Origin of the sequence: Paenibacillus pinihumi DSM 23905 = JCM 16419 (assembly GCF_000422505.1) — a bacterium.
GTDB classification, from domain to species: Bacteria; Bacillota; Bacilli; order Paenibacillales; family Paenibacillaceae; genus Paenibacillus_D; species Paenibacillus_D pinihumi.
This window is the reverse complement of sequence record NZ_AULX01000006.1, coordinates 1-115,343: the sequence shown is the minus strand read 5'-3', so window position 1 is coordinate 115,343 and position 115,343 is coordinate 1. Positions and strand designations below refer to the sequence as shown.

The following is a 115,343-nucleotide window of genomic DNA, read 5'->3' as shown; positions in this document are numbered from 1 at the left end:
GGCAGCAGGAAGGAAGAATTACAAAACCAAAACAGTCAGACGGAATTGGGATCCGTTCCCGGTAAAATAGTCAGTCCGGATAAGGCGTCGCCAGTGGCGTCGCCTTATCATAACTTTGAAGGGAGGGGAAGCTCTTGTCTCTTAACTCGTGGGTCGGTCAAAAAGTTGAACTTGTAGTGTCCGGAAAGCCTCAGCCCTGTATAGGGACATTAATTGATGTTGGAGACGATATTCTTGTATTTACCATAGACAACCGCTTCTATTATGTGCCTGTCAAGCACCTTCATCATGTAAAGTCTGTCCTGTACGATGAGAGTGTCATAGCATCACCAACTGAAAATCCGATGGATCCGGTTAATGGTGAACGCAATTCCTACCGGAAAATCCTGATGAACGCCAGAGGGCTGTTCGTGGAGCTCTATGTGACGGGTACGTATTCCCTGTCGGGATATACGACAAGTATTATGAATGATTACCTCGTTTTCTACTCTTCTGTGTTTCATACCGTATATGTCTCTCTGGATCATCTGAAATGCATCATGCCTTATCCGCTGGATACGGTGCCTTATTCCGTAGAGAAAGAACAGATTACAGTCAAGCCTTCCGCAATGACGTTAGCCCGTTCATTCGAGCAGCAGCTCAAAAAGATGGAAGGTCGTATGGTTGTCCTGGACCTGGGGGATGCACCGGACAAAATCGGGCTTGTCCAGTCTGTAGACCAGGGCATGCTAACACTCCTTACAGCAGAAGGCAGGCCAATTACATGGAATGTATGCCATATTAAGTCAGCGCATAACCCTTGATCGCTTCCAAATTCAACGAGTCCGGCAGCCCTTCTGGAAGAGTGGACGGGCTGCTAATTTGGCCAGAAGAAGGACAACAAAAAGGAGGTAACACGATGGCTATCATTTTGATCATCGTCCTCACTGGCTGGGGGCTGTATGTCATGCTGAATCACCCACAAGACGAACCAAGCAGCTATATGGATTCCACTCCGGAGAAAATATCGCAGGAAGATCGGGATACCCTCGTCCGAATTTCCAATTACTAAGCGATTTGCAGCCTGAGAAATTGGAAATGGAGGTAGGATCATGTCAGACCCGACCCTGATTACCTTGACGATTACGGCTTTTGTATTAAGTATGATTTTGATCCTGTGGCGGCCCAAAGGGCTCAATGAGGCCATACCGGCTACGGGGGGAGCCCTGTTCGTATTGGGAATCGGCGCTGTATCCTTATCCGACCTGTCTATTATCATAGATACGATAAGCGGCGCTGCCATTACGATTATGGCAACCATTGTAATGGCGATTGTGCTGGAAAGTTTCGGATTTTTCACCTGGGCGGCAGAGGGACTTGCCTACCGTGCCAGGGGATCGGGAATCCGGCTCTACTGGTACGTGAACATTCTTTGCTTCCTGATGACCTTATTTTTTAACAACGATGGCAGCATCCTGATTACGACCCCGATTTTACTATTGCTGCTGCGCGAATTCGGGTTGAAAAATCATCAGAAGATACCCTACCTGCTGTCCGGCGCTTTAATTGCTACCGCTTCCAGTGCGCCTATTGGGGTGAGCAATCTGGTCAATATGATTGCGCTCAAGATCGTCGACATGGATTTGTACACACACACCTTAATGATGTTTGTTCCGGCCACACTTGGCCTGCTTCTGTTATCGGGATTGCTGTTTCTATGTTTTTATCGTCAATTGCCCAAGAAGCTGCCCCCGCTGCTCCATGGGAGCATCAACAATCCTTTGCATCATCGTGCAAAACGCCATCATCCGTTAATGGAACAAGCAAGTGCGAGACCGGATTTGAAAAAGCAGCAGTCCAGATTCATGATGAATATCCTTTGGTTTGTTTTCTCAATTCGAATCAGTCTGTTTATCGCTTCCTATTTAAATATTCCCGTAGAACTGGTAGCTTTATTAGGCTCAGTGATTCTGCTTGGGTGGCGATGGGGTTACCTGAAGATTCCTCCCACTGATATGATCAAAAAAATACCTTGGCACATCCTTATTTTCGCTTTCAGCATGTATGTGCTCATTTATGGACTGCATAATATAGGGATGACCCATTTGCTGGTCACGGTGGTCAAACCGATCGTTGAAGATGATCCGCTTCATGCCAGTCTGCTGATGGGTGGCCTTATGTCTTTCCTGTCGACCTTCTTCAATAATCATCCTGCCCTGATGGTGGGGACGCTGACGCTGACCCAGATGGATCTGGAGCCTTTAACCTTAAAAATAGCTTATCTGTCAAGTGTCATCGGAAGCGACATCGGTTCTCTGTTTCTTCCAATCGGGACCTTGGCCTCCTTGATATGGCTCCATATTCTGAAACAAAACCATGTGAAGGTATCCTGGGATGACTATGTGAAAGTAACGGCGATTGTCATTCCGCCTACGGTTATTTTCACTTTGGCGGTTCTGGCTGTATGGGTGCAGTGGCTTTACGGCTGAGGCGATGTAGAAGGGGAATTAATAAAAAGAAACCATCTCTTCTGAAAAAGAGGCTCAAAATCGAAATCAGTGGTTGACACGGAACGCTGAAGCAACGCTGCGAGAAAGAGGGGACTTCCGATCGCTGTTGTTCCCAGTTTTCCTGTATTCCTCCCTGTACGTGGTTGAAATCTGAGAACAAAGGCGAACGCTTCGCTTCTTCAGCCTCCCTCTTTCTCTCCGCTCAAGCTACTTACAGGTCAGCCACTGATTCTTAGATTGAGCCGAAAAAGAAATGGTTTCTTTTTTATCGGGAACTTAAAAGGAATGAAGGGGGTCAAGCTTGCTGCTGAAGCGAAAAACCTTCCTCAGTCAGATATTCCTCTGCTTCCTCACGCGATTCGAATGCCATGTCCAGTACATCTCCGGCATATACGTACCACAAATCCTCCGCTTGCTTCAACTGGAGGGTATGACCCTCTTCATTGCTCCAAATCTCCGTAACCGGCTCGTCAACAGCAGGCGTTGCCTGCACTTTCGATTCTGTCTTGGGCTTCCCCGACAAGGACCAGATCGATTTTTCCACGACTGCCCGCAGTTCGTCCGCCGTAAAATCCCGGATGTTCACGAATCCTTTGTCATCAATCGGATAGCCGAGAATCAGCTCGGCGTAAACGTAGCCATTCCCGTTGGGGTGCAGGTGGTACACCACGTTTTTCTTATCGTAAATACTGTCTTCATAGTGAAAATTGACCCGCTTCAGCGAAACATCCTTCCGCGTCAGTTCAGGGAAAGCTTCAATAATCTCAAGTTTTTGTTCAAAGGTAAGCAAGGCACAGCCTCCAGCTTCTGTAATAGTGTGCCGTGATTATAACATATTCCACGGGGAGAACCAATAATTGCTTGAAGGATATGCAAGCTTAATGGTTGCTGAGCAGCTTGTGCTTGTATTCTTTTGGCGTGCAATCGTTGTAGCGCCGGAACAGCTCGTAAAAATGCGCCATATTGCCAATGCCGACACGTGCAGCAATTTCGGAAACGCTGGCGGACCCCGTTATAAGTTCATACTCTGCTTTTCGGATACGTTGGCGGTTCACATAATCTACAAATGAAACACCGATTGACTTTTTGAAATACTTGGAAAAGGAGCTGTAATTCATTCGGGCAATTTTGCTCACCTCGTCCATGTCGATGCGCTCTGCCAAATGATTGTTCACATAGTCCAGAATTGGGCGCATCACAGAGTCGTCGACGAAATCGTAGCTTTGCAGCAGCTCGCGCCGGTCGTATCGCAACAGCGTCAGCAGCAGATGCTTGATGTGCATGCTGGCAGCAATTTCGTAGCCTTTCCGCTTGCCCATGATTTCATCGTGAATGCTTGAAATCATGTCCGCCGTCTCTTTTCTGGCCTCCACATATTCTTGAAAAATATAGTTCAACTCATCCAGCGGACGAACCAGCTCCGAAAAATGCCGGTAATACATCATCATGGCCGGATCAAAATAGCGCTGAAGGTCGACATGCAGCACGGTATACACAAGTGTCCCGCCTGCAGGCTTATGGCTCAGATGGAGCTGTGAAGATCCGATGATGGCGACATCTCCGGGAGCGAGTTTGTGGGTGTAGCTTGGTGTCTGTACATTCATGCTGCCTTCATGGACAACAATCAGCTCGACTTCCTTATGATAGTGCCAGCAGTGTCCCGGCGGACCGGGCAGTGATTCGTCGGTGAACTGCCACACCTTGATGCAAAGCCGGTCATTCTGGTAATGAATCGGCTCTTGGAATTGATCCATCGCAATCATCGTCCTCCCCGCACCATTTTGAATACAAAACGGCAAAAAATCGTCATTGTTGCCCCGGATACATCGTAATATGATGGCTCATAAGCAGTATATAACAGGTGGAGGAGAGATACCAAATATGAAAGTTGGGGTTGTTGGTTGTGGAGGCATGGGGCATGTCCATGCGCAAAGCTATGCCAAAATGCGGGACGCGGAGCTCGTCGGCGTATGCGATCTTGATGCGGAGCTTGCCGGGGAATTGGCGAAGAAGGCGGGGACACGCGCATTCACCTCGTTCGAGGAAATGCTGGAAGCGGTTGACCCCGAAGTGATCAGCATCGCCCTGCCGAGCTATTTGCACAAGGAAGCGGTGTTGAAGGCCGCTGCGGCTGGAAGGCATGTCATCTGTGAGAAGCCGGTGTCCTTGACACTGGAGGATACCGACGAGATCATTGCGGCTTGTGAGCTGAACGGGGTCCGGCTGTTTATTGGTCATGTGCTCCGCTTCTTCCCGGAATATGAGCAGCTGAAGCGCCAGGTCGATTCCGGTGTCATCGGCGAGCCGGGGGTTGCCCATGCGAAAAGGGTCGGCGGCCATCCGGGCGAAGCGAAGCAGTGGTTCAAGGACGAGACGAAGAGCGGAGGCGTAATTGTCGATATGATGATTCATGATATCGATTTTATGCGCTGGGCGTTCGGAGAGGTCAAGTCTGTGTTTGCGATGAACAAGGTGGACAACGAGATGGATTATGCACTCGTCACGCTGCAATTCCAAAATGGGGCTGCCGCCAATTTGGAAGCGTTCTGGGGATATCCCGGCTCATTCAGTTATTCAGCCGAGCTGGCTGGCTCGAAGGGGCTGATCCGTCTGGACAGCAGCACCTCCGCTTCGCTTCATACACGCGCCAAAGTCCGCACCCGGGAAGAGCGCCAGTTTGCCGAAATTCCTCAAAGTCCCGGTACCAGGAGCCCGTTCGAATTGGAACTGTCCCACTTTCTAACCTGCATTCGTGAGGGCGAAGAGCCGCGTGTGACGGTTCAGGATGCCCGGGAAGCACTGCGAATCTCGCTCGCTGCACTGGAGTCCATCCGGACAGGGAAAGTCATTTATCTATAGAACTGAGGAGGAAGCAGCTATGAACAAACTGAAAGTGGGCCTGATCAGCTTCGCCCATAGCCATGCCAACAGCTATTACGAAAGTCTCTGCAAAATGCCGGAGGTTGAAATTGTAGGGATTGCCGATGAAAACCGCAGCCGTGTAGAAGGGATAATCGCACAGTCCGGCCTGCCATACTTTGCCGACTACAAACAACTGCTTGCAACAGATGCCGACGCGGTCGTCATCTGTTCCGAAAATGTACATCATGCCAAGTTGACGATTGAAGCGGCCAAGGCGAAGAAGCATGTGCTTTGCGAGAAGCCGCTTGGCATTACAGCTGATGAAATGGAAGCCATGATTGCAGCGTGCCGGGACAATGGCGTGCAGCTCATGACAGCGTTTCCCTGCCGGTACCTGCCTGCCGTTGCCGACGCCAAGGCCGCCATTGACCGCGGAGATATCGGCGATATTGTCGCGATCAAGGGAACCAATCACGGGACCAATCCCGGAGGCTGGTTTACCGACCGGAAGCTGTCCGGCGGCGGGGCGGTCCTGGATCATACGGTGCACGTCATGGATTTGATGAACTGGATGCTTGGCTCCGCGCCGCAGGAAGTGTACGCATATACGGGCACCCGGTTTGGCGATGCGGAGATCGATGATGCGGGGCTCGTGCATGTGAAATTCCCGGGCGGTGTCTTTGGCGTCATCGATACGAGCTGGTCCCGTCCCCGGTCGTTCCCGACCTGGGGGGATGTGACTATGGAGATTGTCGGCACGAAGGGCGTCATCTCAGTGGACGGTTTTGCCCAGAAGAATGAAGTGTATAGCGACATCGATAAACAGGCAAGCTGGAGCTATTGGGGCGACAATATGGACGAGCTGATGATTCAGGATTTTGTCCGTGCGCTTTTGGAAGGCAGGCCGGTTCCAATTACAGGCGAGGATGGCATGAAGTCCGCTGCTGTTGCGCTGGCCGCTTACGAGTCCTCCAAGCTGGGACAACCTGTAGGCTTATAAATCAGAAGAGGGGAGGGGGCCGGCCGGCTCACCTCTCCTTCCGCAATTGGCAAGATTAGGCGGCATGACCGCAGCCAGACCGAAGACGGCATGGATGAGCGATCCGGCGGGAAGGAGCATTGTGCGCATGTTTGGATACTTTGCAAATGTACAGATGTTCAGAAAATTTTTGCTGTCCTATATTTTAATTCTCGTTATGCCGCTGATAGCCGGATTTATCGTGTACCAGGCCAGCATTCACCGAATCATGGATTATGCGTCCGAGAACGGCAGGGAACTGCTTAATCAGGCCATTAGCCTTGTTGATAAGAAACTGGATGATATCGAAAGCTTCACGTATCAGTTGTCACTCCATCCGGAGGTGCACGGGCTGATGCTTCTGAGCTCACGGAGCGACAAAGACTTTGCCTACAATTTATATAAAGTGAAGAACAGCATCTATCCGTACTGGTCGACCTATTTTCGCAATTTCTATTTATATTTTAATCAAATCGATACGATTGTTACGCCTGAAGCTGCTTACGTGCGCCCTGAGGACTATTATCGGGGCCATTCCTACGAGGGTGTAGATTATGAGGAATGGAATAAGAAGATCAACCAAACGTACCTTTCCCGTCACTATTTTCCCTCTATGCTGGCGAATACGGGAAAGCGCAAAGAAGCGGTCATTACGTATGTCCAGTCCATTCCGCCCGGCAGTACCTCAACTCCAAAAGCGAATGTCGTCGTCATGATCGACCAGAAGGAAATCGCGTCGTTAATGGGCCGAATCTCTTCCCAATATGGCGGCTCTGTCTCTGTATTTGACAATCAGCATCAACTGATTTTATCGAGCGGAACGGGTACAGATACAGATACAGGGAAGAGCGAATCCCGGTACGACGGGACAGCCGGCTGGTTTTCCTCCCGCAATCAGAATCATGACTTCATATATATTGAAGCAAATTCAAGCGCTAATGGCTGGACCTATGTGGCTGCCCTATCAAAAAAGAAGTTGTATAAGGACGTCAATTATATTCAAACCTTCAACTTTTTACTTTCCCTCGTGACGATACTGGTGGGACTCGCCATTGCTGTCCTCTTCGCTTACAGGCATAGTATCCCGTTAAACCGGCTGCTGGGAATTATGAAGTTTCCGGATTTGAGGAAGCCGGCTGATCCGTATGCTTTTCTTAGCAGCAATGTCGAGGAAATCATATCCAGCAACGACCGTCTCCAAAATCAACTGCAAAATCAGCTGCCGATTTTACAGGATACGGTCATCCGCAAATTGTTGTTTGGAGGGCTGTCTTCTTCCAAGGAGGCAATGAAGCAGATTGAGCAGGCGAATCTGCCGCTGCAGGGAGCCTTCGGCTATGCAGGAATGGTGAAGATATTGCACCCGCTGCAGGCCATGGAAAAGGACATGATGGATGAAATGAATGTGGCGCAGCTTATGATTCACAATGAGCTGACAGCTGCATTCTTTGATGGCGTGCTCTATTGTAATGTGGATGCGGATCAGGTCGCTTTTTTGTTAACCTGTGCGACACGGTTCTCCCGGCAAGAGGAGCAAGCTCTGGAAGAAAACCTCGCTTCCTTAATCAGAAGGTTGGAAGAGCAATACAGTTTGAAGGTGAATATTGGTCTTGGACGGGCCTTCGACCGCATTGAAGATATTCCCCGATCCTATGATCAGGCTGTGTCAGCACTGCTCTTTGATCTATCGTTAAACGCCCGCCCCTCCTTTTACAAATACAAGGATTCCTTGCGGGACGAAAATATCAATTATTATTATCCGATCGAGCTGGAGCTCCGTCTCATTCACGCCGTTACCAACGGAGAGAGTGAGGAAGTAAGCGATATGCTGAGCACCGTCTATAGAGAGAATGCCGAAAATAAAGTGCTCTCCTATCAGGCCGCTCAGCAGTTGCTTGCCGCACTGCAAGGCACGATACTCAGAATTGTATCGAAAACAACGGAGCTGAGCCCGGTAGTCACAGACGGAATTGCTGGCGCTATGGAAGAAATGATGACTGGAAAAATAGATCTCCTGCACGGCATGAATCAGATACAGGAGCGATTTCTGGCTATGACGCGTTCTATTCATGAGCGTAAATTCATCGCAGGAAAAATGGTCATCACGCAAATGAAGGAATGGATCAAGCACAATTTCCATGAGCCTGATCTGACACTGCATCAGTTGTCCGAAGCCGTTGACTTGCCGGAGAAGATGGTGCCGTTAATCTTCAAAGAGCATGTAGGCGTCAATATCTCCGATTATATCGAGGACACCCGAATCAACTTCGCGAAGTCCATGCTGATCCGTTCCGAAGCTACCATCGAGGACATTGCACTGCAATCCGGCTATAACAGCGCGCATTCCTTCCGGCGGGCATTCAAACGGAATACCGGGTCATCGCCGTCTGAATTTCAAAAAATGATGAGGAATTTATAGTCTTTTCATTGTTTCCATAAAGGTGTACCTTCCGGAAAAAGTGTACGCTTTTGTAGATAGACACCATGAAAACCCTTGATTTTAAAGGGTTCTCCGGGTGTACCATCCACCAGAACTGTATCTTTCAATTCAGGCTGATGGCCCCTTATGATAGCGGTATCACCAGGTAAGTACATCAAATGGGGGGTCATATGGAAGCGAAATCAATTTTCCATTCTGCTGTAAGGAAGAGGATCAGAAAGCATTGGCAGCTATATTTTTTAGTTGCGATACCGTTAGTCTTTTTAATTACGTTTAAGTATGTTCCAATGGCGGGCGTGATTATTGCTTTTAAGGATTACAGCGTTGTAAAGGGAATCTATGGCAGTGAGTGGGCAGGTCTGAAGTATTTCCAATATTTCTTTGACAGTCCCAACTTTGCTTTGCTGCTGAAGAACACGATCGGCCTGAGCATATACGGGCTGATTGCCGGGACGATATGCCCGATCGTTTTGGCGCTGGCCCTGAATGAAATTCGGAATGCCCGTTTCAAAAAATGGGTCCAGACTGTTACGTATGCTCCGTATTTTATTTCTACCGTTATTATGGTGTCGATCATGATTCTGTTTCTGTCTCCTTCCGAAGGACTCATTAACAAAATTATGGGTCTGTTCGGTGCAGATGCGGTGAATTTTCTCGGGGAGCCGGGTTATTTCAAATCGCTGTATGTCTGGTCGGATGTTTGGCAAAATACGGGTTATGGCGCAATCGTATATTTGGCTGCCTTGTCAGGGGTAGACCCCCAGTTATATGAAGCGGCTAAAGTGGACGGAGCGAGCCGCTTTCAGAAAATATGGAATGTTGACATTCCGGGCATCATGCCAATTATTGTTGTGCTGCTCATTCTGAACATCGGCAATATGATGTCGATCGGGTTCGAGAAAGTATTTCTTCTGCAGAATCAGCTCAATATCAACTCGTCGGAAATTATTGCGACCTATGTATACAAAGTCGGGCTGCTTGGAGCCAACTTCAGCTTCGCTGCGGCTGTCGGTCTGTTCAATTCAGTCGTCAATTTCATCCTGATCATTTCAGCGAATACGCTCTCAAAACGATTTTCGTCGTCGAGCTTATGGTAGGTGGAGATATGGAAGCAAGTATGAATGCAAAAATACGGGAATCGATGGCAGACCGGATATTTATCGGCGCGATATATATCTTCCTGATGATGGTTTTGCTCGCTGTCGTTTATCCGCTGATTTATATTGTTAGCGCTTCATTTAGCAGCCCGGCAGCCGTGACGGCGGGCCGTGTATGGCTGTTGCCTGTCGAACCCACACTCATGGGCTATACGACAGTATTCAAAAATCCGGACATTATCCGGGGATTCTCAAACTCATTGTTCTATACGGGCGTGGGCACCTTCATCAGCGTATGCATTACGATCATGCTGGCCTACCCGTTATCGCGAAAGTCCTTTTACGGACGCCGTTTTATTATGATGCTGCTGGTGTTTACGATGATTTTCGATGGCGGTCTCATTCCGCTGTATCTTGTCGTTAAAAACCTGCAATTGATCGATACGATCTGGGCACTTCTGCTGCCCCAGGCTTTGGCCGTATTCCAGGCCATGATTGCCTGCGCATTCTTCACCACGAGTATTCCGGAAGAATTGGCGGAAGCAAGCGAAATCGATGGCTGCAGCGATATGAGATTTATATTCAGCATTGTGCTGCCGCTAGCCAAGCCGATCATTGCCGTACTCGTGCTGATGTATGCGGTGATGAAATGGAATATGTATTTCGATGCGCTGATTTACTTGAAATCGGAAGAACTGTTTCCGTTGCAGATTATTTTGCGCAGCATTCTGATTCTGAACGTGGACAGCTCGGCCAATATCCAGGAGACACTGCGCCTGCAAGGGTTGAAGGAACTCATGAAGTATTCCTTGATTGTCATTTCGAGTCTGCCGGTTCTGGTGCTCTACCCGTTCGTTCAGAAGCACTTTGTAAAGGGTATGCTGATCGGATCGGTAAAGGGTTAAATCAGCTGGCGGCATGTAAAACCTATTTTAGAGGGGGCTGTTTGGCATGAAGAAAAGTTCACGTATCAGTTTGGCAGTCTTATTATCCGTATTGGTATTCATTGCGGGCTGTGTGCCCGCCAAGAGCAAGCCGGACAATGTTTCGGGCAATGATGCTGATGGAGGACCGGTGACGGTCAACATATTTACGCCCAAATTCCCCAATGACGGGGAGTATAGCGAGAACGAATTTACCAAGCTCGTCGAAAAAAATTCAATATGAAAATCAATTGGATCTACGCCAATCAGGATGCGGCCAAAGCAAAACGGCAGCTGTCCCTGGCCAGCGGCGATTATCCGGATGCTTATTTCCTCGTCACCTGGCTGGACAATATTTCGAAGGTGGACGCGCAGAAATATGGCAAGGAAGGTGTATTTCTCCCGCTCAATGATCTGATTCAGCAGTATGCGCCAAATATTCAAAAAGCGATCAAAGACATCCCTTATTTGGAAAACAGTGTTACAGCACCCGACGGCAATATTTATGGCCTGCCTCTGGTGAGCGAATGCTACCACTGTTCGGTCTATGGCAAGATGTGGATCAATACGGATTGGCTGGGCAAGCTGAAGCTGAATATGCCGGCCACTACAGAGGAGTACAAGCAGGTACTGGAAGCGTTCAAGAACAATGATCCGAATGGAAACGGTCAAAAGGACGAAATTCCGCTTAGCGGCGAAAGCACGCTTGTCGGGGACAACCCGATTCAATTTTTGATGAGCGCCTTCATCCCGAACAACGGGAAAGATTATATTAACGTGGACAGTGGCAAGCTCTCGCTCGCCCCGATGCAGCCGGAATGGAAGGAAGGCCTGAAATATATAGCCTCTCTGTTCAAGGAAGGGCTGATCGATCCGGGTACCTTTACACAAAATCCGGATGCCTTCAAGCAGCTCGGCACGCCTCAGGGCGTGGCAAAGCTCGGCAGCGCAGCAGCCAGCCATTCTGCCATCTTTGTGGATCTGAACTCGGATAAGTCCAAAGATTACGATGTTGTGCCCCCATTGAAGGGACCGCAGGGTGCGCAGTTTACATCAACCAATTACGGCAATGCCAACAATTTCGCATTTGCGATTACCAACAAAGCAACGGGGAAAAAGGCGGAAGCGCTCATCAAACTGGCGGACTACCTGTACTCGGAAGAAGGAACATTGCTTTCGACAAAAGGGAAGGAAGGCGTTCACTGGAAGAAAGGAGGAGCAGACGATATTGATCTGACCGGGCAACCTGCGAAGTATGTGATGATTCCCCAGGACCCCCAGGTCAAACCCGAAGACAAGGTTCACTACGGTTGGGGGGAGCGCGGCCCGCTCCTGATGACCCGGGAATTCCGGGATTCCTTCGGAACCGCTGTCGATCCCTGGACACCGGATGGCTATGAACGGAGGCTCTACAACGCGACCAGGAAATATGATGGATTTGAGCCAAAGGAACAATTCATCTCGGAAGCAGCCTGGGTAGACCCTGCCGATGCGGAAGAAGTGTCCCTGCTTCGAATCAACATCAACAAATATATTGAGGAAAACATGGTTCAGTTTGCAACAGGCTCCAAGGATATCAACACAGAATGGGATACGTACATCAACGGCTTTAAAACATTGCAGACAGATCGTTATCTGGCAATCTACCAGAAAGCATACGATGTGGGCAAATAACTGAAAGATCTTTCACACGGTGACCTTGCGGGGCATTCATCGAGTAGGGCCGCGCCGTGTGATTCTCATTGCTGTTGTGCCCCGGTTTTGGGCGCCAATTGACATTATTCTCTGCGCACAGTACCATACCTTTAGAATACTGCTTAAGCGATGAAAGCAAGAGTCATTCGGAAGGGGTGAGTGTATTGGCTAAGAAAAAGAAAGCGGCGCCCGCTTCGTCATCCGCCTCTGCAGAGGCCAAGCCGGCTACTTTGAAGGATTTGCTCAATCCTGAGGTGCTGGATAAGTTAAAGGCGCAGGCCAACGAAATGAAGGCGGCCGAGGCCAGGCAAAAAGAAGAGGAACGCAAACAGGCAGAAGAAGCCAAGAAGGCCGAGCAAAAGCGGCTGGAAGGGAACTTTGAATATTTGCTGGAGAACAGCAGCATGGACTGGAAGAAATTTAAATAACGGGCGGCAGCCGATTCAGGCAAAGAGGGCGATGAGCCCTCTTTTTTTCTATATAGAAGGCTCTCATTTGAATGAGATCACATATTCCGATGACACATTCAGATGTTTTCGGCAAAAAATTTACATTTTTATCAGCTTAACCTTGACATCAAAAATTGGGATATGTTATAAAAAAGTTAGCCTTTAGCACTCGTATGTTCCGAGTGCTAACATCATCGATTAATCAAGTCTGATTTTTATAACTATTTTAATTTCGAAGGGAGCACCATTCATGGCAAAAAAGCAGTTTAAAGCTGAATCCAAGCGTCTTTTGGAAATGATGATCAACTCCATTTACACGCAACGGGAGATTTTCTTAAGAGAGCTGATTTCCAACTCCAGTGACGCTATCGATAAGATTTACTATAAAGCATTGAGCGACGACAATCTCGTTTTCAACAAAGAAGACTACTATGTTAAAGTAACCGCTGACAAGGACAAGCGTACGCTGACACTGTCGGATACGGGAATCGGGATGACCAAGGAAGAGCTGGAGAACAATCTCGGAGTTATTGCCAAGAGCGGCTCGCTTGCCTTCAAGAAGGAGAACGAGGCGAAGGACGGGCATAACATCATCGGTCAGTTCGGGGTAGGCTTCTACTCGGCATTCATGGTCGCGGACAAAGTGACCGTAACCAGTAAAGCGCTCGGAAGCGACGAAGCCTTCAAATGGGAATCTGCGGGTGCAGACGGGTATACCATTGCTGCGGCTGAGAAGGATTCCGTAGGTACGGAAATTGTTCTGACCATCAAAGACAACACCGAAGACGACAACTATGATGAATTCCTGGAGCAGTACCGTCTGAAAGCTATCATCAAGAAATACTCGGATTTCATTCGCTACCCGATCAAAATGGACTTCAAAGGGCAGCGTCCAAAAGAAGACGGTGAAAACGAGTTCGAGGAGTACGAAGAAGAACAGACAGTTAACAGCATGGTTCCAATCTGGCGCAAGAACAAGAGCGAGCTGACGGACGAAGACTACCATAATTTCTACATGGAAAAACGTTATGGCTTCGACAAGCCGCTGAAGCATGTTCATATTAGCGCAGACGGAGCGGTTGTTTACAACGCGATCCTGTTCATTCCGGAAAATACGCCGTTTGATTACTACACCAAGGAATATGAGAAGGGTCTGGAACTGTACTCCAATGGCGTGCTTATCATGAACAAATGCGCCGACCTGCTCCCGGATTATTTCAGCTTTGTGAAAGGGATGGTCGATTCCGAGGATCTGTCCCTGAATATTTCCCGCGAGCTGCTGCAGCATGACCGCCAGCTCAAGCTGATTGCCAAAAATATTAAGAGCAAGATCAAGAGCCAGCTGCAAAGCTTGCTGAAGGATGAGAGAGAGTCCTACGAGAAGTTCTACCAATCCTTTGGCCGTCAGCTCAAATACGGCGTATACAGCGACTACGGCGCGAACAAGGATGTGCTGCAGGACCTGTTGCTGTTCTACTCCTCCAAGGAGAAGAAGCTGGTCAGCCTGGACGAGTATGTATCCAGAATGCCTGAGGATCAGAAGTATATCTACTATGCTTCCGGTGAATCGATCGAGCGGATCGAGAAGCTGCCGCAGACAGAGATCGTATTGGATAAAGGCTATGAGATTCTCTACTTCACTGACGACATTGACGAGTTCGCGGTCAAGATGATCCAATCCTACAAGGAGAAGGAATTCAAGTCCGTATCCAGCGGCGACCTGGGTATCGAAGCGGATGAGAATGACAAGGACGAGCAGGAGCAGGACGCGAACAAAGAGCTGTTCGAAGCAATGAAGGAACTGCTTGGCGGCAAAGTAAAGGATGTCAAAGCATCCAAGCGCCTGAAAACCCATCCGGTCTGTCTCTCCACTGAGGGTGATGTAACCATTGAGATGGAGAAGGTTCTGAACGCCATGCCGAACAGCCAGGAAGTGAAGGCGGACAAAGTGCTGGAGATCAACGTCAACCATGATGTGTACCAGTCCTTGAAAAATGCCCATGGCAGCGATCAGGAAAAGCTCGCTCTGTACACGAACCTACTGTATAGCCAGGCATTGCTGATCGAAGGCCTGCCGCTGCAGGACCCTGTTGCATTCACCAACGATGTGTGCAAAATTATGGCATAAACAGATTTTGGCTGTAATTATAGTAAATTTATGTTTCAATATTCAGAACCCGGTCCCGAGGACCGGGTTCTTTTTGCTTTTGAAGCCGCGCGCTGATCTGACTGGTCAATGTTCTTACAATAATCTGCACCGCCAAGTTACCATTTTGTAAATGCCTGTTCCTGATCTCTCTTGTGTATCCTCACAAAAACTCTTCTATTTTCTGTTTGTCCGGCATCTATTACGCTGGGATACTCCTGTTTTCTGCAAGGCATCCATTGTTAATCCCATAAAATTTCCCTTTACCAAACCTGTCATTTTAATTAATGCTGCACGAACACTATCTTTCTATGATAGTCATGAAGGAAATGAAACATTTTAATAGAGGATGAAGAAAATCCTACATTCGGGAGATGTGAATGACAGCATGATTCGCTATTTATGGTTCGATCTCGGTTATACGCTGGTGCGGACGAACCGGGAAGCCGTGTATGGGCAGGTACTCAAGCAGCTCGGCGCAAGCCGGAGCATGGATGAAATTACGCTGGCTTACCATCAGACAGACAAGCTGTTTATGCGGCAGTTCCAGGGCGTTCTTGGGAAAAACAGCCGTACCTTTATGCCTTGGTATATCGGGACCCTGAATTATAACCTGCAGCTGGCGCTGCCCATTGATGATGTAATGCAGGTTCAGCGTTCGATCGTCAGAGAGCAGCCGCTGGAGTGGAGTGCCTTCGAGCATACGAAGCCAACATTGCATCAATTGCGAAGCCTGGGCTACCGGATTGGACTGATCTCGAATTGGGACACGTCCGCCCGCGAGGTGCTGGCCCGCAACCGGCTGGATGAGGAGCTGGACGACATCATCATTTCTTCGGAGGTGGGGATGGAGAAGCCTGACCCCGATATTTTCCGGCTTGCCTTATCCAGAGCGGGTGTCACCGCAGACCAGTGCCTGTATGTGGGTGACAATTACTATGATGATGTCGTAGGGAGCCGCCAGATCGGCATGGGCTGTCTATTGATCAATCCATATGGAACCTGCGGTATCGAGGAACTGGCGCATACGCCGGTCATTTCCGGAATCCATGAAGTGGTGTCTTGCCTGGGCCGTCCCGTAATGAAATAGATAAGGAGATTTAGCCGTATGTCCACAATTACAGAAAAAATTCAGGAGCAATTCGACCAGCTGAGCGCCGGGCAAAAAAAAGTTGCGCATTATATACAAACCAACACCGAGGAGGCGGTATTGCTATCGGCGCAGAAGATCGCCGAGAGGTCGGGTGTCAGTGAGGCGACCGTCCACCGTCTGGCCCAGGCACTAGCCTATCCGGGCTTCTCCGGCATGCTCCAGGACATGCGCAAGGAGGTGCTCAAGGACCAGCGTGCGGTCCGGAACCTGATGCACTCGACAAGCCAGCATGAGGATTCCTGGTTGGAGCAGCATTTTGTACAGGAGCTGGACAATCTGCGAGAAACGATGGCAATGGCAAATAAATCCGACATGAACCAGGCCGCACGGATGCTGCTGGATGCAGGGCATATCTGGGTAGCCGGCTGGCGGATGGGGCTTGCGGTCACTTCGTTTTTCAGCTTTGTCATGAAATACATGCTCGGCAATTGCGAGTTGATTCCTCAAGGAGGTGTTGCGGAATACGCGTCTTACATTAAGCCGGGCGATGTGGTTTTTGCCTGTGGATTTCCCCGGTATTGCTCACGTACGCTCAAGCTGTCTGCACTGGCGAAAGAACAGGGGGCCAAGGTCATCGCTCTCACCGATTCGGGACTGTCACCGTTCACCAAGCTGGCTGACCTGACACTCTTCGCTGCGGGCAAATCAACCGGATTCCTCGATTCCTATACAGCTTCACTGTCGGTAGTTAACGCCCTTATTAATGAAATCTCCTATCTGGAGAAGGACAGGGTGAAGGTGAATATCGAGAAGATGGAAATGATGTTCAAGACGTTTCAGGACAACTTCGAATGGTGAACCACCCAAACAGGCTTTCGCCGGAAAGGATTTAGCAATGGAAATAACCGTTATCGGCTGCTGGGGAGCCTATCCCGAGAAAAATGAAGCCACCTCAGGCTATTTGGTCGAATGCGGGGACAGCACGATTTTGCTGGATTGCGGCAGCGGCGTCTTGTCCCGTCTGCAAAATCATTGTCCGCTCGAGAAGTTGGATGCGGTCGTGATTACTCATACTGATGCAGACCATATCGCGGATATATACAGTCTCGAATTTGCCACACTGATTCTGATGCAGACCGGCAAGCGATTGAAGCCGCTTGATGTGTATGTGTATGAGGAGGATTTATCCGGGCTGCCATTTCGCTTTCCGGACTTTGTCCGGGTGCACCGGGTACAAATCGGGGAGGCGTTTACGGTCGGGCAGGTCAGACTCGAAGTCGCCGAGACCGTGCATGAAACGCCTTGCTGTGCAGTCAGAATGACTTCCCCGGACGGCAAGACCTTTGTCTACAGCGGCGATACCGGATGGTGCCAGTCGATTATTGACATTTCACGTTCAGCCGATCTGCTGCTCCTTGAAAGCAGCTTTTATGACTGGCAGAAGGGGATTATGAGCGGGCATCTGACTGCCGGCGAAGCCGGGGAGATCGCAGCTTTGGCAGGGGCAAAGCAAGTTGTCCTGACGCATTTTCCCCATTACGGGGAGCTGAACCAGCTGCTTGAAGAAGCATCAAGGAACTACCAAGGACAGATTCAATTGGCTTATGGCGGCATGAAACTCATCATTTGAACCTGGGAAGGGGTTTTTCTCTTGTTGAAGTTAAGGAATTCATTTGTCACGGTATTGGCTGCTTTGATGATTACATCGCTTGTGCTCTCCGGCTGCGGAACGAATGGAACTGGCGGCAATAGCTCTGGAGGGAATTCTGCTGCACCAACAACCGGAAGTAAAGGTAATGCCGGAAATACCGGAAATGCGAAGCCTCAGGACACGGGAGCTAGCAGCGGCAAGCAGGCAGGCGGCACGATTCGGGTTGCCATGGCAACAGAACCGGATAATCTGGACCCGTACTTATCTGCGGCGACCGATACAGGCTCCATGATGGACAACGTGTTCGACGGTCTGTTCGAAGCAGGCGAGAATAGTGAACTTGTGCCTGCGCTGGCCGAGTCGTATCAGGTATCCGAGGATGGGCTGGCCTATACCTTCAAATTGAGACAAGGGGTCAAATTCCACAACGGCTCCGGGCTGACGTCGAAGGATGTTGACTATTCCTATGCCAAGCTGGCCGGGTTGAACGGGAAAGAACCGCTATCTTCCAAATTTGCCGCGGTTGAGAAGATCGAGACGCCGGATGATTATACAGTTGTCATTAAGCTGAAAGAGAAGGACGCCGCTTTCCTGGCTGCCAACATTATTGCGATCGTGCCGAAGGACTATGAGGAACAGAGCGTGAAGCCGATTGGCGCAGGGCCGTTCAAGTTTGCGTCGTATACACCGGGCCAGCAGCTGGTTCTGGAGAAGAACGATGATTTTTACGACAAGGATAAGGCTCCAACCATTGACCGTGTAGAATTCAAAATCATGCCGGACCCGAACTCGGCTGTGCTGGCCCTGAAATCCGGGGACATCGATATGGTTCCGGGCATCTCTTCCCAGGGAGCGCTTCAACTTGGAGACGGCTTCGATATCGTATCCGGCCCGCAGAACATGGTTCAGCTAATGGCGCTGAATAACACAGTCAAGCCGCTTAATGATGTTAAAGTCCGCCAGGCAATCAACTATGCGGTAGATAAAGATGTCATTATCCAGACGGTAGCGGAAGGCAACGGCGTCAAGCTCGGCTCCAACATGAGCCCCGCCATGAAGATGTACTATCAGGAAGGGCTGGAAAAGCGGTACGAGCATAATGTGGAGGAAGCTAAAAAGCTGCTGAAGGAAGCCGGCTATGAAAATGGCTTCAAGCTGACCATCACTGTGCCGTCCAACTATCCGTTCCATGTTGATACAGCCCAGGTCATTGCTGAGCAATTAAAGGCTGTAGGTATCCAGGCCACAATTAAGCAGATTGAGTGGAGCAGCTGGCTGGAAGACGTCTATACAAATGCCAAGTATGAGGCGACAATCATCGGACTTACAGGCAAGCTGGACCCGCAGGAGGTGCTGGGCCGCTATGAGACGAAGTATGCGAAAAACTTCTTCAAGTTCAGCAACAGCGAATTTGATGCGCTTATCGGACAAGCACGCCAGGAGATCGACGTCAACAAACGTGCTGAGCTGTACAAGCAGGCGCAGACTCTGCTTACCGATCAGGCCGCTGCTGTTTATATCATGGACCCTAGCCGCTCCGTTGCGATGAAAAATACGCTGAAGGGCTTCAAGATGTACCCGGTTCAAAAATATGATTTTGCCGCCATGTATTATGAAGGAAAGTAACCGGAGGCGGGCCGCGTGAGATTTTATATCCGGAAATTGGCTGCTCTCTTTTTGACTGTCCTGCTGGTATCCGTTATTACTTTCCTGGTCTTTCAGGTACTGCCGGGCGATCCGGCCCAGATTGTGCTTGGTGTCGATGCCGATGCACATCAGCTGGCCGAGCTGCGCAAGACGATGGGACTTGAACGTCCTGCGGCAGAGCGGTACCTGTCATGGATCAAGGATACATCGACCGGGGAATTGGGCACCTCGCTTCGTTACCAGCGGCCTGTAGCGGATATATTGCAGGAGAGATTGCCAGTGACCATCTCGCTCGCCATTCTGTCGTTGGGGCTGACCTTGATTATCGGTCTGCCCCTCGGCATTTACATTGCGAGAAGAGACGGCAAAATTTCAGCGCTGTTCTTGTCCGTTCTGACACAGCTTGGCGTTGCGGTTCCTTCGTTCTGGCTGGCATTTCTGCTGATCCTGATTTTTTCTGTTACTTTCAGGCTTTTTCCGACATACGGTTATGTTCCCTGGCATGAAAGTCCCTTAGGCGCCCTTAAATCGTTGTTTTTGCCCGCGCTTGCGCTTGCAATCCCAGGTATTGCTGTGGTCATCCGGTATTTGCGCAATACGCTGCTGGACCAGTCCCGCATGGACTATGTCCGTACGGCCCGGAGCAAGGGGTTGCGCGAGCGAAGCATCATGTACCGTCACATGCTGCGGAATTCTTTAATTCCGGTGCTGACAATTGTCGGTCTGCTCATTGCAGACACACTGGGCGGCAGCATCGTAGTTGAAAATGTATTTGCGCTGCCGGGGCTTGGCAACCTGCTCATTACGTCCATCGGGACACGGGATCTGCCGCTGCTGCAAACACTTGTGCTGTACATTGCGTTTATCGTCGTCTGTATCAATTTTATCGTTGATATGCTCTATAAAATCATTGATCCGCGTATTCGGTTGAAAAGGTGAACGAGATGAAATGGAAGCAGCTAGTACGCAACAAGCCGTTTGTCATCGGTGCCAGTCTGATCGGACTGCTGCTGATGCTTATGGTCATGAGCCTGTTCTACACGCCGTATGGTCCCAATGAAATGAATACGGCGATGCGCCTGGCCCATCCCCAGCCGTCCCACTGGTGGGGGACGGACAACTTCGGGCGGGATATCTTCAGCCGGATTGTCGAAGGGACACAGACGGCCTTTCTTATTGGCGTATCATCGGTGGCGATCGGCTTGTTCTTTGGCTTGTTCATCGGCGCTATTGCTGGCTATCGGGGCGGCTGGACAGATGAAGTATTAATGAGGCTGATGGATGCGAAGCTTGCTTTTCCCGGCATTTTGCTGGCGATTATGCTTGTCTCCGTATTTGGCCCTGGCCTTGGCAATACGATTGTCGCGCTTGGCTTAATGAGTATTCCGGCATTCGCAAGGATTGCGCGCAGCGGATTTATTCAATATAAGGAATTCAACTTTGTGAAAGCAGCTGTGGCGAGAGGGGCAGGGGCCACTCGTATTATTGTGCACCACATCCTCCCGAATATCGCGTCACCGATTATCGTGGCTGCTTCATTGCGATTTTCCGGATCTATTCTGGCGGAGGCAGGCCTGAGCTATCTGGGGCTGGGGGTACAGCCGCCTGATCCAAGCTGGGGCAGAATGCTGAGCGAGGCGCAGCCCTTCATTGTCAATGCGCCGTGGTATGTGCTGATTACAGGCAGCGTCATTACGGTGATGGTGCTCGGCTTCAATTTGCTGGGAGACGGCATAAGGGACGTGTACGACAACAAGAGCTAGGAAGGGGGACGGCTGCATGACGAACTCGCTGCTGGAAATGCGGGATTTGGAAGTGGCATTTACGCTGGGGAAACAGGATTATCCGGCGCTGCAGCAGATGACCTTTCAGATTGGCGAGAAGGAGACAGTCGGTATCGTCGGGGAATCCGGCTGCGGGAAAAGTCTCACTTCATTATCTATAATGGGACTGCTGCCCGGAACGGCCAAAATAACAAAAGGCGAAATCAGGCTGGACGGCAAATCATTGGTGACATCATCGGCGCAGCAATGGAGCGGGGTCAGGGGCAAGGATATCACGATGATCTTCCAGGACCCGATGACGGCTCTTAATCCGTTGATGCCTGTAGGGAAGCAGATTGCTGAAATGGCTCTATTGCATCTGGGCGTGTCCAGGAAAGAGGCCAGGCAGCTTGCACTCGATATGATGGCGAAGGTCGGTTTATCCCGTGTGGACAGGCTCTACGGGGACTACCCGCATCAACTCTCCGGCGGCATGATGCAACGGATTATGATTGCCATGGCTCTGATCTGCCAGCCCAAGCTGCTGATCGCGGATGAGCCGACGACTGCGCTGGATGTTACGATTCAGGCGCAAATTCTCAATCTGCTGCGGGATATGAACCATTCGACAGGTACGGCTATGTTGTTTATTTCCCATGATCTTGGTGTAATTCGCGAAGTATGTGACCGTGTTATCGTCATGTATGCGGGCTATATGGTGGAAGAAGCTCCGGTAGAAGAATTGCTGGATCACCCGCGGCATCCGTACACCGCCGGACTTTTGCAGTCATTGCCGGGCGCAGACAAGCGCGGGCGCATCCTGTATACGATTCCGGGCCGTGTCCCTCCGCTTACAGGGAGAAGGACGGGATGTCCTTTCGCCGGACGTTGCCCGAGTGCAACGGCTATATGCGCAGCAGAGGTTCCGCAAATGAAGAAGGCCGGAGAGCAGCATCTTGTCCGCTGTCATCTCGTTGCGGGTTAGGAGGCATGTGATGAATCGTGAATTACTGAAGGTGAGCGGGCTGACGAAGCATTATCCATTGCCCCGGCAAGGGCTAATGGAAAAAAAGCAGGTTGTACGAGCAGTCGACGGAATCTCATTCCGTATCCGGGAAGGGGAAATCTTCGGACTGGTTGGCGAGAGCGGCTGCGGCAAATCAACGACAGGACAGATGCTTGTGCAACTCGTCAAGCAGACAGAAGGAGAGCTGTATTTTCAAGGAGAACCGGTCTCGGGACTATCGGAAAGCCGGATGAAGGCGCTGCGGCGGGACATTCAAATCGTGTTCCAGGACCCCTACTCCTCCCTGAACCCGAAGAAGACGATTGGCTGGACGCTTGAGGAGCCGCTCATCATTCACCGGATTGGAGACAAGCTGCAGAGAAGAAAGATCGTTTCGGAGACGCTTGAGCAGGTCGGGCTGGATGCCAGTTATATGGACCGGTACCCGCATGAACTAAGCGGCGGGCAAAAGCAGCGTGTCGGCATTGCCGCCGCATTAGTTCTTGAGCCAAAGTTTATTGTCATTGATGAAGCAGTATCCGCGCTCGACGTTTCCGTCCAGTCGCAAATTCTGAATTTGTTAAAGGAGTTGCAGGAAAAGCGCGGTTTGACCTATTTGTTCATTTCCCATGATCTGAATGTGGTGGAGTATATTAGCGACCGCATTGGCGTCATGTACCTGGGGAAAATCGTGGAGATCTTTGAAGCCGGGGTTGCGGATAAGGGACCGCTTCATCCGTATACTCGGGCGTTATTTTCCGCTGTCCCTGATGTTCATAAACGCAAGGAGCATGCTGTGCTTCAAGGCGATGTGCCCAATCCCATTGAGCCTCCGGGCGGCTGTGCCTTCCATCCCAGATGTCCCGCAGTCATGGATATATGCCGAAGTGAAGTGCCGCAATTAAGGAAAGTGGGTTCCGGGCATGAGGTTAGCTGTCACATTTATGCAGAAGGGGAATGAATGCTGTGAATATTGGCGTTATATCAGATTTGCATGTTGATCTTAATGAGCAGCCGGATGAACCATCCATTGAAGAAGCGCTGCTTCAGGTCGTGTTGGAGCGCAAGCTGGATACCTTGATCATCGCCGGGGATATCTCCAATGATGCGATTCGCAGTATCGCGGTGCTCAAGTGGCTCAGGGAGCATAGCGGCATTCCGGTATTATTCATTCCCGGCAATCACGATTATTGGAGCAAAGACAACGGCATTAAGGACACTTGGGAGATTTACAAGCAGTTTCAGACCTATGAGGGCTGTCTGGTTGAGCGACCGTATGCGCTGGATAACGGCTGGATCGTCATCGGTAATTCCGGCTGGTATGACTACACGATGGGTGAGCCGGGATATTCCATCGAGCAGTTCGAGCAGATGCATGCGATGGACCGGACGTGGCAGGATAGCCTGTATGTGGATTGGAGAATGAGCAATCCGAACATTCACCGCTATTTTTATGAGCGGCTGGAGAAGGAGCTGGAGCAGCATAGCGGGAAGCCGGTTATTATGGTTACCCATATGCTGACGCATCCGTTTTTTAAAGTGCCGATGCCTCATCCGCAATGGTCCTATTTCAATGCCTTTCTCGGCAGCACGGATTATGCGGAGCTCTATCAGCGGTACGGGGTCAAATATGGAATTATGGGCCATGTCCACTACAGGAAAACGCATAATTTTGAAGGTACAGAGCTGATTTGTGCTTGTCTCGGCTACCGCAAGGAATGGCGTCAGGAATCGGCGGTTCAGGAAATTCGCGATTGCATCCAGATCATTACAATCTAGCTCCGGCAGACGCAGTGAGTTTTATGGCAATCGTTCATCATGGTGTCTTTACTCAATTGGAAGGCTTCCAGAAAATGTGATATACTATCGAGAAATATTCAATTATATGAAGTTGGACATAGAGGCCGGATACGAAAAGGGAGTCTTCCTCCGCTGCGAGTGGTTAAGACCTCTCAGGATTGACAGGCTAAGGATCACCACGGCGTGCCAGCAAACTAAAAGTTATTACTAGCGAGAAACCACCGTAGGCCTCTGAAACCTATTTAGCGGTGGTTTTTCGTTTGCTGTGAAACTTACGGGCGGGCCGGAAATCATTCAGGCAAGAAGATGGGGAGAGGATATGCCATGAACATTGGTGTGATTTCGGATTTGCACGTAGATATAAATGAAGCGGCTGACGGACCTTCAATAGAAGAAGCATTGCTTGAGGTTTCGAATGAGAACAAGCTTGACGCTTTAATTATTGCCGGAGATATCTCCAATGATGTCAATCGCAGCCTTGCGGTCCTTTCTTCGCTTAAGGCTCAATCCGGAATACCTGTACTGTTTGTTCCGGGCAATCATGATTATTGGAGCAAGGTTAATGGCATTAAAGATACATGGCAGGTGTACAAGCAGTTTCAGACGTATGAAGGGAATTTGTGCGAGCGTCCATTTGAACTGGATAACGGCTGGGTTGTCATTGGGAGCTCAGGTTGGTACGACTACACAATGGGGGACAGCAAGTATAGCACGGAGCAATTTGATCAAATGCAGGCAATGGACAGGATGTGGCATGACGGCCATTGGGTCAACTGGGGAATGAGCAATCGCGATGTGCACCAGTATTTTAAGGAGCGTTTGGAGAACGAGCTGGAAGCATACCGCGGCAAGCCGGTTATTATGGTGACGCACATGCTGTCACATTCCCATTTCAAAGTTCCGACGCCTCATCCGGTCTGGGAATATTTCAACGCTTTCCTCGGCAGCACGGAATATGCGGAGCTTTACAGGAAATACGAGGTGAGGTATGGCATCATGGGCCATGTGCATTACAGAAAAAAGCTGGACTACCATGGAATAGAGCTAATCTGTGCCTGTTTGGGTTACCGGAGAGAATGGCGCCAGCCTTCAGCCGTTCAGGAAATTCGGAATTGCATGCAGATTATTTCGGTTTGATGGACCAGACATGTAGCTGGACGAATAAGCCGGAAATTATAACACCTTAGCTTTTAAAGGCCAGTCCGCTTTCTGCCAAAGCTGTTCGGAGTTTTGGCAATGAGGCGGGACCCATGCCATGGAATTGCAAAATTTCTTTTTCACTGTATGTGGCAAGCTGCTGCAGTGTCGTGATTCCGTTGTGCTCCAATGCCCGCCTTGCCGGGGCAGAAAGCAAGGACAGAAATCCGCTATCAGGTTTGTTTTCCTGCTCACAGACCGGGCATGCGGGACAATCGCTGGTTTTATAAAATTGATGTCCTTTGCTGCATGTTTTTAATTGTTTTTTGGAAGCTGCCATTGCATTACGCTCCTTTTTGCTGTCGTATGAGTATATCTATTTTATCATTTTTGCCAAATGAGCACATGGTTATCATATAAACTCCTTTTGAACTTTTTTGAATTCAGTCTTAAAACGCTACAACCACCGTGCAGGAGCAGCGTTTAACTGAATTGAACTTTTTCCAGGAACTATGCTATACTACAGATAGCTATTCAATTGTATAGTTGTGGCTGAAGTTGCCATATACTAAAAAGAGCCTTCACCGCTGCGAACGGTAAAGACTCCTTCCAGGAACATGAAAGGCTGTGGATCACCACGGCGCGCGTGAGTCTAAAAACTTAGATCAAGCGAAAACCACCGTAGGCGGTCAACCTATTTAGCGGTGGTTTTTCGCTTGTTGCGCACTTTACGAGAAGTCCAGCGATAGAGCTTACGAATACTAAACGCTAGGCTCAGTATCGTCACGATCCAACGCAGCACATCATAGAATGCCACAAGCATGACCATCGGCGTCACCCCCTTCCGGGACGCTGCGCCGTGGTCTGAATATCCACCACTATTCAGTCCATAAGGTAAATTATAGCATATATTCCGGTTGATATTAACTGATAGTTTTAATTTTAATAGGTTATGAATATAACCAGCATCTGAAATACTTTCATGCTTGATTCGGAATAGTTTACGTGTGGGTTATTCCAGAATATTGAAATACTAAAAATACATGAGTCTTGCATTTTATAGCTTAATCTCCCTAGAACCACAGCCGGATAAAAAATCCAGCCAGGTGGTTCTTTTTTTATAACGCATTGTGTGACATTATAGCTATGGGGGCGATGTTCGGATGTTTAATGACTTTAAGCCGGTAGACGATCGGCCGGTTTATATACAAGTGAAAGATTACGTCAAACGTTTAATTATAAAAGGGGCTCTGCAGCCCTACCAGAAACTGCCTTCCACCCGCGAGCTGAGCGGGCTGTTGAAGGTAAGCCGCAATACGGTCATTTCCGCTTACGCCGAGCTGGAGGATGACGGATTTACTTATGTGATTCAGGGGAAGGGCAGCTTTGTTGCAGCCGCTTCCGGCGGAACGGCCGCCCAGTCGCTGCGGATTGATTGGAAGGACCGTATTAGCGATCATGCCCGCTTGGCTGAGAAGCTGGACCTGATGAAGCACGGTATAAGCGCCCACAGAGGGGCGATTTCTTTTACAAGTATTGCACCGGATGAGAAACTGTTTGACCTTGGCAATGTGAAGCGGGCATTCATGGACAGGATGTCCGTAGAAGGGGATATCCTGCTCAACTACGGCTATGCCAAAGGCTACAAGCCGCTGATCGATTATTTGCTTAACTATATGGAGCACAAGGGTGTCGATTTGAAGGGCAAGGATATTCTGATCACCAACGGGTTTACGGAAGGGATCGATATCGTGCTGTCAGCGCTGGGCAGACGAAGCGGCAGAGTGCTGTGTGAGAATCCGACCCATAATACAGCGATCAAGAATCTGAAGCTGCATGGCTTCGCGATTACCGGCATTCCAATGGAGAATGATGGCATCCATATTGGAGAGCTGGAACGGGCATTGTCTACAAAAGCCTATGATTGCGCCTATCTGGTGCCTTCTTACCACAATCCGACGGGGATTGTCATGTCGCCCGAGAAGCGCCAGGAAGTGATGCGCCTGATGAACGAATACCGGATTCCGGTCATTGAAGACGGCTTCAATGAGGAGCTTCGTTACAGCGGGGCTCATGTAGCGCCGATCATGGCCGCGGCGGGCAGCGGCAACAACGTTATTTATTTGGGGAGCTTCTCCAAGGTATTATTCCCGGGCCTGCGGGTCGGCTGGGTACTCGCGGACTCGGAATTGATCGGGTACTTGGAAAGCATGAAAAGAGCGCGTACGATTCATACCTCCACATTGGATCAGTCTATATTGTTTCAATACTTGCACAACGGGAATTTGGAGAAATATTTAAAGCGCGCGCGCGCGGAATATAAGCGCAAATATGAATTAACGATGCAAAGCTGCAAGGAATATATTCCGTTCGCAGAGGTTTCTGGCCATGGCGGCCTGCATTTGTTCGTGACGTTTGAGGAAGGTTTCAGTACCCGGAAGCTGCTGGATGCATGCTCGGAGCAGGGGGTCATTTTTACACCGGGGGATATATTTTTCACGGATGGACGGGGCAAGAACACCATGCGGCTGGGCTTCTCCCGCGTAACGGATGAGGATATTGTCAAAGGAATCAAGATGATCGGCGAAATCGCCAAAACATTACTGGGATAAGAGGTGCTTAACATGAAGATCGGAGTTATTATGGGCGGGGTATCATCAGAGCGTGAGGTATCGCTTCAATCGGGCAAAGGAATTTTGGCGAATCTGGACCGAAGCAAGTATGAAGTGATTCCCATCGACATCACGAGCCGCGAAGAGCTGACCGAGAAAGCAAAAGGTCTTGATCTGGCTCTGCTGGCCCTGCACGGCTCCTACGGAGAGGATGGCACCGTTCAAGGCACCCTGGAAACAATGGGCATCCCGTATACAGGCAGCGGCGTATTGTCCAGCAGTATTTGCATGAACAAGGACTTGTCGAAAAAGCTGCTTCGCGTCGAAGGCATTTCCACTGCCGACTGGCTGTGCTGGAGCAGCATAAGCGATTATTCTGCTGAAGCGGTCGAGAGACTGGGCTACCCTGTCGTGGTTAAGCCGAATTCCGGCGGTTCCAGCATTGGAACCCATATTGTGAGAAATCGCGAAGCATTGCGGGCAGCGGTCGAGGACGCTTTCCGCTGGGATACAGAGGTCATGATTGAACAATTTATTCAGGGTGAAGAGATCACCTGTGCCGTTATAGACGGGGAGCTGCTGCCGATTATTCGCATTCAGGCGAATGGCTCGGACTGGTTCGATTTTTCAGCCAAGTATGAGGAAGGCGGAGCATTGGAAGAAGTTGTCCAATTGCCAGCTGAGGTTCATGAACGGGTACATTCCGCGGCGCTGGGCAGCTATCGTGCGTTGAAATGCAGTGTCTACGCCCGTGTGGATATGATGCTAAGAAACGGAATTCCTTATGTGCTTGAAGTGAACACGCTTCCGGGAATGACGAAAACAAGTCTGCTGCCTAAAAGTGCAGAAGCGGCCGGTATGACTTACAGCAGTCTGCTTGACCGGATTATTCAATTATCTCTGGACAAAGTTCAAAAAGCCGCAGATTCAGTGGAAGATACGAATACAGAAAAGACAGCTGGCAACGGCAAGTCTAACGAGAATCAGGGAGTGCTGAGTCATGGCTAACGAATGGATTACACCGCTTGTACGGGATATACCGCCATCAGGAATACGCGCTTTTTTTGATCTGAAAGGCGAGGACACGATTTCACTTGGCGTAGGAGAGCCGGATTTTGTAACGCCCGAGCATGTCCGGGATGCCTGTATTCGTGCCTTGAATGAGGGCTTTACCAAGTATACCTCTAATGCCGGTATTGTGGAGCTGCGTGAGGAGATCGCGCGCTACTTGCAGCAAAGCTGGGGGCTTCGCTATGAGCCGGGCAGCGAGGTGCTGGTTACAGTGGGGACGAGTGAGGCTGTGGACTTGGCGCTGCGGACCTTTATCCGCCCGGGAGATGAGGTGTTGATTCCTGTACCAAGCTATATTGCGTACTCCCCGATTGTCTCGATTAATGGAGGAAAGACGGTCCCGGTTCCGACATCGGCTGACCGGCAATTCAAGCTTACGGCAGAAGCATTGAAGGCGCAATTGACGCCGCGTTCGAGAATCATAATGCTCAATTACCCGAATAATCCGACAGGAGCTGTCATGACGCATGAGGACTGGCTTCCGGTAATTGAAGTGATCAAAGAGCACGATCTGATCGTGCTGTCTGATGAAGTGTACTGTGAGCTTACGTACGGACGCAAGCATGTCAGTATTGCATCGCTGCCTGGGATGATGGAGCGGACGATTGTCATCAACGGCTTCTCAAAGGCATTCGCGATGACAGGCTGGCGGATCGGCTATGCTTGCGGACAAGGCGAACTGATCGGAGCCATGCTCAAAATTCATCAGTACACGGCCATGTGCGCACCGGCGATCGGGCAGATTGCAGCCTTGGAATCGCTGCGCAACGGCATTGAGGCAAAGGACCGGATGATTGCTGCTTATGAGCAACGCAGAAACAGCTTCGTTCAAGGACTGCGCGATATCGGACTGCCTTGCCATTTGCCAGAGGGGGCGTTTTATGTTTTTCCTTCCATCACGGGTACCGGACTTACATCTGAACAGTTTGCAATAGAGCTCATGCAGGAAATGGGAGTGGGTGTCGTACCGGGTACCGTTTTCGGTGAAGGCGGTGCAGGCTTTATCCGCTGCTCCTATTCGGTGGCGCCGGAGCAACTCGATAAGGCGCTGGAGCGGATGGAGCGATTTGTGAGAAAGCAGAGTGCGTATACAATTGATGCTGTGTGATAGAATCCGATTCTGACTAGTCAAAACCCCAAAAATCCGGTCGCTTTAGGCGATATATAATGTTCCTCCAACCTCGGAAAGAGCCTTAGAATCAATTCTAAAGGCTCTTTTTTTCCAAAATATCCTCTAAACCTTATGATCCTGCTTTCATATTTATTATATAATTCCATAATTACATCCGAAAATAAATTTCATATTTCTAATCCCTAGTTATTGTATCGGCAAAATAAAGATTTAAACTTATGTACTTTTTATATAAAAATACCCGAATATTATAAATTCCTTAGATTTACAAACTATTATTTTGTTATAAAGTAATTTAATTGGTTCTAATGGAAATTATAGTATTTTTGTGTATACTCATTGAGTGGCTGATAATGGGCAAATCTATCAGATTTATTCAATGATTATATAAATCATTTTGTAGAGGAGATTGATACAAATGGCAAACTTGGATGATTTCGAATTGGATGTGCAAATTAAGACTTCCGCAGGTAAGATTGAACCGAAAATTACGAGCAAAAGCCTTTGTACCCCTGGCTGTATCACAGGTGTTCTCATGTGTTTTACCAAGGGTTGTGAAATTTCCCATTCCTGTATTAAGTGTTAATTTTTAAGGTCTTATAAACACATAGCGTAATCGACAATAGAAGGTACGAAGAGTATCCATTAACCGGATGTCTTTGTACCTTCTAAAGTTATACGAGAAAAAGAAGCAGTCATGCAAAGGTTAATCAATACGCAATAATAGAGGGGGATCGTAAATGGGTGATACTTTGTTTCAGGACACCGGGACGTTCATGCTTCGGTCCGCTATATTGCCCTTCTCGGTGCATGCTAATTTTTTTGATCCGAATGTGACGGGCGCAGACGCAGCTCATGTTATTCAGGGGTGGTGCAGGGATCAGGTTATTCGGGAGAGCATCCTTGTTGCCAGCAAGAATCTGTATGAGACGATGAATAGCTTTGCTGAAGGTAAAACAATTAAAAAGAAAGAACAATTTCTCAATTCACTATATAAGTATGTCATTCGCATGAGTACCCGCCCAACTCCATTCGGACTTTTCTCCGGTGTAGGATTTGGACGCATGGCAGAGGGTAACTCACTTTGGCCGGCACATGCTTCCTATGCAAAAAAAGCAAGGCCTGATCTGCAATGGCTGATGAAAGTAGTCAAGCAAATTGAACTGGATTACGCATCCCATCTTCAATATTCGAGGAATTCAAGCATTTTTATAAAAGGCGACCGTGTAGTTCTGCCGCACTCTACACTGAAGGAAGAAATTAAGCAAGTTCAGGAAGTCAATATCCGGGCGACGAAGGCTTGTTTGCTGATTTTTGAGGCTGCCGGGCAGCCTGTGCCATTCCAGCAGCTCGAACAGCTTTTAATGGAACATTATGCTGGTATTACCGAAGAGAAAATGCATTCCTTTTTGCTTGAGCTCATCGAGAAAGAATATCTGATATCCAATATTAGGCCGCCGCTCACTGTATTGAATCAATTCGACTACCTTATTCGGCAGCTGCAGTCAACTGTTGGAGAGGAAGATATTGTAGAACAGCTGAAAATGATTGCACGGCAGATTGAGGCATACAACCGCACGCCCCTTGGCTCTGGCGAGCAGAGTTATCTGGACTTATATCAAATGATGAATGAAGTTGCATTATCCGCAACGCCATTGCAGGTAGATTTGGCACTGCAAGGAGAGCAAATTCAACTCGATGCTGCGGTCTCCAAGGATGTCAGTCATTTAATAGAGATGTTGCTGAAGCTGTCTCCACCCGCAGAAGAGGCAAGTACTCCAATGAATAGTTATCGTCAAGATTTCATTGAAAAGTACGGAGAAGGCCGTGAGATCCCGCTTCTGGAAATGATCGATGAGGATTTAGGGATTGGCGCTCCGCTTACATATACAAATCCGCCCAGCTTAAGGACTGAAAGCGGAGTTAAACGGATACTGGATGACAAGGTGCAGGCCTATCTCTGGAACAAGTATGCAGAGGCACTCCTTCAACGGGATCCTTATATTGAGCTTAAAGATAATGAGATTGATTCCCTTGGACTATCGGGTTGCCCCTATCAAGAACTTCCACAATCATTGGATATTAACTTGATGGTTATGAAGAATCATTCAGGTGAATATCAGTATTGTCTGGGACCAAATGTTGGAGCAACTAAAGCAGGGAAGAGCTTTGGACGGTTCTCACATATTATGAATACTCCTGAAGCTTTCTTCGAAACGCTGAAAGAAAGATATCATTTGGTTACGGATCGGGATGAATATGTTAGCTGTGAAGTCTCCTATTTGCCTAATGAGCTGCGTCATGCCAATGTAACGCGGAATATACATGGGAACGATTATGAGATGGCGCTATTTACAAATAATTCGAGAGATAGTGTTCATGCATTGTCGCTGGATGATATTGTGATTGGAGTGGAAGGTTCTGTTTTTTATGCCAAAAGCAAACGTCTGAACAAAAAAGTTGCTTTTTACTTTCATAATATGTTAAATCCTCAAATTGCACCTAATTCTGTTCGTTTTTTGCATGATATTGGCCTGGAAGGAGAACGGAAATGGTATAATATTCCTTGGGAAATCGTTTTTCAGAATGTTCCCTATACTCCAGGCATTAAATATGGCCGTTTTATCCTTGCCCCAGAGAGGTGGCTTCTTCACTCTCTTTTTATACCTATTGGCAAGACAAGCAGCTTTGAGCATTTTAAGGAAGCTTTTTCAGGCTACCGTACCAAGTTTCGTGTACCTCGGCTTGTGTATATTACATCTGGTGATAATCGTGTGCTTATTCATTTAGAAGACGATAAAAGTCTGCGCATTCTCTATCATGAATTTACAAACCAGCAAACGGGTGTGAGTCTGACCGCCTGTGAGCCGCTATTGGATGACAGGCATAACATATCCGGAGAGCGTTATGTCCGGGAGATTATTATTCCGATGGTAAAGGTGCATCAGCCACGAATGCAAAAACCGGCACCTGTCCTGTCTGATTATCGCCTGCAAGAGATTTCAAGCCGGTCGCCTGAGCGGCTCCAGCTTCCTTTTGAGCAGTGGCTCTACCTTAAACTTTACGGGGCGAGGTCCAGAGAAGAGGAATTAATCGGGTACCAGTTTCAAGAGGCTATGCAGGGCTTGACAGAGCGGGGACTTGTAGAAGAGCACTTTTATATTCGTTATGCGGACCCGAAGCCTCATATCCGTCTGAGGCTCCGGGGGCAGTCCGGCCGGTTGCAGGAGGCTTTTCCGGTTATCCGGAATTGGCTGCGCTCCTTGATGGATAAAGGGCTTATCAGTCATTTTGTCATCGACTGCTATGATCGGGAGCTCGAACGTTATGGGGGAGCGGATTTCATAGACGCTGCCGAACATGTCTTTTGTCAGGATAGTGTTGTTGCGGAGAAGCTCATTCAAGCACGCAAGCATCATATCGACTGGTCCAATGAAGTCATGGGTACGGCCGTACTCATCCGGTTTATGGAGCAGTGGGGGTGGGATAGTGCGATGATGCTCGAATTTTTGTCCGCCCAGGTCGATCAGGGCGACTACAGGGATTCGTTCAAGGCCCATCGTTCCGAACTTATGAAGTTATGCAATCCGATCGATAACTGGAAGGAAATGAGGCAGTTGTCCCAAGGGGAACTGATGCTGGAAATATTGGATGAGAGAACAATGGCTGTACAAAGCTATAGCCGCCTGATCCATAACAATACGGAGCAATTGTCCACGCACCCGTGGGCAATCGTAGATAGTTTGCTTCATATGCATTGTAACCGGTTGTTTGGTATTGACCGGAAACTGGAGGATAAGCTACGGGCACTGGCATGTCATACGCTGTATGCGCTGCAAAAATATTATCAGCATTTGGTCCGCGCTTAACCAAAAAGCTTGAGAAAGCGGGAAGCCTTATGAGCGAAAATTCAACCCAAGACACGGGAATGGTAAACGATCGTGTAACCTGGAAGGATATTCGGGAGACGATGCGGCTTCTTCCCAAAACATTGAAGCTGGTCGCTTCTTCCAATAAGCGGAATTTTTATTTGATCATATTGCTCAGCTTGCTGGCAGGTTTCTCTCCGATTTTGACTTTGTTGGGGTCACAGTATTTGTTGAATATGATTATATCCGGTTCTTTCCATGCTATTATATGGGCTTTCGGTATCTATATGGGACTTCATCTGTATAGTGATGTGATTGCCAATATCAAGAGTTATGTGGAAGGGAAATTCGAGCCGATTCTCCAGTTCAAAATTAATTTCAGCATTATGGAAAAATGCAGCAGGCTGTCTCTAAAACATTTCGAAGATGCTCAAATCTATGACAAGCTGCAGAGGGTGCAAAGTGAAGTCGCCTATCGGCCCTATCAGATATTCCAGATGATCATTGCACTCATCACGGCAGCGATTACACTTGTGTCTTCGGCTGTCATTCTGTTTAACTGGAAACCCTGGACACTCCTAATTCTGCTTCTGATCCCGCTCATGTTTTCCACTTATTTTTTTCGGATCGGGCAGCGGGAGTACCTTGTGGAATTGCAGCGTACGTCTGAGAGAAGAAAGAGCTGGTATCTTACCTATTTGCTTACCAAAGATATTACCTTCAAGGAGATCAAGCTGTACGGCATCTCCAGCTATGTCTTGAAGAAGTTTGAGCGTATCAATCGAACGATTATCAAGCAGGATATCACTTTATTGAAGCGGAGGACGCTGTTTACCGCCTTGTTTGAATTCATCGAACAAGTTTGCTCGGGTATTGTATTGTTTATCATTATATACTCCGCGTATCTCGGAGAGATTCTTATCGGGACTGTGGTGGGCTATATTAAGGCGCTTGGTCTGATTCAGAGCAACTCCAAGTCGATTATCACTTCCATTTACACCCTATATCAGAATCATTTATATATGAGCCAGCTTTTCGATTTTTTATCTATGGAGGAGAACAAGCCGGAGCAACCCGGATTGCATTCTATTAAAGACATTGAGCAAATTGATATCTATGATTTGTCCTTTGTTTACCCTTCCTCCAATACACAGGTTCTTAAAAATATTAATCTGAGCTTTCGAAAGGGAGAGCGAATTGCAATTGTAGGCACGAATGGTTCAGGTAAAAGCACACTCGTAAAATTGCTCTTAAAAATGTATGAGGTCAACGATGGCATGATTCATTACAATCGCCATTCGATTAACGATTATGATACGAAGCAACTTCAAGCGTGTGTCGCGGCGTTGTTTCAGGATTTTGTAAAGTATGAATTAACCTTACGGGAAAATGTAGCCTTTGGCCAGATTGATTCAATGAATGACGAAGCTAAAATTCGGAGTGCGTTATCGAAGGCACGCGTTGATTTTGTGAGTGACCCCGATACCCAAATGGGACTATGGTTTAATGAAGGCAAGCAATTCTCAGGCGGTCAATGGCAAAAAGTAGCGATAGCGCGCTCTTTCTTCCGGGACGCTTCGCTGTACATCCTCGATGAGCCCAGCTCAGCGCTCGACCCTGTAGCAGAAAAACAGATTATTGACATGTTCCTGCAAATGACTAAGGATAAAATCGGCATTTTTATTTCCCATCGTCTATCTACAGCTATGCTAGCCGATCGGATCATTGTCATGGATCAGGGAGAAATCATCGGGGAAGGCACACACGAGCAGTTGTTGGAATCTGTATCTTTGTACAAGGAAATGCATGAGTTGGAGCGGGCCAAAATAACCGGTTACAAGCAGGAGGAGTTCATGGATGCATGAAGCTGTAGATCAGATTGTTGCTAGTGTTGCAGACAAGCTTCAAAATTACGAGAACATATTAGAAGTTGTGAATGAAAAAGGGAATTTTATAGACACGGGAGAAGGATTGGTCAACCCCTTTCACGAATTAGCATTAAGCCACGGTCTGCCTGCAATCTGTATGCTATATGGGGAGATGAACGAACATTACCCGGATCGGGATTGGGATCGTATCGCCCATCAATACATGCAGCGGATTGGCCGGCATTTACAGGAGGAAGGCATTCATTCGCTCTCCATGTTCAGCGGGGCTGCCGGTGTCGCTCTTGCTTCGGTCTGTGTCTCCAGGCAAGGACAGCGTTACGGCTCCTTCATCGCTAATTTGAATGCAATTATCACGGAACGCATTGATGAGCATCTGGAGCATATTCGCGGGCAAGACGATATTAGCATGGGGGATTACGATCCGATCTCCGGCATCACAGGGATTACCGCGTATACGCTGCTATTTCACCAGGACCCTGCTATGTACGAAGCAAGCCGGAAGATTATCCAGTGCCTTCTTTACGTATGCCGGGACAAACAATTAAACAGCGAGGCAATTCCCGGCTGGTACATTTCCTCAGAGAAACAATTCTCACCGCGGGATGCACAGCGCTGGCCTGAGGGCTGCTTTAATATCGGATTATCCCACGGCGTCCCTTCTCTCTTAATTACGTTGTGCCAAGCGCACAGCGTGGGAATTAACGAGCCGGGCCAGAATGAATGCATCCGCAAACTTGCACAATTTTTGGTGGAGCATCGGATCGAATCTGAGGATGAAATATTTTGGGGTTCACACATTTCTCTGCAAGAATATAATAGTGGCAACCTAACAGGCAGGTATACCAGAGATGCATGGTGCTATGGTTCTCCCGGGGTCGCTTATTCTTTGCTAATAGCAGGAAAGCTTATGGAAGAAGAGCATTATATTCTATTGGCTACTCGTGCAATGAAGCAGGCGGCCCGCCGTCAAAAAGAAATATACTGCCCCACATTTTGCCATGGATTATCAGGCCTCGCTTATATCGTGCACCGCTTTTATGAAGAGACTGATGATGAGGAGTTTTTGCAGCTGAGTTTTCTTCTTGGCGAACAGGTCATATCCATGTACAGGGAAGATACGCCCTTTGGTTTTGAGACATTAGAGAGGAATCAGGAGGACATGAAGCAATACCATAATGTCGGGCTTATCGACGGCGCAGCCGGGGCAGTGCTTGCCCTGCTTGCTATATACAAAGGGAAAAAGACGCCATGGGATGCTGCCTTTTTGCTACGGAGGTGTTAAACAATGAATCGGGTGCTTGTGGTAGATGATGACGAGGATATTTGTACCATGATTCAGCAATATCTTGAAATTTATCAATATGAGGTTGTCACGGTTAATAGCGGCAACCATGCGCTTCGTGTGCTGCCGGCAACGACTTATGACTTGATTATTTTGGATGTCATGATGCCGGACCTCGATGGATTGGGGCTGTGCAGCCGGATTCGGGATCAGGTGCAAAGTCCGATTCTTTTTTTAAGCGCAAAATCTTTGGAAGAGGATAAAATAAAGGCGCTGTCCATTGGTGGGGACGATTATATAACAAAGCCGTTCAGTCTTGCCGAGCTGAAGGCAAGAATTGAAAGCCATATCCGCCGCGACAAACGAATGAAGGGAAGCGAGATATCGTCAAGACTGGTTGCCGGACGGCTTGCTATCGATTTGGAAGAGAAGATATTACTAACTCCAACAGGCTCGCTATATTTGACCAAAAAGGAATTTCAGGTCATTAAGTTTTTAGTGTCGCATAAGGGAAGGACATTTACCAAAGAGGATCTGTTCGAACGTATTTGGGGAAATGATTCTACAAGCTGCTATGAATCCGTCACAGAAGTCATTAAAAATATTCGTAAAAAAATTAAAAAATGTGATCCGAACCATAATTATATTAAAACACTGTATGGACTGGGCTACAGGTGGGAAAACCCGGTATGAAGCATCGGACGCTCAAGCATGATTTTTATTTGCTTGTTGTCAAAGTAGTGGGCTTTACAATCCTCTCTACTGTTGTGGCCTACGTGCTCCTAATTCTCTTCATTTTCAGCGATACAGCAAAGTCTACGGATTACTATGCGAAATATTTTGACACGATTGAGAAATTGGTAAGAGATCAAGGAGATGCGATTATGGGGGGCCGGCTGCCGGATTTAAGCTCTATGTCCAATCAGCTTCAGGCCGAGGTATTGGACCTTTCCGGCAATCACCTGTACGGAGATATAATAATAAACGGATCAGAGTTTGACTTATGGAAGAACCTCAACAAGGAGATTGTCAGGAGCAGCTATGTCTACCGTTATATTCCGATTATGCAGGACAAGACTCTGCAGGGAATATATTTGCTCAAGGCCCCTTTTGGTTATGTCTTAAACAATTATAAGGATCATCCTTTGTCTGTGACTCTATACGTATTTCTCATCTTGTCTCCAGTTCTCTTCTTTATTGTGTATCTTGTTCTCTTTACCAAGCAGCTGTACCGGAGGATGTCGCAAAATATCTCTTTGTTTCTTCAAGGAGCGGAAGATATTGCGACCGGGAATTTGAATGTTGCCCTTGCTGAAATGAACGGGAAGGAATTCAACGTAATACGTGAATCCTTCAATGCAATGGTCACCTCACTAAAGGAGGCGATCACAAATCTTCATATGATGGAAAAAGAGCGGAGCATGATGGTTCAATCCATTGCGCATGATATCCGCACCCCAATTACCGTTATTAAAGGGCAAGTAGAGCTGATGGAACAGTTATTGGACTCCAAAATGTGTATCAAAAAGCATTTTGAGACCATTAAAAGCAGCTGCAACAAGATGGTTAATCTGACGAATAACCTGGTCATTTTGTATAAAGTGGAGAAAGTGGACTTCGCACTGCATGATGAGCCTGTCAAACTTGAACAGATGCTGTTAGACAAAAAGAGAGAATTTACGGCTATGGCTCATTTAAAGGGCTTGACGATCCGGTTCAGCATTCACTTGAGCAAACCTATATTTATGCTCGATGAATCTATGCTGGTCCGGGTACTGGATAATGTGCTTTATAACAGTCTGCGATTTACACGAACTGGAGAAATCAGGCTGGAGGTGCATGATGAACCTCTGAACAGCAGCGTCTCCAAAATCTGTTTCCGCTGCACGGATACAGGCGAAGGCTTTAAGCAGGAGGATACAACAGCCCTGTTTGATGCAATGTACCAGGAGGCCTATTATAAAGATCATTTTGGACTTGGGCTGTACATAGCCAAAAGGATTGTGACTAACTTTGGCGGAGAAATAAAAGCATGGAATGCTCCTCATGGCGGGGCTGTTGTCGATTTTTATATTATCGAGCCGTCTGATAATTCTGGCATTGCACCGGAAGTCTAATGAATTGTAAAGCTTATATCGCAGCCGCTGGGTAGACTCCAGCGGTTTTTTGCATAGTCAAAAACGATCTTATGAATACCTTATACTTATCCTTTATAGTGTTTGAAGGAAAGGAAGTGCTGCCATGAGCCGAATCATTGAAGTGGAGAACGTAAGCAAAACACTATCCAGAAGGCAAGTATTGAATAATGTAAGCTTCACAGTAAAAAAGAATAGTATTACTGGATTCATCGGGCCTAACGGAGCCGGGAAGACGACTATGATCCGCATTTTGACGGGACTGATTTCCTGTAGCGGGACCGTTAAGCTCAGTGGAATTCCGATTCATGATAAGACAAGGGCGCTCAAGAATGTTGGGGCTATGGTCGAAATGCCGGTATTCTCCTCTTATATGACCGGGTATCAAAATCTGTATGCCTTGGCATTATTGGATTCTACAATGAACCAGAGAACCCGCCGCGCAAGAATTAGAGAGGTCATTGCGCTAGTAGGTTTGCAAGGCAGGGAGCACAATAAGGTGAAGGGGTACTCACTGGGAATGAAGCAGCGCCTCGGTATCGCCCAGGCCCTTCTGAACAATCCTGAAATTCTCATTTTGGATGAGCCGACGAATGGGCTGGACCCGGTTGTAACCAAAGAAATACGGGATATTATATTGAAACTGAACCGGGAGCGGGGAGTTACAATGCTTATTTCCAGCCATCTGCTCGGTGAACTCGAGAAACTATGTGACGATTTTATCATTATCTCCCGCGGCAGGATTGTGAAGCAGGGCAGTAAGGACAGCATACTGTCAGCCGGTGGCACTGGGCATTTAGAGGATGCATTTCTCCATTTAATGGCCGGGGGCGAATAGTGTGCTGATTCTATTAAAGCATGAATGGTTTAAATTCAGCCGGAGAAAAGTGTTCTGGCTCTCATTTTTGACTATACCCGCCCTCATTTACTTATCCTATTTGTATTTGTCCAAAAACAATCAGCTTGTCTTCCGGCTTTCGCCTGATGATCCCAGTTTTGCCTCGCAGATCAGCTTTCCTTATCTTGTCCTTCAGGAGCAGCTTATGCTGGTCTTCAACGGGCTGGCCATATTTTATACGTCACTCTTTATTACCGAAGAGCGCAGGTCCGGCATTTATAAGCAGATCATTATGAGAGGATATCCGCTATGGAGGATTGCGCTGGCTAAGTTCATGCTGCTTTCCGGCATCTTTCTGGTTCTGTTTTTCCTCTGTTTCATTCTTTCATGGCTGGCAGGGCAACTATGGATGCCGAAGGTGAGCTATGCTTATACTTTTTTCAGCCATCTTCCGATTCAAGGCTGGTCAGCTTGGGCGTATACATTTGGCTATTATGCTCTTGCTTACCTCTCTATGCTTGGAATGCTGGCATTTATGGCTTGGGTAAGTGTCATCGCCCGCAATAAGGTTATGACGGCCGGCATCGGGATCGGGTTTGTCCTGTTGAACATGATGTACACCCAGATCATTACAGTATTGTATCAATTGGAAATTTTAAAAGTAGATGCTTTGCTGTATGCATCCATTGTGCAGGTGCAATTCACAGGAATTGCTTCAATTCTTGGGGGACTTAAAGGCATGGGAGCGGATATTATGGTGGTGATTCTCCTTTACCTTGTGGTTTTTATTAGTCTCACGCTCTGGCATGAACGTAAAGTTGATTATACGGACTAAGAGGAAGGAAAGAGGAGGAAGAGTATGTATGCCATCATTCGGAGTGAGTGCTATCGGCTGTTTAAGCGTAAAATCATTTATGTACTGCTGTTATTTACGATCTGTATGACCGTGTTGTTGTCTCTGGGCTTTGCCGCTGCCAATGGTTCAGAATCTATGCTGGGCAAATCCATGCTGGCAGCAATTAACTATCAGTCTGTTGACGGTCCGGTCCTGCAAAATGCAGATCGGCTGACACTGCCGCATGCGGTACTATCCAATTTGGATTTGATGCTGGTGTTTATCGTATTGCCTGTACTTACGGCGATCATTATTGGAGATGACCGGGCAGCAGGAAGTCTGAGAATGGTACTGACGAGGCCATTCAAGGGCGGTTCGATCATGCTTGGCAAGCTGATAACCCTCATGTTAAGCAACCTTCTTATTATCGCCTGCACTTTTTTTGTGAGTCAGATTTGTTCAATGCTGCTGATGCCTAAAATCGGATCAACAACTCTTGTGCCGGATCAGACAGTCATATCCGCTGCACAAAGCTGGGGATTTAATGGTCTATTTTATTTGCTGTACGCCATTAAATTCGCTGCAGTTTCCTGTGTATTTGCTGTTGTATCTGTATTGATCAAAAATACGGCGGTTGCTGTCGTTGCAGATGTAGCCTTATTGATTGCAGCGATGTACCTGTCGCCATTCTTGCTGGATTTTTTGTTTAGCGCACTAACAATGATTTATGATATTATCGCCGGACGTGAATCTATAATGGCCTTAATTGCAATGCTGCTCCTTAGCTTAGCGGCTAGCTTCCTATTAACAAGTTATTGGACGCGGATGAATTATCAGGAATAACCAGGTTTACTTAAATGAAAGTTAGATTGAAGACGACTTCTGCAGGAGGAGGTCGTCTTTTTTTGTCATCACGACCCTGCATTTCCCATCTCTCTTACAACGCTCACCGATTCAATCTTCCAATTCAGTTTTCATAGCGATACACACGATAAGCGGAGGAGCCGGTGGTCACCAGATCAGTGTCCGACTTCTTACTTAACCCGGATCATGTCTTTTGTATTATAAGTTTGTTGACTGAATAGAGTATTAGGGTAATAACAGACAAAGTTATTAATAACCTTAATGTGTCTAGTTCATAAACAGGAAGATACCCGTTGATGTCTCCATTACGATAAAGTTTCCAGATAGGGGCATATATCACGTTCGATATCGTTTTATCTGATTCCGGCCCCCACATCTCTTTTTGCGGGACAAACAAAATTCCAAAAACAAAAAGCAGTACTGCATGAAGAAAGTAGAGTACTTTGCTCAAGTATTGATACAAAGATGTCACCTCCATTGTAGGCTACATCAATTATAGCATAAAAATCCTATTCAGAGATTTAATGTATTAAAAAGAGCAAAGTTATATGATCTCTAATTTGAGTTTAAACAGGTGATCCATCAGGAGGACTAGGAGTTGTTGCATTTTGGTTTTTAGCAGATTTTCTCTGCTCCAATAATCGTTTGACTTTGAACGAAGGACGCGATTTACACCATTATATTCGGTATCGTACGTAAATATTTCTCCACTGGCTGTATTCCACCACGTTTCTCTTTTAAGGCCATAATATGTATCTTCCCAGAACTATCCCCCTCAATTTTATATCACTTGGAAAATCATCCATTCACTAAGTCTTCAGCACTATCCTCACCCTATCCTCATCGCCCCCTTAACCAATCTTGATCAGAAATCTGCTCAGAATTCGTTCAGCGCTGGTTGCTATACTTAGGCGAGTGTCGAAAAAGTAGTGCAAAAGAAGGATAATTGTCGTTTCTTGCCGGAATTGAATCCTGCAAAGTCCTATATTGGAGGCTGATAGAAACCACAAACCTATAAGGCAAGTTAACTCCCCGGAAGATAAGCCGCCGTGAAACGAATACCATGCTTTCGCTGAAGCAAACCGCTTCACATTCCACACGGCTATCCTGTCGGAAGCTAATTGTTCAACTTACATAGACTCATTGATTACACCATAATTGCATTCATTCAGCACTTTAAGGGAGGTTGTAGTATTGCTTAGGAATCGCAAGACGCATAGGCTGCTGGCCATGCTGCTGATCCTGTCGACGCTGCTGTTGCCGCTGCAGGGCTTCTTCATCAGCGTAGCTCAGGCGGCAGGAGGGGATAAAGAAGTATTTTTCGGTAACGGAGTCCGTGTCGGCAACCGGACCTATTCGGCGACAAACGCCTTTATCAATTTTAATTCGCAAAAAGACGGCTTTATCTATTCCAAGCCAGGCAGTGTAACAGTTGATTTTGGCCGCGGGGATGTTTTCTCGACGAATGGTTCAACGGCCGTATTCGAGCTTGATGTATCCAAGAACAGCTACTTGCAGGAGCTGGCTGCCAGCGGCCATGCACAGTTTCAGGTGGGCTGGAGCAATCTGCACTGGGTTGAGGAGTGCACAAGCAGCATATTTGGCATCTGCGTAAGCAAGGATTATCAAGGTACCGAGGCATGGATTGATATCGACGGTGTCAACGAGATTCATGAGAGAGCCTACCATGGTGGTGTCGGTTCAAGAAGCACAACCCAAGTTTTGAAACCAACTACAAAAATCAAGGTCACTGTCAAAGGCATCCGCGACAGCACGGACGGCAGGACCGGTGCCCGGGGGCTTTATTTCAGATTCAAGGATGAGACAGCCCCGGTCATGACCGGGTACACCTTCACAGGCAATGGGGCGGAGCGCACGAATCCGAATACCGGTGAAGAAGAACTGTATGTCAAGGCGAATGAAAAGATTACGCTTGCCTATCAGTTCAGCGAACCTGTCAAGCCAACAGCCTTGAACTCCGGCTACTTCGAGCATTTTCTCAAGCATCCGCTGTTTGTTAATCCGGCAGGAACGGGGCTCCCGGCAGCAGGGGAGCAGCAATATTTGCAGAACCGGACCTACACGTCCGTAGCAAGCTTGAAAAACTTGAACAGCAGCATTGAATACCAGTACGTAGGCTCCAAATACCATCACAGCGGCAATCTTCCGCTTGAACCTAAAATTACGGGAACCTCGGAAGGCGCGCCAATTGACTATACGATAGAGCAAAAGCTGAGGGAGGCCGATTTGACGGATGCAGCGGGCAATGCGGCAAGGATAGACTTTCCCGGCAAAGCCAGCACGGCAAGCCTGGATTTCCTCAAGTCCAAAACCGTCAATCCGTTTGATTATAACAATGGCGGCTTCAGAGTCATTGTCGATGCTGTCGCACCAAAATATACGAAGGCAGGCAACGGCATCCAGCCGGAGATTCTGACGGGGATGACGCTGAACAACAATGACATTATCGATTTCAGCCTGCAACTGACCGAAGAAGCGGTCGTTAAAAAGGGCTATGAAGCGACCAATACCTTCCTGCTCTTTAACAACGGGATAAAGGCCTATTACGTCTCCGGTGAAAATACCGACAAATGGCTGTTCCGGGCCTTTGTAACGGACGAATTGAAACAGGAGGCGCCGCTGCTGAAGGTCATCGCGCTCGGCAATGACCAGAAAGGCAATGACTCCGATAAGGATGTCATCCAGGACTATGCGGGCAACATGCTCATGCAGCCTGCCAATTACCAGGGACTGCATAGGGATGAGAACGGCCAGGACGAGTCGCTGGTGAACTCGACAATTGACTGGGCCAAGCTGTCGATTGATAATACGAAACCGGTCATCGGGTTCCGTTATGAGGCTGAAGGAGCGAACGACCAGACATACCGCAAAAACGGTAAAGTGACCATTGATGCCAACGATCCGGCTGTCAAAATCCCTCATCTCGAGCCGGACACAAGCCAGCGCGGAAGCGAACGGCCTAGCCGTGGAATTTACCGGCCCTCCAACATGACCGGACCAGCCTCGCCATCCGTTGGTCTCGTCTACTACTGGTGGAGTCAAAGCCCGAATGATCCTTTTGCGGACAAAGGGATTGACCAGTCCGCAGCGCTCAAGCGCTACTCGCTGTCCGCCAAGCAGCCGTCCGATGAACTGTATCCGGGCGAATATGCGGACGTGCAGCTTCAGGTCGCGAACAACAAGACGAACCTGATTGCGCCACCTGCGGAAGCCTTGACGACTGATGGCAGCGGAGAGTGGTACCTGCATTCATGGACAGCGGACATGACCTGGGATTCAGCCAGGGAACTGATGCAGTATGCGAAGATGAAAACCTATGTAAGCGACAATCCGGGCCAATATGAAGCTTGGAAGGCAGAGCTTCCGAATGCCTCCGAGGCAGAACAGATTTTCTATGCCAATAACAAGGCGATGCAGGCTGTCGGCCAGTACGGGGATATAGCGGTATGGCCGCTATCCGACTTTAAGCAGGAGGACTCCAACTGGAGTTATGCAGTGACAACACTGAAGCTGGACAATAAAGCGCCAAGTGTAGTCTTCAACCAGGTGACGGGTGACCAGAGCATGAATGTCCAGGTAGAAGCTTCGATTGAAGATAAGCACAGCGGAGTCAACCAGGTAGTCTACCAATGGGTGAAGGATGGCAGCCAGCCAAGCGATATGGAGTGGCGTCCTGTGATGCTCTCCGGCAATCAGGCCAGATTCGCGACACTGAACAACGTATTTGAAGACGGGCAGTACTGGCTGTACATCAAGTCTTCTGACCATGCGGGCAACGAAAGCATTACGACGCTGGAAGCACCGGTTACTGTCAATTCACAGCAGACCGTGCATGCAGAATTTATAACAGAGTCCAATCCGGACTATGTGAAGAGTCACGACGTACGGTTCTATATTAGCGGCATTGCGCCGGACAGAGTTGCTTATGCATACAGCACAACTGCAGCCCGGCCTTCCGCAGGAAGCTATACCGATTTGACGATCTCTGCGGCTGACCCGGAGAACTATCTCATTCCGGCAGATCCCGGCCGCAGCGGAATTCAATATTTGCACCTGATGGCCAAGGAAGGCGAAAGGTATTACTACTATTCCAAAGCCTATTATTTCGATAACGAGCCGCCTGCTGTTTCCTTCAGCAAAAATGGGGTGGCCTATCCGCTGGACTCGCAGGATGTAAAGGTCACAGCTACCGAGCCATACAGCAAGAATGGGCTTTCCATCCGCTACCAGTGGGTGAGGGATGGAGAACTGGAGCCGGACGAGAATTCCCCACTGTGGGAATCGCTCCCCGAGAGCGGTGTTGCTGTCATTGACGGTTCGCGCCTTCAACCAGGTGAAATCTCGGACTTCCGCCTGTACGTGCTGGCTACAGACGGTGCTGGCAACCGTGCACTGGCACACACCAACGATACGTTCAAGGTCTCCAGGGCAGGAGGCAGCGATACAGAGCCAGCGCCATCCCAGTCGGATCTGATCTATGTCTATGGGGATGAGCAGGACGGCTATACAGCAGTTCTCAAGCTAAGTCTGGATACCGTGGACAAGCGTGGTTATGAATATTCCCTGTCGCCGGATTACGGTATCAGCTGGGTCAAGTGGCGTCCGTATTCCAACTTTGCCTCCCTGAAGATTCCCGCAGGAACGGTTGCCGATCAGCAAATTATGGTCAAATACCGGACACCAGGAGGCAAAATGAGCGAGCCCCATGCCTTGAGAATCAGCACCTTGTCACAGGTGGAGCCGGTATATGCCATTGCAACGCTCCATACGACAAGACCGGTGAATCCGAACCGCGGGGTGGATATTGAGGTTGGCGCTCCGCTGGGCATCAAGATTATACCGTCCGCAGTGAATCCGGATGTACTGATTCGCAAGGGCAATACCTTTACGGTGAAGTCGAACGGTTATTATGCCTTCGACCTGACAGACACAGCGAACCCTGACCGGAAAGAGACGTTGTATGTTGTCGTGAACAACATCGACGGCACTCCGCCAATGGGAAGCATCGAATATTCGGTCACCGGACCGACGAACAGCAATGTGACGGTCAAGCTGGGCACTTCCAAGCCGGTGCAAATTACGAACAACCAGGGGCGCAATGTGTACACCTTTACCGAAAATGGCTCTTTCACCTTCGAATTCAAGGATGAGGCAGGGAATATCGGGACTGCTGTTGCGACCGTGTCCAACATCGACAAGCAAGGACCTCGAGTGAAACTTGTGCGCTCCTACAATTATGGTTTGGACGGCAGCCAGACCTTTGGCACCATTCGCGATCAAGACGGAAATGTGGTGTTGTCCTCCGGCGTTACGCTTGAAGTGCAGAAGCAGGACGCGCAAGCCAAAGACTTCATCGTGTTGAACAGCAAGCCGGCTGTCTCTGCACAGAAGAACGGAACACTGGAATTTGTCGTTGCAGATCTATCCGGCAATACGACGGTGCTGCGGGAAGAGATCAGCAGCATTGTATCGGATGCGCCAGCGGCTGAAGACATTGCATACGCGTTTGTTGATGAGAAAGGCAATCCGGTACCGTCGGGCCAAATTGTGACCATTGGCGGCAAGCAGTATGCGAAGGGCAGTGTGAAGGTGACGATTACCGGGAAGACCACAGATCCGAACAAGGTATTTGCCGGTACGGCTCCAATTCAGGAGAACGGCTCGTACACCAATGAGATCAGCAAGGGGGATGGAAGCTTCTCGTATTCCAGAACTTTTGCTGCCGAAGGCCAGACTTTGATCGCGATCTCCGATCTGCTCGGCAATGTGAACAAAATTCCGGTAACGGTGACGGGCCTCGATAATAAAGCGCCTGAGCTGGTGCTCAAGCAGGCGCAAGCCGGAGTTGTGCAGAATAAGCAGAAATTTGACTTCCGCACCGACCTGGGCGGGTTTACCGTGACGGATAATGTATCCATGCCGGAGAACATCAAGGTGGCCATCAGCGGTCTGGACCTTGGCAAGACCGGGCGTCAACAGGTCACTTATACCGCAACGGATGAGGTTGGCAACACGTCGACGGCTGTTCAGGACGTATACGTCATTAGCGAAGACGGCATGCTGATCTTCGGCAATGGAGCGCTTATTTCCGCAGGCCTGGGTGAATCCGTGCTGTTCGAGACGAATACCGTTACGTTCAGCATTTCCCGATACAACCTGATGGACATCGGCGGCAAACAACAGGCCAATGAGCGCGGAACCTACGAGCTGATCTATCAATCCGGCTTGTACCGTGAAGGCCAGATGAAATATATCGCCAAGAAGCTCACTTACGAGGAACTGGCAAACGGCAAATTTACGGTCACCTTCCCTCAGGCGGGCTGGTACACCATTATTGTCCGCAATCAGGAACGCGAGCGGGAATACGCAACCTTCTTCATTTCCAAGATCAAGCAGTCCTAAGAGACTTGTGAAAATCGCAAAGCCGCAGCTGCAATTAAAAAAGTCCGTCATTCTGTTTAGGAGATGGCGGACGGCTGCTGTGCGGTCAATTGCGTCGAATAGTAGCAAACAGAATCTATGTGACCAATAGACAGGAGGTACAGTTGTGCTGCTGATGAGAAAAACGCTAGCCCTCTTCCTTGCCCTCATATTAATTTTGACCTCCAATATTAGCGGCATGCAGGCGGTGGCAGCGGCGGTAACGGCACCCAAGACGACCGTGCTGCAAAATGAGTTTATTAAGGTAACGGTCGATAACAGCACTGGACGTTTCGGTATCCGTACGGTGGAAGGACAGCCGATACGCAAGAAGGACCAGAACGTCGATATGCTGTTCCGCGGCGATGACCCGGAGACTTCCTTTACGACCTTTAGAATCGACGGAACGGACTATATTTTCGGAAATCCGTACAAGTTCGCTTCCGGACTGTTCTCAGAAATCACCACTCCGCGAATTGTGAGCAATCCAAATGGAACGAGGCAAATTGAGACGGTTTGGAAAATTAAAGGCGTGGAAATCAAACAGATTTTGATGCTTTACTCCAACGGTGCGGATAAGAAAAATGCCGGTAACGTCAACGTCCGCTATGAGGTTTTGAACCGCAGCGGAGCGAAAGTGGAGCTGGGAAGCCGGATTCTGCTCGATACGATGGTCGCCGGCAATGACGGACCGCAGTTCCAGATCGGCACGACCTACAGGGCGCCGCTGATGGTAGAGCGCAAGCTGGTCCATGATCCGAAGAAGCTGGGCATTCCCGATGAGGATGTCGCATTCTACAAGCTGCCTCCTTATTGGGTTATGCGGGACACCCTGGATTTAACGAACCCGCTTGCTACCAATGTGGTTGCCTACGGCTTTAACAATTTTGCCGAGGGCAATATCAATCTCGTGGACGAGATGATTGTCGGCCATTGGAATGGCCTGGCGAACACCAAGTGGGATTATACCCCGAATCCGAATCTCGATTTTACCCGTGATACGAATGACTATGGAACGGCTGACTCGGCAGTGGCCTTCTATTGGCAGCCGAAAGTGCTCGCCGACAAGGCGATGCAGACGTTCGAGACGGTATACGGACTGGGTGAAATTATCGAGCCGGACAAAGTATTTTCCATCCGCTATATCGATCCGGTGCAGCAGCTTTCTACACTCCAGGACAACAGCGATTACGCCAATGAAGGCGTGTTTGACATTATCGCCGAGGTTGAGAATCTCGCTTCCTTTAATATGGAGCAATCCACAATCAATGTGGAGCTGTCTCTCCAGAGCGGACTGAACTTCGTCAAGCTGGATGAGCAGGGGCGGATTGTACGGGATGCAAACGGGAAGGTTGCAACCGAGGCTTTCCGCAGCAAGTCACTTGAGTTCCGGAAGCCGGCAACCCCGGAGGAGGCAGCACAGGGGATTATTCCAAAGTATAAACCGGGAGATACCATAACCGTCTCCTTCAAGGTGCAGGCCAAGGGCAGACCATGGCCGGTAACAAGGGAATATATGCTCAAGGCCAGCAGCCCGGAAACCCAGGCGAAGCTGGAGGGCATCCAGGACGAAGGCATTAAAGCACAGTACGAGTCCAGCAAGGCGAACTTCATCCTGCTTCCGGCGGTCGGCAACGCGGTTCCGACCTACGTCTATGCATTGTCGCCGAAGGAGTTGTACAGCAAGGATATCAAGTACGTAACGCTCAACCTGTCCAACATCGAAGCCTACAATACGGGCAATGATACGGCGGCGCCGAACTTTGACTTGTACTTGAAGGAAAAAGTAACCGGCAAACGCTACAAGGTGCCGGTCAAGGATTCTGTCATCCTTCAGCCAACGGATGACGGCTTCTCAGGCGATATGCGAATTGCATACCGCGGAGGGGATCTGGTCGACGCAGCCGGAAATGTTATTCAGGCCGGGCTCGGACCGGAGCTGCCGCTGGGCGAGTATCAGGTGCAGATCGACTTTAAGGGCGATACTGGCGGAGATGCAGACATTGCCGCCATGTATGATATTACGACCACCCAGTCCTTCATGGTCACGGACAATCCGAAGTCGCGGATCAGAGAAGCAAAGATTATGGCGCTCTATAAGCAGACTGTCGATTTGAAATCGGTGGCAACAGGCGGCACCCCGGGCAAGGAACTGCTCGATGAACTGAACAGCTTGTTCCCTGGCGAGCCGTTCACGCAGGCTTCCAGCCTGTACACTTCCATTGCGGCCTTCAGACAGACCAAGACCCTGTTCGGAATTGCAAGCAAGGCGGTTGATTCCAAGTTCAAGCTCGATGAGTTCCTGAGTGAGGATTCTCTGGAGGAAGTACCGGCTTACAACTATAAGCTGTTCTCGTCCGAGAAGGATATGGAGGATTTCTTCGATGAGGAGAGCGTGGAAGGCGGGAAGCGCGAGAAGCTCGTTGTTGTCCGCGGCATGATCCGGGAAGTAGGCGAGGGCAAAGATTTGCAGGCTGTCGTTGATACCCGTACCGAGCCTGCAATTATTAACGAATCCGTTGCTTATAAAGGAAAGGACATGGTATTTGTCCGCGGCAAGCTGGATATTTTCGGCGTGAAGAACAGGGTAAACGGCTATGACCGGATGCCGTTTTTCGATTCCTTATTTGTAAAAGGCGACGGTCTGCTTAGTGTGGCGGGCAGCGGCTTTGTCTTCCATCGCGGAGAGTGGACACTCGACTTCTATAACGGCTTCAACAAAACGGTTGGAGACGGTCTGGTTGAGGATGAAGATGAAGACGAAGACGAAAAAGAAGACGACAAAAAGGACAAAGGAAATGAAGACAATCCGGAGGATGACAGTCTGAACGGCAGTCTGAAATGGGCCGTCGGGGGTCTTGGAGACCGCATCAATCCGCTTCGTCAGGTCATGATTGAGAAGGTGTATTTCAACAAGCACAGCTTGTTTGCAGCACCGAGCTTCTCGGTTTCCGGCTTTGGCTTCTCCTTTAATGATTTTATTCTAAGGGATGGCGGCATTTCCTTTGGCGGAACGCTCAAGCTGAAGGTCGTCGAGGGCGAGGTTAAAAATGTCGTCTTCAACGAGAAGGGCTTCGTAGGTGTAGACGCATCCATGAAGTTTGAGCTGAATCAGGACCTTGGACTGCTTGGCTCCAAGAAAGACAAAAAGGACAAGAAGGGCAAGAAAGATGACGGCGGAGACGTCAGCGGGGAACTGAACGTCGTGCATTATGTCCAGCCCGTGAAAAATATTGATAACCAGTACGGCATTAAATTCAAGGCGGATTTGAAAAATACGGTCGAAGTCGAGGTTGAACTCGGCTTTAAACAAGTGAAGGACGGCCGGGTGCTGCCGGATGTTGTTGCTTTCGGCACAACACTGGGAAAACCGGGCGTCATGATTACCGGGGCGACCTACCTGACCGCCATTCGCGGCGCGATCCGTGAACTGGCGGACACCATTGCAGGCGGCAGCGACAAGGACCCGTTCCCGCTCGTGGTCCAGGCAGGGGTGGACTTGAAATTCGGGGTTTCGCCTGTCAATTTCTTCGGCAAAGTGGATCTGACTGTGAAACGCACAGGCTTCAAAGTGGAAGGGAAGATGGATTTCTCCGCGAATCCGAATGCAGGCAAGGATGATCTGATCCCGATGCTGAGCTATGCGCTGCTGGAAGCCCAATGGATGACGCCATGGTTTGTGCGCCTGGCTGCGGAAGTTGATATCGGCGGCTGGGATGTCATCATCGGAAAGGCGGGTATCTTCGTCGGACAAAATCTGGAGAAGAACCGCATCGATTTCGAAGGCTATATCGGATCGAGGGTTCAGATCCCGAGCAGTGTTCCGGTTGTTGGCGGTCTGCCGCTGTCGAGCGTGTTCTTCGGTCTGAACAACGATAAAGTATGGGGCAGCATAGGCATCCTGTTCATTTCGCTGGGCATCACCTACTACTGGGGCGGCGGCATTGAATTCGGCACCTCCGGCGGAGATTTGCCGGATGGCATGATTCATCTTGTCATCGATGATCCGGAGAAGGGGCCGCGTCTGCTTGTTATCGGCCAAGGTGTCGAGACGGTTGCAACCTCATGGATTGACGCCGAACAGGCTTCGCAAGGGGTCGTATACCGCAGTATTGCTGAAGGTGTGAGCGTGCTGGAGAATGGCGCAGTGAATACCGGAATCGGCGGAATTATCACGAAAAACGGCGGCAGAATCCATGAAATCCCGATGAGCGGCATTTCGGGCAACGCCATTATTGAGATGCAATATGACCAGAAGGATATGCCAAGCTTTACCTTGAAGGATCGCGACGGCAAGCTGTATCCGGTTGTCTTTGACAACACGAATACGAACCCGCAAGCCAATGCGTTCACACAGGAAATTTTGGCTGCCCAGTCACCGGATGGCGTTGATTCCAGAAAGGCATACATCATCCTTCCTGCGGATCGTGTCAACACAGGCGGCACGTGGACACTCACATCGGTAACACCGGTAGAGACACGCCTGCTGAATGTGCCGGTTGCACCGGGGCTGCAGGATGTGAAGCTGACGAAGGACAGCGATGATTTGAACAAATTCAAGGCGTCCTGGCAGGTTGAGAATGCGCAGCCGGGAGATACCATTAATTTGTATCTGACTGAGGATGCCGTGACTCAGAACAAGACCGTTCTGGCAAACGGGGAAGAAGTGCTGGAGCCGGGCGAACCTGGGATGTTAATTGCCAAGGATCTCCCTGTTGACCATCTTGGCGTTGTGAGCGGCAAGGTTACAAGCGGCAGCACCGACATTGATGTCACAAAGGTATCGATTCTCGGGGCGCAGGAGGATATTCGCGGTCTGCTGCAGCAGGGCAGCTACTACCTGAGAGTGGAGCTCAAGTCCCACACGTCGTTTGGCACGAAGACTTCGGCAGAGAAGTTCGACATCATCGACCCGCTCGCTCCGAATAAGGTGAGCGATGTCGAAATCGAACCGGCAGGCAACGGATTGTTCGCTCTGTCCTTCAAACCCGGAGCACGCAAGCCGGGACAGGACAGCTTTGAGCAAAGCTACATGATTGAAGCTCTGCAAAGCAAGAACGGGAAGCTGGAGAAGGTGGAGAGCTTTGGCGATCTGCTGTTTACGGCAGAAGAGCTTGCCCCCAACTGGAACAGCGCCAGCGGCCGCTATGAAGGGATTCTTATTGGCGGCTGGAGTGCCACATCCACTTCCGACAATATCAACACGGCAAGCCTGGAAGGGACAGTCCTGGATTTGAAGGATGTGAAATATACCGGACTTCAGACCGGACAGGAATATATAGCCGCCATCACGGTAGCAGCCAAGCCGCCTAAGGAAGCGGACAAGAATGAAAACTATCATTTTGCCGAGCAGTCTGTCAGCTTGCAGAAATTGCTTCCTGTTCCGAAAAAACCGGTGCTGGGTATCCGATCCGATTCGGGAACGGTAACAGCCCCGGGGGCGTATACGGAGCTGCTGACCGGCAAGTTGGAGCAGGTTCTGGAGATTACTGCTGATCAGAAGGATATCGAGATTGAAGCCTTCTATGAGGAGAAATCACTCGGGAAGACAGTGCTTGCCAGCAGTGGTGCGGGCAGCAAAGGGACGCTAAAGCTGGATCAATTCAAAACAGACGGGCCCTATGCGATTGAATTGATAGCAAGAAACAAGAAAACCCGCGATAAGTCGGTTACCATGCTGTACTTGACCGTCGATACGATTGCTCCGGTGCTGTATATTGACCAGCCTTTAACCGGGGAGCGGACAACGAACGGCAAGATCAAGGTGTCCGGCACAACCTCCAATGATGCGAGCCTGAAAGTAAACGGCAAGCTGATTGAGGTGGGAGATGACGGCAAGTTCGACGCAGCGGTTGAGATTGCTTCGGCCGATCCGACTGCCGTGCTGGAATTTATAGCTATGGATGGCGCAGGCAACGGGAATCAGGCCACCGTGCAAATCTCCAATGACCGCTTCGAAATTCCGGCGGCGCTGGTCATCAAGGAAGTGAAGGCGGTACAGCCTGGCGAAAGCCAGTCCCTTCAGGCTTTCCTGAAAGTAGCCACCGGCAAGGATGCAGGCGGCAAGCCAAAATTCAAAGAGGTTGCCATTCCTGCGGGTGATAAGCGTCTGAGCTATAAGCTTCAAAAAGGAGATTCCGTTCAGGTTACAGATACAGGACGTGTAACCGGACTTGTAACGGGCGGCAGTGTAATTGAAGCCACCTATCAGGTAACGGATGAGGTCTCGTTAAACGCACTTGCTCTTGCTGCCGTAAAGGGATTGGACAGCATCACAGCAGCCTCTTCAGCAATCCAGGGCGAGCCGGGCAAGACTAAACTTACGGTGAGCGGCACGGGAGATATGGACGGGCAGCAGCTTGTTTATAAAGTTTTTGCCAAAGGCACGAGTGTCGCGCTTCCGGTGTATCTGGAGGATTTGAGCAGTTGGAGCATACTTCCTGCCAGCGGTGAAATTAGCGCAAGTGAAGGCGACAGTGTGCTCGTCGCCAAGAGATTGACGCAGAGCAAGCAAGCGACTGCGCTTTCCTCCAAGCTGACGGCAAAAGTATGGTCTGCGCCAGGCAATACAGGTGGCGGCGGCTTTGGCGGCGGAGGCGGCGGCCCGGTTGTGAATACAGGCCCGGTCGAAGTGAGCGTGGACGGACAGAAGGTGAAGGCTGAGCGTACAGGCAATGAAGCGCGCCTTCATTTGAAATCCGGTCAGGTGAACATCAAGGAATCATCCGATTTGATTATTTCTGCGAAGGATACATCAGCAAGCAGCTATGACCTGCTTATAGACAAGAGTAATGTAGAACAGCTTCGCACCAAGAAGAGCAAGCTTCGTCTGGAGCTGCCGGGAGCGGCTGTTGAACTTGGGCCTGACAAGCTGGCAGGTCTGAACGGGGACCTTCATATCCAGATTGGCGCGAGCAGCGCTGTATCGGTCAGCGGACTCAAGACAGTGGCAAACGGCTTGAAGGTTTCACTGCTTGGCGGAGACCAGGGCACAGCCATTAAGATCAATCTTCCGGAATCCGGATTCCTTCCATTTGTGAATGCAGCGATTGCCTTGCCGGAGCATGTGAAGGCAGGGGAGATCTCGGCGGTTATTCTCAGAAGCGAGAATGGAAGCTGGACGACAGTGCCTTGGAAACTGGAGCAGATCAATGGCAAGACATACGCCCGTATTCATTTGACAGGATCGGGCAGCATCGGCTTCTTAGGAGGCAGCGGAAAGGTGTTCAAGGATGTTGCAGCCACCTTCTGGGGGCAGCAGAGCATTCAGGAAGCATCAGCGAAGCTGTTTGTCCTTGGCAAAAGCGCAGACCGCTTTGAGCCGGACAGCCGGATCACACGGGCTGAATATCCGACCATTCTGCTTCGGGTGGGCGGATGGCTGAACCGGACAGCGGTAGGAGGCTTTACCGATGTAGCTGAGAAGGACTGGTTCAGCCGCAGCGTGTCCGTTGCAGCCGAACTGGGCATCGTTACCGGCAAGGCAAACGGAGCTTATGAGCCGAATGCCGCCCTGTCCCGGATCGAAGCGATGACAATGGCAGGACGCATGCTGGGCGTGCTTGGTCTGGCAGAGGAATTGTCAGATCAGGAGACGGAACGCATCCTGGGCGAGTTCAAGGACGGAGCGGAAATTCCGGCCTGGGCGCGCAAGCCGGTTGCGCTGACGATCAAGCAGGGCCTGATTCGCGGGGAGAACGGCAGCATTAATCCGCAGGGCGTACTTACCCGGGCACAAGCAGCGGCCATTGCTATTCGTCTGGATCAATTCATAACCGGAAAATCCTAAAGTCAAGCGTACCCACACAAGCAGCAGTCAGGCTTGTGTGGGTATATCTGCTCACAGAAGATGTACATAGATTCTAGCTGCTCAATCCCATTGCAAGGTTCACAATCTATTTGAGGCGGTGCATGAATGATAGCGAAGCGATCATCGGTGTACAAACTTGCCATTGCCGTAATGTGCTTGTCGATTGCGGCTCTCGCAGGTGTCTATATGGCCAAGGCAGGTCCTGAGAGCTGGGACGGCTATGCCCAAACGGACTGGTACAACGAGACTTACGTAACCTTTACAATTGATTCCAAGGAAAAGCTCGCAGGTGTAGCCAAGCTGGTGAATGATGGCATATCGGACACGGGCGATGCGATAAACGGCTTCAGCGGCAAAATTTTGGAAATCGACCGCAACCTGGACTTGTCCGATTATTTATGGACGCCAATCGGCAATGCCGATCATCCCTTCAAGGGCACACTGATTGCCGAAGGCGGGAAGGTATTTACGATTTCCGGCATGCATGTCTCCAGCAGCCACAGCTATTGGGGGCTTGTCGGATATATGGAGGGCGGAACGGTAGGCGGCTTCGAATTCGCTGCCGATGGCAGCTTGACGGCTGCGAGTCCGGGCCATGACGTATATGCCGGTGCTGCTGTCGGCAAGATGACTGACAACAGCATTGTCTACCAGATTACGAATCATATCCCGATCCGGGTTCAAGAGGAAAACGATAAGGTTCATGCCGGCGGAATTGTCGGCGCAGGAGACGGGTCTATATCCAGTTCTGTCAATGAAGCCGGTATTACGGCAACAGGCTCCACAGCTATGGCTGGAGGGATTGCAGGCCACGGCGGACTTGCCGGTCTGAAGATCAAAAAGTCGGAGAATCATGGAGCGGTTGCTACGAAAAGCGGCGGAAGCGGAGATGTCTATGCGGGAGGAGTGGTCGGCTACGCCGAAGGCTCCCTGCGCATGGATGAAGAAAATACGCCGGTAACTAATACAGGTGCTATTACAGCAGAGCAAGGACAGCACAATTATGCCGGGGGGCTTGTCGGCCGGGCCGGCTCAGAAATTACCTTCTCGGAATTGTCTGGCAACAGCGGGGCGGTTGCGATTCAAGCTCCGCAGGCACTCGGCTCTTACGCAGGAGGGCTGATCGGAGAGATCGGTGCCGGGCAGACTGACCCGTTATTTCAGGTTCAGTTTGCGAGCAGTGCCCCGGTTGCCAATCATGGGGGCGCCAATGTCCATACGGGCGGAATTGCCGGACGGATTGACAGCAGCTTTACATGGGGCCACAGCTTTTCCAATGAAGTTGAGCTGTCCGCTTCAGGGCAATCTCAGGTCTACACAGGCGGTCTGATCGGAAGCATTACGGGCGAGCTGCGCTTTTTGGGCACAGCGGGCAATACGGCTGCTGTATCTGTAACCGGCAGCCCGAATGAAGCCTATACGGGTGGTCTGATTGGATTTGCCAGTCAGCGGCTGCTGTTGGATCATACCGCAGCGGAAGCCTATGACAACCGGGGCAAACTGACCGTTGAAGGCGGTACAGGTGTTTATACGGGAGGCATAGTATCCAATCAGGCTTATGCTGCTTCGGCAGGGGAGGCCCCAACGAATGTTGTCAGCACAGGGGACATCTCTGTAAATGGACAGACGAACCTGTATACCGGGGGCTATATCGGCCGCGTTGACGGCAGCCAGTTTGCAGATACTGCAATCGATGGTGCGGTATTTGCACATGAGATTCAGGTCACCGCAGACGGGTCCGGCGCGGAGTCCGGGGTTTTTACCGGCGGTATTATCGGTGCATACCATAACGGGACAACGATATCCAATACGTCTTTTACTGGCCGTATGAAGGTTCATGGCAAGGCTGGCGCCTATACGGGCGGAATTGCCGGTTATCTGGATGGCGGCACAATCACGAAGGCAACAGCAGGCAATACTTCTGCGAATTTTGCCTCTATTACAGCGGATGGCACGCTTGGGGGCGTGGCAGGCCATGCGAACGGGACGATCACGGATGTTCAGGTGCGCCATCTTGCACTTCAAGCCAGTCCCCGCAGTGTGGCGGGCGGAGTAGCAGGACGTGCGGAAGGCGTGATCTCCAAAGCAGTGGTTGGAGCGGCGGATCACGAGGCGAGCAGCAGTGTTACATTTGCAGCGGAGCTGGACGAAGCAGCTGTGGCACCGGCTGACGGCAGGGATGATATCATTGCCGGGGGGATTATCGGTGTGAACAGTGCCCAATTGGCTTTAACAGACAGTGGGGCTACGCGGATCACTCTAATAACAGAAGAGGGCAGAAGCGGCTATACATTCGGGGCCATAGCAGGCCAATTGACCAAGGATGCTGTGGTCGGTTCTTCGGAGATGCCGATTGCAGTACACCATGTGGCTGTGGATGTCAAGGCATCGGACAGCCTGATCGGCGGGATAGCCGGAACGAATGAAACTTCAGATTTGTTTGCGTCAGTGGAGCAGCTTGAGCTGAACCTGAATGCGGCTTCGATCAGCGCCGGCGGGGTTGCGGGAACGAACAAAGGAACGCTTCAAGCGGGAGCCAGCACGCTGGACGTGAAGGATATTACCCTTGGCAGCAGCGGGCAGGATAACCGGATCGGCGGCGTATTCGGCGAAAACAGAGCGTCTGTTGATCATGCGTTGGCAGAGAAGGTGACGATCACTTCTTCAGGGGCCGATAACAGGCTTGGCGCTATCGCGGGGTTGAATACGGGTGTGCTGACTGCGGGCCAGTCCAGTTATGCAGCCATCAAGGCAACTGGTGAAAAGACTGAGGCCGGAGGCATTGCGGGACGTCTGGAGACAGACACGGCAACAGGACTTACAGCAATGATTGCAGATTCCGTGGTGCTTGCAGGAGACGGGCAGTTGCTTCATACAACCGGAGCCGAATCGGCTATCGGAGGTATCGCGGGTTCGGCGAAAAATGCGGTGATCTCGAATTCGATCGTCCAGGCTGTAATACCGGACTACGCCGCGCTTTCCGTTCAAGGGCCGAAGGCAGCGGCCGGGGGGATAGCGGGCAAAGCCGAGGATTCCCGTCTTGTTGGCGATGCCATGACGGTAAATGCCGAAAATGTGATGCTGTCTACGACAGCGGCGGGAACGGAGGGCCACATCGGCGGACTGATCGGACATAGTGTCCGTACTAAGGCAGAGAAGCTGGTGGGTCATAAGATTAATCTTATTTTGAACGGGGAAAAGGCATTGGCAGGCGGTATCGCCGGTTATAACCAGGGCACGAATGGGGCGGTTATTACGGGAACCTACGTGACTGAGCTGAACATTAGGGCCAATCCATCCGCACAACAAGCCGTTATCGGCGGCTTTATCGGACGCAACGCGGCGCGTGACGGCGATACGATTGCTGATCCGGCAACGGGTGTCAGTACGATTCAAGCCAGCCGGGTTTCAGGAAGCATTCAGTCAAGTGCGCCATCCGCGGTAATTGGGGGAATGGCTGGCGAGAACAGCAGTCTGATTGCCAACAGCAGCATTACCGAGAAAAATTCGCTCGTATCCAAGGGAGCAAACTCCATTGCCGGTGGTCTGGTCGGGATGAACACGGAAGCCGGTGCCATCTATTATGCCTATACGAATGCCAATATGGGCATTGAAGGGGAAGGCACGCTGACAGGCGGGCTGGCGGGCGACAATAATGGAAGAATTACTGCTTCTTATGTTGATAATGACCTTACTGTCCGCACATTTGGAACAGCCGGACATGCTGTATTCACAGGTGGTCTTGCAGGGCGCAATACAGGAGCGATATTAAAATCCTATGCAGCTTCCAATGTGAAGGCGGACGGCAGCTATTCGATTACCGGCGGCCTCGTAGGCGAGCATGCGGCAGGAACCATTGATCATTCTTATTCCGCGAAGTCGGTTGCAGCGGCGAAGGATCATTCCTATGCCGGGGGCTTTATCGGACGTATTGTTGCAGGCAAAGTATCATACAGCTACTCTGCTTCCAAGGTGAGCGCGGGCAGCGGGGCATTTGCCGGCGGATTTGCAGGACGCTATGACAATGCCAGCAAGGAACTGTTGTACAAATCTTACTATATTAAAGATGAAGACAAAGCCATCAATAAAGACTTGCCGGATTTTGCGGAAGGCAATCACCGTTTCCTCAACGTCCATGCAAGACTGAGCACAATTTTGGCAGAGACGCTGGAAGACCGCAGTGTATTCCCGGGCTTGTCGGGCTGGGACTTCGCAACGGTCTGGAAATACGGATCGCTAAATGCAGCGTATAAATATCCGGAACTGAACCGTACGGCCAATAGCGGCGGCGGAGGCGGCCATGAGGAAGTGAACCAGAATATCCGCTGGTACATGATTGATAAGGACGCCATTAATTTTGAAATCAGCACGGAAGCGGAGCTTGCAGGTCTTGCTGCTATTGTGAACGGAACGGTTCCGGGTGAGAAAGCCTTCAATTTCGAAGGCCGGACGGTTCGGATCACCAAGCCGATCCATATCCAGTCCAAGCAATGGATTCCGGTAGGAGACAGCGCAGCCCGTGCGTTCCAGGGTACCTTTGCAGGAGGGGGGCACCTGATCGACGGCTTGACCGTATTGCCGGATCATGCCTATGCAGGCTTGTTCGGTGTAATTGGGACGAAGGGTGAAGTGCGAAATGTGAAGCTGGAGCCGCTTGCTGTGGAAGGCAAGCAGCATGCAGGGGCATTGGCTGGTCTGAACCAGGGGCTTATTTCTGACATTGACGTCCGTCTGCTGAATGGGGCGGAGATTAACGGACAGACAGTCGGCGGCCTCGTTGGCGAGAATGCAGGCCGGATGGAGAAGCTTGAGCTTACGCTGGATGGCGGCAGCAAGATCGCAGGCAGCATCGAAAATGCGATTGCTGGCGGCATCGCCGGAAAGAACAAGATGGCTGTGGATGCAGCCCTGTATAAAATTACGGCGGTTAACGGGGAAGTTACAGGCATAGCGGACGGTGCAACTGTCGGCGGGATCTTCGGTGAGCAGACCGGGAATGTTACCGGACTCACGACGAGTGTTGTGAAGGAATACCGCGTTTCGGCTGCGGGCAAGAGCAGTGTGGTTGGCGGAGTTATCGGCCGTTATGTTTCCGGCAAGGCTCAGGATATGACCCTGACTTTCAAGGATGGCCGGATTACAGCCAGCGGCGAAGAATCTGTTGCAGGCGGCGTGATTGGCCACTCTGAGCCGGGCAACACACTATCAGGCATTACCGTGAAAGGATTTAGCGAAGCCGGACCAGATAAGAAGAGCGGCAGTAGTACAGCAGCAGACGGTGCATTTGTACAGCTTGCAGGCTCCGGGGTTGCAGGCGGCGTGGTCGGTATCAAAGAGGGCAAGGGAACGGATGCCTATGATATCCGGCAGGTTCGCGTAGAAAATGTAAGGATTAGCGCTTCGGCAGGCAGAAAAAATGCTGTTGCGGGCGGCGTTGCAGGTTGGATAACGAAAGCTGCGATGTATGATGCCTATACACAAGCGGTTATCCGTGCAGATGGAGCAGATGCTGCAGTCGGCGGCATTGCCGGCATGTCGGATAACGTCATTTTCAGCAAATCTGTCGTTGTACCGGATATTTCTGTTGAAGCGGACTCCGGGGCAAGCGCAGTTGGCGGGATAACCGGCAGTCTGTCGTCGGACGACCTGAACAAAGCTTTTGACTTTGGGCAGCTTATTCCGCTCTACTATGGAATCTATCAGGCGGACGTTCAAGGCGGCAGGATTCAGCTGACCACAGAGGACGGCAACGCAGATTTGAGCCTAGGCGGAATTACAGGGATAAATAGCAAGGCTTCCATTTATTACGCCAATGCTGCATCTCAATTGAAGCTTTCCGGCGGCAAGAATGCTTCGGCGGGGGGCGCAGCCGGGGAGAACAGCGGTATTCTGGTGCATGTGAAGACAGACACAGCAATTCAGGCGGAATCCGCCAGCATCTACCATGTGGGCGGTGTTGCCGGCAAGGCGACAGCAGGAGAGATGCATTACTCCAGTGCAGCAGCAACCAACGGCGGAAAAATTGAAATCGGAAATGCTGTAACACGCAGCGGGGTTATGCCATCTGCGCATATTGGCGGATTTGTCGGTATGGCGGATGAGACGAAAATAACACACTCTTCCGCAAATATTCCTGTAAATGTGCAGGATACGAATCAGGATAACACGATTTATGCGGGCGGGTTCGCAGGCTTGCTGGGCGAGACCGCGGATGAAGCGGCGTCCATTGAGCGGACATATGCCACGGGCAATCTGACAGTCAAAGGCATTACCGGTGCATATACGGGCGGCTTTGCAGGTTCCGTAGACCAATATAACATTACAGATGCCTATGCATCAGGCAATGTTCACAACACCGGGTTTGACACGCGCAGCGGAGGCTTTGCGGCTGCCGTAGAGCGTGCAGCAAGCATTAGCCGTGCTTATGCGCTAAACGGAAAGGTCGAGACATTCGGCATCAATCATGCGACACGCGCTTATGCGGGCGGCTTTGCCGGATACAATGACGGGCAGTTGTCCAAGGTTTATGCCCATGTTCCAACCTTGTCCATCAATGTGAGCGGGGCCAATGTGTACAAGGGATCTCTGCTAGGCTATCAGTTCAGGCAGGGCAAGCTGACCGATTCTACGTACACGGGAGCAGCAACACCAGTTGGTTATAACCTGGGCCAGACTGTGAGCGTAACATCGGTAGAAGCAGCAGATATGACTGCTGTACGAAGCTGGAACTTTGAGCTGGACACTCTGTTTCTGAACGAAGCGGCCAATGACGGCCTGGTCATTCGTACAGCACCACAGTTGGCTGGCTCAGTGCATGTATTAAATGAAACAGGATTGCCGTATTATAAGCTCTTTAACCGGACTGCGGAGACAAAGCCGGAATTCGGAAGCATTCGTCTTGCCGCAGATATCGATCTTGCAGGCAGGGCATGGGTTCCGTTCGACAGCTTTAACGGGGTGTTCGACGGCGACGGGCATGTCATCTCGGGCCTTCAAATTTTAGGAACGGAGAATTCCGGTCCTTCAGCTTTCATGAAGCAAAACAAGGGAACTGTAACGAATCTCCGCTTCGATAATGCATCCGTTACAGGCGGTGCACATACAGCAGTCGTAGCCGGGATGAATGAGCAAGGCGCAGTTATCCGCAATATTGTCATCAAGAACGCCAAGGTTAAAGGTACGGATTATACTGGAGGCGTAGCAGGTGATAACAAAGGATCATTGACTCAGATTCAGGTGAGCGGCCTGACCCTTGAAAGCAATGGAATTGCCGGCGGTCTTGCCGGGAACAACAACGGGACGATTACGAAAAGCCAAGTGAATGTCGGGATCACAGCGGCAGGTACTTCTGCAGGCGGAGCAACAGGCGTCAACGCAGGACGCATCAGCAGCGTTACGACTGCTGGTCACATCACTGTAAAATCCGCACATGCGGAGCAGGCTGTGCTCGTCGGGGGGATTGCAGGTGCGAACCTTGCAGGTGCTGCAATTGATCACAGCTTCTCTTATGCTGACTTGCTGACGGAAGCAGCCGAGGTGCAGACAGGCGGCATCACTGGCCTGAACGCCGGGGAGATCAGCTTCAGCTACTATTCCGGACGGGCCGATTCCAGAGGAACGGCCAAATCATGGAACGGCGGTATTGCCGGCTATGCAGACGGCGGAACAATGGGCAATGTCTGGTCTGCCGGGGAGATCATTGCGTCGGTGAACGGCAAGCATGTTCCGGGCGTAACGTTCATTGGCGGAATTGCCGGACAGAAGACGGATGCGGGGGCAATATCCAACAGCGTCTACAACAAACAGCAACTGAAGCAGGACACAGCGTACTACAACAGCCAATTGAGGCCGGTTGCCGGCTCTGGCGACGATGCCAAAGGCTTACTGGCAAAGGAACTGGCACATGGTATACTTCCTTCGCAGCTTGATGCTGCCGGATGGAAAGCTGCCCAAGGCTACTACCCGCAGCTTATAGCGTTCTACGGAGCGGATAACTCTGCGATTAGTGCAGTGGCTGTCATGCTGGATGACAAGGATACCATTAACCATATTCATTCATCATTCGAACTGACAGGTTGGGGTGTGACATGGTCGGCAAGTCCTGCCGAAGCAGCCATTGAAAAGCAATCCGGCAAAGTGACAGGCACACTGAAAACAGCAGGCACAGCCGTTCTGACTGCAGCGGCGGGCGAAACGAAACGGCAAATTGTCATTCATGCGCCAGCTATCAAATACGCAGAGACGGCAAAAACGCCATCTGTCGTATCGGGTGATACCAGCTTTACCGATCAGGTGTCCGTAGTGCTTGGTGTTCAGGAGCCGGATGCAGTCATCTATTATACGTTGGACGGTAAGCAGCCAACCGAACAATCGGCACTGTATACAGGACCGGTTGTATTGAAGCAGACGACCACAATCAAGGCAATTGCGGTCGCGTCAGAGAAGGAACTCAGTGACGTATTTACAGGCGTATGGACGAAGCAGGCGCCTCCGGTATTTGGCGGAGGAGGCGGCGTCTACATCCCGGAGAAGCAAGATAAGCCAGTCATTCAGGTATATACCGGACAGAAACCGGTGAGTACGGGCAAGGACGCTCCGGTGGTTATCGCCCGCAACAGCAAATTGACACTGACAGCTCCTGCGGGACAGATCATTTACTACACGACAGACGGAAGCACGCCAACTGTGAACAGCCAGCAGTATAAGGGCGAAATCATCATTACCGGCAATGTGACCATCAAGGCGATTACGAGCAAGGATAATCAAGTCATGACGATGCGTTATGAAGTCGCAAATGCGGGCTATGAATTGAAGGGCAATGCGAGCCAGATTAAGTACATGACCGGCTACAGCAATAACCTGTTCAAGCCGGATGCGGCCATGACCCGCTATGAACTGGTCGGGGCACTCGCTCCGCTGCTCGATAAAGAAAATGTCACCGTTGCAAGCTTGTTCAGCGATGTAGGAGAAAAACAGTCCGATGAGATTGCCTTCTTCGCTTCGGCTGGTATTTTGCAGGGCTACCCGAATGGCACTTTTGGCGGAGAAAAGCCGCTGACAAGAGCAGAATTCGTCGTCATGCTCTCCCGGGTGCTGCATCTGGATGTTTCTGAGCGTTACCAGGCCGGAGGCGCTGGCAATGGTGCTGATTCAGCAGCAGGAACCGGGGCGCTCTTAGATGTGAAGGTTCACTGGTCAGCGCCTTATGTTCAGGCATTCGTGAAGGAAGGGTATGTGAAAGGCTTCCCTGACGGCACATTCAGACCGGACAGCAAGCTTTCCAGAGCCGAGGCAGTTGTGCTGATCAACCGTATTATTGGAGCTGAAAAGAAGAAGCTTCCGGCAAAATATAATGACTTATCGCCTTCCCATTGGGCCTATGAGGACATTATGCCAGTCGTTCAATAGTGTGCAGCGGGATAAGAGTGAGTAATAGAAGAGGAGCATGACAAATGTCCAGCAGAGTAAAAATGATGATGCTGTGCCTGACGGCTTTGCTGATTTCCGGCATGGCTGCTTTTACTAACGCTTCGCAGGCAAGCGTGCCTGACTCGTATAATGCGAAGGAGAGCTATGCGCTGGCCCGCAGCGCGATGCTCTATTTACGGGTCATGGGCAGCAGTGAGGCTGTCAAGGCAGTAGGGTCCGGCGTTATCATTTCCTCTGATGGAACGGCTGTTACTGCTTATCATGTTGTCAAAGGCGGGGAGCGGATCGAAGGCGTCTTGTCAGACGGCAGAACAATCGGGCCGATTACAGTGACTGCCTATGATGAACTGACGGATGCGGCGATTCTGAAGCTTCCGCCGGCCAAGGCGGCAAAAGGCAAAAAGGAAGCCTATCCCTTCCTTCCTTTGCGTGAGCCAAAGCTCGCGCATGGGGAGAAGATTTTTGCGCTCGGTTATCCGATGAAGGATACTCCTGTCATTACAGAGGGAATCGTCAATCATCCGAATGCGGAAGTAAACGGAAGAGGGCGGATTTTAACATCTGCCCAGATTGTCAGCGGCATGTCAGGCGGCCCCGTACTTGATGAGCAGGGGCGGCTGAGCGGCATTGTTTCCGGCTCCATGCGGACGATGCCCGGCATTCATCTGGTAATCAACATGGACGATGTGCGAGGTCTTTTGCCTGCTGCTAGCCATTGACATTGCTTAATAGAGTGACAGACAAAAAACGATCAAGGCTCCGCAGGGCAGCGGGGACTTGATCGTTTTTATTTTCAGTACCGCGGATGCTTGTCCTTAATATTTAATCAACAAAGCATTGCTGATTTGTCTGCCTGGAGTTGTCAGGTAGCTGCCGTTGTAATACAGCCCGCTGGAAGCTCCGCCGTCAAGGTTCATTGCCTGGTAAGCACCAGCCTGCTTCATTATTTCCGCCATTTGCGGGATGGTCGCTCCGCCGGAAGTTACGAGCAGCAGCTGATGGTTGGAGGTAATGCCAAGGGCACTGCGCGCACCGCCGCCGGTCAGAATTTTCGGATCGCGGAAGCCTTCCTCTTTGACATTCAGCGATACTTTGCCGTTCACAACCAGACGAGGCCCTACCTGAAGGGCGCCTTCAATGCCGCCTTGCTTGAAGCGGTCAGGGAAGTCCGTGCCGGCAACAAGCTCGGCCAGATTATTTTTATCATAAATAAAGGCTGTTTTCCGGTCGCCAGAGCTTGTTTTTTTGGCCTTCCCCCCTTGTACAATCCAGCCGTATGGTGTCCTGTAGCTGTTATCGGAATAAGCGTCAAAGAATGTGCCGTTAATCGCAATATTGGCCTGGTTCCGTTTGGCGATGCTGCTTAGTTCCTCGACCTTGCCAACCGTGTTGTGGGCCAGCGCCACATCAAGCTGTACCTTTGGATGCATCAGATTGACGGTCACGACACGAACGTTAAAGGACTTGCTGCCAACCTTGAAGGTTTTCAGTTGGCTGGTGACCGGCTGGCCCAATGTTCCGCGCTTAATAACCGGAAGGCGTGTCTGCTTCCCGCCGGCAGTAACGTTAACGGATGAAGTGTCTGACTGCCATCCTAATTGAATGCCGAGTGCCTTGCTGACAAAGCGGAGCGGGACATATGTACTGCCGTTATCTTCGAACGGCGGGGCATCGAGCCGCTGCTGCTCATTATTAATAGAGGCTGAGGAACTGCCTACATAGAGCGTAATTTTGTCCTGACCCTTCGTAATGTCCACCCGCTTCGCGGCGGCGGTCCATTTCACAGATGCTCCGGCATATTCGCTCAGGAAGCGGATAGGTACGAAGGTACTATTCGTTTTCGTATCCAGATAGCCGAAATTTTTAGTCTTGTTGGATGCTGCCTCCGTTACATGGGGCTGAATCATGGCCGCGGCGCAGAATAGCATAACCGCAAGTGCAAATTTTCTCATGGTGTAAATGCTCCTTAATTGATAGAATTCGGTTTCCTTTACTATTATCGGCAGCTGTCCTTCCAGGATGAAGCATGTTTTAGATTTTAGAACAGACTTGATAGGGATGCAATTTTATGAAAGAGATTTAATGAGTGCCGCGGATATTCTGTTTCTGTATGTCTGTACTGCCCAAAACCGACCCGCTATTTTCCGGCAGACGCAAACAATAGCCGCTCCCTTTTTAATCTAAGAGGATAACGGCTATCTATAAGAAAGACTATTGAGTTTGTTGGTGGCCTGCTGATCGCCGCCCGAGCGCCCACAATGAATTAATGGATGATATACTTCCGCTGCCCGATCCGGACATGAATAGCAGATTGCTGTCGTGTTCGGCTTGTGTGGCTGGCTGATATTGTTGATTCGGTATTTCGCTCACGTAATTGGGGATTTCCGAGGGATGAATTGCCAGCTGCAAACGGATAGAAATAGGAGAAGTCCGGATGATAGTATGCATTCGTCAAATATGCTGAGCGTGTCGCATTGGGACCGCGGGTCTGGTTTAACGCATCAATAATCGCCTCTGCAGATTCAATGCCAATGCCATGCCCGTAATATAAATCCGGTCCGACCTTCACTACATTCTCCCCCTGCCATTCTGGTCTTTGCGGATCATGGTCGGGGTTGGCAAAATACAGGACATCTCCCGGCAAAGCTTGGCTGCTGCCCTGCTCCTGCAAAAGATGCAAATCAGGATCATAGTGCCAGTCATAAAGCAGCAAATCGGCAAAGAGACGGTTAAATACAGGTTCTTCTATAGAGTCTAACACCCCTTTATAAAGGACAATAACAGTAGCCGTGGCACATTCAAATGCATATTGATGGCCGTTAGCAAAAATATCCCGAATGCCGTCTGCGGGAGTCACCGAATTCCTGAGCTGAAAACCGCCTTGATCGGTTAAAATCCAAAACCTTTCATTGCAGCGGGAATTTTTGAAGTCTGCAAAGCCGGCACCACTGTCATTAAGCGCATAGGCCGCTTTGACAATATTGGCACGCATTATTTTTTCAAAATCGGCAGCATCCCGGTAAGCGAGACCAGCTTCAGCAAGATTTTCGTCGGAAAGATTCCCGTTGAGGATTTCCGGCTGTGCCGCTTGTTCAGCTTCAATATTTTGCCCGATTGCCCCTGTTTGACTTTCCAGCCCCGCTTCGTTGGTCCAATAGTTGGTGCCGTTGTCAGCGCTGCTACCGGAAAGTTCGTTGTTCCCGCTATTCTGTGTCACACTGCATCCTCCTTTTGCTGTCATTGTCATACTTCCATTGTATGGGCGGATGTGTAGGGCGTGCATAGGGGAAAGAGACAAATGCACAAGAGAAAGTTTGATTAAACGATGATTTGATAATGATGGAGAATCATTGTATGATCCAAAAGCAAAAAAAGATTCCCTAAAATATTCAAATTCATTCAAAATTCATATAAATTGCAAGGAGATTTTACCGATATATGGAGGGTGGTAGAAATAGAGAATATATATAAAGAAGGGACATGTTCAGAATGAAGAAATCAATTGCAGCCATCATGATGGTCATCATGCTGGTTCTTGCTGCTGTTCCGGTATCAGCTGCGGAGAAACAACAGGGGCAGACGGTCTACATTGCAGGAAAGAAAGTGAATTATTCTCAAGCTCCTGTCACAATGAATGGCTCTACGATGGTATCCGCGCGGGAGACCATGGAAGCCATGGGGTTAAAATTCACCTATGACAAGGCGAACAAACGAATTATCGGTACAAGCGCCAACAAGCAGATGACCGTATCCATCGTCTTAAATCAGTGGACGGCTACAATCAATGGCGTATCTGTATTTTTAGGATCACCGGCAGTAGAGAAGAACGGCCGGATTATCGTGCCGCTTCGTTTCCTCGTTGATAGCCTCGGAGCTTCAATGGAAACCAAAGGCAGCCAGATTAATATTAAGCTGAATAGCCAAGGCAGCAGTAAATACAATACCGGCCTGCCGCTGGAAATTACGAATACAACCGTTACCAACCGGGGCAAAGACACAATTACAGTAAATTATTTCACCTATTTTTATGAAGACTGGGAGATTTATACGTATAAGCATTCCTTGACTTTAGAACCCGGAAAAAAAGGTGTTTTTGAACTCTCCACACAGCATACAGGGAGCCATTTTGATTACCAGTCGGATACGGACTTGATTTTTCTAGGGAGACTCATTGAAGGTATCAGTGTCAAAGACATTGTAACTGCCAGCAAAGGCTTAGCATATGTAGAAGAACATTACCTCAGCAATGCGTTTGAAGATAACGTTATTGCGATGTTCGAAAGACACATTAAAGAATTTGACGACAATTTAAAACAGAGATTAAAGCAAAATAAAAACGTTCCGCTTGAAATTATCGAATGGAGTATTTCTTATGATGTACTGAACTATCCTGAAGCTAATATTGCAGTACGAAATTTAACGGATAAAACAATTGCTTCTTTTGAATTGTCATTTAGCTGCTATGATGCTTTTGGCCAAAAAGTAACGTATCGTTTCGGGAACAGTAACAGGTTTAAAGGAACAGCTGTGAATAGTGATATAAAATCCGGCTATGCCCAACTTGTGACTTGGGATTTGACTTATTATGCGAGGACATCACAACTGAAAAATATCACAATTGATAAAGTCGCATTTTCCGACGGGACGGTATGGAAGAAGAAATAAATTGTATTGCGAAAGAGCACTTCGGTGCTCTTTTTGTTATGATAAAATTCATACAAGGTGAGGTCCTCAGCTTCAAAATCAAAGTGCCTTACTATAAGAAGGTTATGTGTGAAAATGCAAATTTCTTCAAATAAAAGGAGAAAAATTTTATGATCGAAGTAGCGGCAGCAGTAATCGTAAATGAACAGGGCCGATTGTTAATCGCGAGACGGAAGCCGGGGAAAGCACAAGGCGGGCTGTGGGAGTTTCCTGGTGGGAAGCTCGAACCGGGAGAGTCGGCGGAAGATTGCTTGCGCAGAGAGCTTCTTGAGGAAATGAATATACAAATTCAACCTACGGAACGTTTGGGTGTGCATGAGCATGATTATGGAACAATAGTCATTCGACTCATCGCTTATAAAGCGGTCTATACTGGTGGGGATATCGTTTTATCCGACCACGATAAATACGATTGGGTCAAGCCTGATGAGTTTGCAGCTTATGAATTTGCCCCCGCGGATATTCCATTTGTGAAACAACTTCATGTGCCAGGTGACACTTGACCGAAATTAAAGTGAGAAGTTGAAATGTAAGTGATTCTAAAGCCAACTTAATTAGGGATCATTTTAAGCAGAAATGCGATGCATAGATGTAATTTTTCCATGCGTTCATTAGTATATGCAGTGTGAGTTAGAGCAATTAATGGCTGCCGGCATTGTGCCCAATTTTCTTTTATCCTTAGCAAGAAGTGTTACTCATGCTGTCCGATTGATTTGAGCAACCTACAAGGAGATTCATGGCTTAAGGGCTGTGCAATCTTCGGGCAAATTATGTGAGGAGGCGGCAGCGATGGGTGAATGGACAGAATACCGTCCGGGCGACAAGGCGCCTAATGACGGGAATTATATTGAAGTTGGAGAAAATGACTTTCACATGGGAATCGAAAATCCGAAAAAAATCCACTTGAACAAAGGCGACCAATTCCCTGACACATCGAATCATAATCGCAAATGGAAAAAATTAAAGCGTTAATTGAATTAAGAATGTATAAAGCAAACCAATATGGAGCATATTAAACTTGACGGTGAAAAGAGAGGTGTGGTTCCGTTGAACCAGTTGGCGCAACAACCGCAAGAGGTTTATTTCCGTTAAAGATTGAAGCAGCGAAGTGCTCAAGCAGACTCAGGTTTGTAAAATGCACAAACACCGCAACCGGCGGTGGATCAAAGCTTCGAACTACAGCAGTGAAATGCAGCTCGTTCCTAATCAACACCGTCAGAAAAAGGACTCGCAAGAGTCCTTTTTTCTATCAATAACACTGTCTCCTGATACGTAATTATAATGAACTACATTATATCAAGCGCATAACTCCCCGATAACAACTATGGATCTGCCTTGAAAATTACAGCCCTGCCTCTAATATGATTGAATGTCCTCTGCAGATGGAAAATGTTTGATTTGTCTGTCTAATGGTGGACATTGCCCTATACTGAACCATTAAAAGCCTTGTCACTATATTTAGTTTTCAGTGGGGCCTTATATCTATATCTAGTCTGATTTCTCAACGGAGAAATTATATCTCAAATTTAATTAGTGTCCACTATTTGAAAGACAAAAAGGCTCATACTGTCCATTCCGAAAGGACAGTATGAGCCTTTAGTTAACCCTCTAAGTGTTGCTTATACAGTAGCAAGCTTATTACGCTCCGGCACATAAGCCTGCAATCCTGCTTGGTTCAAGATGTTCCAAGGCTTGTTGTAATGGGGCTGGAAGAAGAAGTCGACGAAGCCCAGTTCATCCATGGTCATGCGATTTTGAATGCAAACCGACAGCGTATTGATCGATTGAGTCAGATCTGCCTTTGACAGCACTTGTGCACCAACAATACGGCCGGTAGCTTCTTGATATACGACCTTGAGCAGTGCTTTCTCATAAGTCGGCATAAACTCCGGACGGTAATTGTCATGGATTGTGACAGATTTCACAATCAAGCCCGCATCAAGTGCCGCTTGCTCGGTCAAGCCAGTCGATGCAATGTTGAGATCAAATATTTTAATGCCCGATGTGCCCTGTGTACCCATGTAACGAACAGTTGGCTTGACAATGTTGCGCGCAACCAGTGTTCCCATCCGTACAGCGTTGGTAGCGAGCGGGATATAAGCCTGTTGTCCGGTTGGGTTGTAGCGGACCGCACAGCTGTCTCCAGCGGCGTAAACATCCGGATTGCTTGTGCGCATATATTCATCTATGATGATCGCACCATTTCCCAGCATGTCAACCTGCCCGGCAAGCAATCCTGTATTCGGGCGGAAGCCGATGCACATAATAACCAGGTCGGCTTCATATTCCCCGGCATTAGTAATGACCCGGCTGACCTTGCCATTCTCTCCGGCAAAGGCAGTTACACTTTGATTCAGTGCCAGCCGGACATGCCGCTGCTTCATTTCTTCTTCCACAATATCGGTATATTGGGCATCCAGATATTTATACAGCACCCTTGGCGTATTATCAATAACGGTCACTTGCTTGCCAAGCTGTTCAAAGGCTTCCACCAGCTCAATTCCGATATATCCGGCTCCGACAACGACAATCCGCTCTGCGCTTTTGGCTCTGTCGATGATGGCTTGGGCATGAGCATAGTTTTTGCAAAGCAGAATATTATCCAGGTCAATGCCTTCCATCTTCGGAATGATCGGCCACGACCCCGTCGTCATTACCAGTTTGTCGTAGGTGTCGGTTACAGTCTCATCCTTGATCAAATCCCGCACAACGACCGTTTTTGCTTTCGTATCGACCGAGACGACATCATGAAGCATTTTGGTTTGGACACCAAGCGCTGCAAGCTGATCCGGCGACGAATAGAAAAGCGATTCGGCATCATGCACAACACCGCCGACATGCAAGGCAATACCGCACGAGAGGAAGGAGATATTATCATTCCGTTCATACACGGTGATTTGCGCTTCAGGGTAAAGCTTTGCCATTTGGGTTACTGCAGCCGTTCCTGCGTGGGTACAACCAATCACGATAATTTTCATAGATGTCAGCCTCCTTGGAATATACTTGTGAATTAATTCACAATATAAAATGTGCTGTGATTTATTTCACAATGTCTTGTTGATTCTATAATATGACGGATGAAAACAAATTGCAAGAGGTAAGTGAAATTTGTCACAATGTCGTAATAAGTCTAAAATTTCTTCTGTATGCTGTCGATAATTGTTGTAGACAGTAAATTTCAACGCAAAATGGGCGGTTAAAATTTGGTTAACGGAGCTGCAAGATATGGAATTGAAGCCGATTACACGACTGCATGAAGTCTATCGGATTGAGGAATTGATTTCCGCAAGTGAGTTGTCCTATGTCTATACAGGGCATCATATCAAGAGCGGAGACAAATGCGTAATCAAAGAATTTTTCCCGGCTGCTGCAGCCAACCGGGACGTGGACGGGAAGACAGTCGTTTGCCGTTCTCCGCTGCTCCGGTCAAAGTATGAGGAGCTGCTGCGCGCATTTCAGAATGAAATTGAATTGCTTAAATTGATCCAGCATCCGCATATCGTGGCCTACAAGGATAATTTTACAGAGAACGGGACGGTCTATCTGGTAGAAGAATATTGTCCAGGTGAGACACTGGAGCAGTATATCGGCCGGAAGGAGACAATCGGAACGTCCTCTTTTTTCCGGCAGACCTTGATTCCGCTCTTGCATACGCTGGACTATCTGCACGCGCAGGGCATCATTCACCGGGATTTGAAGCCCGGCAATATAATAATTGGCCCCGGGGGCGTACCCAAGCTGCTTGATTTTGGAGCCGCCATCGATATTTACAAAACAAATCACAAGCAAATCTTCACAACCCCTTCTTATTCACCGCTTGAATTTTACTCGGACCGATCCAGGCAGGGCAGCTATTCGGATATTTATAGTCTTGCAGCCGTGTTGTATTACGGTTTAAGCGGCCACCGTCCAATTGATGTGCCCAAGCGCATTCTCGGGGAGCCGATTGAACCCATTAGGCGATGCAGCAGGCGTCCGGTTACCCCATGGCTCTCATATACGATTATGAGGGGGCTTGCGGTCCGCAATCATCAGCGTTTTGACAGTGTGCGCCCCTTAATTCGGGCAGCCAAGGCGGAATGCTGGCTGCTTGCAGCCAAGGAAAAGCTCGGTCTGCACAAAAAAAGCCCAAGTCCCGGTTAACGGGAATTGGGCTTAGGTTCTTTATAACGGATCTCAATCTCCGTAACGCCATCCTCAAAGGTCACATACAGCTTGTCGTTGTAGACAAGTGTTCCCGTTTTCTCCGCAGGCAGAGGAGTCCGGCCAATGACAACCGTACATTTGGTCTGGTGCTTGACCAGCAAGGCATGATTTTTCCCAGGCACAAACCAGATATTTGCCGCTTCAGGCAAAATCTCATGAACCTCTAACTGCTGGAACAACTCTTGAAGTGAAATTTTTCCCTTCGCTCCAAGTGTATGCAAAGGCCAGTATTTCACCGGAATCTCATTCCCGCTTGCGGTGTCAAGGAAGTAGCCTTCGAGTCTTCCGAAAAATTTCGGCTTTGGCCGAAGCAGGACATATAAACCAGCCCCTGCCACCAGCGCAAGTCCGGCACCGAGGGCAATAATGGCATAAATGCTCCAAGGGGCGGATACGGAAAAGGCAATCTCGCCTGATGTGCTCCCGCCTTCGGGATCAACAGCCGTGACCCGAATCGTCGTGTCTCCGGCACGAAGCGGTGTAACGACAAGCTCACCGCCATCAACCACAGCCTTCAGTGAATCTCCGTTGCCAGCCTCAGCAGTGAACTCCAGCGTATCCTGGTTTGGATCGGTAAAAAAGTCACTCAGCTTAATACGCGCTGTGCCATCACTTTTGACAAGCTCGACAGGAGCTGCTCCTGCTGTTGCGACAGGCGGCAGATTTACAAGCTCAAGCTCGCGCAGCTCAGTCCGGCGGTAAAAATCCGATCCGTACATATACACATGTACCTGGTACTTGCCTTCATGAGGGAAAATATAATCCGCTGCAAAGCCGTTGCCATCCGCATTAAGCGTCATTGGAACAGAGATCTGCTTCTGCTCACCTCCAAGCTTCTTCACCACGAGCTCCGCAGAAAGTGAAGAATAAACATCCTTGTCTCCCAGATGCTGCTTATCTCCGGGTTTAGTCAGCCAGGATTCTACACGGACAGGCTGCCCTTTCACAGGCTCCTTGCCATCGCCCAGCTTGAATTCTCCCTGCAAATTGTAATTGCCAAACAGGTTGATTTTCACCAGATCCCCGGCCCGTCCCCTGAATTTGAGCTGAAGCTTCTCTTTATGGGGCTCCAGTATCTTCATGAGCACATATTTGCTAGATTTGAAAAACTGCACGTCCTTGGAGCTGAAGTAAATATGTGATTCAGATATCGGCTGCTTGGACAACAAAATAAGATTCAGCTCGGTCATGCTGGAATTCGGAATATTGACCGTCACTTCCTGTAATTGCCCATTGGCTGTTACAGCAGCGACGGGTATCAGCACAGATTGAATCTGCGTTGCGAAAATTTGATTGAATATTTCCGGTAAATCCTCTGCGCTGTCCGTAATGAATGCGGAGCCGCCGGTCTGTTTGGCAATCTGCTGCAGGCGCTCTTCGCGTACAGAACCGTCGCTGTTCAGGCCTACGGCATAGATGGGATAACCGGAGTCCCTGGCGAGCTTAATCGCCTGCCCGACATCCGCTTCAGAACTTTTTGCGGTACGTCCCCGGTTCACAGGTCCCAGTTCGATGTCCCCGTCTGAGAGCAGAATGAGCAGTTTGTTGCGGCCTTCGCTGCCGGTACCGCCGAGCAATTTTGCCCCTTCCTTCAGTCCTAATCCGAGATCGGAATAGCCGGAACGGCGCAGACTTTCAATCTGCCGCTTAATGCCGGATTTGGAGGACAGCGTCTCTCTAGCGACAATCTTATCATTATAGGCCACCAGGCCAAAGCGTGTACGCGCTGCCTCGCTCATATCCATAAACATGTTGATCACTTCAATTGCAATGCGGTCCTGATCCGTTTTATTCATTGAAAAGCTGGTATCCATGACAAATACCACATCCGTCTCTGCACTTTTCATACTTTCGGCATAGGCGGATCGGACGTCAGTAGCAGCAGAAAAAACGGGAAAAAGAAGAATGAAACACATTAAGATTCGACACGGATACGACAAAAATAGGTAATTTGTCCCTGTTATTTTCTTCATTTTTCCACCTATCATCCTATAATTAGCTATAAAAGAAAATGAAGGTAATTCCGATAAATACCATATCAGGGCTACGCTATAGTAAAAATACACTACTACCAGAAAAAAGAAAAGGATTTTGTTGGAATTGGACATAATCCGACAGACAGTTGCGACAAAATGAACGTTTTTTAGCTAATTATCAGCAATTATTTCGACAATATGGGAAAATGTGATTCTAAGAATTGCTATTTCTATAGATGTCAGAAGATTCTGTTAATTGGTTGAAGCGCTTGAGGTATTATGCCTTGAGCTGTTCTTTGATGTGTTTTTTAGTATTAAATTGCGAGGGGAGGAAGCTGCCGGGCTTGAGAGATGCATGGTCAGGCCTGTGCAGTAAGGCAGAATGGATATTATTAACCAGACGAACCGTACGATTCTGTTTGAGGAAATTAATCCGGAGAAGCTTGATCTGGTCACCATCGTTGGTGATGTAAAAGGGATCGACAGCGTCAGCGACGAGCTGCTGAAGGAAATTAACGGACATTTGCTGGTGGGCAGCTTTGATGATTTTCTGAACAAGTTTTCCCCAACCGTTTACTCCTTTTACAATGCAGCCAACCAAAAGGTCGTTTATACACTGAAGAAGCCGGAAGGCATCTCCGATGAATTGATCTCGGAAATCCGGATTGACCAAAATAATGATTTTCTTAAAATGTTGTTCACGCTGGTAGATACGAAGCGGAGTCAGGGAGTATCTAATGTCGACTTCAAATTCGAGAATTTGCTCGACATGATTTCTCCGAAGAAGGTCATGGAGGACATTCGCCTGGTGCGTAAAGAGATCCATTACTTGTACTCCCAATATGACAAGCTGGATGATGGCGATCCGAAAAAGCTCGACCTGGGCGACAAGCTGAACCGGATGTTTGAGGATGCGAGCGCCAACTACAACAACGTTATGGCAATGCTTCCGCTGGCGATTGAGGATATCAAGACACGCCTGCTGCTCGGATCGGGGCAGGAGGAGAATAAATCCGAGGCTGTCCTGGTCGGCAAGCTTATGATCGGTGATGACGGCGAGCTCAAAATTATCGAAGCGCCAAAAAGTGACAGCACCGAACTGCTTGTCTTGTCTGAGGACACCGGGGGCGGACTGGCGAAGGAGTTCGAACAGGACTACGAGGCGCTGACCGATACGCCATCCCCTTATATCAAGGATCTGGTGGTGCGGACGTTCTCTCCGTTGCCTGCTGTGCAAAACGAGATCGACACCGAGATTGAAGTGCAAAATTATAATACGTACCTGGAGTTTTACAAGACAGCCAAGGATGACTTCGTGAAAACGGTCAAACCGCTTGTGGAGAAAATGCTCGGCGTGAAAATGTTCTTCGACCAGTATGAGACCAAGAACAGAGGCATGCAGCCGAAGCTTCTCATCACCAACTGCAAGCTGGATATGATGATGAAGAGCAGCAACATTCCTAGGCTGGAGACATTCCTGAACACAGTCAACGCCAAAAATGATTTCAGCGAAACGATCTGGTTCGGTATTGTACCATCTGTGGATCTCGAATCTGCGGGCAAGGTATCGATGCGCCGTGAGCGTTTCCGCGGAAATGAGAAGGCGGTCAAGCAGGACAGCAACACAATGGAGTCGCTCTCCATGCTGCTGCAAATTGTGAAGGACTATAAGATTCAAGTGTTCTTCAGCTTTGAAAATGGCGAGGATACAACGTTCAGCAGCGTAGCGACTTCAGGCATCGATAAGTACATCGATAAATGCTCTGTGCTCATGCGCAAGGAATTCAGCGAATTCGCGATTCCGGCTTTGCCGAATTTCACTGTCATTCCGAAGGATAAATCAGGTGTGGTCATTGACAGCCGTATGCTGCAAACCGACGATGGCGTTCAGCTTTCCAAGGAGAAGGAAGATATTCTCAAGCTGTGGATCGAGGGCGTATACATCGGTGCTGCTTATGTGGCAGCAGGTCTTGTTGCGGCTTACCAGTGTCCGGATTATCTGAAGGACAAATTCCGCTCGGTGAGCAAGAACTATCCGGGTGTGCGGTTTGACATTGAGGCAGGGGATCATGGGCTGCGTGCAGTGACAACGATGGCGAAGGAGATTTCCGGCTTCACGAACAACATCAAGGATGCCATCAACCGCAAAAACTTCGGCTTCGTCTTCTCCTCCGAGAATGCGCAGCTTGGAGATCGCGATATTAAGCGGATTACGGTCTACAAAGCCAGAAGTCTGGCAGCAGTAGAGGACGGATTCGATTCCATCTATAAAACGCTTGTCAGCACCTACATCGAGCGGATTCTCCGCTTCCAGTCGGGTGACTTCAAGCATGACAATATTATTTTCTTCTTCAGCAACAATCCGAGCAGCCAGAAGAGCCGTTGGCTGAGCACCCGTGGCTCCGTCAATTCGATTCTTCATGATGGCGACGACATGAGCCACATTATCGACGAGAAGAGCAATCTGTGCCACATCGATCTGGTCTTTAACGGCAATGTGAAGAACCTGGAGGTTACGATTACGAAGGGGACGACGCCGGTAAAAGCGTAGAGTTTTGCAGCAATGACCGCTGCGCGGAAAAGTTCATCTTCCGATTCCTTCTTGCCCCCGAATTCCCGGAATAATATCTTGGCAGATAAAATTCGGGGGCAAATGGAAACGCTGCGCTTCTCCAGATGATACTTTTCCACTCCGCTATGGTGCTGCAAGAAGAACTACTGCTTAACGGGCTAAGGGAGCAAAAAATAGGCAGGAAAAACCAAACACGTAAACCTGCGCAATAGCAACAAAGCACAGGCAAGCCCATAGCAGCGCTACAGCAAACTTGCAGCAAATTCTATCAAGGGTGTTAGAGACGAGCCACGGCCGTCTTTAATCATATACGCCCCGTAACCCTGACAGGGAAGCGGGAGCCATTATTAGAGAGGATGTTTAATGAATGGGATTCGTATTGAAAGTAGAAGGTTCTGAAGCAATCGAGCTGGGTATGGATAACATCAAAACTGTTTCTTACAAAACAGACACGCCTAATGACTCCAATGCCCGTTCTACCGATGTAGGTACAACGCTGCAAATTACAGGCAAAATCATTACAGCTACTGATGGTGACGGCGCTGACGACACCAAGAAGCTGGCTCTGTGGTCGCTGGTTCCTGCTGAGAAGGCAGACTGCTACCGCAAAGTAACGGTAGATGTAATCGCTGCGGACCAAGTTGTTCGTCAGATCACGTTCCCGAACGCGTTCATCGTCGACTACACCGAGCGCTTTGGCGACACGGAAGGCGTTGGCGAATTCGCGCTGCTGCTCAAACAAAAGAAAGACAAAACCGAGTACATCAAACTCGATGGCGGTTTCAACGCTTAAGCACTTATTGCTATCATTTGCAAAAATGGCTGCTGCTCTCTTCCTGACGGCGGCAGCCGTTTTTTCAGTCCCGGCCCTGCTCTATAAAATCAAATGATTGAGGATGAAAGATATGCAAAGCTATTATGAGGTGCTTGGAGTTGCAAGAACGGCAACAGCAGCAGAATTGAAGAGCGCTTACCGAAAACTGGCCAAGCAGCTTCACCCTGATGTGAACGGCGGTACGGCAGAAGCAGAGCAGCGCTTCAAGAAGCTGAAGGAAGCTTATGAGACACTGTCAGATCCGGAAAAGAGACAGGCTTATGATCTGGGAGGCAACACATCCGGCACAGGTCGTGCAGGAAGTGCTGAATCGCAACCAGGAAGCAAAACAGCGGGGCAGGCGAAGGCGGCTGATTACAAGTTTGATCCGGCTAAAGCAGCCCAATCCTTCGATCGTTTCTTCGGCTTTCATCCGGATTCGAAGAAACGCAGCTCCGATGCATCTGGTGCGTCAGGCACCAAGCGCAATCCGCTCGATATGACGGACCGTTTTAATCAGTTTTTCGGAAAAAGGTAGGCGATCATGATGACGAATACGGAAGCGGAAGCGCAGCAGCCCCGGTACCGTGTGCCCTGGTGGACGACGCTGATTGATGCGCTCATTATCGTAACGGTAACTGCGCTGCTCACGTATACCTATGCGTTCCAGCCTGTTGAATTTCTCAAGGTTGCCGTAGGAGTGCTGCTCGGACTCATTGTCCTGATTTATATCATTTTGGCATACCGGATTAAACCACGTCCGTTATCCGCAGCTCCCGGCAGACGTATAGCCAGCAAGCTGATCCTGATCGATGAAGAAGGCGAGAGTCTTAAGGAATGGTATGTGCAGGGGGAAACTTCGCTTGTCATCGGCAAAAGCAGCCCGCAGGAGGAAGTGGATATCGATCTGTCGGATACCGAATATGCGTCCTTGATCAGCTCCCAGCATGCGGTACTGAATTATGCGGCAGGCAAGTGGTATGTCGAGGATGCGGATTCCCGCAACGGTATCGGATTGCGCAGGGCAAGCAGCAGTGCTGTCCAGCGTATGGACCCGGAGAAGCCGCATGAGGTTGGCGTTGGCGACATGTTATACATAGCGAATACACGAATCATATTGAAATAGGACAAATAGTTGAAGTGAGGAATGCAGATGAGTCTGACTAGATGTGCGAATGGACATATGTTCAGTACAAGAAAACACGGCCATATTTGTCCGTACTGCAGCATTTCGGTGGAAGCTCCGGCTGCCCGGAAGGGAAATGCGGCATCAGCTCCAATGACGGAAACCGACGACAAGACAATGCCTTATATGGGTGAGGTAGAGGGAATTGACCCGGTTACAGGCTGGCTGGTCTGTGTTGAAGGGCCACAGCAGGGCCAGGATTACCGCATTATGGCGGAGAAAAACTTTATTGGGCGCTCCGAGGAAATGCATATCCGGATACTCGGCGACAATACGATTTCCAGACGAAATCATGCGGTCATTGTCTATGACCCGAAGAAAAGAAACTTTTATCTGCTCCCCGGTGACGCATCCGGGCTGGCCTACCACAACAACGAAGCCATTTACGCCCCGGTAGAGCTGGCTGCCTATGATGTGATTGAGCTTGGGCGGAGCAAATTCATATTTATTCCGCTGTGTGGGGTGCACTTTGAATGGGAGCACCAGAAGGGGCAGACGGGGCAGCCATGATCGGGAAAGAGGTTGAAGCCTGGATCATTATCGCTGTTCTGGCGGCCCTGCTTGTGATTTTACTCATTTTAAGAACCAAGCTGCCAAGCAGGATGGAGACCAATGGGGCGAATGTGCGCAGCGGAATTATAATTGGCAACGGACAGACGATCGGCAGACGCGAGGAGCAGGATGACTATTTTGCGACCGCAACGATTGGCCCGCGTACGATTGCAGTCATTGCAGACGGCATTAGCGGACTTGCCAATGGCCGGGCAGCGAGCATGACGGCTGTGTCCGTCTGGATGAAGGAATTTATCAAGCAGGAAGCGCCGGCCGAGAAGGAGGATTTTTTCCTGAAAACGGCTCATGTTGCCAATAAGGAGGTCATCCGGGAGTTAGGGGGCGCGCGTGGCGGCACGACATTTGCCGCAGCTGTCATCGTGAACGGGTACTTGTATTGGGGAGCGGTCGGCGACAGCATGATTGCGCTGTATCGCAACGGCGAGCTTCAAATGGTTAACCAGCAGCATACGCTGGAGGCGGTCCTGGAGGAACGTTATCTGGCAGGCAAAATTACGCATAGCGAGGCCGTAGCCCACCCGGGAAAACGGCAGCTCGTGAATTACCTGGGCTATGAAAATTTTAAGCAAATGGATATTGGAGAGCCGATTGCACTGAAAAAATCGGACAAGGTGCTGCTCTGTACAGACGGCATTACAAACAGCCTGACGGAGCTTGAGCTGTGCACACTGCTGGAGCGGGATTTGCCTGCCGAGGAATTGGCGGATCTCATTATCGAGGCGGTGGACGAGAAACAGCTCAGCCATCAGGACAATGCCACCGTCATTTTACTGGAAAAGGGCTGGTAACGACTGATGCGCAAGGAAAATAGCGAATTCATGACAGCCTTTGTATCCGAAGCCGGAACCTCGCTGTACAACCGGGATTATTTTGCCTTTACAGAGCTGGATGATTTGGCCTGCTGGGTGATTGCAGACGGATTGGACACTGATCAGGAAGCATCCAGTGCCAAGCTGGTTGTGACAAGCATTCTCAAGCAGTTTATGGACAAGCCGTCCATGTCGAGACGAAGCGTAAGAAAATATGTACACACCGCTCATCAGCTTCTACAGACAGAGAGCACCCGTGTCCGTCTGAAAGCGGGCGTAACGGTTATCGTGACCAATTATTCGCAGGTCGTATGGGCGGTAGCCGGACATTCGCGTTTCTACTTGTTCCGCAATCGCCGGCTGCATGCCCGCAGCGAAGATCAGAGCCTGTCCTGGCAGCTTGCCAAGGAGGAAGCGATCTCGGAAGACCAGTTGAACCGCCATGAAGAGCGACATAATTTGCTCCATTATGCCGGACAGCCGGGAGAATTCAAGCCGTTTGTATCGAATAAGCACCGTCTGAGCGATGGCGATGTCATGATGCTCTGCACGCCCGGCATGTGGGAGGGCGTAGACCATACAGAGCTGATGGATGCCGTTGCCGAGGCGCAGGATCACACCGGGCTTGCCGATACGATGGAAGAACTATTATTAAGCAAACAAAGGGATAAAATACCTAATTATACAATTTGTTCAATATTTGCAAATAAGGTTTTTCAGGAAGACCCGAAAAAGCGTGCCAAGCTAATAAAGCGAATTTTGCTCATTCTCATACCTCTGCTGCTTGTCGGGGGAGGCGCTACTTATATGATGGTCCGCAGCATCGCCAAGAAGGCGGAATCGGTCGCCAGCATGTTCGAACATGCCCGCAACGCGGAGGTATTCATTGAAGACAGCGACTACCCGAATGCGGTCAAGGAATTCAGTGAAGCACGGAATGCAGCCAAGCGTGTCAAGGACCGGATACATCTGGAGATTTACGACAAGAAGCAGCGAATTTCCCAGCTTATTGTGACGGGAGACGGATTTTTGAAGGATGGCAACTACGAGCAGGCGGTCGCAAGCTATCAGAAGGCACAGCAGGAGGCCAAGGGAGACAAGCTGTTCGACCAGAAGATGCTGGAGGATAAAATTGCCCAGGCCGAGTCGGTACAGCAGGTGCTGGACTGGATGAAGGAAGGGGACCTCAAAGCCCAGGCTCAGGATTATGAGGCAGCGAGGAAGCTGTATGCCCGCGCCCGGAAGGCGGCGATCGAAGCGAACTTCGCCAGTGGAGAGAAGGAGCTCAAGGCGAAGCTGGAAGACAGCGAAGCGAAGCTTGCGGATATTGAACGGGAGCTGAAGGTCATTGCAGGCGGCAAGTTCGAGAAGCAGGCGGAGCTGAGCGAGGCTGAAGGGGATTTTGCGGCAGCAATCAGCGGTTATTCGTCAGCGCAGGAAATTTACCAGGGCATCGGGCTGCTGGAGAAGGTGCTCGCCATGGAGCGGAAAATTTCCAAAGTACAGGAGCAACTGCAGGCCAGTCAGACGGCCAAGAGCCAGGCCGGCAAGGAGGGAGAAGCCCGAAGGCTGGAGACGAAGGGTGACGGGGAGTACGCAGAGCAGCAATATGCGAAGGCGATGTTCTCCTACCGCATGGCGCAGAAGCTGTACCAGGAAACCGAGCTGCTGGATGATGTGCTGAATGTAGGAGACAAAATGCTCAAGACAGAGGCACAGCTGGAAGAGGCCATGGCCCTTTCGGATAGTAAAAACGGCAAAGACGGAGCGGCAGACAGTAATCCATCGTAGGGAGCAGTTGGCTCGGCAGGCACTAGCCAATCGCAGGGAGCAGTCGGCAGCGACCGCAAACGCGGCAGTGACAGGTAATGCGGCTATTCCAGATAACTGAATAAGTTTGCCGTGTTTGATGCCCAAAACCGTGTGATGATGCGGCAACAGCAATGCAAGTGGGGAGAACAGATCAGCAAGGGAGGCGTGGCGCATGTCGATGAAGGAGCTGGTGATGGACCGGCTGAACCGGATGGAGGACCTGGAGCAGCGCAAGCTGCTCAAAAATATGATGACCGGACTGTTTCTGAATCTGGTGGAATATCAGGAGGAAATGAGCCGGGAGCTTCAGGACCGGGTATTTTCCGAGGTCGAGGATCATGAGGAGCGGCATGATATTTATGCCTCCCTGTGCTCGCGTGAAGGGGTAGACCCGATTCATGAGTTTCTGTTCCCGATGCTGCCGGAGGATATGGAGCCGCTGGAATATGATCTGCGTGAGCTGGCTGAAAGGATGCAGAGCAAGGAAGAGACGGTGCTGTCCACCGTTTTTCTCGAATGTGGCTACAATCTGCTCCGCACGCTGGACAACGGTGTCCGTCATTTTCAGGGCGGGCTTGTAACCTCTGGCGGCACATATCCGATTCAGGTCAGACTTCGCAAAAGCCGCAGATACACAGATGAAATTGAAAGGCTCTACGAGGTTTTTCAGCAAAACGGCATTGCGTGGAAGACGATCAATCATCCTTATCTGCACAAGTTCTACGAAGTCATTCTGGTATCCTGTGAGCATCAGCCGGAGGCGGAGGAAGAGGTCAAGGAAATTTCCGTTCATCTGGAGGAGTTTGAGCCTTACAAGCGTCTGGATCTCGTCCCGCTGTGGAATATCGAGCGGCTGCTGCTGCGCAATGCGGGCTTTCCGATTCCGGCAGAGGACCGGGTGAATTTTGAGCATGTCCTTTCCCTGCGGAAAACAGGCGAAGAGCATGGTTATCTGGTTAATGCCAAGGATGCGCCGATCCGGTATATCAAGCGGATGCCCGCGGATCTTGTCGTGGTGTCGCCGGATGACAAATCCGGCGACTGGGAAGTGATGAAGCTGACGCGTCCCAAGGAAGGGCTCGTTACAATGACAGAATATGAGCTCGTATCCAACCGGAGGCAGAGCAGCTTTATTGGCCGGTATGCGGGGAAGAGGGTTGTCCGGGCAAAGGGCGAGCTGCTCCGGATTGCGAATTCCTTTGAAGTGGCTTCCAAGCTGGAACTGGAGAGCATTGAGCTTCTGAATGCGGGAGGCAAAAGGGAGACGGCAGCTACCTACAGCTTAAATGCCTTCGTCAGCGACAGCATCCGTACCGACCTGGACAAGAAAACACTGCTGCTGCGCTTCAGAAAGCGGGATACAGCAGCGGAAAGCTTTATTTTGCAGGATTTAATGAGCTTTGTCGTCTCCGAGCTGCAAATGCATTTTCCGGAGTACAACTGTGAAGGAGAATGGGCTTGAATTACATATGGGACTTAGTCATCCGTGCGGAGCAGCAGGGGCTGGCGAGAGAGAAGCTGCACTTCCGTCCGGGCCGCGTGTTCTCTCCCTATATGGAGCTGAGCCCGGTCGACCTGAATGCGCGCATGGTGGAGCAGGCAGTAGACGTCAATCCTTATTACCGGTTTTACGAGCTGTTCAAGGATATGTTTGATGTCAATGTGGAGGATGCACCGGAGCTGCGTGACGCGTTGTTCGATATTATCGTGCACTTCCTTGCGGAGCTTGATCTGAAGCAGGGAATGAACAAGCGGGAATATTACATTCGTTTCGTGCTTGCGGATATGGAAGCGGGAAGGTTCGGTGAAGGGGTGAGCAGGGCATTGTGCCTGTTCAGCCGGGAGGAACGCGACCGCATCGCGGGCAATGTGCTGCGGCTGTATGAGACAGGCGAGGCGCTGTACCTGCTGCGGGACACGCTGCGCTATGTGTTTCCGCGCTCTACGCTGTATGCCCATTGCGAGGAGCGGGACGAGCTGCTGCTGTATATCGGGCAGGAAAATAACGAGATTACACAGGCCAAGGCAGGGCTCATTATGGATTTGTTTCTGCCGGAGCGATTCCAGACTGAGCTGTATTGGGAGGCGCACTTTGGCATTGTGGATGTGGAAGAGACAATGCGGCTGGACTGCATCGCAATGTATTAGCCGTATGATTTGAAACAATTCAAACCGAGCCGGAGGAGGGAGGCTGCTATGAAGGGATTAACATACCGGTTGCACAAGCGGCCTGGACAGGTCTTGCAGGATAGCTCGAGTCCGGTTAACCGCTACACGGAGGATGAGCTGACGGAGCTGACAACCTTTCAGCTTCAGCAGATCTGTCAAAAGGAGAAGCTGGTCGCCGGACTCGCCCATACGCTTGATCGTGAAGGACTGGTGCGGACCATTTTGAAATACCGCAATGCCGAAGAACGCCGGCTAATCCGGGAGAATCGCGAAGGCGGCTTTGAGCGGGTTCAGGCAGCTCTTCAATCCTATTTGAATTCGCTGCTTGCAGATCAGGGGCAGCTCAGCGGGCCGGCCAAGCTGGTGCTTTGGAACGGGCTGAAGGTGGGAAGGAGGGACCGCTACCGGATTAGCGGAGCTTCTATGCTGGGCGAGTCTAATGTGCTGCTTGTCAGCGAAGATCTGGAGCTGTGCGGAATCTTTAATCTGGTTAAGGAACGTACGGCGGGGAACGAGGGCCGCTTTTGCCTGGAGTCAGAGGGAAGGCAGTGGAGGCCCACATCCAATCGCCATTACAGCCTGCTTTTTTTCCGCAAGGCCGATTCCGACTATCTGTACCGGACCTACTACGAGGACCGGCCGCAGCCGCCGGTAAATCTTCATTACTACAAGCTGCCGGTTGCAGGGCTCGAAATTCGCGAGCCGGAGGAAACGGAGGCTGTGCTGGCGATCGATTTTGGAACATCGGGAACAACAGCAGGCGTTTATCTGAGCCATGATTACGTATCCTCCCCATCCAGGCTGGACCTCTTGAACGGCATGATCAAGCCGAATGCGATCAATTATGTGGTATTTCCGGATTCAGCCTTGGATACAGAGGAATGGACGGAGCTGCTCCCTACTGTTGTGAGCGCGGAGGATTGTTCGATTATGGGCAATCCGCGTTACGGATTCGGCTCCGAGGCGCTTCGGACGATGCGACGCAACAGCTATGGAGGGCAGGCTACCGTATTCCGGGGACTCAAGCGCTGGGTGAACCAGCCGGATAAGGAAGAGGAACTGACGGATGCGGGCGGGCAGACGATGCGTGTGAAGCGGAGCGATATTTTGCGCGCTTACCTGAGCTATGTCATTGAAATGGCAGAGCATCAGTTCAAATGCCGGTTCCGCGCGCTGCATTTTACGAGTCCGGTCAAGCTGAAAGCGCAGTTTCTCGCGTTATTTGCTTCTTTGCTGCCGGATTACCGGATTGAACAGGAGCATGCCCTGGATGAAGGGCTGGCCGTTCTGTACAACACGATAGCCGGGCAAATCGGGCGGGGCAGTTTTATGGACGGTGAGGAATATCAGGCGCTCGTCATTGACTGTGGCGGCGGCACGACAGACCTGTCCTCCTGCCGCTTCTCGATCCAGGATGACCGCATTGCTTACCGGCTGGACATTCACGCCACTTACGAGAACGGCGACACGAACTTTGGCGGCAACAATATCACGTACCGCATTATGCAATATATGAAACTCGCATTTGCTGCCTACTACAAGGGGACAAGCGAGAAGCCGGATATTGACAGTCTGCTGGACGCGCAGGGCACGGATATTTACCGCCGGGTTGACGAGGAAGGGGCAGCCGCTGTCTATGCGCAATTTGAGGCGGCGTATGAGGAAGCGGAGCGGACGATACCGACCCGCTTTGCCGATTATGTCAACCGGTCGCGCGATGAATATTTGCGGGTTCGCAATAATTTTTATTTCCTGTGGGAAATAGCCGAGCGCATGAAGGAGCAGTTTTATGAGCGGACGGGAATGATCCGCAGCAGGTTTCATGCCGGAGCCGGAGAGGAAGCGGAGGCAGATTTGCATGTGACGGCTGTGGACCGCTGGCTGCTGTCGGTTATGCAGGACGGACGGTTCCGGGATGCGCATGATCATCCTGATGTGGTGTTTAATATCCGGGAGATCAACCGTCTGATTCAGGCTGATATTTACGATATCGTACGAAAGTTTCTGGACGAATTTTACCGGGACGGGCGGCTGCAGCAGTATTCGATTATTAAACTGACCGGCCAGTCCTGCCGGATCGATGCTTTTCGCGAAGCGCTCAAGGAGTTTGTGCCGGGGCGCAGCATTGAATTTCGCCAGAAGCAGCAGGAGACAGGCCGGGTACCGGATTTGAAGCTTTCTTGCCTGCGGGGCGCGATCCGTTATCTGGCTGACCGCAAGGCCGGTGTTGTCGAAGCCAGAATAACGGGCGGGGCGCCCGTTATTCCGTACTCCGTGGCTGCTTACGCCCATAACGGGCAGGAGCAGGTGCTGATCAACAGCCTGGGGCGGACGAATCTGGTGCGGGGCAGTATCTCGCGTCCGTCTGGTGTCGGGGAAATCGAGCTGTTCCTCAGCGGAAGCGAGGGCGGCGTAAGACGCAAATACATTTATTTCAACAATCCGAAGCTGTATAAGCAGACCTTATATGAAGAAATAGCTGCAGAGTATGGCAGTCGCATTCCACAGGGAGAGACGGACGCGATTGTAAACGGCGAGGTGAAGCTGTTCGTATTTGCCGGAGAGCACAACTGGGGCTTTGAAGCGGTTCCTGTCTCGCGCCGGGACGAGCTGCTGTACCTGGGCCCGCGGCAGTTTTTCGCCTTTGAAACCGACCTGTCGGAGCTGGACTTTTTTGACGGGATGAAATAACGGCATGGAAGGAGAATTGGCCTCATGTTTGTGGACCGCTACCCCAACTTTGAAAAAGGGCGCATTCTAAAGTCTGAAATGATGGGCAATTTAAGGGATTATCCACGAATGCTCACAGAGCTATACTGGGAGGACTATTCGAACGGTATTATAACAGGGGCCGAAATCAGGACCGGCAATCATCATCTGACCGTTACCAGGGGGATCGTAAAGCAGGCGGGGAGATTGTATGTGCTGTACGAAGATTACGATCTTCCCTATGAAGCAACCGGCATAGAAACATTAGTCAAGCTCCGTTTTCTTGACCCTGTGATCCGAAGTGACATGGTCTCCTATCATGCGGAAATTGTACTGGATGAGAAGTCTGAACTGGAAGAGTACGAGCTGGAGCTTGGGAGATTCAAGCTTAAACAAGGCGCACAGCTTCGAATGAATTACCAAAGCTTTGAAGATATGGCTACTGAGTATAACACAATTAACTTGATTCATACCCAATACGCGGGACGCAAAAGGAGTACGGTTGCTCCCGCTATTACGCACTATTTTGCATCAGAGCTGTTTAAAAGAGGGAGCAGGGATGTTCTTGATGTTTCATTTGCTATGCAATGTCTGAATGGACGCTCCGTGGAACGTGATGTGATTGAGCAATACTTGTCAGCGAGATTGGGTACAGAGTCGAAAGCATTCAGCAACTTGTCCATTCACCGCTCTTTTACCCGGATTCTTGGCGGCTTATCCAATGGAAATACATCCGGGGTTACGACACAAGGCCGTTTGTACGGAGGGCCTCAGCGAATGTGGGTGGATTAATAATAAAGTCTGACGACTGGAGGGGTTGAAGTGAAACAAGAAGCAGCGCTTACTTATGGGAACATCAAGATTTCTCCCTATAAATTAGTACGATTGCAAACACTGGAAATCACTCAAGTGGTTAATGATCATGCCAGGCTCACATTTAAAGGAATCATTGCGGATGAGAAAAAAGACAGCTATGTAACGACAACAGCATCTAATTCCCAAGTGAAGGTTTTTGTTCTGGAGCCGGAGACGGGGAAGCAAAAGATATTATTTGACGGTGTTGTGCTGGATGTAAAAGTGCAGGCTGTGCTCGGGATTTACTATTTGTCGGTTGAGGCCGTATCCTACACGTATTTGCTGGACATTAAACGTAATAAGCGGTCCTTTCAAAACCCCAATATGACATATAAAAGTATGGTGAAAGCCGTCATTTCTGACTATTCGAAGTCGGATTTCATAGATGAGACTACGAATGCCAAGGCGATCGGGACCTTTGTCATGCAATATGACGAAACGGACTGGCAATTCCTCAAACGCATGGCCTCGCATTTTTACACCTCATTAGTTGCCGTGTCCAGCCTGAATTATCCGACCTTCTATTTCGGGCTGCCAAAGGACCGGAACAAAGGCAAGTTGGAAGTTTCCCAATACTTGGTTAAGAAGCGCATGGCTGACTACCAGACTGCCTCCGAATACAAGGTTCCCGGTGTTAGCGAACAGGATTATACCGTCTATGAAGTGGTAACAAGCAAGACGCTTGAACCTGGAGACGAAGTCAGCTTCAGGTCCAGAAAGCTTGTGGTCGGGAAAGCTGTTATCGCCATCAAGGAAGGATTATTAACGCAAACCTATGAGCTGTATCCAAGGCCGGGACTCAGGCTAAAGAAAGAATACAATGAAGCCATAATAGGCGCTTCCATTCAGGCAAGCGTGCTTCAGGTCAGGAAGGACACGGTAAGAGCAAAGCTGGACATGGACGATCAGGAAGATCCAAGCACAGACTACTGGTTTCCTTATTCAACGATTTATGCATCTGAGGACAATACGGGCTGGTACTGTATGCCCGAACAAGGAGATAGCATTCGAATTTACTTCCCAAGCAAGAAAGAACATCAGGGTTATGCCATCAGTTCTGTCAGGCGTTCAGCACCTGCTGCCGCTGTGCCTGCAAAACAGCAGGCCACTACGGGCAAGAGCAATGCATCTCCCAAATCCGGGGCAGCACCTAAATCCGGCTCTTCGGCAGGAAAAGCCGACTTGATGGCAGATCCGGATAATAAAACCTTCCGGACGAAATACGGCAAAGAAATTCTGCTTGCCAAGGACCGGATTGTCATCTCGGCGAACGGGATGTCGATAACCGTGAGTGACAGCCAGGGCATCTCAATTGTAAGCAATAAAAGCGTAACGATTTCTGCCGGCCAGGACATCTCCATGTCATCCAGTACGATTCAAATCGAAGCGAAGAAAATCGAGCTTAGCGGAAATGAGAATACGATTGTTTTAGAAGATAAAGTCAGTATAGAAGGCTCCGAAATTAAAATGAACTAGGGCATGGGAAAGGGGACGCTATGAAGAAAAGTCAGGCCATAACCCATTTCAAGGAACATATTCTGCTTCCCCTGCTGAGGGAGGAAGTTTATGCTCTTGAAACCTATTTTCATCCCAATAGGGAGATGTTGAAGGAAAGATTAGTCGGGACCTTCCGGAAATTCTGCCTGCAAATCGCGGAGATGCAAAGCAGCAACCAAAAGGAAGCGATCGCCTTTATTCATTTTTCCCTGCTCCGTTCTTCTATGCTCGACCGTTCATTTTGTTATTTAATAGAGGCTTATTCTGAACAATGGTACGCGGATGAAATCGAATGTACGGCTCTCTATGATGCTTCATGGGCGTTTGCATTTATAAATAATGCTGAACCATTAGAAGCCGCACGCAAAGCTTATATTCAGCAGATTCATGCGGCGGATGTAGAGCAATTGCTTCTCAAGGAGGTTGGTGTAGGCCACCAGTTTGTTGCAGCCCTGTTTCGTTCGGCAATCCCGCTAATGGTCAATCTCCCGGAGTATGCAGGTATCCGCAAATCGGACAGGCTTCAGATTCGGATGGGAGAGTACCAGGATGTAAGCGAAGAAGTTTATTCCGAAGATGCGAACCCTGAGCATGCAGAGATAATCTATGCCAAACTCCAGTCTTTGCAGCATGCGGAAGGGGCCTATACAAGCTTCAAGCATACCCGTTTCCCACCGATAACGCTCCGCCAGCTGGATTTGAGGCATGCCGATTTTAGCGGAAGCGAACTGCATAATAGCGGGTTTCCAGATTGTAATCTGGCCGGAACACGCTGGATAGGCAGCCATGCCTCCCATACCGATTTCAGTTACTCCTACATCGGTGATGCGGACTTTTCTAATAGTGAGCTTTCAGGTGCGAATTTTAAGTACACGAATGCTGCAGGGCTGAGAGAGGGGCTTATTCGTTCCCCCGGGATAACCGGATTGAATTTTACCCATGCAAATTTAGAAGGCGCCAATTTCTCCGGTTTCCTTTTTGACAGGGTGGATTTTACCCATGCAAATTTGAAAGATGCCCTTTTCCTTGAAGCGGATAAAGAGAAGCTTGGGCTTAGTGAACAGCAGAAAGCGGTTGTTCGCTGGGTCCATGGAGGGGAGGAGTAAACATGCGGAGCTATTTTTTGTTTATGCAGGATGACCGGATTCCGAATGCATTTATCCCGCCTTCCTTGCCGCCTCGACATAGCTTTGACACTTTGCCTGCAATTTCAGTTATCGATGTGAAGGTACATTCCAATGCGGAGACAGTAGACTGGCTGGAACAGCCGGTAAATATGGTCACTGACCCCATGAAGCAGATTATGGAGAAATATAATAGAGGGCTGCGTTTTAAGCGGGTGTACTACATAGACCGGGAACATTCCTTCCAGCAGCAATATTGGTTCATGGATGTCCCCAAGCTGGACGGGATATCCGGCCAAAGCGAATTTTATCCGGATCAAAGACTCCGGCGGCTGATACTGGACCGGGAAAAGGTTAAAGGCCATCATATTTTTGCTCTTGAGTCTGCTTTGGAGCCCTATATATTTGCCAGCCTTGAAACCGTGGAAAGCTTGCTTCGGAGAGGGTTGACAGGATTTCGACTAAGCAGGGTGGAGTGCAGCTAAAGAGGGGGGAGACAGGACATGACTGTGTATTTGGACGGATTAATCCGGGACGTCATTCAAAATCAGGTGTACGCACGCGAGGTGGAGACGAGTGGGCAGGAGTCCGGAGAGTCTGCTTCCCGGCTGACAACTGAAATGTGTATGGCGGGCATTGAGCGGGGATGGCTGGAACTGGAGCAAGAGAAAATCGCCTTTATCAACCACCAGGTATGGGAAGGCATGCTGGATTTTAAGCTTCCGGATTCGCTGCAGCTTGTGCCCAGAGGGATTGCCCGGAAGGACCGGAAGCCGGATGGACACCAGCATCTTTTGTATGAGCTGAAGGAGCAGGGAGTGATTCTGGGACTTACCTTGATGAAGCATCCATTGCAGCAGGAGCAGGTCGCAATCTTCCATCAGGAGATGATGATACAGACCAAACGGTCCCATCCCGGGATGCAGATTATAAACGCTGAATTACTGGAGCAGGAGAGCGGTTTTCTCGGCTGCTATGAAAGTCTGTTCCCTATGACGAATCCTCCTTACTTTCAAGTCGTATTTACACTTTCCCTGGGTGAAAAGGCATGTTTGGGAAGTTTTCAATTCCGTTTGGAGGACGCAGAAATTTGGCAGCCGGTGTCACAGGCGGTCATCCGCTCCATGAGCTGGCAGGCGGGTTTGAAAATCAACTAAAAGGAGGAGCTGTATGTTCACATCACTTCTGCTGCAGATGCTGATAAAAGGACTTGGCCAGGAAGAGTACTCCTATGTAGTGAGAGAGGCAACGCTGAAATGCAGTGAGGGCACCCATCCCGGCATGTTAAATCTTCCTGCTTGCCATGGGGTATATATCCTGGATAAGCCGGTTATGAATGTGGCGGATTGTGTCCCTGTAGAGAATGTAAGCTGCTTCGGGTTCTGTAATAAAACGCCGGATTATATCTGCAAGCCTGAGTTTACAGAACAGTGGACAGACGGGAAAGAGGATGTGCTTGTGGGCGGGCAGCCTGCGCTATTAAGCAAGTCCAAGCTTATCTGCAAATATAGCGGTATTGTAACCATTGAAGACGATGGGCAGCTGCTGGAATAGAAGGGGAGTTTGTGTTGCCGTTTTGCGGGCAGAGCAATTTCAGGGGTTGTCCCGAAGATCATAGGGTACAACGCCTTTGTGAGGTGAATGCAGATGGGGGAACGCGAGGAGGCGGCATCCTATAGGGATTTAAGATTTGTTTGGCCCTATGGACCGCTTCAAATGGAGGACATCCATATCCGCCAAGGGTATGGAGACCATGCCAGAATCCGGATAACCGGATGGGTACAGGAAAAGCAGGCCTTGGAAATCGAAAGCCGTGCCAGCACCGATGATCATATTGGATTATATCGAATGGAGCCGGGAAAAAAGCAGCAGCCCTTCTTTGTTGGAGAACTGCATCAGGTCGATATTAAGTTCGTTCATAACCTTTATCACGTCGTTCTGGAGGGAATCTCTCACACCTATGATTTTGACAAACGTAAGAAAAACCGCTCGTTTCAACAAACAGACCGTACATATGCGGATATTATAAAAGAAATACTGGCCGGGTATTCAGAGGGCGATCATCTCGATTACGCTTTTTATACGAAACAGACCGGCAGTTTTTTAATGCAGTATGAGGAAACGGATTGGCAGTTCTTGAAACGGCTGGCCTCTCATGCAGGCGCTGAGCTGGCAGCAGATATTTCGGCTCATAAGCAGCGTTTCCTGGCAGGCATACCGGATCGGGGCAACCCGGTTGAGCTGACTGGCGGCGGATTCGAAGTTGTTCGCGGAATGGCGCCGTATTGGGATCACAAGCTGAATCGGGAAGCGCAAGTTCATGAAACGGATTTTACCCGTTTGACCTTCGAGAGACCGGACAAGTATGAATTAGGCCAGGAAGTCAAATATGGCAAACAGACCTTTGTGGTGATTGATTGCAAGGGCGTGATGAAGCAGGGGCTTTTCAAATGGATCTATACATGTGCACTGCCAAAGGGATTGTCTCCCAGAAAGCAATATAACCGGGCGATTATTGGGGCATCCATCAGCGGCAGAATTATCGAGGTCAGCCGGAATCAGGTCAAGCTGCATCTGGAAATGGACGATCAACAGCAGGCCCGGCAAGCACAGTGGTTCCCCTACTCTGCCGAGGGAAACCAGGTATGGTATATGATGCCGGAGAGGGGAACACAGGTCAAGCTGTATTTCCCGAGTGCGGATGAAGATGAGGCCATGGTTGTGCAGTCAGTCCGGGAAGCAGGGACAGGCACAAGTCCGGCGGCGGAGAAGCACAGCCAGAAAATGGCGGACCCGCGTGTTAAATCCTTCGGCAATCCTCAAGGCAAAGAGTTTACACTGGGTGATAAAGAACTGACGATCGCAGCACAGGCAGGAATGCTGTATATATCGATGAATTCGTACAATGGAGTAGGCTTCAACAGTCCCGGCAATGTCCGGTTGAATGCCGCTGGTTCGTTGAAATTAAAGGCTTCAGCCGTCCATATCAAAGGAAAAGAAAAGCTTTCGATTCAGGCAGGCACCCATAAGCTCGAACTGGGTGAGGACGTCAATGTCAGCAGCGGGGAGATTGAATTGACGGGCAGAGAAAGCCATACATTTGAACGGAAGCAAACGGAGTTCGAGAAGGAAGCGGCCGAGCGCGGGATCGAAGTCATGAAGCAAGAGCGGATATCCAACAACCGGATGGCCTTTGAAAAAGGCAGAGTGGATGAGCTCATAGATACAGCCGTCGGGACAGCAAAGGGACTATGGAATTTGATCGTCGACGCTGGGGACCTTGCTGTCGTCGTCGCTATGAGGGGAACAAAAGAGACAGACGATTTATACAGCACCATAAGCGGAACAGAAGTTGCCCCGCTGTCGGAGCGTAATGGCATTGCGATAGGCTTCAACAATACAGTGGATTACGTCAAGAATATCGAGTCGGTGGGTCAGGTATGGGAAGACGGGAAACAGGCCTTCATGAAGGGTGTAGGAGATCCCATACTTGAATCCATGAAAAATCAGAGCCGGAATATACTGACGACGACGGAAGAAGAGAATTATGCGGCGGGCAAAAACGAATTTAAGGTAGAAATGATGGCAGTGGACGTCGCCTTAACGGTTACAACAGGAGGTACGGCAGGAGCAGTGAGGAAGGGAACACAGCTGATCCCGGATGGGCATGTGAAGAAGCCCAAAGACCATACGCCAGACGCACCGCCGGGCATGCTGCGTACAATGACAGAAGGCCAGGAAGTGAGCGCGGCGCCGCCGAAGGACCGGAAGCTGAAGACAAGTGCAGGGAGCTCGGGTTTATTCCAGGGCAGCTTCGCAGACATCCTGGACAAGATGAAGGAAATGCTGGCGACCGCCCCTTTTGGTGGCAGAAGACTGGCGCTGTCAGAAGGAGTGCCAGGCTTTGGAACCCACCGGTTCTCGGATGCCGGTGGAACAGGCGGAAAGCCAAGCCCGGAACGGCAGAACCAGATTGACTGGAATGAACAGGGGCTTTATTCTGGAAGAGACAGGAATAGCAGCGGGGGGAATAAAGAGAAGAATGGTAGTGAGGGTACGCCAAAAGCTCAGACTGATTACACTGGAGGAAGAACTCAAAAGGAACTGGACGATTTAGCAGGCGACCCATCACATGGTGGTAAAATTAGGGATCAAGGTTTGAAAGAAAGAGAGATAGGTCTAGATTTGGAACAACAAGGAAAACTAGGGAAGATAGTACGTGACCCACAAGGAAACGGAGGAGCAGAATTTATTGATACAACAAATAACGTTAAATGGGACGTTAAAAGTTTCGTATCTTATCCAAATGGTCATACTTCACCCAAAAAAGGCGCATTCACAGTAAATAACGGGATGAAGGCAATCAATAAAGAACTAGATAAAAATTACAATGTAATTGTGGATAAAAGAGACATGATTCCTGAACATGTTGAACAGTTAAAAGAGGCAATAGAGAAAGCTGGAATATCAGATAGGATTATTTGGTATCCATAGGAGGGTTAGGTATGACAACTGATATCAAAGAAATTATAATTCGATTAGAATTACACCGTCTTTGGATCGAAACTATTGGAGAACAAGGCGAAAAACTAGGTATAGATGAAATTGATTTGCGAAATGTAGATTTGTCACAATATCCATTAGACCAAGCATATATTACAGAGTGTATCTTTGATGGAATGAACTTAAATGATAAAGATTTCTCTTCATCTTTACTTAGTTCATCAACTTTTATATCTACAAATTTAGAACGGGCAGACTTTTGTAAATCTAATGTCTCGTATGTGGACTTCACAAATGCCAATGTTAAAGCTGCTCGACTTGCTGATAGTGAATGTATTGAGACGGTGTTTGTTAAAGCTGATTTATCAGATGCTAATTTAGTAGCTGGTCTTTTTGATGAGACGGATTTTCGCAATGCAATATTAAATAATGCTGATCTACGGTTAGCTACGTTTGAAAGAGTATTGGTAAAAGGAGCTAAATTAACTGGGGTTCGGGGGCTAGAAGAGGCTTTTATAAAAAGCATCAATATTGGGACGCCAGAACAACCAAATATTCTAGTAGGTGAGGAAGCTAGAAAATGGTTACAAGATAACAGTTTGAGTAATTAGTAGAATCTAAGAAACAAATGCCAGATAAGTAGACCCTGTACAACAGTAGATAGTAGATTGTACAATACAATCAACAAACCAAACACTTGGTAAACTTTCAAAAGCTCTTTCCAACTTGTTTTATGAGTAGGAATGAGCTTTTTTTGCATGTCCAAAATCAAAGGAGGACGACAATAAATGGTAAAAGGAATACAGTCAGTAGCAGAGGAAGTAGGGTTGGTTGCACAGCTCAAGCAAAGTATGAAGCGATTAGGGCACAAATTGCGGAGCATTACCAGCAAGCCAGAGAAATAAGAAACCAAGCGGACAAGATGAAGGAAATGCTGGCGACCGCCCCTTTTGGTGGCAGAAGACTGGCGCTGTCGGAAGGAGTGCCAGGCTTTGGAACCCACCGGTTCTCGGATACCGGTGGACCGGGGGGAGGCAGAGGCGGAAAGCCAAGCCCGGACCGGCAGAACCAGATTGACTGGAATGAACAGGGGCTTTATTCTGGAAGAGACAGGAATAGCAGCGGGGGAATAAAGAGAAGAATGGTAGTGAGGGTGCGGGTGAAGGTAAAGGCGTACCTAAAGGGTTTGAGAAGCAGGCTAAATCTGCATCCGATATTAGTGCTAAAGCCAAGGACGGAAAAATTAAATTTGCAAGTAACTATCATGGTAGACTTGGAAAAGAGAAAGAGCTAGAGATTTTATCAAAACCTGATGCAGTATATGTTTCAGGAAACAATTCTCAAAACTTAATATATAGGAAAGGGGATAATGTGGTAATAGTTGAGAGCAAAGGCAGTTCCAAAGGGAATATAATTACTAGTTATGGACCAGATGGGGCGAGAGGTGAAAGTGGTGCTGCTATATTTGGTGGAAAACCGACAGATTCTGGTATGCCAGTCACACATGACTCAATAGTAAATGGAAATATTCCTACTCCTAGTGGAGGAACTATGCCGCCTGCTACTCAAATAATACCATGAAAACTATGAAATTGATAATTGATAACAACTTAAGCGATATTAATGAAGAAATAAGATGGTACTTATCCAGTCAAATTATCTGGATTGGTAAGGCGAAAGATTACAAAGAAGTAGAAGAACTAAAAAAAACTTCATATGGAAGTTTTGATTGGTTATGGTCTGATGCGGATACTATTTTATTTAATAAAGATGATTTAAAATTTTCTGGGGCTGTTATAAAGCTATCAGAACCCATAAATGTTATCAAAGAAAAATCGGATATAAAACAGTTTGAGGGAAGAAATGGAATCATTAAGTTAAGAGATAAGAAAAATTTCAATAGTAAATTATCCTATATAACAGAATATTATCCTAGAGAGGATAAGATAATTTCTTATTCAGAGACATGGGATAAATTAGAGCGAGTTGTTTTAGTGAATATGACTGGGAACTTTTCTTTTGTTCTGCAAAATGATGAGATGGTTGGGTTTGTTCTTGAAAATGCTAGTAAGCATATTATTTCTGATAGCATTCACTTTGTTGAGGAGAGAGGAGCTGTTGAACCTGATTTTTCCCTGAAATTAAGTGCTTTTCTGGAATTAGTAGAAATGATGGAAAGTGAAATACCCGAGATTGAAGAATCAGAGTTGAAAAAATCATTTGCAAAAATATACGAGGAAATATTGCCTTATGAAGGAACGAACTATATTGCATTGAGAGATACAATATTGAATGTCATAGATTATATGGATTAAGGTTTGGGGGCTACCCAGTGCCGAATAAACCAATCATTCACTCAAATGCACATATAACCCATGTAATACCCGTATAAAGATTTCTTCAATTGGGTTGTACGCACATGAGGTTTGAATTATATACCCTATTTAACGTAATAGCATAGCATTGAACAGGTCAATTATGGTCAGATAAGTCCACAATTGACCTGTTTTTAACTCTATTCGGCTAGCGGCAGAACAATTGCGTCAGATAAAACAGTATTATTAAAAACCTGAATAAATAATACACTTAAATTCAATTTTCATTACCTTATTTCCCACCCCAATCACTCCCCGCCAAAACTCTGTTCACAAGCTGATCCGCTTGCCGGGTCGTCTCAGGCAGACGGTAGTTGGGCGCAAGTTTTAAAATCCAGTCACAGGCTGTTGCCAAGGAGATCCGATGTCCAATGGACACATAAACAGGTTTAATATGATCCTGGGTTCGGAGCACATTTCCGATGATTTCGTCTTGGTCCACTAATGGTGAGAAGGCCCCTCTATTAAACTCCGGAGTTGTAAAATCCCCCAACAGCCTGGTTTTCCCGCACCCGATTGCAGGAAGATCAAATAGAACGCCCAGATGGCTCGCTAACCCGAAGCGTCTAGGGTGGGCCATGCCTTGGCCGTCGCAGACGATAAGCTGAGGAGCAGTCTTGAGCAGCTTAAATGCCTTCACTAAAGGAGGGATTTCCCGGAATGAAAATAAACCCGGAATATAAGGGAACTGGGCATCGTCCTCCACAGTCACTGATTCCACTAACCTTAACGAGCCTGCCTCCAAAATAACAATGGCCGCAATTAATTTGTCATTCTGCTCACTGTACGCTACATCTGCACCTGCAATGTAACGGACGGGATCAAGCCTATCGTCAGTAACCACCTTTAACGCAAGCTCTTGCTGCAATTGTACAGCTTCGATTTCAGTTAAATTCCACGAATGTGCTAATACTGGCTCCATAAGAACTCCCCCAGAGATTTAAAATAGCGTTTAAGCTGCTCTTTCTTTATCTGACTCTATCTACAAAATTATTCCTAATCTGCTTTTCTCTATTATATATGACGAACAAAGCCGCTGCTTTTATGAAAGCTGTTCATTCCGGTCTTTTTGAGCATACTTTTCTTTGCTGTCTCTCTTTGCTGCCGCACTGAAGGTTTACTTGCCTGTTATATATGCAACAAATGACTTTAGAAATTACCATCACACTGAGCTATAATAGAAGAGATGGTTTTCATAGTTTCGGTTGTAGTCTTTTTTTATTTTAAAAATGAAAGTTTCGGCGTTGTTATTCTTTGCAGCGGACTAACTCATGGAAAGCCGCAGTGTATAGGTGTATGACCAGTTTGGCGGCTTTTCAAATCGGAGGAATGCGAATGCTCAAAATGTTAAGCTTCCTGCAAAAATACCGGATTGCGGCTATCGTGGCGCTGCTGATGATGCTGGTTGAGCTTGCTGTCGAGCTCACGCAGCCATACTTCATCGCCAAGATTATCGATGACGGTATCCGGAAGGAAGAATTGTCTGTTGTATGGCTATGGGGCGGAGTGCTGGCTGCCAGTACGGTCCTGGCATTCATCATGGGAATTGCCAGCTCTTTTTTTGCTGCCCATGCGAGCCTTGGACTCGGTTACGATCTGCGGGAAAAATTGTATCACAAGGTTCAGTCCTTCTCTTATGAGGTGTTTAACCGTTTTGCCGCTTCCTCGCTTATTACGAGACTGACGGCTGACGTCAATCAGGTGCAGGACATCGTCTTTATGTCGCTGCGTTTTATGACACGGGTGCCCCTAGTTGTAATCGGAAGTATCATAATGGCACTTATCGTTAATGTAAAGCTCGGCTTGCTGCTGGTGCTGACTGTCCCGCCGCTGTTCCTGTTTGCAGTGTGGATGACCAGGAAGTCCATTAGCCTGTTCCACATTGTCCAGCAGCGGCTGGATAACGTGAACGGCGTCATTCAGGAAAATCTCGTCGGCATCCGTCTGATCCGGGTATTCGTGCGGATGGTCCATGAAATCGAGCGCTTCGCCACTGCAAGCGGCAAGCTTATGAAGGATTCTGTACGCGTCCTGCGGCTTACCGAATCGACGATGCCCTTTATTTTGCTGCTCATGAATGCCAGCGTTATTGCGGTGCTCTGGTTTGGCCGCCAGGATATTTTCGATGGCCACGCATCCGTAGGGGAAGTGGTCGCTGTCGTGAATTACTCGCTCAGGACGATCGGGGCACTGTCCGTTCTCTCCTGGCTGGTTATGGTCTACTCCCGCTCCAGTGCTTCTGCCCAGCGGATTCAAGAGGTGCTTGCAACGGAAGACGGCATGGAAGTAAGCACGGCAGGGATCGCTGCCGGAAATGCACGTCCAATTACAGGCAGCGTGGAGTTTGACAGGGTGGGCTTTGAATATGCCACAAGCGAGCTTTCCGTGCTCAGCGATATTTCATTCCGGGCCCGCCCGGGAGAGCGGATCGCCATTATGGGCGCGACAGGTTCGGGAAAATCTTCTCTCATTCAATTGATTCCCCGTCTCTATGAGCCGCATGAAGGCGTGGTGAAAGTGGACGGCACAGATGTCCGCAAGCTTGATCCTGCGGTACTCCGTGGGGCGATCGGCTATGTGCCGCAGGAAATGATGCTGTTCTCCGGTACCGTTCGCGAAAATATTGCGTGGGGCCGCGAGGATGCAACACTCGCAGAGGTGAAGGAAGCTGCAAGACAGGCGCAAATTCATGAGACGATTGAATCGCTCTCTGACGGCTATGATACAATGCTTGGCCAGCGGGGCGTCAATCTGTCCGGCGGGCAGAAGCAGCGGCTGATGATTGCGCGGGCGCTTGTCCGCAGACCGGCAATTCTTATTCTCGACGACAGTACGAGTGCGCTTGATGTCCGGACAGAGGCTTCTTTGCTTGAGGAGTTGAAGCAGTTGTCCTGTACGACATTCATTATTACCCAGAAGATCAGCTCGACGTCCTCCGCAGATTTGATCCTGCTGCTGGATGAAGGACGTCTGATTGCGCAGGGCAAGCATGAGGAACTCATGCAGACGTCCAAGCTGTACCGTCAAATTTATCAGTCCCAGTATGGGGAGGTGGCCGCAAATGCTTAAAGCATTGACTGAACCTTTCCGCACACCGTACCCGCGGCAGGCAGATGGCGAGGGCGCACAGGCGCAAGGAAAAGGCGGCGCAGGCAAGCGCAAAGCCAAGGTGCGGAATTGGTCGGAAACGCTGCGCCGCATTTGGTCCTATCTGGCCTTGCGTAAGGTCAAGCTGATGCTTGTCCTGCTCATGGTAGTGCTTAGCTCAGCGCTGTCGCTGCTGGGACCATACCTGATCGGCACAGCCGTGGATAATTATTTGGAGGGCAGCGGGGGCAGCGATTGGGTGTACTTCCTGAGCGGGCTTGCCGGTGTATACATCCTGTTCTCCCTGACTTCATGGCTGCAAAATATATGGATGATCGAAATTTCCCAGGAGACCGTCTACCGTCTGCGGTTTGATTTGTTCTCCCAGTTGCACAAGCTGCCAATTCCATTCTATGGCAAGCGCCAGCAAGGGGAAATTATGAGCCGGGTCACCAATGATATTGAAAATGTCAGCTCCACGCTCAACAGCTCGGCGATTCAAATTTTCTCCAGTGTGCTGACGCTCATCGGGACAGTCTCGGTCATGCTGTGGCTCAGCCCGCTGCTGACATTGCTGACCTTCACGGTTGTCCCGCTGATGGCGCTGGGAATGCGCTGGATTACAAGGCGCACAGGACCTTTGTTCAAGCAGAGGCAGCGCAACCTCGGGGAGCTGAACGGCTACATTGAGGAGACGCTGTCCGGGCAGCGGATGATTAAGGCCTTTTCCCAGGAGGAGCGGGCAATCCGCGGCTTTCAGGAACGCAATGAACGGATTAGGCTGTCCGGATTCTGGGCGCAGACGATTTCCGGCTTTATTCCAAAGCTGATGAACGGTTTGAACAATATGAGCTTTACCATTATTGCCGGCATTGGCGGCATTTTGGCTGTTAATGGAGCGATCACGGTTGGAATCATTATTGTATTCGTCGAATACGCGAGACAGTTTACGCGCCCGCTCAATGATCTGGCCAACCAATGGAATACGCTGTTGTCTGCTATTGCAGGTGCGGAGCGCGTATTTGAGGTTATGGATGAGAAAGAGGAGTCCAGCGATGAGCAGGCTGCCGTGAATCTCGGGCAGATGAAGGGAGCAATAGCCTTTGAACAGGTGTCCTTTGGCTACGACAGCAGCCGCCCGACACTTAAGGACATTAGCTTCAAGGCGAAGCCGGGCGAGACTGTTGCCCTCGTCGGTCCGACAGGGGCGGGCAAGACGACGCTGATTCAGCTGCTCTCCCGGTTCTACGATGCGAACAGCGGAAGCATTAAGGTAGATGGGTTGGATATCCAATCCGTCAAACGTGAAAGCCTGCGATCCCATATGGCATTTGTGCTGCAGGATACCTTTTTGTTCAAAGGAACGATTCGGGAAAATATTCGCTTCGGCCGTCTGGATGCTACAGACGAGGAAGTCGAGCAGGCCGCAAGGCTTGCGAATGCGGAGCCTTTTATTTTAAGAATGAAGGGCGGCTATGACAAAGTGCTGGATACCGGAGGCAGCGGAATCAGCCAAGGCCAGAAACAGCTGCTGGCGATTGCCAGAGCAATTCTTGCGAATCCTTCCATTCTGGTACTTGATGAAGCGACAAGCAGTATCGATACGGTTACGGAAATTAAGATTCAGGAAGGGCTGGAGCGCCTGATGGAGGGACGGACGAGTTTTGTTATTGCACACCGGCTCAATACCATCCGCAGCGCGGACCGGATTCTGGTACTGAAGGACGGACGGCTGTTGGAGCAGGGCTCTCATGATGAACTGGTTAAGCAAAAGGGCTTTTACAGCGATTTGTACGTCAGCCAGCTCCGCAAAATGGCCCGGTAAATGAAGCGGCAAAAAGCCTGTCAGACCAGTAAGAGAAAGGCAGTGAGGGCATGACCTATGAAGTGACCGACTGGAACATTAAGGTGCTGTGCGGTCAAACCTCCTTTCGGCGGGGCAAAACCTATTACTACGACGGAAGTGTCACTTTCAACTTCTGCGATATAGAGGGTGGCCGCTTTGAGGCGAAAGTGCGGGGCAATGAAAATTATGAGGTTCAGGTAGAGATAAGCCCGAGGAACGATGAGGAGCTTGACATCGATGCCGAATGTACATGTCCAGCTTTTTATGCTTATGATAACTATTGCAAGCATATTGCAGCCGTTTTAGTTGGCATTCAGGGTCTTCATTCGGATGTCAGCGGCTTACTCAAAGAGCCGGCGATTTCTGCCAATGGAGGCAGTGGCGACAGTGAGATGACCAGCAAGCAACAGAGGCTGTCCCAAAATGCTGCACGCAGAGGGGAGCTTTCCGCCGGAGATGAGCAGCTTGCGACCGGTTTCCTCCATGTCTTTGATACGAAGCGAAGCCTTCCTGCCCGCTCGTTGGGCTTGATTGCTGAAGTGCGTTCCCCTCTGCAGATTGAATTTATTTGCAAGGTACACACGGTTGGATACCGAAAGTCTGTATTTGGGCTGGAGATGAAGGCAGGTACCAGACGCTTATATATCGTGCAAAAAATTAAAGCCTTCCTGGAGGCGGTCGCCAAACGGGAGTCTTATTATTTCTCGCAGCATTTCACCTATGATCCGCAGGCGCATGTCATTTCGGGCAGTGACGACGAAATCATTCGCCATCTGCTGCATATTTTCAAGAATGAAAAAATGATGCGGGAAATGTTTCAGCCTTATTCTACCTATTCCAATTCCTCAAGCAATGACCGGTTGCTTCTTGTTCCTCCCTTGGAGTGGGAACGGCTGCTCCCCTTGCTTACGGCTGCTCCTTCCGTGAGACTGGAGCACGAGGGGCAAAGCTATGAACGGCTGAATATATCCGACGAACCGATTCCGGTGCAGTTTGAATTTGACCAGTCCCGCTATGGGAGTGAAGGCTATCAATTGCAGGTAACGGGGATGGACGCGCTCACGATTATGGAAGCTTACAATACCGTCATTGCCGGGGGCAGGCTGGTCAGATTGAATGAAGAGTCATTCAGGCAGCTCATGGAGATCAAGCAGCTCCTGGGTTCCCGCCGTGATCAACAGGTACAGATTCAGCCGCAGCAAATGGAGCCCTTCATGGAGAAAGTCGTACCTGGCTTGATGAAGCTTGGCCAAGTGCAGATTGCGACAGCAATATCGGACCGGATCGTCCGAACGAGGCTGCAGGCACGCCTGTATCTGGACCGTATCCGTGACAGGCTTGTTGCAGGGCTGGAATTCCAGTACGGGGATATTATCATCAATCCCTTGGAGGACATCGGCACAAGCCGCGGCCATGGGCAAATTTTGGTCCGGGATGGCGATAAGGAGCAGCAGATCTTTTCTTTGATGGAACAGGCGGGCTTCATATCAACGGAGAGCGGCTATTTTATGGAAGATGAAGAGGCTGAGTTCGAGTTCTTATATCACGCTATACCAGAGCTGGAAAAGCTGCTTCTTGTCCATGCAACTTCGGCTGTCAAAGCCCGGCTGTATCCGGGTTCCGTTATGCCTATTGTCAAGGCGGATGTGGATGAGCGTACCGACTGGCTCAGCTTTGAATTCAAGCTGGACGGCATTTCAGAACGTGAAATTCGCAGTGTTCTCAAGGCAGTGAAGGAGAAGCGCAGATATTTCCGGATGAAGGACGGGGCTTTCATGCCGCTGGACGGAGCAGCATTCGAGGAGATTCGCCGGCTCATCGAAGAGTTTGGCGGGCGCACGGGTGACTGGAAAGGGGCAGAGCTGCGCCTGCCCGCGTGGCAAGCGATGCGGCTTCAAGCCGAGGACAAGGATGGGAGCAGCATCAAACGCGGCAAGCTGCTCCGCCGCTTCCTGGACAATATGCGCAATCCCGATAATCTGGACTTTCCGGTGCCGGATTCCCTTGCGCCTGTACTTCGGGATTATCAAAAATACGGTTTTCAATGGATGAGAACGCTGGCGAATTACCGTTTTGGCGGTATATTGGCTGATGATATGGGATTGGGCAAGACCCTGCAAAGCATTGCGTTTCTCGTATCGATCCTGCCGGATATTCGGGAGCAGGGTATTCCGGCCTTCATTGTCTGTCCGGCTTCATTGCTCTACAACTGGCGTAATGAGATGGCCCGCTTTGCGCCTGAATTGCGTGTTATCATCCAGGATGGCAGCAGAGAGGAACGCAGCCATACCGCCAAGGAACTTGCAGATACGGATGTGATCATCACCTCGTATCCGCTGCTGCGGCGGGATATCGGTCTGTATGCGGAGCATAGCTTTCATACCCTGATTTTGGATGAGGCCCAAGCTTTCAAGAACTATGCGACCCAGACGGCGCAGGCGGTCAAATTGCTTGAGGCCCGTTATCGCTTCGCGCTGACGGGAACACCAATAGAGAACTCCATCGAGGAGCTTTGGTCCATTACAAGCAGTGTATTCCCGGAACTGTTTCATTCCCGTAAGGCATTTGCGGACTTGGCAAGAGAGGATATCGCCAGACGGGTCAAGCCGTTCCTGCTTCGCCGTTTGAAGACAGAGGTGCTCGGGGAGCTTCCCGAGAAGATTGAATCCCTGCAAGCCTCGGAACTGCTGCCGGAGCAGAAGAAGCTTTATGTTTCTTATCTGGCGCAGCTTCAGCAGGAGGCCGTCAAGCATTTGAACGAGGATGACTTTCAGAAGAACCGGATCAAAATTTTGGCAGGAATAACCCGCCTGAGGCAGCTATGCTGTCACCCTGGCCTGTTTGTAGAGGGGTATGAGGGAAGCTCGGCCAAATTCGAGCAGCTAATGGAACTGATTGCAGAGTGCCGCGGCGCTGGCAAGCGCATGCTCATCTTTTCTCAATTTACGGATATGCTTGGGTTCATCTCGCGTGAACTGGGACTGCAAGAGATTCCATTCTTTTATCTGGACGGGAAGACGCCTGCCGCAGAGCGGGTGGAATTATGCAGCCGGTTTAATGAGGGGCAGCGGGATGTGTTCCTGATCTCGTTGAAAGCCGGGGGCACAGGACTCAATCTGACGGGAGCCGATACTGTCGTTCTGTATGATCTATGGTGGAATCCCGCTGTCGAGCAGCAGGCGGCTGACCGGGCGCACCGGATTGGTCAAAAGAAAGTGGTGCAAGTCATTCGGCTGGTTGCCCAGGGCACAGTCGAGGATAAAATGTACGAGCTGCAGCAGCGAAAGAAAAATCTGATCGAACAGGTCATTCAGCCTGGGGCGGAGTCGCTGTCTTCGCTGACCGAGCAGGAAATACGTGAAATTCTGATGCTAACATAGCTGTCAGGTCAAGACGGCCATCATCACCCGCGATGATGGCCGTCTTGCTGCATGAGGAGTGATTTGGGGAATAGGGGCAGCCAAACTTAGCCCTTTCATTTCATCCCGTCGCTTTATCTCCGATTCTCTTCCTGAAAGTGCCCCTCTGTCTGGTCTACGGTATTACCGGCACCAGCTTCCTCATCCTGAGCTTCCGGCGTTCCCGGATCAATCTCGGCAGCCGGTATTGTACTCACAACCCACACTTGGTCAGCCTTTACCCATCTCGGAACCTTTGGTGTGTCCGCCAGATACCAGTCCTGCCATGCGAGCAGAATCTTAAACTTTTGATCCGCGTATCGGAGTGATAACGGTTTGGTTTGGAGGGGAGAGGCGTGCAACGCCGTATCCTTTGTAAATAGCAGAATATTTTCCTCCCCGGCGGCAGTGATATTCTGAAGAACAGCCCTGGAGCTTATCCAGCCCTTGTCCTTGCCGTTCTGAATCTGAACCCAGTTTCCTTTCGTATGAATTTGTTTATACAGCCCTTCTACAGCAGTGCCGACAGGCTTCTCTTTGAACCCCGGATATTGATAGAGTGTTTCCCGGGCAGTTAAATAGATTTCTGCCGGAGCCGCTTCTAATATCTGCGTATTCATCCAGAGCTTATAGCCCTCTTGAACAATCATCCATGCTGTTCCTTGATGCTGCCGCCAAATCCGGTCCCATTCTCCCAATGGAACATGCTGTCCCGAAACGACACGGGAGATTTCCGGGGTTATCGCCGGTCTGCCAAATTCCGTAATGAACCAGTCCGTGAACCCGCCGCCTGAAGGATTAGGCGATGGCGAGATGAGCCTGTAGCCTGTCAGATTGGCATATCTCTGGGCTATAGCGCGGTCTCTTGCTAGATTGGCCGACTTGGTCTTGTAATTCCAATAGATGATTTCTCCGGCAGAATGATAGGATATCGCAAGCTGGGGCATAATTTCACGTGTAAAAGTTGCCATAATTGCAGCCTCCTTGGCTTGCAGCGGCGTGCTTCCTTTGTAATTCATATAGCTTCCGGAGGGACGGTTATTGCGTATGGAATCCCATCCGGCCGGATACTGACGGTTCAAGTCGATCCCTTTGGCGTTAGCCTTCCATCTGGCAAAGTTCCTGCTGCCTTCGTTCATTTGAATTAATGACGCATGGACGACCTGGGGGAATGCGGATAATCCTTTTTGCTGTAAGGTAACACCGTCCGGATTAACCATGGGCACGATAACAACGGTGACGTGGTCAAGCAAATCTTTTACTTTCAGATTGTCATAGGAAGCATTCCGGACATAGCTTTCCCCATAGTATTCGGCCATCTTCATTAACAGATTGGTCGTCATCCACTCACGCGCATGATGCGAACCGTTTAATAGAATAACGGCCGGCCCTTTTCCAATCGTCAGACACCATAATTCACGGTTATATTCGCTTGTGCCAAGCGAAGACATCGTCATAAGCTCCGGGTAGCGCTTAACGAGCGTCCTCATATCCTTTTCCATGATTTCATACGTATAAATCTGTTTCGGATTTACAATTCCGGCAGCGGAGGCGGTCGAAGCCGGATCGCACATATGCAGCAGAAATAAAGCCAATATTAGAAAGACGCCTCTTTGGATTTGCTTACGGGTTTTGTTCATTTTCTCTGACTTTCTCTCCTCTGGAATGATTTTCTTGTAGTTGCTAGAGTTATTCGACACAAATTTACAATCTCCTTGTGCATGAATAGGTTTTTTGGCAGGGATCAGATAGGCGAAAAGGCATATGGAAAACGGAATGAGGGAACTATATTAAACTTTGTGATAGAGTAGAGTTATAACTCTTCTTTTTTCCCGAGGCAGGAGAGAGAGAATGGAGGGGCAGAGATTACGGGCAAGCAAAAAAAGCTCCAGACCTGATTGGGCAGGTGCTGGAGCGCAGTATCAATACGATTTAATTCCGATTCTTGGCTTACAATGACGGACGCAGGCTATACTCCTGAATAGGCCATGAAGCCGCCGTCCACTGCAATCGTCGTTCCGGTTACAAAGCCGGAGGTTTCGTGATCTGCGAGCCATAAGAGCGTACCGAGCAAATCCTCCGGCTTGCCGAAGCGGCGCATCGGTGTGTGGGAAATGATTTTGTGTGAACGATCGGTCAGTGAACCATCCTCATGGAGCAGCAGCCGCCTGTTCTGCTCGGTAAGGAAGAAGCCGGGCGCAAGCGCATTAACGCGGATGCCGGTCTCAGCCAAATGAACAGCCAGCCATTGGGTAAAGTTATTAATAGCAGCCTTTGCTGCACTATATGCAGGCACCTTGGTCAGGGGGGAAGGGGCGCTCATGGAAGAAATATTAACGATAGTCGCGCCGTCCCTCCCCAGCATTTGTCTGGTAAAGGCCTGCGTCGGAATAAGGCTGCCGATAAAATTTAAATCCATGACATTGCGGAAGCCGTCAATGCTCAAATTGAACAATGTCGTCAGCTCAGGATGATCGAGATCCTGCTGCTGAAAAATTTCATTCGTCGTATTGGCCTTTGGATGATTGCCCCCGGCTCCGTTAATCAGAATATCGCATGGCCCCAGCTGCTTCTGAACGGCTGCTGCTGCTGCCGATACACTTTCAGCTGAAGTAACGTCACAAGAGACGGCAATCGCTTTGCCGCCAAGCTGCTCAATGTCCTCTACAACTTTTTGCCCCTTCTCAAGCGTCCTGTTAAGGATGGCAATTTGTGCGCCCTGCCGTGCCAGTTCAATCGCCATAACCCGGCAGAGAACACCGGCACCACCTGTAATGACAACCGTTTTACCCTTCAGCGAAGGATGGATGGGCTGACTCATGCTTGCACGACCTCCTTTTCCTTACGGCTATTGCGTTCATACGCGTCCCATAATCCCCATAGATACATGATGCCGAGCGCCCGGTCGTACAGCCCGTATCCCGGACGGCAGGATTCTCCCCATAGATGGCGTCCGTGATCCGGGCGGCAGAATCCGGTAAAGCCTTCCTCCTGGTAAGCCTGCACAATACCTTCAATATCTACAGTCCCGTCCTGGGTCCGGTGTGAGGTTTCAATGAAATCCCCATTTTCATAGACTCTGACATTGCGGATATGTGTGAACGGAATCCGGTCAATGAATTCATGCACCATGGACACAATATCGTTATCCGGGTTGGCTCCCAGCGAGCCGCTGCATAGCGTAATACAGTTATAAGGGCTGTCATTGAGTGCGAGATAGCGGCGGATATTTGCCTGACCTGTAATGATGCGAGGCAAACCAAAGATCGGCCATGGCGGGTCGTCCGGGTGAATGGCCATTTTGATATCATGCTCGGCAGCTACCGGAATAATCTCATTCAGGAAGTAACGGGCATTCTCCCACAGATGCTCCTCCGTCACGTCTTGATAGGCTTCAAAGAGCCGGGTCAAATATTGCAGGCGCTCCGGCTCCCAGCCGGGCATCGTCAGTTTTGAATTCTCATTGATCTGCTTCACCAGATCGAACGGATCAATATTTTCGATTTTTGCTTTCTCATAAAAGAGGGCGGTGGACCCGTCGCTCATTTCTTTGAACAGGTCGGTGCGGAGCCAGTCGAAGATCGGCATAAAATTATAACAAATCACTTTGACTCCAACCTGGGCCAGCTTGACAATGGTCTTCTTGTAATTCTCAATGTAGACATCCCGGCTGGGCAGACCAAGCTTGATATCCTCGTGAATATTGACGCTCTCTACGACCTTGAGATGCAGACCGGCTTTGTCGGCCGCGGCTTTGACCGCCAATATTTTGTCCATAGGCCACTCTTCCCCTGCGGGAACATCATGAAGTGCCCATACGATGCCTTCTACACCGGGAATCTGCCGGATTTGATCCAGCGTTACCGTATCATTGCCTTCACCAAACCATCGAAATACCATTTTCATGAATTGAATCCGCCTTTCGATTTTTGTAGTCAAGACGTGCACTCTGCTTACAAGCAGACCTCCAAGACATGGACCATCCGTAAACTTGGGACCATACAGCTGAATTATTTAAAGTAAGCGGGAAACTTCTCTTTGAGCAGCGATTGGTCCGTAACGGTCAGGTTCAAATGATTTTGCATTAACCGGTCTGCTTCGGAGCTGTTATGTGCCTCTATTGCCGTTGCCATCTGCTCATGCTGGGCGTAGATGTGGTTCCAATTATGATCCGCTGCAAGACGAAGCATGCGGCTGCGGTTCAGATGCACATTGACATGCTGGATGACGCCCCAGGTATAGCTTTTGCCGCAGCCCTCAAAGATCGTGCGGTGGAACTCTTCATCAAGCTCGAACATTTTCTTGTAATCCTGATTCTCAACAGACAGCTTTTGCAGTGCGAGATTGCCCTGGAGCTTGATGAGCTGCTCTTGAGGGAAGCGGTCACAGGCCTGCTTGATGACCGCACGCTCCAACTGTTCCCGCATAAAGCGGGCTTCTTCTACCAGTGAAGTATCAATGAGCGAGACGTAGGTTCCGCGCTGAGGAAGAATTTCCAGCAGCCCTTCCTGGGCCAGCTGCACAAAGCTTTCCCTGACAGGGGTACGGCTGACATTGAATTGAAGGGATATTTCCTTCTCGGACAGCCCGGTCCCCGGCGGCAGCTCCAGCTGCAGAATTTGTTCCCTGAGTGCGCTGTAGACCACCTCGCGGGTTGAGGCGGACTGTGGCGGTTTGACGAATACCATGTCCTTGCTCCTTTTTTATTATGTTAGCGCTTACGTTAATACTACCATACTTGTATGGTAGTGTGGTAGTTGTTATTTTAATTATGAATATTCAAATTCAATGGATGTGATGCAGGGAATGCAAGTCTTCCGGGAAAATAAAAAAACAGGACCAACCAAATGATTAGCCCTGCTGTCTCGTTATAGGATTGTATGGGTTCTATTGTCTTTCTACAGTAAAGCCGTCCTTCTCCAGAAGCGGAACAACGCCATGGTCGCCCAGCATGTGCAGTGCGCCGACAACAACGAGGTAGGTTTCTTTTTTATCGCTATTCAGGTAGCCTTTAATTTTCTCGGCCATTTCTTCATTGCGGTCAGAGAGCATTCCTTTGTAGTACTCGGCATCCCAGGCAGAGGCTTTGGTGAGCTCGGCCAAGATTGCATCATCGCCCTCGATCCACATTTTGGTCAGGATATCGATGCCTTCACCCGGAGCAGGGGCCTCATCAGAAGCCGGCTCCAGTGTTTGCAGCAGCAGCTTTTCCTGTAGAGGGTCCGAGAAGTTGTTGAACATCTGGAATTGCGATTCCATGCTTTCCAATGAAACAACCGGCTTTTTTACTTGTTTGGCATTTTGAATCAGATACATGTCAATGCCGATTTCAGGCTGGTAGCCAGCCTCTGCAATTTGCAAATTGGCAATGTTTTGCGTGACGATCCACGGTTTGAAGTTATCAAAGGTGTTTTCCGGATATTCATTTGCTTTCAGGAATGCTGCAACTTTTTTGTACGTTTCAGGGGAGATATGATCCTTGAGTGTGGTTCCGTCTTTGTATGTACCCAAGTCCATTACAAGCTTTTGTGCTTCTTCGGGAACAATCGTTGTCAAGTCGACTTCTACGCCCAAGTAGTCAGCAGCTTTGAACGCATTCTCAATCTCCGGGCGAAGCGGGTACATGCCTTTTTTGGCTACATGAATGGAACCGAGCAGATATACGGTGTTACCTTTATTCTCTACCTTCCATAGAAAGCCGCGGCTTCCGTCTTGTTGCTGCTCAGAGGTAAGGGTAACCTGGCGCAGTGACTGGTTCCAGGCGACCTTATAGCCCGTAGTCTCGGCGACAAAGCGGAGCGGTACATACGTTACATTGCTTATTTGTTTTGGAGCGGCAGCCAGCTTGACTGTTTTCCCGTTCGCAGTTGCATTCGTGTTGCCGATTTGAAGTGATAATGTCAGACCTTCCTTGGCGACGCTTGCTGTACGGGTGGCTTCATTCCAATTCAATTTGACATCCAGCTTCTCCAGCAGCGGCCGCATCGGTACGAGCGTTACCCCTTTTTCTACGATCGGCTCAGACGTGCTGAACCGGATTTGCTCGCCATTCAGCCATACGGACATGGCTTTCTCTGCTGCGTGAACGGAAGAGAATACAGAAGTAAGCAAAAATAGGGAAAGAAATAGAGCGCTAATTTTTTTCATCTGCATATAAGCTCCTTCTATTAAAATAATAAAGCGACATGGATAATTAGAGCTTAAGTGTTCTCCTTACCCGGATGAGATGCTTGTCCTCCTTCCATTCCTGAGAGTCAAACAAGGCTCGTATGCCGCAGCACGACCCCTTACTGCCTCTATGGAGTTATTAACCATAACAATTATACGCAATTTCCAGATATTTGTTACAAAAATGATGTTACGAGAAGATGAACCATTATTAAATGATGCCCTTGGAGAACTGAAGGTCGGGGAAACAAACCATAATGAGCCATATTTATGAAGCTAAAATCAGTGCAGGGGGGACCAACTTATGGAAGGGTATCTTCGGGGGCAAGCTGCCGAAATGGCAGGCATTAATCTGGAAACGTTGCGTTACTATGGGAAATTGGGGCTAATTGAAACTTCGGCTCGTACACCTTCAGGCTATCGGCTTTATCCGGAGGAGTCTATTGTAAGGCTGGCTTTTATTCGCAACGCCAAGCTGTGCGGATTCACATTGCGTGAAATCAAAAAAGCATTGACACGATCTGAGGGAAGCGGAATCCGTATAGAGGACTTTGTTAACGTAATCGAAAGGAAAGTTTCTACTATTAATAGAGAAATCCCGGAGCGGGAGCATACGAAGTCTATGCTGGACAATTTGAAATCCTCGCTGCTGGATAAGGACAGAGATCCGGGCGTGCAGGAATTACTGCGCATACTCAAAATAGAATAGCGGCTTGACCCTGTACCATGCTACAGGCTGTAAACTGAGATTGGCTTGATACAGTGGCTGCTCTGGACCCTATGGGAAGTCTTGAAGCAAACCGGTTTATTCTGAATATGTATCTGCAAGACTGGGAAGGTACACTGCCGAAGATTCTTTCCCCATTAAAAATGGATCTGGAAGGTCTGCCCCCGATGCTCATTCAGGTTGGCAGCCATGAGGTGCTTCTTAGTGATGCGGTCAGGCTTGCTCAACGATCAAGGGCAGCAGGCATAAATGTAGATCTGGAAATCTGGGAAGGGATGTGGAGTGTTTTTCAGTCCATGGCATATATGCTCCCTGAGGGGGAAGAGGCGATTACGTGAATAGCCGGTTTTACAGAAAAGATCCTGTCAGAATACAAAACGTGAAAACAATTAACTACTTATATAGTAAGAAGAAATGAGTGGATGGCTAATTCCGGTCTATGGCGATATGGTGATTTCAATAAAAAGCGGAGTGGGCCGGACAGTCCGGCTAAATGGAATGATATTTAAATTTCAGCAGGCTGGCGTTAAATAGTGAGAACAGGCAAATGAATAAAAATCCTATTTGCTTCTTTCTGGTCCGGATGCCAGACGGCATTCAATCCGCAAGCAGTAACAGCTGTAAAATGGGGGATTAAAGGCGACTAATATTTTTTTAAAATAATGCTTGCAATTGCTCCAACAAACATGGTATATTATTTCTTGCCGCTTCTGAGGCGGTACGATATACAACGCAGTTTTTGTTTTGTGAGTGAAGGGCTTTGAAAGACTTCGAAAAAAAAGTTTTAAAAAAAGCTTGCCAAGACATAGT

The 115,343-nt window shown here is 49.5% G+C and carries 82 protein-coding genes (1 of these 82 running past the window's edge); 68 read left to right on the top strand and 14 right to left on the bottom strand.

What is annotated here, in order from left to right; genetic code table 11:
• The 4 genes from H583_RS37300 to H583_RS0100410 all read left to right on the top strand — a co-directional run.
• Nucleotides 1-70, top strand: the 3' end of a protein-coding gene (locus tag H583_RS37300; protein WP_051235789.1) for a hypothetical protein. 806 nt of this gene lie to the left of the window's left edge; only the last 70 of its 876 coding nucleotides appear in the window; its start codon lies off the left edge, out of view; its stop codon occupies nucleotides 68-70.
• A 64-nt stretch (nucleotides 71-134) separates the two neighbouring features.
• Complete coding sequence (locus tag H583_RS0100420) at nucleotides 135-803, top strand: hypothetical protein (RefSeq protein WP_028558743.1); 669 nt, start codon at nucleotides 135-137, stop codon at nucleotides 801-803.
• A 95-nt stretch (nucleotides 804-898) separates the two neighbouring features.
• Complete coding sequence (locus H583_RS36415) at nucleotides 899-1,051, top strand: hypothetical protein (protein WP_154665764.1); 153 nt, start codon at nucleotides 899-901, stop codon at nucleotides 1,049-1,051.
• 40 nt (nucleotides 1,052-1,091) lie between these two features.
• The gene (locus H583_RS0100410; protein WP_028558742.1) at nucleotides 1,092-2,468 is read left to right on the top strand and encodes an arsenic transporter; all 1,377 of its coding nucleotides are present in this window, start codon (nucleotides 1,092-1,094) and stop codon (nucleotides 2,466-2,468) included.
• A 316-nt stretch (nucleotides 2,469-2,784) separates the two neighbouring features.
• On the opposite strand, the gene H583_RS0100405 is transcribed toward H583_RS0100410, so the two are convergent.
• Together H583_RS0100405 and H583_RS0100400 are read right to left on the bottom strand one after the other, a co-directional pair.
• Nucleotides 2,785-3,279, bottom strand: a complete 495-nt coding sequence (locus tag H583_RS0100405; RefSeq protein WP_028558741.1) for a hypothetical protein — start codon at nucleotides 3,277-3,279, stop codon at nucleotides 2,785-2,787.
• An 88-nt stretch (nucleotides 3,280-3,367) separates the two neighbouring features.
• Complete coding sequence (locus H583_RS0100400) at nucleotides 3,368-4,243, bottom strand: helix-turn-helix transcriptional regulator (RefSeq protein ID WP_028558740.1); 876 nt, start codon at nucleotides 4,241-4,243, stop codon at nucleotides 3,368-3,370.
• A 127-nt stretch (nucleotides 4,244-4,370) separates the two neighbouring features.
• Between H583_RS0100400 and H583_RS0100395 the strand changes: the two genes are divergently transcribed.
• From H583_RS0100395 to H583_RS0100310, 19 genes are all read left to right on the top strand, one after another.
• Nucleotides 4,371-5,348 (top strand): Gfo/Idh/MocA family protein, encoded by a 978-nt coding sequence (locus H583_RS0100395; RefSeq protein ID WP_028558739.1) that lies wholly within the window; start codon nucleotides 4,371-4,373, stop codon nucleotides 5,346-5,348.
• Between the two features lie 19 nt (nucleotides 5,349-5,367).
• On the top strand, nucleotides 5,368-6,351 hold the full coding sequence (locus tag H583_RS0100390; protein WP_028558738.1) for a Gfo/Idh/MocA family protein: 984 nt from the start codon (nucleotides 5,368-5,370) through the stop codon (nucleotides 6,349-6,351).
• A 64-nt stretch (nucleotides 6,352-6,415) separates the two neighbouring features.
• A complete protein-coding gene (locus H583_RS0100385; protein ID WP_154665763.1) occupies nucleotides 6,416-8,788 on the top strand; it encodes a helix-turn-helix domain-containing protein in 2,373 nt (790 codons plus the stop codon).
• Nucleotides 8,789-8,979: 191 nt separating this feature from the next.
• Nucleotides 8,980-9,906: an ABC transporter permease gene (locus H583_RS0100380; protein ID WP_051235788.1), complete on the top strand. Its 927-nt coding sequence runs from the start codon at nucleotides 8,980-8,982 to the stop codon at nucleotides 9,904-9,906.
• Nucleotides 9,907-9,926: 20 nt separating this feature from the next.
• Nucleotides 9,927-10,811, top strand: coding sequence for a carbohydrate ABC transporter permease (locus tag H583_RS0100375; protein WP_245585809.1), 885 nt, complete (start codon nucleotides 9,927-9,929; stop codon nucleotides 10,809-10,811).
• Between the two features lie 46 nt (nucleotides 10,812-10,857).
• On the top strand, nucleotides 10,858-11,073 hold the full coding sequence (locus tag H583_RS35020; RefSeq protein WP_051235786.1) for a hypothetical protein: 216 nt from the start codon (nucleotides 10,858-10,860) through the stop codon (nucleotides 11,071-11,073).
• Entirely contained in the window at nucleotides 11,070-12,503 is a 1,434-nt protein-coding gene (locus H583_RS31450; RefSeq protein ID WP_051235785.1) for a type 2 periplasmic-binding domain-containing protein, read from the top strand. The genes H583_RS35020 and H583_RS31450 overlap by 4 nt, the downstream gene beginning before the upstream one ends.
• A gap of 185 nt (nucleotides 12,504-12,688) precedes the next feature.
• Nucleotides 12,689-12,952 (top strand): YqkE family protein, encoded by a 264-nt coding sequence (locus H583_RS0100365; RefSeq protein ID WP_028558734.1) that lies wholly within the window; start codon nucleotides 12,689-12,691, stop codon nucleotides 12,950-12,952.
• 271 nt (nucleotides 12,953-13,223) lie between these two features.
• Nucleotides 13,224-15,101 carry a molecular chaperone HtpG gene (gene htpG, locus H583_RS0100360; RefSeq protein WP_028558733.1) on the top strand — a complete coding sequence of 626 codons (1,878 nt, stop codon included), beginning with the start codon at nucleotides 13,224-13,226 and terminating at the stop codon, nucleotides 15,099-15,101.
• Between the two features lie 406 nt (nucleotides 15,102-15,507).
• On the top strand, nucleotides 15,508-16,209 hold the full coding sequence (locus H583_RS0100355) for an HAD family hydrolase (protein WP_028558732.1): 702 nt from the start codon (nucleotides 15,508-15,510) through the stop codon (nucleotides 16,207-16,209).
• A gap of 18 nt (nucleotides 16,210-16,227) precedes the next feature.
• Nucleotides 16,228-17,070 carry a MurR/RpiR family transcriptional regulator gene (locus H583_RS0100350; RefSeq protein ID WP_028558731.1) on the top strand — a complete coding sequence of 281 codons (843 nt, stop codon included), beginning with the start codon at nucleotides 16,228-16,230 and terminating at the stop codon, nucleotides 17,068-17,070.
• 37 nt (nucleotides 17,071-17,107) lie between these two features.
• Entirely contained in the window at nucleotides 17,108-17,842 is a 735-nt protein-coding gene (locus H583_RS0100345) for an MBL fold metallo-hydrolase (protein WP_028558730.1), read from the top strand.
• Nucleotides 17,843-17,866: 24 nt separating this feature from the next.
• Complete coding sequence (locus tag H583_RS0100340; protein ID WP_245585808.1) at nucleotides 17,867-19,489, top strand: ABC transporter substrate-binding protein; 1,623 nt, start codon at nucleotides 17,867-17,869, stop codon at nucleotides 19,487-19,489.
• 15 nt (nucleotides 19,490-19,504) lie between these two features.
• A complete protein-coding gene (locus H583_RS0100335) occupies nucleotides 19,505-20,449 on the top strand; it encodes an ABC transporter permease (RefSeq protein WP_028558728.1) in 945 nt (314 codons plus the stop codon).
• 5 nt (nucleotides 20,450-20,454) lie between these two features.
• Nucleotides 20,455-21,273, top strand: a complete 819-nt coding sequence (locus H583_RS0100330; protein WP_028558727.1) for an ABC transporter permease — start codon at nucleotides 20,455-20,457, stop codon at nucleotides 21,271-21,273.
• Between the two features lie 16 nt (nucleotides 21,274-21,289).
• Nucleotides 21,290-22,258 carry an ABC transporter ATP-binding protein gene (locus H583_RS0100325; protein WP_028558726.1) on the top strand — a complete coding sequence of 323 codons (969 nt, stop codon included), beginning with the start codon at nucleotides 21,290-21,292 and terminating at the stop codon, nucleotides 22,256-22,258.
• Between the two features lie 10 nt (nucleotides 22,259-22,268).
• Nucleotides 22,269-23,240, top strand: coding sequence for an ABC transporter ATP-binding protein (locus tag H583_RS0100320; protein ID WP_028558725.1), 972 nt, complete (start codon nucleotides 22,269-22,271; stop codon nucleotides 23,238-23,240).
• Nucleotides 23,241-23,245: 5 nt separating this feature from the next.
• Nucleotides 23,246-24,058, top strand: a complete 813-nt coding sequence (locus H583_RS0100315) for a metallophosphoesterase (protein WP_028558724.1) — start codon at nucleotides 23,246-23,248, stop codon at nucleotides 24,056-24,058.
• Between the two features lie 345 nt (nucleotides 24,059-24,403).
• Complete coding sequence (locus H583_RS0100310) at nucleotides 24,404-25,216, top strand: metallophosphoesterase (protein WP_028558723.1); 813 nt, start codon at nucleotides 24,404-24,406, stop codon at nucleotides 25,214-25,216.
• A 46-nt stretch (nucleotides 25,217-25,262) separates the two neighbouring features.
• On the opposite strand, the gene H583_RS0100305 is transcribed toward H583_RS0100310, so the two are convergent.
• Nucleotides 25,263-25,556: an RNA polymerase alpha subunit C-terminal domain-containing protein gene (locus H583_RS0100305; protein ID WP_028558722.1), complete on the bottom strand. Its 294-nt coding sequence runs from the start codon at nucleotides 25,554-25,556 to the stop codon at nucleotides 25,263-25,265.
• Between the two features lie 354 nt (nucleotides 25,557-25,910).
• A complete protein-coding gene (locus H583_RS37800; protein WP_281170078.1) occupies nucleotides 25,911-26,045 on the bottom strand; it encodes a hypothetical protein in 135 nt (44 codons plus the stop codon).
• Nucleotides 26,046-26,379: 334 nt separating this feature from the next.
• On the opposite strand from H583_RS37800, the gene pdxR reads away from it, so the two are divergent.
• The 16 genes from pdxR (at nucleotide 26,380) to H583_RS0100215 (ending at nucleotide 66,142) form a co-directional block, all read left to right on the top strand.
• Nucleotides 26,380-27,828, top strand: coding sequence for a MocR-like pyridoxine biosynthesis transcription factor PdxR (pdxR, locus tag H583_RS0100295; RefSeq protein ID WP_028558721.1), 1,449 nt, complete (start codon nucleotides 26,380-26,382; stop codon nucleotides 27,826-27,828).
• Nucleotides 27,829-27,840: 12 nt separating this feature from the next.
• On the top strand, nucleotides 27,841-28,836 hold the full coding sequence (locus tag H583_RS31445) for a D-alanine--D-alanine ligase (protein ID WP_081666914.1): 996 nt from the start codon (nucleotides 27,841-27,843) through the stop codon (nucleotides 28,834-28,836).
• Entirely contained in the window at nucleotides 28,829-30,007 is a 1,179-nt protein-coding gene (locus H583_RS0100285; protein ID WP_028558720.1) for an aminotransferase class I/II-fold pyridoxal phosphate-dependent enzyme, read from the top strand. The genes H583_RS31445 and H583_RS0100285 overlap by 8 nt, the downstream gene beginning before the upstream one ends.
• A 442-nt stretch (nucleotides 30,008-30,449) precedes the next feature.
• Nucleotides 30,450-30,617, top strand: coding sequence for a gallidermin/nisin family lantibiotic (locus H583_RS0100280; protein ID WP_028558719.1), 168 nt, complete (start codon nucleotides 30,450-30,452; stop codon nucleotides 30,615-30,617).
• Nucleotides 30,618-30,771: 154 nt separating this feature from the next.
• Nucleotides 30,772-33,900: a lantibiotic dehydratase gene (locus tag H583_RS0100275; RefSeq protein WP_028558718.1), complete on the top strand. Its 3,129-nt coding sequence runs from the start codon at nucleotides 30,772-30,774 to the stop codon at nucleotides 33,898-33,900.
• 29 nt (nucleotides 33,901-33,929) lie between these two features.
• Nucleotides 33,930-35,765 carry an ABC transporter ATP-binding protein gene (locus tag H583_RS0100270; protein ID WP_245585807.1) on the top strand — a complete coding sequence of 612 codons (1,836 nt, stop codon included), beginning with the start codon at nucleotides 33,930-33,932 and terminating at the stop codon, nucleotides 35,763-35,765.
• Nucleotides 35,758-37,071: a lanthionine synthetase C family protein gene (locus H583_RS0100265; protein ID WP_028558716.1), complete on the top strand. Its 1,314-nt coding sequence runs from the start codon at nucleotides 35,758-35,760 to the stop codon at nucleotides 37,069-37,071. Before H583_RS0100270 ends, H583_RS0100265 begins: the two co-directional genes overlap by 8 nt.
• A 3-nt stretch (nucleotides 37,072-37,074) precedes the next feature.
• Nucleotides 37,075-37,764: a response regulator transcription factor gene (locus H583_RS0100260; RefSeq protein WP_028558715.1), complete on the top strand. Its 690-nt coding sequence runs from the start codon at nucleotides 37,075-37,077 to the stop codon at nucleotides 37,762-37,764.
• On the top strand, nucleotides 37,761-39,188 hold the full coding sequence (locus H583_RS0100255) for a HAMP domain-containing sensor histidine kinase (protein ID WP_028558714.1): 1,428 nt from the start codon (nucleotides 37,761-37,763) through the stop codon (nucleotides 39,186-39,188). Before H583_RS0100260 ends, H583_RS0100255 begins: the two co-directional genes overlap by 4 nt.
• Nucleotides 39,189-39,312: 124 nt before the next feature.
• Entirely contained in the window at nucleotides 39,313-40,044 is a 732-nt protein-coding gene (locus H583_RS0100250) for an ABC transporter ATP-binding protein (protein ID WP_028558713.1), read from the top strand.
• Nucleotide 40,045: 1 nt separating this feature from the next.
• On the top strand, nucleotides 40,046-40,879 hold the full coding sequence (locus tag H583_RS0100245) for an ABC transporter permease (protein ID WP_028558712.1): 834 nt from the start codon (nucleotides 40,046-40,048) through the stop codon (nucleotides 40,877-40,879).
• Nucleotides 40,880-40,903: 24 nt separating this feature from the next.
• Nucleotides 40,904-41,722: an ABC transporter permease gene (locus H583_RS0100240; protein WP_028558711.1), complete on the top strand. Its 819-nt coding sequence runs from the start codon at nucleotides 40,904-40,906 to the stop codon at nucleotides 41,720-41,722.
• 1,215 nt (nucleotides 41,723-42,937) lie between these two features.
• Nucleotides 42,938-48,166, top strand: coding sequence for a DUF5011/hyalin repeat domain-containing protein (locus H583_RS0100230; protein WP_028558709.1), 5,229 nt, complete (start codon nucleotides 42,938-42,940; stop codon nucleotides 48,164-48,166).
• Between the two features lie 154 nt (nucleotides 48,167-48,320).
• Nucleotides 48,321-55,973, top strand: a complete 7,653-nt coding sequence (locus H583_RS0100225; RefSeq protein ID WP_245585821.1) for an S-layer homology domain-containing protein — start codon at nucleotides 48,321-48,323, stop codon at nucleotides 55,971-55,973.
• Between the two features lie 126 nt (nucleotides 55,974-56,099).
• Nucleotides 56,100-65,402 (top strand): chitobiase/beta-hexosaminidase C-terminal domain-containing protein, encoded by a 9,303-nt coding sequence (locus tag H583_RS0100220; RefSeq protein WP_028558707.1) that lies wholly within the window; start codon nucleotides 56,100-56,102, stop codon nucleotides 65,400-65,402.
• Between the two features lie 44 nt (nucleotides 65,403-65,446).
• Nucleotides 65,447-66,142 (top strand): S1 family peptidase, encoded by a 696-nt coding sequence (locus H583_RS0100215; RefSeq protein WP_028558706.1) that lies wholly within the window; start codon nucleotides 65,447-65,449, stop codon nucleotides 66,140-66,142.
• 96 nt (nucleotides 66,143-66,238) lie between these two features.
• Here H583_RS0100215 and H583_RS0100210 read toward each other — a convergent pair whose 3' ends face one another.
• Both H583_RS0100210 and H583_RS37440 read right to left on the bottom strand, forming a co-directional pair.
• Nucleotides 66,239-67,375, bottom strand: coding sequence for a phosphodiester glycosidase family protein (locus H583_RS0100210; protein WP_028558705.1), 1,137 nt, complete (start codon nucleotides 67,373-67,375; stop codon nucleotides 66,239-66,241).
• A 311-nt stretch (nucleotides 67,376-67,686) separates the two neighbouring features.
• Complete coding sequence (locus tag H583_RS37440; RefSeq protein ID WP_154665761.1) at nucleotides 67,687-68,826, bottom strand: hypothetical protein; 1,140 nt, start codon at nucleotides 68,824-68,826, stop codon at nucleotides 67,687-67,689.
• Between the two features lie 86 nt (nucleotides 68,827-68,912).
• On the opposite strand from H583_RS37440, the gene H583_RS0100200 reads away from it, so the two are divergent.
• The 3 genes from H583_RS0100200 (at nucleotide 68,913) to H583_RS0100185 (ending at nucleotide 71,099) form a co-directional block, all read left to right on the top strand.
• Nucleotides 68,913-70,088 (top strand): stalk domain-containing protein, encoded by a 1,176-nt coding sequence (locus H583_RS0100200; RefSeq protein WP_028558704.1) that lies wholly within the window; start codon nucleotides 68,913-68,915, stop codon nucleotides 70,086-70,088.
• 149 nt (nucleotides 70,089-70,237) lie between these two features.
• Nucleotides 70,238-70,630 carry a (deoxy)nucleoside triphosphate pyrophosphohydrolase gene (locus H583_RS0100190; protein WP_028558703.1) on the top strand — a complete coding sequence of 131 codons (393 nt, stop codon included), beginning with the start codon at nucleotides 70,238-70,240 and terminating at the stop codon, nucleotides 70,628-70,630.
• A gap of 286 nt (nucleotides 70,631-70,916) precedes the next feature.
• Nucleotides 70,917-71,099 carry a YjzC family protein gene (locus tag H583_RS0100185; protein WP_028558702.1) on the top strand — a complete coding sequence of 61 codons (183 nt, stop codon included), beginning with the start codon at nucleotides 70,917-70,919 and terminating at the stop codon, nucleotides 71,097-71,099.
• Nucleotides 71,100-71,746: 647 nt separating this feature from the next.
• Here the strand turns inward: H583_RS0100185 and H583_RS31435 are convergent.
• Nucleotides 71,747-73,105 (bottom strand): FAD-dependent oxidoreductase, encoded by a 1,359-nt coding sequence (locus H583_RS31435; protein WP_036708015.1) that lies wholly within the window; start codon nucleotides 73,103-73,105, stop codon nucleotides 71,747-71,749.
• A 247-nt stretch (nucleotides 73,106-73,352) separates the two neighbouring features.
• Here H583_RS31435 and H583_RS31430 point away from each other — a divergent pair, with 247 nt between their 5' ends.
• Nucleotides 73,353-74,270: a serine/threonine protein kinase gene (locus H583_RS31430; RefSeq protein ID WP_036708012.1), complete on the top strand. Its 918-nt coding sequence runs from the start codon at nucleotides 73,353-73,355 to the stop codon at nucleotides 74,268-74,270.
• Here H583_RS31430 and H583_RS0100170 read toward each other — a convergent pair.
• The gene (locus H583_RS0100170) at nucleotides 74,267-76,180 is read right to left on the bottom strand and encodes a VWA domain-containing protein (RefSeq protein ID WP_281170076.1); all 1,914 of its coding nucleotides are present in this window, start codon (nucleotides 76,178-76,180) and stop codon (nucleotides 74,267-74,269) included. The genes H583_RS31430 and H583_RS0100170 overlap by 4 nt on opposite strands.
• 511 nt (nucleotides 76,181-76,691) lie before the next feature.
• Between H583_RS0100170 and H583_RS0100160 the strand changes: the two genes are divergently transcribed.
• The 20 genes from H583_RS0100160 to H583_RS0100065 all read left to right on the top strand — a co-directional run bounded on the left by H583_RS0100160 (nucleotide 76,692) and on the right by H583_RS0100065 (nucleotide 99,247).
• Nucleotides 76,692-78,860, top strand: a complete 2,169-nt coding sequence (locus H583_RS0100160; protein WP_028558700.1) for a hypothetical protein — start codon at nucleotides 76,692-76,694, stop codon at nucleotides 78,858-78,860.
• Nucleotides 78,861-79,248: 388 nt separating this feature from the next.
• Complete coding sequence (locus H583_RS0100155) at nucleotides 79,249-79,674, top strand: hypothetical protein (protein ID WP_028558699.1); 426 nt, start codon at nucleotides 79,249-79,251, stop codon at nucleotides 79,672-79,674.
• A 112-nt stretch (nucleotides 79,675-79,786) separates the two neighbouring features.
• The gene (locus H583_RS37795) at nucleotides 79,787-80,233 is read left to right on the top strand and encodes a J domain-containing protein (RefSeq protein ID WP_028558698.1); all 447 of its coding nucleotides are present in this window, start codon (nucleotides 79,787-79,789) and stop codon (nucleotides 80,231-80,233) included.
• Between the two features lie 6 nt (nucleotides 80,234-80,239).
• The gene (locus tag H583_RS0100145) at nucleotides 80,240-80,821 is read left to right on the top strand and encodes an FHA domain-containing protein (RefSeq protein ID WP_154665760.1); all 582 of its coding nucleotides are present in this window, start codon (nucleotides 80,240-80,242) and stop codon (nucleotides 80,819-80,821) included.
• Nucleotides 80,822-80,848: 27 nt separating this feature from the next.
• Nucleotides 80,849-81,391, top strand: a complete 543-nt coding sequence (locus tag H583_RS0100140; RefSeq protein WP_028558696.1) for an FHA domain-containing protein — start codon at nucleotides 80,849-80,851, stop codon at nucleotides 81,389-81,391.
• Nucleotides 81,355-82,242 carry a PP2C family protein-serine/threonine phosphatase gene (locus H583_RS0100135; RefSeq protein ID WP_245585805.1) on the top strand — a complete coding sequence of 296 codons (888 nt, stop codon included), beginning with the start codon at nucleotides 81,355-81,357 and terminating at the stop codon, nucleotides 82,240-82,242. The genes H583_RS0100140 and H583_RS0100135 overlap by 37 nt, the downstream gene beginning before the upstream one ends.
• 6 nt (nucleotides 82,243-82,248) lie before the next feature.
• A complete protein-coding gene (locus tag H583_RS31425; RefSeq protein WP_051235784.1) occupies nucleotides 82,249-84,054 on the top strand; it encodes a SpoIIE family protein phosphatase in 1,806 nt (601 codons plus the stop codon).
• Between the two features lie 199 nt (nucleotides 84,055-84,253).
• The gene (locus H583_RS0100125) at nucleotides 84,254-85,537 is read left to right on the top strand and encodes a hypothetical protein (protein WP_028558694.1); all 1,284 of its coding nucleotides are present in this window, start codon (nucleotides 84,254-84,256) and stop codon (nucleotides 85,535-85,537) included.
• Entirely contained in the window at nucleotides 85,528-86,223 is a 696-nt protein-coding gene (locus H583_RS0100120; RefSeq protein ID WP_036708007.1) for a hypothetical protein, read from the top strand. The genes H583_RS0100125 and H583_RS0100120 overlap by 10 nt, the downstream gene beginning before the upstream one ends.
• A 48-nt stretch (nucleotides 86,224-86,271) precedes the next feature.
• Nucleotides 86,272-88,935, top strand: coding sequence for an Hsp70 family protein (locus H583_RS0100115; protein WP_028558692.1), 2,664 nt, complete (start codon nucleotides 86,272-86,274; stop codon nucleotides 88,933-88,935).
• Between the two features lie 24 nt (nucleotides 88,936-88,959).
• Nucleotides 88,960-89,745, top strand: coding sequence for a hypothetical protein (locus tag H583_RS0100110; protein WP_028558691.1), 786 nt, complete (start codon nucleotides 88,960-88,962; stop codon nucleotides 89,743-89,745).
• Nucleotides 89,746-89,775: 30 nt separating this feature from the next.
• A complete protein-coding gene (locus H583_RS0100105; protein ID WP_028558690.1) occupies nucleotides 89,776-91,284 on the top strand; it encodes a contractile injection system protein, VgrG/Pvc8 family in 1,509 nt (502 codons plus the stop codon).
• Between the two features lie 20 nt (nucleotides 91,285-91,304).
• Nucleotides 91,305-92,411, top strand: coding sequence for a pentapeptide repeat-containing protein (locus H583_RS0100100; RefSeq protein ID WP_028558689.1), 1,107 nt, complete (start codon nucleotides 91,305-91,307; stop codon nucleotides 92,409-92,411).
• Nucleotides 92,412-92,413: 2 nt separating this feature from the next.
• Nucleotides 92,414-92,914: an imm11 family protein gene (locus H583_RS0100095; RefSeq protein ID WP_028558688.1), complete on the top strand. Its 501-nt coding sequence runs from the start codon at nucleotides 92,414-92,416 to the stop codon at nucleotides 92,912-92,914.
• An 18-nt stretch (nucleotides 92,915-92,932) separates the two neighbouring features.
• Nucleotides 92,933-93,586: a hypothetical protein gene (locus H583_RS0100090; RefSeq protein WP_028558687.1), complete on the top strand. Its 654-nt coding sequence runs from the start codon at nucleotides 92,933-92,935 to the stop codon at nucleotides 93,584-93,586.
• Nucleotides 93,587-93,599: 13 nt separating this feature from the next.
• Complete coding sequence (locus tag H583_RS0100085; protein ID WP_028558686.1) at nucleotides 93,600-93,983, top strand: DUF4280 domain-containing protein; 384 nt, start codon at nucleotides 93,600-93,602, stop codon at nucleotides 93,981-93,983.
• Nucleotides 93,984-94,076: 93 nt separating this feature from the next.
• Entirely contained in the window at nucleotides 94,077-96,923 is a 2,847-nt protein-coding gene (locus tag H583_RS0100080) for a contractile injection system protein, VgrG/Pvc8 family (protein WP_036708003.1), read from the top strand.
• Between the two features lie 11 nt (nucleotides 96,924-96,934).
• A complete protein-coding gene (locus H583_RS0100075) occupies nucleotides 96,935-97,543 on the top strand; it encodes a pentapeptide repeat-containing protein (protein WP_028558684.1) in 609 nt (202 codons plus the stop codon).
• A 311-nt stretch (nucleotides 97,544-97,854) separates the two neighbouring features.
• Complete coding sequence (locus tag H583_RS0100070) at nucleotides 97,855-98,226, top strand: hypothetical protein (RefSeq protein WP_154665759.1); 372 nt, start codon at nucleotides 97,855-97,857, stop codon at nucleotides 98,224-98,226.
• A gap of 298 nt (nucleotides 98,227-98,524) precedes the next feature.
• A complete protein-coding gene (locus H583_RS0100065) occupies nucleotides 98,525-99,247 on the top strand; it encodes a hypothetical protein (RefSeq protein ID WP_154665758.1) in 723 nt (240 codons plus the stop codon).
• 292 nt (nucleotides 99,248-99,539) lie between these two features.
• Here the strand turns inward: H583_RS0100065 and nfi are convergent, their stop codons facing one another.
• Nucleotides 99,540-100,229, bottom strand: coding sequence for a deoxyribonuclease V (gene nfi, locus H583_RS0100060; protein ID WP_028558681.1), 690 nt, complete (start codon nucleotides 100,227-100,229; stop codon nucleotides 99,540-99,542).
• 413 nt (nucleotides 100,230-100,642) lie between these two features.
• Between nfi and H583_RS0100055 the strand changes: the two genes are divergently transcribed.
• Genes H583_RS0100055 through H583_RS0100045 form a run of 3 tightly spaced genes read left to right on the top strand, consistent with a single transcriptional unit; the run spans nucleotide 100,643 to nucleotide 107,620 of the window.
• Nucleotides 100,643-102,376 (top strand): ABC transporter ATP-binding protein, encoded by a 1,734-nt coding sequence (locus H583_RS0100055; RefSeq protein ID WP_028558680.1) that lies wholly within the window; start codon nucleotides 100,643-100,645, stop codon nucleotides 102,374-102,376.
• Nucleotides 102,369-104,219: an ABC transporter ATP-binding protein gene (locus H583_RS0100050; protein WP_028558679.1), complete on the top strand. Its 1,851-nt coding sequence runs from the start codon at nucleotides 102,369-102,371 to the stop codon at nucleotides 104,217-104,219. The genes H583_RS0100055 and H583_RS0100050 overlap by 8 nt, the downstream gene beginning before the upstream one ends.
• Nucleotides 104,220-104,269: 50 nt before the next feature.
• On the top strand, nucleotides 104,270-107,620 hold the full coding sequence (locus H583_RS0100045) for a DEAD/DEAH box helicase (RefSeq protein WP_028558678.1): 3,351 nt from the start codon (nucleotides 104,270-104,272) through the stop codon (nucleotides 107,618-107,620).
• Nucleotides 107,621-107,733: 113 nt separating this feature from the next.
• Here the strand turns inward: H583_RS0100045 and H583_RS35015 are convergent, their stop codons facing one another.
• The 5 genes from H583_RS35015 to H583_RS0100015 all read right to left on the bottom strand — a co-directional run bounded on the left by H583_RS35015 (nucleotide 107,734) and on the right by H583_RS0100015 (nucleotide 113,785).
• Nucleotides 107,734-109,338, bottom strand: a complete 1,605-nt coding sequence (locus tag H583_RS35015; protein WP_051235782.1) for a M14 family metallopeptidase — start codon at nucleotides 109,336-109,338, stop codon at nucleotides 107,734-107,736.
• A gap of 269 nt (nucleotides 109,339-109,607) precedes the next feature.
• Nucleotides 109,608-110,459 (bottom strand): SDR family oxidoreductase, encoded by an 852-nt coding sequence (locus H583_RS0100030; protein ID WP_028558677.1) that lies wholly within the window; start codon nucleotides 110,457-110,459, stop codon nucleotides 109,608-109,610.
• Nucleotides 110,456-111,544: a mannonate dehydratase gene (gene uxuA, locus H583_RS0100025; RefSeq protein WP_028558676.1), complete on the bottom strand. Its 1,089-nt coding sequence runs from the start codon at nucleotides 111,542-111,544 to the stop codon at nucleotides 110,456-110,458. Before uxuA ends, H583_RS0100030 begins: the two co-directional genes overlap by 4 nt.
• A 104-nt stretch (nucleotides 111,545-111,648) precedes the next feature.
• On the bottom strand, nucleotides 111,649-112,326 hold the full coding sequence (locus tag H583_RS0100020) for a GntR family transcriptional regulator (protein ID WP_028558675.1): 678 nt from the start codon (nucleotides 112,324-112,326) through the stop codon (nucleotides 111,649-111,651).
• A gap of 199 nt (nucleotides 112,327-112,525) precedes the next feature.
• Complete coding sequence (locus H583_RS0100015) at nucleotides 112,526-113,785, bottom strand: TraB/GumN family protein (protein WP_028558674.1); 1,260 nt, start codon at nucleotides 113,783-113,785, stop codon at nucleotides 112,526-112,528.
• Nucleotides 113,786-114,110: 325 nt separating this feature from the next.
• On the opposite strand from H583_RS0100015, the gene H583_RS31415 reads away from it, so the two are divergent.
• Both H583_RS31415 and H583_RS0100005 read left to right on the top strand, forming a co-directional pair.
• The gene (locus H583_RS31415) at nucleotides 114,111-114,515 is read left to right on the top strand and encodes a MerR family transcriptional regulator (RefSeq protein WP_051235778.1); all 405 of its coding nucleotides are present in this window, start codon (nucleotides 114,111-114,113) and stop codon (nucleotides 114,513-114,515) included.
• A gap of 71 nt (nucleotides 114,516-114,586) precedes the next feature.
• Nucleotides 114,587-114,871 (top strand): alpha/beta hydrolase, encoded by a 285-nt coding sequence (locus tag H583_RS0100005; RefSeq protein WP_028558673.1) that lies wholly within the window; start codon nucleotides 114,587-114,589, stop codon nucleotides 114,869-114,871.
• Nucleotides 114,872-115,343: the final 472 nt, after the last annotated feature.

Excerpts from the sequence above, each read along its gene's own strand:
- H583_RS0100075 (WP_028558684.1), top strand. The coding sequence starts at position 96,935 with ATGACAACTGATATCAAAGAAATTATAATTCGATTAGAATTACACCGT.
- H583_RS0100210 (WP_028558705.1), bottom strand. The coding sequence starts at position 67,375 with ATGAGAAAATTTGCACTTGCGGTTATGCTATTCTGCGCCGCGGCCATG.
- H583_RS0100145 (WP_154665760.1), top strand. The coding sequence starts at position 80,240 with ATGATGACGAATACGGAAGCGGAAGCGCAGCAGCCCCGGTACCGTGTG.
- H583_RS0100185 (WP_028558702.1), top strand. The coding sequence starts at position 70,917 with ATGGGTGAATGGACAGAATACCGTCCGGGCGACAAGGCGCCTAATGAC.
- H583_RS0100240 (WP_028558711.1), top strand. The coding sequence starts at position 40,904 with ATGTATGCCATCATTCGGAGTGAGTGCTATCGGCTGTTTAAGCGTAAA.
- nfi (WP_028558681.1), bottom strand. The coding sequence starts at position 100,229 with ATGGAGCCAGTATTAGCACATTCGTGGAATTTAACTGAAATCGAAGCT.
- H583_RS0100070 (WP_154665759.1), top strand. The coding sequence starts at position 97,855 with ATGAAGGAAATGCTGGCGACCGCCCCTTTTGGTGGCAGAAGACTGGCG.
- H583_RS0100050 (WP_028558679.1), top strand. The coding sequence starts at position 102,369 with ATGCTTAAAGCATTGACTGAACCTTTCCGCACACCGTACCCGCGGCAG.
- H583_RS0100410 (WP_028558742.1), top strand. The coding sequence starts at position 1,092 with ATGTCAGACCCGACCCTGATTACCTTGACGATTACGGCTTTTGTATTA.
- H583_RS0100285 (WP_028558720.1), top strand. The coding sequence starts at position 28,829 with ATGGCTAACGAATGGATTACACCGCTTGTACGGGATATACCGCCATCA.
- H583_RS0100400 (WP_028558740.1), bottom strand. The coding sequence starts at position 4,243 with ATGGATCAATTCCAAGAGCCGATTCATTACCAGAATGACCGGCTTTGC.
- H583_RS0100140 (WP_028558696.1), top strand. The coding sequence starts at position 80,849 with ATGAGTCTGACTAGATGTGCGAATGGACATATGTTCAGTACAAGAAAA.
- H583_RS0100325 (WP_028558726.1), top strand. The coding sequence starts at position 21,290 with ATGACGAACTCGCTGCTGGAAATGCGGGATTTGGAAGTGGCATTTACG.
- H583_RS0100095 (WP_028558688.1), top strand. The coding sequence starts at position 92,414 with ATGCGGAGCTATTTTTTGTTTATGCAGGATGACCGGATTCCGAATGCA.
- H583_RS0100085 (WP_028558686.1), top strand. The coding sequence starts at position 93,600 with ATGTTCACATCACTTCTGCTGCAGATGCTGATAAAAGGACTTGGCCAG.
- H583_RS31435 (WP_036708015.1), bottom strand. The coding sequence starts at position 73,105 with ATGAAAATTATCGTGATTGGTTGTACCCACGCAGGAACGGCTGCAGTA.
- H583_RS0100055 (WP_028558680.1), top strand. The coding sequence starts at position 100,643 with ATGCTCAAAATGTTAAGCTTCCTGCAAAAATACCGGATTGCGGCTATC.
- htpG (WP_028558733.1), top strand. The coding sequence starts at position 13,224 with ATGGCAAAAAAGCAGTTTAAAGCTGAATCCAAGCGTCTTTTGGAAATG.
- H583_RS0100265 (WP_028558716.1), top strand. The coding sequence starts at position 35,758 with ATGCATGAAGCTGTAGATCAGATTGTTGCTAGTGTTGCAGACAAGCTT.
- H583_RS0100350 (WP_028558731.1), top strand. The coding sequence starts at position 16,228 with ATGTCCACAATTACAGAAAAAATTCAGGAGCAATTCGACCAGCTGAGC.
- H583_RS0100220 (WP_028558707.1), top strand. The coding sequence starts at position 56,100 with ATGATAGCGAAGCGATCATCGGTGTACAAACTTGCCATTGCCGTAATG.
- H583_RS0100255 (WP_028558714.1), top strand. The coding sequence starts at position 37,761 with ATGAAGCATCGGACGCTCAAGCATGATTTTTATTTGCTTGTTGTCAAA.
- H583_RS0100190 (WP_028558703.1), top strand. The coding sequence starts at position 70,238 with ATGATCGAAGTAGCGGCAGCAGTAATCGTAAATGAACAGGGCCGATTG.
- H583_RS0100015 (WP_028558674.1), bottom strand. The coding sequence starts at position 113,785 with ATGAAAAAAATTAGCGCTCTATTTCTTTCCCTATTTTTGCTTACTTCT.
- H583_RS0100260 (WP_028558715.1), top strand. The coding sequence starts at position 37,075 with ATGAATCGGGTGCTTGTGGTAGATGATGACGAGGATATTTGTACCATG.
- H583_RS0100030 (WP_028558677.1), bottom strand. The coding sequence starts at position 110,459 with ATGAGTCAGCCCATCCATCCTTCGCTGAAGGGTAAAACGGTTGTCATT.
- H583_RS0100355 (WP_028558732.1), top strand. The coding sequence starts at position 15,508 with ATGATTCGCTATTTATGGTTCGATCTCGGTTATACGCTGGTGCGGACG.
- H583_RS0100380 (WP_051235788.1), top strand. The coding sequence starts at position 8,980 with ATGGAAGCGAAATCAATTTTCCATTCTGCTGTAAGGAAGAGGATCAGA.
- H583_RS0100200 (WP_028558704.1), top strand. The coding sequence starts at position 68,913 with ATGAAGAAATCAATTGCAGCCATCATGATGGTCATCATGCTGGTTCTT.
- H583_RS0100160 (WP_028558700.1), top strand. The coding sequence starts at position 76,692 with ATGGATATTATTAACCAGACGAACCGTACGATTCTGTTTGAGGAAATT.
- H583_RS0100045 (WP_028558678.1), top strand. The coding sequence starts at position 104,270 with ATGACCTATGAAGTGACCGACTGGAACATTAAGGTGCTGTGCGGTCAA.
- H583_RS37800 (WP_281170078.1), bottom strand. The coding sequence starts at position 26,045 with ATGGTCATGCTTGTGGCATTCTATGATGTGCTGCGTTGGATCGTGACG.
- H583_RS31450 (WP_051235785.1), top strand. The coding sequence starts at position 11,070 with ATGAAAATCAATTGGATCTACGCCAATCAGGATGCGGCCAAAGCAAAA.
- H583_RS0100005 (WP_028558673.1), top strand. The coding sequence starts at position 114,587 with ATGGGAAGTCTTGAAGCAAACCGGTTTATTCTGAATATGTATCTGCAA.
- H583_RS31425 (WP_051235784.1), top strand. The coding sequence starts at position 82,249 with ATGCGCAAGGAAAATAGCGAATTCATGACAGCCTTTGTATCCGAAGCC.
- H583_RS0100125 (WP_028558694.1), top strand. The coding sequence starts at position 84,254 with ATGAAGGAGCTGGTGATGGACCGGCTGAACCGGATGGAGGACCTGGAG.
- H583_RS31415 (WP_051235778.1), top strand. The coding sequence starts at position 114,111 with ATGGAAGGGTATCTTCGGGGGCAAGCTGCCGAAATGGCAGGCATTAAT.
- H583_RS0100375 (WP_245585809.1), top strand. The coding sequence starts at position 9,927 with ATGAATGCAAAAATACGGGAATCGATGGCAGACCGGATATTTATCGGC.
- H583_RS0100100 (WP_028558689.1), top strand. The coding sequence starts at position 91,305 with ATGAAGAAAAGTCAGGCCATAACCCATTTCAAGGAACATATTCTGCTT.
- H583_RS0100250 (WP_028558713.1), top strand. The coding sequence starts at position 39,313 with ATGAGCCGAATCATTGAAGTGGAGAACGTAAGCAAAACACTATCCAGA.
- H583_RS0100280 (WP_028558719.1), top strand. The coding sequence starts at position 30,450 with ATGGCAAACTTGGATGATTTCGAATTGGATGTGCAAATTAAGACTTCC.
- H583_RS36415 (WP_154665764.1), top strand. The coding sequence starts at position 899 with ATGGCTATCATTTTGATCATCGTCCTCACTGGCTGGGGGCTGTATGTC.
- H583_RS0100305 (WP_028558722.1), bottom strand. The coding sequence starts at position 25,556 with ATGGCAGCTTCCAAAAAACAATTAAAAACATGCAGCAAAGGACATCAA.
- pdxR (WP_028558721.1), top strand. The coding sequence starts at position 26,380 with ATGTTTAATGACTTTAAGCCGGTAGACGATCGGCCGGTTTATATACAA.
- H583_RS0100320 (WP_028558725.1), top strand. The coding sequence starts at position 22,269 with ATGAATCGTGAATTACTGAAGGTGAGCGGGCTGACGAAGCATTATCCA.
- H583_RS0100215 (WP_028558706.1), top strand. The coding sequence starts at position 65,447 with ATGTCCAGCAGAGTAAAAATGATGATGCTGTGCCTGACGGCTTTGCTG.
- H583_RS0100385 (WP_154665763.1), top strand. The coding sequence starts at position 6,416 with ATGACCGCAGCCAGACCGAAGACGGCATGGATGAGCGATCCGGCGGGA.
- H583_RS0100395 (WP_028558739.1), top strand. The coding sequence starts at position 4,371 with ATGAAAGTTGGGGTTGTTGGTTGTGGAGGCATGGGGCATGTCCATGCG.
- H583_RS31445 (WP_081666914.1), top strand. The coding sequence starts at position 27,841 with ATGAAGATCGGAGTTATTATGGGCGGGGTATCATCAGAGCGTGAGGTA.
- H583_RS0100310 (WP_028558723.1), top strand. The coding sequence starts at position 24,404 with ATGAACATTGGTGTGATTTCGGATTTGCACGTAGATATAAATGAAGCG.
- H583_RS0100275 (WP_028558718.1), top strand. The coding sequence starts at position 30,772 with ATGGGTGATACTTTGTTTCAGGACACCGGGACGTTCATGCTTCGGTCC.
- H583_RS0100090 (WP_028558687.1), top strand. The coding sequence starts at position 92,933 with ATGACTGTGTATTTGGACGGATTAATCCGGGACGTCATTCAAAATCAG.
- H583_RS0100390 (WP_028558738.1), top strand. The coding sequence starts at position 5,368 with ATGAACAAACTGAAAGTGGGCCTGATCAGCTTCGCCCATAGCCATGCC.
- H583_RS0100135 (WP_245585805.1), top strand. The coding sequence starts at position 81,355 with ATGGGAGCACCAGAAGGGGCAGACGGGGCAGCCATGATCGGGAAAGAG.
- H583_RS37795 (WP_028558698.1), top strand. The coding sequence starts at position 79,787 with ATGCAAAGCTATTATGAGGTGCTTGGAGTTGCAAGAACGGCAACAGCA.
- H583_RS0100225 (WP_245585821.1), top strand. The coding sequence starts at position 48,321 with ATGAGAAAAACGCTAGCCCTCTTCCTTGCCCTCATATTAATTTTGACC.
- H583_RS0100170 (WP_281170076.1), bottom strand. The coding sequence starts at position 76,180 with ATGAAAAGTGCAGAGACGGATGTGGTATTTGTCATGGATACCAGCTTT.
- uxuA (WP_028558676.1), bottom strand. The coding sequence starts at position 111,544 with ATGAAAATGGTATTTCGATGGTTTGGTGAAGGCAATGATACGGTAACG.
- H583_RS0100345 (WP_028558730.1), top strand. The coding sequence starts at position 17,108 with ATGGAAATAACCGTTATCGGCTGCTGGGGAGCCTATCCCGAGAAAAAT.
- H583_RS0100155 (WP_028558699.1), top strand. The coding sequence starts at position 79,249 with ATGGGATTCGTATTGAAAGTAGAAGGTTCTGAAGCAATCGAGCTGGGT.
- H583_RS0100020 (WP_028558675.1), bottom strand. The coding sequence starts at position 112,326 with ATGGTATTCGTCAAACCGCCACAGTCCGCCTCAACCCGCGAGGTGGTC.
- H583_RS0100270 (WP_245585807.1), top strand. The coding sequence starts at position 33,930 with ATGAGCGAAAATTCAACCCAAGACACGGGAATGGTAAACGATCGTGTA.
- H583_RS0100115 (WP_028558692.1), top strand. The coding sequence starts at position 86,272 with ATGAAGGGATTAACATACCGGTTGCACAAGCGGCCTGGACAGGTCTTG.
- H583_RS0100110 (WP_028558691.1), top strand. The coding sequence starts at position 88,960 with ATGTTTGTGGACCGCTACCCCAACTTTGAAAAAGGGCGCATTCTAAAG.
- H583_RS0100330 (WP_028558727.1), top strand. The coding sequence starts at position 20,455 with ATGAAATGGAAGCAGCTAGTACGCAACAAGCCGTTTGTCATCGGTGCC.
- H583_RS0100120 (WP_036708007.1), top strand. The coding sequence starts at position 85,528 with ATGGGCTTGAATTACATATGGGACTTAGTCATCCGTGCGGAGCAGCAG.
- H583_RS31430 (WP_036708012.1), top strand. The coding sequence starts at position 73,353 with ATGGAATTGAAGCCGATTACACGACTGCATGAAGTCTATCGGATTGAG.
- H583_RS0100080 (WP_036708003.1), top strand. The coding sequence starts at position 94,077 with ATGGGGGAACGCGAGGAGGCGGCATCCTATAGGGATTTAAGATTTGTT.
- H583_RS35020 (WP_051235786.1), top strand. The coding sequence starts at position 10,858 with ATGAAGAAAAGTTCACGTATCAGTTTGGCAGTCTTATTATCCGTATTG.